The following is a 115,343-nucleotide window of genomic DNA, read 5'->3' on the forward strand; positions in this document are numbered from 1 at the left end:
CGGTGGTGTCACGGTTCGTGGCAACCTGCGCGAGGTCTGGCGTGCCAATCTCCAGTTGCGCGGGGCCAACAAGGTATTGGTTCGGGTGGGTTCGTTCCCGGCTGTGCATCTGGCTCAGCTGGACAAGCGGGCACGAAAGTTTCCGTGGGGAGATTTTCTGAAACCCGACGTCCCGGTTCGGGTTGAGGCCACTAGCCGAAAATCCCGCATCTATCATGCCGGCGCCGCACGGCAACGGATTGAAGGCGCAATCTCTGACACGTTGGGGGCTCCGATCTCGTCCGAGGCGACGGTCCGTGTTCTGCTGCGAATCGAGAAAGACATCTGCACACTTTCCCTCGACAGTTCCGGAGAAGCGCTGCACAAGCGCGGGCACAAGGAAGCGGTCGCCAAGGCTCCCATGCGCGAAACGATGGCGGCGATGTTTCTGCGCAATTGCGGCTTTGACGGATCGGAGCCGGTGCTGGACCCGATGTGCGGCTCGGGCACTTTCGTGATCGAAGCCGCGCAGATCGCGATGGGCCTGCCGCCCGGCCGCGCCAGAGCCTTTGCTTTTCAGGACTTTGCCGGATTCGATCCCAAGGCTTGGGCAGAACTCCGCGCCGACTGGGTCGCGACGCAGACAGATACCGTGTTCCATGGCTCGGACCGGAATGACGGGGCGATCGCGGCCGCGCAGGCGAATGCCAGCCGCGCCAGGGTGGACGGCGCTACACAATTCCAAAAACGCGCAGTCGCTGACCTGAAACCGCCCATGGGCGGGCCGGGCCTGGTAATCGTCAACCCACCGTATGGGGCACGCATCGGCGACGAAAAACGCCTGCGGTCGCTGTATGGCAGCTTTGGCAAAGTGATGTTGTCCAGGTTTTCAGGCTGGCGTGTCGGCGTCGTCACCAGCAACCAGTCCCTGGCGCGCGCCACCCGCCTGCCGTTGCTCCCGCCGGGTCCGATCGTCGATCATGGCGGCACGAAGATCCGCCTCTATCAAACCGAGGCCCTGCCCTGACCCGTCAATTCCTGCGGGTCCAAGCGGCAGAGTCAGTTCGGACAAAAAGCACACAGAATCCCTCTTGCGCATCAAATCCACTGGGTATAGATCACGCGCCACGGTCGGAGTGTAGCTCAGCCTGGTAGAGCACTGTCTTCGGGAGGCAGGGGTCGGAGGTTCGAATCCTCTCACTCCGACCAATAAAATCAATCAGTTAAATACGAATGAACTGCGCCGCCGCCGCAGCATACCCGGATTTTGTCCGGATTATTCTGTTTTCAGGGTCTGGTTTCCGAAGAAAAGTGAAAGAAAAACCGCTGAGGGGGCGGCCACCCACCTCAACGGTAATGCAAATTTATCTGCACGAACGGAATACCAAATTCGCAGCCGGTCCGCAATCGCGGGAGGCGCATATGTCTAGGCTCAATCGCTTTGAATGGCTCAAGGCCGTTCTGCAATGCGCTGACCTCAACTCGTCAACTAAGGTAGTTGCCTCAGCGCTTTCGGTACAGTTCGCCAACGACAGGACCGGCCAACTCAATCCCTCACTAAAAACGCTTGATGAGTTCCTGGTCGGAATGTCGCTAGCAACCATCAAACGCTGCCTCAAACAGCTTGTCGAGTTCGGTTGGCTGTTTCGAACTGAAGGGCGTGGCGCAGGCAATCACACAGAATACGACCTTCGCTCCCCAACAAAAATCATCCCGTTTCGCCGGAGGAAAAAGGATGCACCGATGAGCCTTTCAGAAGGGCGAAAGGGTTCGCCCGTGAGAGACAAAGGGCGCATGGGTGATCTTTCCTATATAAAGAAAGAACAATCCATAGAACAAAACCTCGCGCTTGAGCCGGATCTGCCGAATGGTGGGCCATCCGACTCGGCGCGCGTGGGCAGTGCGCAACCCGAATTCGTCTCGCGCCAATCTTTCGGCTGCCGCCAATGGGAGCAGTTCACCGAACGAATGTTTGGTGCTTGGATCGACCGGGTACTTCCTGAAGCCATCGAAAACAACGAGCGCGGCTACTGGCTCCCCGGCAGGTTCCCTCCAACGAACAAGAACGAGTGGCCCGTGTTGCGCAGCTGGCTCATCACCGAAGGCTGGACCCTGTTTGCACCATCGAAGCAGGAACTGTGCCATGCGGTCTGAGCAAAGAGCAAGGCGACCCATGTCATACGCTGGCGCTGCTGACACGGGACCTTGCGAGGGGTGGCAAGCCTCCCCTTCGAACCCCACCGGCGGAGGCACGCCGCCCGCCAAAGCGCCGCTCACCGAGACCTTCGTCTTTCGATGTAGCGTTGCTGAGAAGGCTGAGCTTCGCGCCAAAGCCGAAGCTGCCGGAGTATCTGCCGCGACCCTCTTGCGCGAAGCCTTGGGTCTGACGGAAGCACGTCGTCGCAAGCCTGCGCCTCGCGTCGACCCCGCTCTGGTCCTGGCACTAGGGCGCATTGGCGGTAACCTCAACCAGGTTGCGCGGGTTGTGAATCGGGCGCTTTTGATTGGTCGGGTTGACATGGATACGCTGGCCGTCGCCCGACAACTGGTTGTGATTGAACGCCAGCTTACCAAGATCCTTGATGAGGCACGACAATGCTGATCAAGTTCTTTCCCAATGGCAAAGGCGCGGGTGCTGGTCCAGTTGGCTATCTCGTCACGCGTGAGGTCTTGGCCTATGACTCCAATCGCGATCTAATCCGCGATGCTGATGGCCAGCCCATGACGGTCATACGCGATCCTTTGCCTGAAGTGCTGCGCGGCGATTCCACCCGCACCGAGGCCCTGATCGACGCCAGTCGCAATCAGTGGACCTACCGCGCGGGCGTCATCAGCTTTGCCAGCGAGGACGCACCCACCGAAGCCCAGCAGGTCGAAGTCATGAACGCCTTCGAGGCACTGGCATTCGCTGGTATGGACAGTGAGCAATTCGACTTGCTCTGGGTCCGGCACAGCCACGAAGACCGAGTTGAGCTGCATTTCTGTACACCGCGTTTGGAGCTGACAACCGGTAAAAGCCTCAACATCGCGCCACCTGGCTATCGGACAGCCTATGACAGTCTGCGCGACTTAATGAACAAGACGCACGACTGGGCCGATCCGATGGATCTGGAACGCACACAGGAGGTTCAAGCCACCGTTGAGGCCCCAACTAGGGCACAGGGCCGCGAAGAACTCCACGAATGGATCTTAGACCAGATCAGCATCGGCACCATCACCGACCGCGCAAGCATGGTCGATGCCCTGACCGACGCAGGTTTCGATATCCCCCGCGTAAGCAAAAATTACATCACGGCCAAAGACCCCGACACAGGCGAACGCTGGCGATTGAAAGGAGAGATTTTCCATGACGACTGGCAAGCCGACCCGGCTGAGCGAGAAATTGAACGCGGACTTGGACAAGATCCGAAAAGAGCACGCCGCCTTGATGGATTCTCAATTGCAGAGCTTCAGGAGCGATATTCAAGCATGTGTAACACTCGCGCGGAATACAATCGAAGCCGATACCCGCACGTTTTTGGATTGGAGCGGGACGACCTGGCAGAGTCACATCGACAAGATCAAATTCCTGATTCAGATCTCACCTTGGGCGGTGATAACGGCCTGTATGGTGTTGATCGCAGCAACCTTAGGACTGACTTTTCTGTGGAGCTGGAAACTCTCAACGATAGCCGCCTCGACGCAGCTAGAGAGGTTGGGCATCCAGGCGGTACTTCACGAGGGAGCGACTTATTTGATCCTGCCGCCAGAAACATCAAGCATGCGCACCTGTTCGGTGGCGAGCCGATTGGTTTCTTGCATCAGAGTGGAGCCAAACTAGATGGACCAATCCCTGACAGCCTTGGAGCGAGATTTGCTCGCGTGCGTCGAGCAGTTGGTGACGGCTTGCGAGACCTCCGCCTCGGAATTGCGCAATTTGGAAGAACGCTCGACGACCGGGATCGAGGCCAGGCTAAATGGCTTAACGCAGTGCATCGAGCTGCTGATGAAATCACATCTCAAGTCCGTAGCTACATTGGCCGACTTGCTGACCGAAGAACAGAACTACACCACGCTGGAAGAGAACTTGCAGACGAGTTTGAAGCTAGCGAGAGCCGCCGAAACTCTGCTGCAAGAGAGCTGAATCATGGGCTGCTTGAACGAGACCAAGACTACGGCTTCCATCTTTGATCTGAAGGAATGACGATGCCCACTCATCACGAACGCTTCACCATGAGCTTCCGCCAATCCTGCGCCTGCGGGATTGACTACAGAGAATTTGAAAGAGTCGACTCGCTACCGAAAGGCATTCCACTAGTTGCAATTGCAGGGGTTTGGGGCGATTGCTACAACTTACGGTGTCTGTTTATGGACACTGACGGAAATCAGTATTTGCGGAATGTGTTCAGGACCAAAAACGGCTACTTGATACCAGAACTTGGGGTCGATGCGAAAATGATCAAAATAGGCCAAGTTGTTCTAGCCTAGCGCTCAACTGCGTATTCTCAGTGAATTGACGCCTGAATCCCAATAAAACTGCCGCCCAATCCCGTTAAGAACGTGCATCCAGACCGATGACCCTCGATCGCCGTGCCACAGGCTACTTGGCAGGAAGGCCACCAAGCAGACCTTCGCTGCGGTGGCGGCACTGATCATCACCAATGGCAGCAACGGTGCAAAAGTAGACTTTGCATATGCGCAGAAAGCAGACTTTGCAAAGTCCGGTTGACCACATTGTCCACCAAAGGCGACAGTTCTGCTTCGCGACTGGGCTATACATAGCCCTCAAAGCGTATTGTTTGCGGGACTTCAGTTGCACCGTTTTCCTGAGCGAGTAGGGCGCGTGCTGACGAAAAGGTAGCAAGCGCAAAAAGAACAAGAAGGGCCTTTATCATCGTAGCGCCTCGGATCCGGGTTTTGAACTTGGGCCGGGGTTCACAAATGATCGCCCCGGCCAGCGTCAGGACAAACGAGGTAGTTCTTGCCCTGAAACATCGTACTTTCGTCTAGTTGAGAAGATCACCGACGATGCCGACGGCATCGACAACGGTAGACAGATCATTCGTAACTTCGAGGACTTCGCCATCGACCTGAATGTAGCGGTTTCCTTTGCCGGGCTCCCCCAGCTTCCATTTGGAAAGGTCCCCAATTTCTTCGAACTCCAGATCAGATGGGAGCTTGGCACCGCGCGTGTAGCGCTTGATCTGGCCAGGCGGCACAGCCTTTGGGCCTTTGCCGGGTTTGTCTTCGATCTGAATGCTGACATCACCGTTCTTGCCCCCCTTGTTCGGCTTTTTACCCTTGTTGTCTTTGGCATGGGCATCGCCGCCTCCAAGGATGAAAAACACAACTGCTAAGGCTGCGAGAATTCCGTAGGCGATCTTCATAGATTGTTCCTTTGCTTCCCAACTTCATTCGACCGGCGTTGAAAATTCCGGCACGCGCTTGATCTCTCTTAGTTGCCCTTTGGCACACCCCTTAGTGACTGCCTTCACCCCGCATTAGAAAACTATCCGGGTTCTTAGACCGAACAGGGTAATCCGGTCCTGATCGGGATTTAGAAGCGGGTCGGAAATGAATTGTACCGATGGCGTGATCTGCAATCCGGGTGAGATTGAAAAACGGTAGAAAGCTTCAAGCGTGAACTGATCGCCATCTATGCCTCTTGCTTCGGCCCAGTTTAGGCCCAGACCGGCCAAATCGGTGTTGCGACCATAGTAACCGAGACCGGCAGAAATCGACCGTTCATAAAGCGCTGCGGTCCCCTTCGAGGCCCCAGCCCGAAAGAACGGCATCCACTTATTGTCAACAAACCATGCGGCAGAAAACGCAGCGCCGTAATCTTCTGGACGGCTACCATCGTCAGCCGCATCCGCATGCCAGAGAGTCACATGGACATTGTCAAAATAGATGCGATCAAAGCCGGACGTGTACCCAAGCTCGAGTGATTTGAAGAGATTGCCATCGCTAAACACATCAAAATTTGGATCGGACGGGTCGGCGTTTGCGTCTGAGATGCTCGTAATAGCGTAGAAGTTTTCGCTCAGCTTTATCCCGCCAGCAATTCCAAGGCCTTGATTGGGCGCGTTGATTGTCGGATTGGTGTTGAAAGACAGGTTCTGAAAACCACTGTAGGGGCTCACCAACCCGTAGATATCCACAAAGTCCGTTACATCGATCTGCCCGACTTGCAGCGTCCACGAGCCGTCCTCGGCCCTTTGGGTCCAGAACAGGTTGGTCAGCAGCAAACCATTATCGTTGAAGGCTGTCCCCGTGATAGAAAGCGCTCCGCCATCCAGACCGAGAAATTGCGGGGCAACATCCGTGTAACTGTGCCGGTCTTCGATCTTGAATGTCAGAGAACCCTGTTCAGTTGCCTGCCAACTGCCGTAGAACCGCGCAATTCCGCTGGCTGCTTCGCCGGTTCCCAGATCAGCATCCGTGGTTTGGCCCAATGCCAGGTAGTCAATGTTGAACCGAAAACCACCCTCAGCCAGTCGGTCTTTCCACTGAAACCAACCCGGTGCGATGTTGCGTGGAAAATCGGAACGATATTGCGGATCGGTGAGCCCGTCTCCGGGCGCAAGATCAGCTTCGACTGAAGATGGCCCGGATAGTCCCTGAGCCGACGCTGCGCCAGCAAAAGCAATGCTCAATGCGGCAACCAGAAGTCTTATCATTTTGACGCCTGTGCCCCACCGGTCTTGCGATTTCCCGCCGCGCGGATGCGATCAGCAGCACGCTGCTGCCATTCCAACCTGTCTGCCTCGGTTTCCAGAGTTTCGACACGTTCCGTCTCTAGCTGGAAAGTCGCATTCATAGGCATGAGGCCGTCAACAACCATCATATTCTGAACAGAAGGATCGATGGTCAGCGTGCCTGTCAGCCGAACGGGTTCGTGGAAATAGCTAGGCGCCCAGTCCCCGTTCAACCGCACACGGATCATCTGGTTAGGCGGAGGTGGAGGCATGTGGCTGCACATCCCTCTTTCTGGCACCAAATACGCCACAGGCCGGCCGTCCGGATCGCTCGGAGCAGGAATGGCAAAGCCCGCGAGTGTGATTGTTCGGCCGTCGAATTGCGCGTTTCCGCTCGTTCCAGCCTTTCTTCGCCGCTCAGTCACGACCTCTCGCTGATCGAGTAGCCAGTCGACATCAATCCCATCAGCCGCCAAGGCATCCTCAGTCTCGGTCAGAAGCTCTTGCCATTTCTGCCTCTCTTCTTCGCTGCCACTATCCTGCTGTAACCTGCCGCGCAGCCGTACGACGTAAAGGACATCGTCGAATTGTTCGGCGCTAAGTTCGCGATAGGGGTCTTCAAAGACCTGCGCAGACGGATCTGGCAGGTCTGCCCAGTCCAACGCGGTTCCAGGCGTCGCCGCAGCATCATAACCGCACAAAACCAACCCTGCGAATACTGCGGAGCAAAACCAATTTCGCATGAATGCTCTCCGGCTGCTTTATCTGGTCAATCCAGTGTGTTTTTGTAGATCACACCGTCCTTCATGATCAGGCGGATTGTTTCCGGGCTGTCCGGCCTCGGGTCCGCACCAAACCACTGATCACCTGTTCCAACGACCGAGAAGTCTTCGAGGGGGTTGCCGTCTATCAGTAGGATGTCGGCATAGGCGCCTTCTTCGATCACACCCAGTTTGCCTTCTGGATAGGGGTTCATGAAATCACCGCTAAGTGCCGCGATCTCGCCGCCTACCGAAGTCAAGGTTACCATCGACGCATAGGGGCCGAAGAAATGGTTGTTCAGATGCTTCTCGTAGGCGATCTGAATGTTGCACGCCTCGACTGAGCCCACGCAATCGGTTTGGAACCCGCGCGGCGCCGGGCATTCCTTCATGCTGGGAATATAGGCTTCGAAGGTCGCCGAGGCCGATTTGGCTTTCCTCAAACTGTTAGGGTTGTTTTTCACGGACGGAACGTCAAGAAGGCCCGGATCAAATGCCGTGATGTTCGTCGTGATGTACGCTCCTTTTTCTTTCATCAAAGCAGAAATTTCGCAGTCAAAGTGAAATCCGTGTTCAATGGTTCTAACCCCTGCATTCAGGGCATTGATGATCGCTTCTTTGCGGTAGGAATGTGCCATGACATAGGTGCCGTACTCGTTGGCAACCTGAACAGCAGCCTCGATCTCTTCCTTCGAACCGGCGAGCAACTGCCATGGATCGAATGCCGAAATCACCCCACCTGATTGCATGAACTTCAGTTGCGTGGCACCCATGCGCAAGTTGTTACGGCCATACATGTAAATTTCGTCAACACCGTTGACCTGTTGGGCCATATTCAGAGTGCCAAAGTTGGTCACCCCGCCCGGCGGAGATGTGAAAGATGCGAAGTCGGCATGGCCGCCGCGCGTCCCGAGAAATGCGCCGGAAGGATAAAAGCGGGGGCCGACGATCTGGCCTGCGTCTATGGCACGCCGCAGCCCGCCACCAGCGCCCCCGGCATCGCGAACGGTCGTGAAGCCCTGCATCAGGTACATTTCGGCCATCCGTGTCCCGTGGATGGCGAAATCCTCCCAGGTCGAGTTGGTTTCCATCTCGGCAATCGATGGCCCCATGAGCATCAGGTGCGCGTGATTCTCGATAAAGCCCGGTGTCAGAGTGCGTCCGCCACCGTCGATAACCTTCGCACTCGGCGCATCAATGGCATCGGTTGAGACGGACTTGATCAGATTGCCCTCGACCAGAACACTGGCATTCTCAATGCGTTGCTCATTCACACCGTCGAAGACATGCACGTTGGTAAACAGCGTTTGGGGTTCTTCTTGATCCTGAGCCTGCGCGGTCGTCGAAAAAGAAAGAACTGCCGCGACAATTGCCGTCGAGCAAAGAGACATTCGTAAGCCGGACATAAGTACTCCCTTCATATTCATGTTTTGCCAACTATAGTCTGGAATTCATTGGCTCGGTTGCCCCTTTTGAATTAGGATGTGCGAATGTGACTGCAAAAATGGCCACTTCTTAAAGCTAATCCAGACAAGGGTTATGAGCTTGCCTTTCAACTCCACCTCCCGAGAGCATAGCGAGGGCTTTATTCGCCTCTCTTTAGCTGCTCCGTTTCTGCAATATCTCACCGAACGTAAGATCAATCCGCAACCAGCATTGGATCAGGTCGGCTTGAAAGCCGAACTGTTGACTAACCCATCCGTGTTCGTTCACTCAGAGTTGGTTTACGGCTTGGTAAATGCTTTCTCAGAAGTGTCAGGAGATCGATACCTTGGACTGAATGTAGGGGAGACGTTTGACCTGCAAGAGTGGCCTCCATTCGCTCAAGCCCTGCAAACTACAAAAACGCTGTTCGAGTTTTTTACCCGCTTTGTTGGGCTTGTACCGCAGGAGTCCAATTCTGTGCGGCACAGCCTTATCATTGAAGCGGACAAAGCGACTTATCGTATCGATAGGCAACAGGAACCAACAGTCCCGCCCATTCAGGTAACCGGTTTTGGTGCTGCAATCTATGTACGCCTGTTGCAGACCGTCGTCGGCGATTCCTGGGACTCTTCGCGTGTGCGATGGGAAAGCAGATACATCAATGGTTTGCCTGTCAACTACAAAGGGATCGAGGTTGGCCTTGGAACCGATCCCGGAATGCAAATTAGTTTTCCTGTGGAATGGTTGTTTTTGCACCATGTCTCTGACGGCTCTGCCAAGCCGATGGTCTCACCGCGACAAGATGAAGAAGTAACTGTGGTGGCTGCTTTGCGCTCTGTCTTGCGCGGCAAACTGGATGAAACCGATTTGGGGCCGGAGATGGTGGCCGAGTTGCTGGGAATACAGCCGGAACGGTTCCTGAAAGCGCTTCAACAACAAGGCACAACGTTACCGCGCGAAATCAAACGGCTGCGTATCGATGTCGCCAAGGAGCACCTCAAAGATGACCAGATGACAATTGCGGAGATTGGTCTGATGCTCGGCTATTCTGACAAGTCCCATTTCACTCGCTTTTTCCGAAGTCAGACCGGAATGACACCGACCAAGTTCCGAAGCAAGTAAATGTGGTCGAGCCAAATGAACGCTTCGAAGATTAGGTCCTCGTGGGATCAGTTCGGAGAAGTTGTAGTGCGACGTTGAACAGGTTAGTCGACGACACGAATGGTTGGTTGCCACCGCCGATACAACCTCTGCAACTGGCCGTTTCGTTGTGTATTTCGGAGTTAGCAAAGCTTGGTTGCGAAGGTCCGGTTTGGGCTGCCACCAGCCAATCATGCTTGCCGCAGAGAAAGGCCGCATCGAGCCCAATCTACCGATGCTGCAGCTAGTTCGAATGGGCGTGATGAGCACAGAACGGACGTCCCCGGGTTTGATCACTCCTCCCGCCGACTCCTGAGAAGAGGCAATAATACACACGCATAAGCCACCTATGAATTTACATCTAAGAAGCTTTCGTTGGAACGGAGGTCACTAAATTCGAGCCTGGCTTCAACTCTCCACCTGTAAACAATTGTACATGATCCAAAATTCTTTTCAGTTTTTTGCTATTAGGCCTGTCGGTACAAATCATCACTACAAACAAGGCGAATTTTGGCTTGGATCGTTTCTCTGCCCCTGTTTCGCCGATGACAAGGAGGAAAGAAATGTTCAAGATTTCAGCGGGTCTCGGGTGCGTATTTGCTGCGGCAATCACCGCTTCGGCGGCCCAGGCAAACGAATGCGGCGAAGTATCACTGATGCAGGCCGATTGGGGGTCAGCGCAAATTGTGACCGCGGTCTCGAAGTTTCTGATGGAGCAAGGCTATGGTTGCGAAGTGACCACGGTTCCGCTCTCGAGCAACCCTGCGCTGGCATCCGTATCCGAGACCGGAGAGCCCGATATTCTGACTGAAATCTGGACAAACGGCGCGCCGGCTTACCAAGGGCTGGTTGATTCAGGTGCGATCATTCCTGTGACCGAAGTTTTGTCAGATGGCGGTGTCGAAGGGTTCTTTGTTCCGAACTACCTTATGGAAGAGCATCCGGAACTGGCAACAATTGAAGGCATCGCAGCCAACCCCGAACTCGTCGGAAATCGCTTTCACAACTGCCCCGAGGGATGGACCTGTCTAAATGTCAGCACCAACCTGATGAAGGCAGGCGGGCTGATTGATGCAGGCATTGAAAACTTCGTGCATGGATCAGGCGAAACCCTTGCGGCTTCGATCGCTGCCGCCTACGAAAACAAAGAGCCATGGTTCGGCTTTTATTGGGCACCAACATCGGTACTGGGCAAATACCCGATGACCCTGGTCGATATGGGCCCCCATGACCCTGAAAAGCACGCCTGCAACATCACAGCGGAATGCGCGACGCCAGAAATGAGCGCCTTCCCCCGCAGTGAAGTCGTTACAGTTCTGTCGAAAGAATTCATGGCCGAAAACACAGCAGTGTCTGACCTGATGACAAATCTATCCTTCACCAACGCACAGATGGGCGAAACGCTGGCATGGGTTGAAGACAACAATGCCTCCTACGATGAAGGCGCGGTGCATTTCCTAACAACCTACAAGGATGTCTGGGGGGCGTGGCTTAACGATGCTGCGCGCGAAAAACTTTCCGCCTTGCTGCAGTAAACTGCATGGACAGGGGCATCCTCAGCGATGCCCCTAACGCACTGAAGTAGATCGGAAAGTGGGATAAATGGCCTTCTATGACAAGTTATTCAGCGCATTGGGTTTGAGCGAATGGTGTGGCACGTCCGATGACAAAGCGCCTCTTTCGCTGGCGGATCTTGCGGCGCAAGCAGTAGGAGAAGAGGCCTCTGAGCCGCTCATTCCAATTCCCTCGTTTGATAATCTGCACGAAAGCTGCAACCGCATATGGCAGTCGCGCGATGTAACCAACGGGATCGAAGAAGGGTTTCTGGCAGCCAAACCGGTCCTGAAAACCGTTCTGGACCCGATCACGCAGCCATTGAGCTGGATATTGGATGGCGCACTTTGGCTGTTTGAAGCGACGCCATGGTTCATCATGGTACCGCTTCTGGTGGCGATTTCCTGGTACGCGTCACGTTCGCGCCCTGTGACGATCTTCGTGGCCGCCTCGATTATGATGCTGGCCCTCGTAGACCACTACGATGTGGCGATGCAAACCCTGTCGATCGTCTTTGTGTGTACGACGATTTCGGTGCTGTTCGGTGTGCCCATTGGAATTGCCATGTCGAAATCCGACCGATTGCAAAAAGGCGTCGTTCCGTTGCTCGACCTGCTGCAGACCCTGCCGACATTCGTGTACCTGATCCCTCTGATTTTCTTGTTCTCGGTCACGGAATCCAAACTGTACGGGATTGCGATCATCCTTTACGCGATTGTGCCGGTGATCCGTTTGACCGACCTTGGCATCCGGCTTGTCGACAGGGATGTGATCGAGGCGGCCAATGCCTTTGGCATGAAGGACCGCCAGAAACTGATGCGGGTTCAACTCCCTTTAGCGCTGCCCAATATCATGGCAGGAATCAACCAGACCATCATGATGAGCCTTGCCATGGTCGTGATCGCCTCTCTTGTTTCGGCCCCTGGCCTTGGCGTGAACGTGTTGCGCGGTATCCGAAACCTTGAACTGGGTGTGGGCATCGTCGCGGGCATCGGCATTGTTCTGCTGGCCGTGATCCTTGACCGCGTGTCCAAGGCAGCTCTCACACGGGTCGATAAGACCCAAGTCAAACATTAAGGAGCCGGTTCAATGACACAACCAATGGTCCGCCTGTCCGGGCTCTATAAAATCTTTGGCGCCCGCGACAAGGACGTGTTGCAGCATGCCAAAGGAGGCATGGGCAAGGAAGAATTGCTGGCGCAGCACGGGCACGTGTTGGGGCTCAACAACATCAACGTCGATATGCAGGCGGGGGAAATCACAGTGGTCATGGGCCTGTCCGGCTCTGGGAAATCTACTCTGATCCGCCACCTGAACCGGTTGATCGAACCCACTGCGGGCGAGATCATCGTGCAGGGTGAGGACGTGATGCAATTGTCCGAGGACGGGTTGCGCCATGCTCGACAGGAAAAGATGTCGATGGTGTTCCAGAAGTTCGCGCTTTTGCCGCACAAAACCGTGCTGAAGAACGCAGGCATGCCGCTCTCGGTGCGCGGCGAGGACGAGGCGACTTGCGACCGTGAAGCCGCCAAGTGGCTGGATCGCGTGGGTCTGAGCGGGTTCGAGAACCATTATCCAGCGCAATTGTCCGGTGGGATGCAACAGCGTGTGGGCATTGCCCGGGCGCTGACCGCGAACACACCGATCATGCTGATGGACGAGGCTTTCTCGGCTCTTGACCCACTGATCCGAACCGACATGCAGGACCTGCTGCTCGAGCTGCAAAAAGAGCTGCACAAGACCATCATCTTCATCACTCACGATCTAGATGAGGCGTTGAAGCTGGCCGATCACCTTGTGATCCTTAAAGACGGCTTTGTCGTGCAGCAGGGCGAGCCGCAGCATATTCTGTTGAACCCCAACGATCCTTACATCGAAGACTTCGTGAGCGACATCAACCGAGCACGGGTTCTGCGGGTCCGCTCGATCATGACCCCGCTGGACGGTGGCCAAGTGCCAGAAGATGCCCATGGCGAAGTGGACGTGAACGACACGCTCGAAAGCATGATCGCGCGGTCCGGCGGGGATACGTCACACGCCTATGTTGTCAAGGATGGGGAGAAGACAGTCGGCTCACTGGATATGACTGAACTGGTTCGCGCACTCGTCCCTCGCGTCGCATCCGAAGCAGGCGCACGTCAGTCCTGACGCGCGCTGACGACAAAGCTGGAATTCATCAGATCAGGCCCGAAATAGCCGCATGGTTGGGTCGGCTTCGATCTGTTCGAACAGCCAGTCAACAAACGTATCGAGCTTTGGGTTGGGTGCACGTTCTTTTTGCGTCGCCAGATACCAGCTGCCTGGCTCGGGCACCGAAATATCAAACGGTTTGACCAGGCGCCCCCTTTCAAGGTCACGCGTGCAAAACGGTGCTCTTGCGACGCTGATACCGTGATTTTTTAGAACAGCTTCACGGACCAGCGGGTAATTGTCGAAAACAGAGCCAAATTTCATCGTTTCGCGATCTAAGCCCGCCGCATCCAACCAGCAGTCCCAGTCATCCGGCTCATTCCATGTGTTTGGGACACTCAGCAACAGGAAATTTCTTAGCTCTTCCAGCGGCATTCCACCGCTTGCGGTTTTCAAGGCCTCCGGAGCACATACCGGGTAGATATCCGTTTCGAACAAGGGGCTATAGTCAAACCGTTTGTCAAATGGTGGCGCGTTGAACACGCCCACATCGAACCGGTGCATGTCATAATCACCGTCTTCAAAGGTAGAGACGATGCGCACGCGTGTGTCCGGATTATCCTGAAGAAAGTCTGCCAATCTGGGCTGTAACCACATTGTATTGAAACTTGCGTAGGACTGAACGAGCAACACGTCCGGTTCCTCAGGTGTCTGGATGCGCCGAGTGGCTTTGATGATTCCCTGAATGTGTTCGCGTATTGGCGGGTAATATTGCTCGCCAGCCGGTGTTAGCTCGACCGAACGGCTTGTGCGTTCCAGTAATTTAACGCCGATTGTTGTTTCTAATGCTTTGACCTGGTGGCTGACTGCCGCATGCGTCACACAAATCTCGTCAGCGGCCTTTCGGAAACTCTTGTGACGCGCCACCGCCTCAAAAGCGCGCAGTGAAACCAGCGTGGGCATGTGAGTGGTCATTGCTGCATCTCCTCGATGAAATCAATTCTGCTTACCCTCAAGCAGAGTTATCCGACGACGGGCGCGAATATAGCAGGGTATTGATACTCTTTTTCATAACCTGTCAGGGGGTAGCACGCAATTCGCGGTGCGATGTGATCGGTTAGAATTTCTTGATGAAAGGAAATTTCTTTCAATTCTTCAACTGGGTGAGAAATGCCAGATTAGCAGATAGAGAATTTATGGGATTCCACCTTCATGCCACCACTTTCACCTTCGCCAAATGCATATGGCTATCCGTTGCTGATTAAACACTTGCTGGCCGGATCCCAGCTCGCGTCAGCCAGCCAAGAGATCGTCAGCGGCACCGAAATGCGACTGAGCTACGCGGACTTGGGCAAACGCGTGCGCCAACTTGCCAATTCTCTAAAGGCGAGCGAGATACATGAGGGTATGCGCGTCGGTGTCATGGATTGGGATACCCACCGCTATCTTGAGTGTTTTTTCGCGATCCCGATGATGGGTGCATCCCTTTTCACGATCAACGTGCGACTATCTCCTGCTCAGGTTCTTTACACGATCAACCATGGGCAACCGGATCTGATCATCGTGCACCGCGATTTCATGCCGCTCATTGAGGGTATCAAATCGGGCTTTGATCGGGACATCACCATCGTGCCGATTGGAGACGGAGAAGGATATGAAGAGTGGATAGGCAAAGCCCCAGGCAGCTTTGACTTCCCGGACTTCGATGAAAACCAAACGGCAACCTTGTTTTATACAACCGGGACCACCGGCAATCCCAAAGGGGTGAGCTATTCACATCGGCAGTTGGTCCTTCACACATTGGGCTTGATCGCAGGTTTCGGCGCATGGCCCGGGAATGCCGGATTTCATCGCGGCGACGTCTACATGCCGCTGACGCCCTTGTTTCACGTCCACGGCTGGGGATTTCCATATGCCGCAACGATGCTGGGGCTGCGTCAGGTCTATCCCGGTCGATATGACCCTGACACAATCTTGCGATTGATTGCAGACGAAAACGTCACCTTTTCACACTGCGTGCCCACGGTTCTGTCAATGGTGCTCGACCATCCGGGCTGCCCACAAATTGACCTGGACAGATGGAAAGTGATCATTGGCGGGGCCGCTTTGCCGCGAGGCCTGCAGGACCGCGCCGCGGCGGCGGGCATATCCTTGCATGCGGCCTATGGGATGTCCGAAACCTGTCCGTTTCTGACGGTGGCCGATTTGTCCAGCAATGACCCCGAGATGCAGGCGCAAACCGGCTTTCCCGGCCCTCTTGTCGACCTTCGTGTTGTGACACCGGATATGCAGGACGTCCCACATGACGGCGAAACAACCGGCGAAGTTGTTGCTCGGGCTCCCTGGTTGACACAAAGCTATCTGGATAATGCGCATGCCTCGGATGAGCTTTGGGACGGTGGGTATCTGCATACCGGGGATGTTGGGTATATCCGCGAGAATGGATCGTTGCAGATTACTGACCGCCTCAAGGATGTGATTAAGACCGGCGGCGAATGGATATCCTCACTGGCACTGGAAAACATAGCATCGTCTTGCAGCGGCGTTGAGGACGTCGCAGCAATCGGGCTACCGCACGCGAAATGGGGCGAAAGGCCAGTGTTGGTCGCTCAAGCCGCAAAGGATGCCGACCCGGATCTTGTGCGCTTGAGAGTCATGGAAGAAATCCAGTCGCGGGTTGACGCAGGCGAGATCTCAAAATGGGCAGTTCCAGACGAATTAATCTTTGTCGACCGCCTACCTAAAACCAGCGTCGGCAAACTCGACAAGAAACTCGTGCGGCAAGATATTTCAACGCGCTCGGACTTAAAATCATGACAGACAAACAACGCCGTATTCAGGCGCTTATTCAATCCATTGTCACCTATCTGCAGGCTCACAGAGCTGCCACGCGCGGCGTTGATCTGACGTTGGACAAGCTGGCAGCCATGGACCTGTCCGATGAGAAGCTCATTGACTTACCTCCCCAAGGAACCCGGCATGATGAGGTTCTGAAGAACGCTGTCGCCGGGATTGCAGCCCCGGAATTGCAGGAAATCGCAGGCTGTCTGAAAGCGGCCAAGGATGATCTGATCTGGCGCGAAGACAACGCCCAATTCTATCCCCCCGGTGCCGATTTGGGAGAGGGATACACAAGGTGCAACCTGCATACTCTGCTGATCGGGCCGGATGCATGTGGATATCACCATCTCGATTTCAACCTTGGCATTTTCATGCTGGGACCAAGGACGCTGTATCGCGACCACAACCACGACGCGCCAGAACTGTACCTGAACCTTTCCGAGAAATCTGGTTGGCGGTTTGGCACCCGTGACTGGCAGGATTATCCGGCTGGATCACTTATCTGGAACGCGGCGGGCGATCCCCACGCCACCCGGGTCTATGACCAGCCATTCATCTCCGTCTTTGTCTGGCTCGAGAACGTGAATTCACCCTGCAATGTAATCCACTTCGACGATTGGGCAGAGATCGAACAAGATCTTGCCAAACAGTCCAATTGAGGTTTCCAAACATGATTTCCATTAAACATACCGAGGGTGTCGCTTTCATTGAGCTGAATGCCCCGCCAGTGAACGCTCTTGGTCTCAAGATGCGACTGGCGCTTTCCTCGGCCATCCACGAGTTGGACGCCGATGAACAGGTCAAAGCTATCGTTCTATGCTCGGCTCTGCCGCTCTTTTGCGGCGGCGCTGACATCGTCGAGTTCCGTACCGGGGCAGTTTGGGACAAGCCGGACTTGCCAGACCTGTGTGAAACGATTGAAACCAGCAAGAAACCCATTATCGCCGCGATAGCAGGTCCCGCGATGGGTGGTGCGCTGGAGATCGCGCTTGCCTGTGATTACCGTGTCGCCACGCCGGATGCCGTGATGGGCCTACCTGAGATCAAACTGGGGCTGCTGCCTGGTGCCGGAGGCACCCAGCGACTACCCCGGATTGCCGGGCTGGAAGCGGCAACGCAAATGATCCTCTCGGGTGATCCCGTGAAAGGCGAATATGCCCTGTCTTGTGGGCTGGTCGACGCACTATTTGAGAACGACCAGGATTTTCGCGCGCATGTTTTGGGTTTCGCCACAAGTGTCAGCCATGAGGGCGATCCGAAACGCAGTTGCGCGGATATGACCGTCACACACCCTGATCCGAAGGGATATCTGACGGGTTTCCGAGACCAGATAGCGCACACGTCCAAAAACCTTGTCGCCCCTGAACGATGTTTGGTGTCCATCGAGACCGCGTGCGAAATGCCGCTGGCCGAGGGGTTGGCACAAGAGAAGGCGGGTTTCGCTGAACTGCTCGACACACCTCAATCGCGCGCGGGGCGGCATCTGTTCTTTGCAGAGCGTGAATGCACCAAGGTTCCCGGCGTTACCGGTGCTGACCAACCACGTAGCATTTCATCGGTCGCCGTGATTGGTGCCGGAACAATGGGGCGCGGCATTGCCATCGCCTTTCTTCAGGCGGGGTATCGGGTCACGTTTCTGGAAACCACGCAAAGTGCGCTTGAACAGGGGCTGGAAATGGTCCGGGAGCATTTCCAGCGCGCGGCCCAAAAAGGGCGGCTCAGTGCCGATCGGGCAGAGTCCATCGTATCCAACGCCACCGGGACGCTCAGCTACGGCGACCTTGCAGAGGCCGACCTGATCATTGAAGCGGCGTTTGAAAGCATGAATGTCAAACACCAAATTTTCGCGAGCCTAGACCAGCACGCCAAACCTGGCGCGATACTGGCCTCAAACACATCGACATTGGATCTTGATGAAATCGCCGCGGTCACGTCCCGCCCGGAGGATGTGATTGGCCTCCATTTCTTCAGCCCGGCAAATGTCATGCGCTTGCTGGAGGTGGTGCGCGGCGTCAAGACCGCTCCAGAGGTCATCGCAACGGCAATTACAGTCGCAAAGAAGATCCGGAAGCTCCCAGTCACGGTTGGCGTGTGCTACGGCTTTGTTGGAAACCGGATGCTGGAGCCATACTTTCGCGAAGGATCTCGTCTGCTTCTTGAGGGGGCGACGCCGAAACAAGTGGATGACGTCCTTGAGAACTTCGGCATGGCCATGGGCATTCACGCGATGGCGGATCTGGCTGGGGTCGATGTGGGCGCCCGCGTGCGTCAGGAGCGGCGAAGTGAAATCGCACATGACCCCACATACCAGGCCGTGCAGGACATGTTGTTTGAACTGGGCCGACTGGGTCAGAAAACCGGGCGTGGAAGCTATGTCTACGAGGGACGGACACGGGTCGAAGACCCTGAGATGGTTCAAATCAGTTCCGAGCTGTCGGACCTGCATGGCGTGAAACGCAGGGACATCGACGATCAGGAAATCCTTGAGCGATGTCTCTATCCCCTGATCAACGAGGGCTTTTTGATCCTTGAAGAGGGCATTGCAACGCGCCCGGGTGATTGCGACCTGATCTGGGTCAATGGCTATGGCTTTCCAAACTGGCGCGGCGGCCCGATGCACTATGCCGACGAGATTGGATTAAGCCAGATTCTGGAACGCATGACCCACTATCGGCAGTCGCTTGGCGCCTATGGCGAGATGTGGTTCACGCCTGCGCCTTTGTTGGAAGAACTCGCAACCTCGGGCGTGACACTTACCGCGTATTTTGATGCCAAAAAGGAAAAATCATGAGAGAAGCCGTTGTCGTCTCAACCGCCCGAACCCCGATTGGGGTTGCCTTCAAGGGTGCGCTGAACAACATTAAATCCCCTACCATGATGGGGCACGCTATTCAGCACGCTGTTGAACGTGCAGGCGTGGACCCCGGTTCGATCGAAGATGTCGTCATCGGATCGGTCCTTACGGCGGGGACAGCAGGCATGAATGTCGCTCGTTTGTCGGCGCTGGCGGCGGGCCTTCCCAATACGGTGGCAGGACAGACGATCGACAGGCAATGTTCCTCCGGGTTGATGGCCATTGCGACGGCTGCAAAGCAGGTCATTGTGGATGGTCAGAATGTCGCCGTGGCAGGCGGGCAGGAAAATATTTCCACCCTGCAGAATGCCTATCTGAAATGGGCGGGCGATGAGAAAGATCCAAACGTTATCGCCCAATCTGAACATGCCTATATGCCGATGCTGATGACGGCGGAAAATGTGGCGCAGGCATATGGGATCAGTCGTGACGCCCAGGATGAATATGCTGCACTTTCCCAAGGTCGGACGGCCCGGGCTCAGGCTGCTGGCGCCTTTGATGACGAGATTGTCCCGATCACTGCGATAAAGCGGGTCAAGAATCGCGAAACCGGAGAGGAAACCCTGGAAGAAGTGACCTTGTCAAAAGACGAAGGCAACAGGCCGGGTACGACGGCCGAAACACTTGGCCAGCTGAACCCGGTTGTCGAAGGAGGCGTGATCACTGCCGGAAACGCAAGCCAGCTTTCTGACGGTGCCTCGGCTTGTGTGCTCATGGAAGGCAAAATGGCTGAGCAGCGGGGCCTCACACCGCTAGGTATCTATCGCGGCATGGCTGTTGCAGGAAACGCACCGGAAGAGATGGGGGTCGGCCCAATCTATGCCATTCCAAAGCTGCTTAAGAATGCAGGTCTTCGCATCGAAGACATCGGCCTTTGGGAGCTTAACGAAGCCTTTGCCTGCCAGGTTCTCTATTGCCGCGACCACCTTGGGATCGATCCCGAAATCTACAACGTGAACGGCGGTGCGATATCGATTGGCCACCCCTACGGCATGACAGGTGCGAGACAAGTCGGGCACGCTCTGCTTGAGGGGAGGCGTCGTGGCGTAAAATACGTGGTGACCTCCATGTGTGTTGGCGGAGGCATGGGGGCCACAGCGTTGTTCGAAGTCGCCTGACCCCACTGAAATGAGTTCAAGCAGAGCGTTATCTGGTTGAGACATTGACATTCTGTCATCTGCGAAGGCCGCCATCTGCAAGCCTGCGTTTCATATCGACCGGAATTGGTGATACCTCCTGAGGCGTTATGACCAATGTCACGCCAACGATCCTTTCCACGGTTTCCAGCCAGTTTGTCGATGACTGGCTGGCGGCGCTGCGTGCCCTGTGCCCAGAGGCGCAGATGGCGTCGCTGCTTAGCCGGTCCGGTCTGAACGCGGATACGCGCTCGCCGAATGGTCGCGTCACGCTGGATCAGATCGTTTGCCTCTATCAACTTGCCGCAGTTGAGACCGGTGATGAGATGATGGGGCTTTGGAGCAGACCCGTCCGGCCGAGGGCCCTACAACATCTTCTGACCACTGTCAGGGAAGCCACGTCTCTTGCATCGGCGCTCTACCGGTTTTCAACGTTCTGGAACTTGCTGCTGGATGATTATCAGTTTGATCTGGAGGACGCCGACAACGCGTTGGTGCTTACCCTGAAACCACAAGGTGACGTGCCGCTTCAGCGGTTTGGACATATGCTGATCCTCAAACTTGCCCACGGGCTTTTGTCTTGGTTGGCCGGGCACGAGGTTCCGGTCAGGGGCGTCGATTTCGCATTTGACCGCCCGGACTTTGATCAGGATTACGCGATCATCTTTCCCGCACCGCTACGGTTTGGCCAACCCGCCACCGCCATCGCGTTTGACCCGAATGCACTGGGTCCAGTGCAGACTCGAAGTACAGCTGATCTTGACCGGTTTTTGCAAAACGCGCCGCGAGACTGGATTTTTACCTCTTCCCGCGAACACACCCAATCGCTGCGGGTGCGCACGTATCTGGGCCAAACGGGATGGGACGCGGCAACCCTGACCCAGACAGCATCCGCAATGCACATGACCCCGCGCACCCTGATCCGCAGGTTGCAGTCGGATGGGACGTCGTTTCAGGCGATCAAGGATGCCCTGCGGCGCGACATCGCGATCCGCGATCTACAAGCGGGACGCAAAAGCGTTGAGGCCATCGCACATGATGTCGGCTTTTCCTCGGCTGCCAATTTCCACAGGGCCTTTCAACGCTGGACCGGCAGTACACCCAGCGCATATCGCAAATCACATACATAAGCGGCCATTTGTCACTTTTGGACAATTATCTGTCAGCACACGAGATAGAGCTTAACGGGCTGGCTCGCTAAATCTTGCCGCATAGAAGCATTTTCAGCTGAAGTTTCGCCTTCATAGCTCATCAGTCTGGCCATCCACGATTGCCGGGTTGTGGCGTCATCTGAGAACAATCGCCATTGAAAGGATCCACCAATGTCAGACAAACTCGCCACCATACTCCAGGCCGCACGCGACCACGCCGAGCAGGTCATCCTGCCCAATGTGGACGCTTGGAACGCCACGAAGATATGGCCCCGTGATGCGTCGGACAAGGCCGGGGCCGCTGGCCTGACCGGGCTCTACGCCCCCGAAGAGTTTGGCGGCCAGGGCTTGCCACTTTCAGAGGGCATTCAGGTCTACGAACAGCTGGGGCTCGGAGATGGCGCTTATGCTTTTGCCCTGTCGATGCATAACATCTGCACCTTCGCGGGCTGCGGTTATGGCACAGATACCTTCAAGGAAAAATGGGCACGGGATCTGACCTCGGGCCGCAAACTGGCGAACTTTGCACTGACCGAACCGCAATCCGGATCGGATGCCACAAACATGTATTCGCGAGCCGTGATCAATGACGACGGCACATGGACGATCAGCGGTGCGAAGGCATGGGTCAGCCTGGCGACCGAGGCTGATATCTATTTCACGGTGGTCAAGACCAGCAATGAGCCCGGCCACAAGGATATGGCGATGATTGCCATCCCGGCCGACACTCCGGGCCTCAGCTTTGGTCCGCTCTACGACACCCCGTCCTACAACTTCCTGCCTCTGGCCGAGATGTACATGGACAAAGTCGTGGTGAGCGAAGACAATATCATCCTACCCATTGGCCAGGGCCTGCAAGGCTCACTCATGGCGATCGATATTGCCCGCGTTTCGATTGCATCAGGATGCTGTGGATTGATGCAAGCTGCATTGGATACGGCGCTGTCCTATTCCAAGAACCGCAAGATGTTTGGTGGCAAGAACCTCGATCTGGACGGGATCCAGTGGATGCTGGGCGAGGTTGCAACCGATCTTGAAGCCTCCAAGCTGCTTTATCGAAAGGCGGCAGAATCCCTTGGCACGCCCGAAGGCCCTCTGATGGCCGCTCATGCCAAACGGTTTGTGCCAGATGCCGCAGTGAAGGCTGCGAACACCTGTACGCAAGTGTTGGGCGGCATGGGTCTGCTGCAGCCTTATGGTCTGGATCGTTTGTCCCGCCTCGCGCAAATGCTGCGGATTGTGGACGGGACAACCGAAATCAGCCGTGTAGTTATCGGGCGGGCCCTGCAAAAACGAGCGGCGACCTTGCCTGATCTGCCAGTACCGAAAGGATTTGGTGAGACCGGCTGAACATTCCAACCCGCCGGAGAAACGGAACCGACCTGAAAATCTCCTCAGAGATCGGTAAAACTGAAAGACCAGCCGCGCATATGCGGCCGGTTACTCGATATTTCAGACCTTGGTGCAAACGCAGCGAATTCACACTTTGTCCGCATCCTGTGAATTCGCAGACGTCGAGATTTTGCATTTGCAGCGAATGGCAGGTTCGACGGGCCGCGCCGCAGCAGGTCGACCAGTCGGTGAATGTCCGGAATGGGCCGTTCCTATCGGCTGACTTGGAGGGAGGCAGGCCTAATCGTCACGGTGCCAAACCGAGCTTTGGTAAGCTGTTAGACTTTCTCGTATTGAAGCTCTGTCCCCAGGAAGCCGTTGTTGCCGCATGCATCCAGGATATGGCGCCGTACCGCCGCAACCTGGGGAGCAGCCAAACGTTCAGGACGGCAAAGCAAAGTCAGTGCCACTGGATCGGCAGACCAGTCAGGGATCAGGCGCACGAGATTGCCAGCTTGAATATGCACCTCTGTCAGCAAGGACGGGAGCAGTGCTGCTCCTTGCCCGGCAAGGACAGCTGCAAATGCAAGCTCCATCGAATTGACGCGCAGGCCGATCGTCGGCTCGATGATCTCCTGTTGCCCTTCCTTATTTCGAAACGCCCATTTGCCGGATTCTTGGGTGCGCAATACACAGGGCAACCTGGCCAAATCAGCAGGCCGAGAGAGACGGGGCATCCATTCTGCAAAGGCCGGGCTGGCAAGAGGCGCGCGCTGCGCGGACGGCAGGGCAGCCGAAATAAACCGCCTTTTATCTGCAGGGCCGGTTCTGAAGGACAGATCTATGTCCTCTGCCGCAAAATCCGATTTTGAATCATCGGCATGCAATTCAAGTTCGATAGCCGGGTAGCGGGACCGAAGGCCTGCCAGAAGCGGGACAAGCACGGTGCAAAGAAGACTGTTGGGTCCTGAGACTGACACCCGTCCTGCAATCTTCCCGCTTCGGACGAAGCCAAGCTGCGCCTCGGCCTCAAGCGCTACATCCACCGGGCCTGCGCAAATCTCGAAAATTCTGCGCCCAGCCGCGGTCGGGGCCACCGCCCGCCCAGACCGGTCCAGCAGGACCAGCCCCAATTCGGCTTCAAACAACGCCAGCTTTTGGCTGATCGCCGACTTCGTGGTGTTCAGCTCCGCAGCTGCCGCGCTCATCGACCCGGCGCGCACAGTGGCCACCAGGGCCTTGGCGCAGGAATAGAATCTATCGTTCATAAATCCGAACAGTAGTTAACAAACAGATCATTTTCCAGAACGAAAGAGATCCCTAAATTCTATCTCAGCGAACAGGCCAGGAGATGAGAAATGCAGACGGAGATGGTCTATCACCCCGCCGCGACCCGTGAGTTCAAGGACTTCGGCTTCATGCAGGCGCATCTGTCGTTCAAGCCGCACCTTGCAGAAGGGCGCCGGCGGTTCGGCCCGCTGATCACAATTGACGACGGCACGCTTGCACCGGACGCCCAAGGCTTTGGCCTGCATCCGCACCGGGATGTCGAAGTCGTCACCTTCATGGTGAGCGGAGAGGTTTCGCATATCGATCCGGTGGTGCCCGTTCACAACGGTACTGTGAAGTCGAAAGGTCTTCAGGTGATCACCGCCGGTACAGGCATCCTGCACAACGAGGTGAACAACTCGCGGACGAAGCCAATGCGTGCGCTGCAAATCTGGTTCGAGCCGCGGGCCAGAGGCCTGGCGCCGACTTATTCCAGCAAGGAGCTGGAAACCTCGGACCACAGCAACCGGTTCCAGCTGGTGCTGTCGCCAGACGGCGCCGAGGACTCACTTGTCGTGCAGCAGGAGGTGCGCCTTAGCTACGGCAACTTCGACCGCCGCAGCGTGCTGAACTTCAGCCCGTCCAGCCCTGACCGCAGCCTCTACATCTTTATGATCGAAGGCGAGGCAACTGCTGCCGGCCGCGCCCTCAGGAAAGGGGATGGGCTGGGACTGCTCCGTGCCGGGGACGTGGCGGTTGAGGCTGCAGCCGGCGCTGAGCTCCTGATCTTCGAACTGCCCGCATCCGAAATCTCTTAACCAGGAAAGGACATCAACATGACCTCCAAAAAAGTGACCCCCGAAAACGCAGCCATTGTTCTGATCGACCATCAGGTTGGCACCATGAACTGGGCAAAGTCCGTTGACCGCGATCTGATCGAAGCCAACACACGGGCCCTGGCGCGGACGGCGGCGGCGCTTGGCATGCCGCTGGTGCTGACTTCCAGCATGGAAGACAACATGCAGGGGCCGCTGATGCCCGCGCTGGAAGAGATTGCCCCGGATGCCTTCGCCGCGCGGATCAAGCGCCCTGGCGTGGTGAACTGCTGGGATGACAGCGCCTTTGCCGCTGCCTGCCGCAACACCGGGCGCAGGCATTTCATCATGGCAGGCATAACCACTGACGTGTGTCTTGCCCCGCCTGCGATCAGTGCCGCCGAAGAGGGCTTTGCCGTGACCGCAGTGGTTGATGCTTCCGGGTCTCCCACTGCGCTGACGGATGAGATGGCGTTCCGCAAAATGGAGCGAGGCGGTGTCGAGCTCACCACAACCAGCGCGCTGCTTGCGGAACTTTCGGTCAATTGGGCCAGCGAGGCCGGACAGAAAATCATGCAGATCCTCGGCGAGGAAATCCTGAGCCGCGGATAGGCTCTCTGCCTCATTGAAAGTAATGCGAGAGCGGCCGCCTCATTCATGGGGCGGCCATTGAACTTCGCAGGTGTTGCCAACTTCGAGAAAAAGCTCCCGATCAGGCAAAAAAAGGAGCTTGAAAACGGCTGCTATGGGCCGGCTGCGCAGGGGGTGCCAGGCGGGTCGAAGGGTTGCTCGCAGTGACACCGAATGGCCCATTCGAGCCCATTGAAGCTCATTAATGCCTGACTGCAGCAATAAAATTTCTGGCCAAATCAGAAAACGCCAGCAGCACAAAGACGATAAGCTTCAATGATCTCGGATGACAGAAGATCAGCATCCTCTTCCCTCATATCGTATCCGATTACAGAGGCTCGAATGATCTTCCGACCCGCCCATTCGCCGTGGGTAGGGTATACCTTTCCATTGTCTTGAACGCGCTGAAGGACCCGCATGGTCAGATCGTTGCCATCCGGCCCCTCGCCGCAGCAGATTGCGACCTGATTGCTGTGGATCTGGTTCAGAACTGTCAGGCCGGGCTCGTTCGAAACCGTTCGGGCAATTCGCTCCGCCAGGCGGCAATGGCGTGCTACCAGTTCGCAAACTCCCGTCCGGCCAAGGTGCCGAAGTATCGCATAGCTCGGGACACCTCTTGCACGCCGGGAGAGTTCCGGCGTTGAATCACTTGGTTCCCAATGCTCTGTTGTTTCCGGGAGATAGGCGCCGCGGGCAGACATTGACGCAACGAGCGGCGCCCGGTCGCGCACGATAACCATGCCAGCATCGAATGGAGCATTAAGCCACTTGTGCAGGTCTATCGCCCAACTGTCCGCTTCAGCAACCCCCTCCAACCGGTTTGCCAGTTCGGGTACAGCAGCGAGCCAGAGCCCGAAAGCACCATCCACATGAACCCAGCCGTTCCGCTCGCGCACCATTGGGATGAGCTCGGCAAACGGGTCGAAGGCGCCGGTGTTTATTTGACCTGCCTGCAGGATGACAAGCGGCGGGCTGCTGCAGCTGTCCAGGGCAGCCCGGAACGCATCCGGCTTTATCCTCCCTTCGCCGTCCGCCGTGACGATGTTTGTCCGGCCCGCGCCAAAGCCAGCATAACGCAGGGCAGCGAATGGGGCGGAATGCGCATCCTGCCCGATCAAAACGGGAATCTCGGGTGCCGAAAACAGCCCGTCAGCTTCAACATTCCACCCCTGGGCAGCCAGCAGCGCATTGCGTGCGGCCATGACGCCAACCATGTTTGCCACTGTGCCGCCGGTCACAAGACCGGCTCCGCTTTCGGGCGGCAGTGACAGCAACTCTATTACCCAGTTGCAAACAGCGCGCTCCATTCCGGTTATTGCAGGCGTTTCAAAAGATGAGCCCGCGTTCTGCCCCCAGGCTGATACCAGAATGTCGGCGGCTACACCGACGGGATGCGACGCGCCGAGGACATAGCCGAAGAAGGTCGGCCCCGCCATTTTGTGCAGACCGCCTTCAGAAAGTTGCACGATGTCCCCGATTACCTCACTTTCCGGCACCCCCGTTTCAGGAAGAGGGCCCAAAAAGCGGCTGGCAGCTTCACCAAGTCCCAAGACAGGCCGGGCCGGCCCATTTGGCAGTTCCTCGCGGTAGGTTTTGGCTGCCTTGAAGGCCGCCTCTAAAGCTTGCGCCTGCCCTTCACTCAAACCTCGCCGCACTCGTCCCATCTCAAATACCCGCTACCAGAATACTATCCGTGGGAAGGTAGCATGGATTGCACCGGAATGCCTTTGTTTACATGTGGCCAAAGAGCGTTTCGCACCGGCCGAGGCATTGGTTGGATAGAAATGCTGCATCTGGTTGCTAATGGCCGCTTTGGCGACCGCTGCATGCGGCGGCGGGTTGTGACGAATGTCGGCTAGGCGTGTCTGGATTGCCGCTTGGCTTTGCAATGGAACTTGAGCGCGAAGTATTGATCGCGCCTTGAACTCGATAGGTCCACTTTGTCCGCGATCCGAGAGTTCGAACCAGGTCAAATTTTGCGGCTGCAGCGAATGGCGGCAATGCGGGCTGCCGATGCGGCATCCGAGCGGTGCCCTGGATGTCGGCTCTGGGCCGTTGGAACCCATTTTAACGAATGCCGCACACTGACTGACGACGATATTGCGCCGAAAAAGGTCATTGGTTCAAGACTTTCAGTCTACTATTCGGTGCTTGGCTTGGTTTGCTCGGATGAGGCGGATGATGATCGCTTCCGATGGCTTCGGGCGTCGAGCGCACCTCCGCTCGCCGGGCCGAGCAGGGGCTGAATGAGCATCCGGTCGAGCCAAAGGTCGCGGCGTGTGCGAAACTGCTCGATACCGATCTCCATACCCTTGTGCCCCTTCGTAGGTTGCGCGACGTAAGTTCCCAACAGCCGGTCCCACCACGGTAAATTGAAGCCGAAATTCGAGTTGGTCTCACGCGGATCGACGGAATGGTGCACGCGGTGCATATCCGGGGTCACGACGATCCATCTGAGCATACGATCCACCGGGCGCGGAAGATCAACGTTGGCGTGATTGAAAAGCGCCGTCGCGTTGAGGATGACCTCGAACAGCAGCACGGCGACAGCAGGCGGCCCTACGGCTGCAACGACCGCAAGCTTGATCCCCATCGAGATGAGGATTTCCACCGGGTGAAACCGCAAGCCCGTGGTGGCGTCGAAATCGAGATCGGCGTGATGCATCCGGTGCAGCAGCCAGAGCCCCGGTACCGCGTGGAACATCACGTGCTGAAGGTAAATCGCAAGGTCGAGAAGAAGCATCGAGACCACGATGGCGACCCAAACTGGCGCATCCACGTTGTTGAAAAGCCCCCATCCGCGCTCTTCGGCCATCACCGCAAGGCCAACCGCGAGGATCGGAAAGGTCAGCCGCAGGATGGCCGTGTCAAGCACCACGAGCGCCAGATTATTTGTCCATCGCAGAACGCGCGGAATATCCCGTCTGCGCCGGGGTGCTGCAACTTCCCACAGCGCCATCGCAGCCAGAACGCCCAGAAAAGCGACGAGGCGGATGGCTGGCTCTGCTGCGAGCATTGAGTCGGACATGGAAACTGACTTTCTCGACTACTGGTCGCCGCTGAGATGTTACAATTTCTCGGCGACTATTGCACCATGCAGGTTGCGATACTCAGTCGGGGATTGTTGGTGTTTCTCGCGAAACGCGCGATTGAACGGCCCGACGGACGCGAAACCGACGTCGTAGGCGATTGACAGAACCGGTGTGTCTGCTTGTGCGGGATCGGACAAGATCACACAGGCTGCTTCGATCCGGTGCACATTGACGAACTGCGCGAAGTTGCGATACCCGAGCCCGCGGTTGATGGCACGCCTGACCCGGTGTTCCGGGGCATCCACCGCCGCCGCGAGCGCCGAAACCGTCAGACCTTCCTTCCGCCAGATACCTTGCGCCATCGCCGCATGAACCCTTTGCAGAACCGCAGTATCGGCGTTCGAAAGGGGCGCGGCGGTGCCCGGGTTGGGTTCTTGGCGAGGGGGCCAAAGATCGGGGGCGATCCGGGTCGCCCAACACAAGAACAGGCCCGTAAGCACCAGAAATCCCGACGCATGGAGCGGATACATCACTTGTGGCAGATCCGCATCGAGCTTAAACAATTCGACCACCGAGATACCGAGGCCAGCAAGGGCCATGAACGCAACGAACCACCTTCGAAACCGGCGGCGGGTCTCGACCAGATCGCCGACGCCGGTAGAAAGCGCGATGTAGAGCAATCCCGCATAGAGCAAGACGACAAGGATGCCTCGAAGGACAGACAAAGCCGGCAGAACCGGCGCAAGCCAGGCCGCGCCAGCGACAATGATGGCCACCACGCCATGCCAGGGGCGATAAACCGGGCGGTCCAAGAATATCTCCGCTCCGGCCCAGATCGTTAGAACCGGCACCACTCCGGCGATCATGACAAGTACGTTTCGCACCCAGGTTTCGGAGATTCCAAGGTTCGGCGACGACACAAGCAAGTAAGCGCCAAGTCCAAGACAGAGTGCGGGCACCGACAAGCCTCTGGGCCAGGCAGTGCGATTGGCCAGAAAGATCAGCGCGCAAATCACCAGCGACGTCACCGCGCCGCCCCTCAACAAAAGGTCCAATGTTACTGCCAGGTCCTGCATGGGACGAGCGAAACCCAGACCGGTGAGGCGGTCAACCGGCTTCGACGCGCCGATTCCGAAGAAATCTCGCCGATTTCGGAAATAACCAACCGGTTTCCAAAGATGGCAAGCGCAAACCTCCGATGGGCCCGAAACTCTCGGTCAGCATTTCAGACTGGAGACCATCATGGAAGATCAATGCATTTACAGCTACCTCGCTGGGATATTCTCGGGCGTGCTCGCCACGGACTTCCTGCGATATGCGATTGGCGCTGGCGGCGTCTATCTGATCGTGAACATGACGCTGGCCGCGCGCCTTCGGTCGCGCAAAATCCGGGCCGACTCACCGCCGGGTGCGCAAATCGTTCGTGAAATCCTCGCGAGCCTGCGGACGGTACTGGTCTTTGCCCTCAACGGCACGCTGATCGTTCTGGGGGCCGAGGCGGGAGTCGTGCCTATCTATACTGAGATCCAGACCATTGGGTGGCCCTATCTGGTGTTCAGCACGGCGGTCCTGATTGTGGCTCATGATGCATGGTTCTACTGGTCACACCGGCTGTTGCATTATCCGCCGCTCTACCGGCGGTTTCATCGGCTGCACCACCGCTCGCATAACCCGACGCCTTTCACCTCTTACAGCTTTGACCTGGGTGAAGCGGCCGCGAACGCGATATATCTGCCGTTGATCCTGCTTGTTCTGCCGGCCCATCCTGTGGCCATCCTGATCTTTGTTACGCATATGATGCTGCGGAACGCGATCGGACATTCGGGGTACGAGCTTTTCCCGGCCAACCGGAACGGCCGACCGCTGTTCGACTGGATGACAACCGTCACCCATCACGATCTGCATCATGGCCATGCTGGCTACAATCTCGGCCTCTACTTCACGTGGTGGGACCGGCTGATGGGGACAGAACATCCGGACTATCACGATGCTTTTCGAAAGGTCGCCTGTCCCATCCCATCGCCGCGCATCCGTGCGCCGCAGCGCATTTCCGAAACCTCCGAGTGACATCGCCAAAGGAGTGACAGAGATGACAAACCCAGAATTCATCGCCCGTCAGAGCCGCCGACCAACAGGACTGCTGGGCGTACTCGTTGCGCGCGTCATGGCGCGAGAAACACGCCCAGAAAACGAACGCGCCTTGCAGCTGCTCAACCTCGCAGACGGCGACCGCCTGATCGACATCGGCTGCGGCCACGGCGAAACCCTGTTCTCGGCTAATGCAATGGTGCGCCTTTCGGACAGCGCAGGTGTGGATTTCTCCGGGGTGATGCTGAGGCGTGCCCGCGCCAGAAACCGCGACGCTGTCTGGGACACCCGCATGACGTTTCACTGCGCGGACACGTCAGAACTGCCTTTTTCGGACAATCGCTTCGACAAAGCGCTATCGGTGCACACGATCTATTTCTGGTCGGACCCGTCGGCCCACATCGCCGAGGCGTTTCGCGTCCTTCGGCCCGGCGGTACCTTCGTACTTTGCTATCGGTCAACGGCCGACAAGCGGGCTGTGAACGGCTTCCCCGACACCGTCTACCGTTTCCCGAATATTCAGCAAGTTGAAGAGGCGTTTTGCCGGGTCGGGTATCGTCCGCCCGATACGCTTACCGAGACCATCGCCGGGCGTCTGACGCATTGGAGCGTGGCGGTGAAGCCCGAAAGGATGGACAGCAATGCAGGCTGAAGCTCTTTGGTCAATGAAAGAAAAGACCATTCTATCCCGCGCCTTTGGAGCAGCAGCAGTGGTATCTTTTGCGCGTGCAGCGAATTACCGGAATGCGGACTGCAAACGCAGAAACGTGGACCCAGGTTCAAGGTCGGCTCAGGGCCGTTTATGAGGGATGCTAAGGCGGCATCCGGTGGGATGCTGCGTTTGCCCCAACGGCGGCAGAGAGCCCAAGGCTGACGACGAAAAGACAGCCAATCGCTATTGGGTTTCTATTGCGTTTTCTAAGCAGCGGCTACTCAATTGCCGTCCGAAATGTATCCGTCAGCCGTTTGTTCAAACCGTGATGAGCTTCGGCTGAAGAACCGTAGTGCAACTCTGCCAAGGCAGCGATGTCATTGAAAATGACTACGGAGCCGCCTTCTTCATTCGCGTAAACCAATAGTTTTTGGCAAAAGGCATCCAAACCAATTGCCGGAAAGTCCGCCATAGCCACACCACCGGGCGCTGGTCCGCCGAACAGTAAAAGTACCGCCTCCGGCAGGTCCACCCCCAGTTGGGACGCTTCGGTCGCAAAATCGATTTTCCCAAACCACACAGTATCGTCCTGCTCCATCACTGCTTTACTGAGACGTTCCACTGCCTTTGGTACGCTGAGCTGAGATCGCAGTTCGATAACCCCATAGTCGGCAAACAATCCGTTAGTCGGCCCTGGTGCTGCATCCAAGTCGTTCAGGACTTCGAGCAGCTTGCTCTCAAATGTATTTAACGCTTGGGTGTCATTCAGACCATGCCGCACTTTGAGAAACTGAGAGTCTGTATAGGCGATCTGCGGGCGATCATCCTGATCGAATGAGAGAACGCGAAAAGGAAGGTCCAGACCTGCACGTATGTTCTCCTCCAGTATAGGTGTGTTTACCTCTGGATCAGAGAAAACGAGTACACGAGATGCTGGCATTTCGACGCCTTCGGCCTTGGCCAGGCGCGCGTGATCTATCGATGCAATTGGAGCAGCTCCCGCTTCGGAAACGGCAGTCTCAAGCTCTAAGAAGTTTTCGTCCACAGTGGTCTGGACAGATGAAGATTGTGCAAAAGCGGATGCCGAAACTGATAAAGTTGCGATCATCGAGAAAACAAAGCCAGACCTCACCATTTTACCACTTCCTGTTTCCTCGTACTTTTTTCAGAGAAACCGCCGCCAGAGTTGCAAAAGCTATCTCGGCTGCAAGATAAAAGAGAAGTACCCCGTTCGGAACTCCATCGATAAGGATGCTTAGTATGCGCCCAACGGCCAGTCCTGACATAAACAAAAATAGAACCCACAGCGCGGGGCGTTGTAACTCTGGTTTCGAAGCAGCCGCCAACCAAAACAGCGCGTTTGCCATGTAAAGACCCATAATCGCTCGGAACACGTGGGTTTGGTTCGTGCCTTCCACCGGAAATCCCAGCAAAACTGGGATCGAACTACCCGGCATCAGGCCATATGATAACGCAATTGGCACGAGGCCGACGGCAGCAAGCAGAAGGACTAATCTGGCACTCATGGAGGACTCCTTCTCGTAGAGGTGTCGCTTTGTTGCGAAATTCCTAATCGGCTTTTTGGGGCATCCGAAGATCCGAACCGGATGCCCACGCTGCGGTGAGAAGGGCGTATTGCAAGCCTCGCTTTTTCTACTGAGAGATGCCGCCTTCGGTTGATGTCTGTTCTTCAACATGGTCTTGATTGGCTACCGGCTTCCCCCGCGGAGGGAACTCCTCGAAGGTAGCGAGATGCGCCTGCACTAGCCGGGCGGCTGGACCGAATGCCCACATTTTCTCGCCCATCCAGCGGACGTACATCCCGCTTTCCTCCGCAGCTTTCTCGTAAGGATCGCGGCGAAGGTTGAAAAGCAGCGGGGCGACCAACTCTTCCTTCGGGCCTGACCAGCCGTGGTTTTGAACGACAAAGTGCGCTTTCCAATCGTTGTAGCGTACGGCTTGGAGATCCGTACCCTGATAATAAATCAGCTCGCGGCGATTGCTCTCTGCATCCTCACCGGTAAGGTAAGATAGTTGATTGTAGCCATCGAGGTGTACTTTGTACCCTTCATAACCCTCTAAGAGTTTTTCTCTTAGGTCTGTGGGGCCTCCCGCCGCGGCTACAAGTGTTGGCATCCAATCCATGCCGCTGAAGATACCGTTCAAAACCTGTCCTTCAGGGATTTTGCCAGGCCAGCGAATAATCGCAGGAACCCTAAAGCCACCTTCCCAGGTAGTACCCTTTTCCCCATGAAACGGTGTCGTACCTCCATCGGGCCACGTCAGTGTTTCCGGGCCATTGTCGGCGGTGAACATCACTATGGTATTATCGGCAACTCCCAGATCCTCAAGGTGGCTGAGAACGTTACCAACGTTGTTGTCCAACTCCTTCATGACAACATCCTGAAGTCCACGCCCATTGCCCAGCATAGCTTCGTATTCTGGGCTAAGATGGGTCCAAACATGTGCACGGGCTGGAGCCATCCAGACAAAAAACGGAGTGTCCGACTCTACTGCACGAGAAATGAAGTCCTTCGTGTAAGATGTCACTTCGTCATCCAAAGTCTTTTGGCGCTCCGGAGGCGCAGGCCCGTCATCTATGATGCGCTGCTTCCCGACTTTTCCAAAACGCGGGTCGACTGTTTCGTCTTCTTCTTCTGTTGCAAAAGAATGAATGATGTTGCGAGGCGCAAATTGCGCGTTGAATTCTGGGTCGTCTGGCCAATCCGGATCAGACGTATATTCCATAGCATTCAGGTGATAGAGCCAACCCCAATACTCGTCGAAACCTTTTGTAGTCGGTAGGAACTCGTTGAGATCGCCCAAGTGGTTTTTACCGAACTGGCCCGTCGTGTACCCCAACTTTTTCAAGAACATTGGAAGCGTCGGATCATCTGGATTTAACCCTATTGGATCCCCCGGCAGCCCTACCGTGTGCATACCAGTCCGAATAGGCAACTGTCCGGTCATGAAGGCTGATCGACCGGCGGTACAACTTGGCTCGGCATAATAATCTGTGAGACGAGCACCCTCAGACGACAGGCGATCCAAGTTCGGCGTCTCAATGCTTTTGACACCTCCGTGGTAAACGCCGACGCTCGCCCAACCTACGTCATCTGCCATGATGACAAGAATGTTGGGCGGGGTATCTTCGTCGGCCCAAGCTCCAGTGAAAGCAAAGCAAACCGCGCCCGCTACTGAGACAAGCTTGTTCATTTAGACCTCCCGACACGCTATTTCTTACCAACGATAGGAAAAACATCGGCTTGGAGGAACAGTCTATTTTGTTAACTTTTTAGGCTCAGCACTTTATTTTAAGTCATTTCTTCGGCCGCAAAGTCCGCTTACCGGACGTATGCAGGCGCAGAGTTCAAATGGCTTAGCAATGGCAGGTCAGGGCTCAACGAGCCTGTCGAGGCGCTGAATATTAGCCTGAAAAAATCTCTTATTTTCAATGATCCTAACAGGGCAAACACGCGCTGCAACCAAATGTTGAAGTACAAGTTCCAGGGAATGCAAATCCTAAGCCCGAGCGAAAGGCCGCAGCAGTCTGCAAATAAATCGATAGAACTAAAACTCATGCTTCCATCATACTTTTGAGGGAACCAGTCTATCCAGAAGCATCCGGACTTGAGTTCAAGATTAGATTTCTGTGTTCCAGATAGACTTGGAGAGAGGAGTTTTGCAGAAATTCAGTAGCATCATTGGTTGGGCGCGCAAGTCTTGCTTCTATAAACGCAAGAATACACACAACAACAAGCCCGGCTAGTATCCAAAGGTACGCGAAAAGCCCTAGCAGATCTGGGCTGGTAACTTGAACGGCTATCGGAGGGGTGAGAAGAAGAATTGTAAGCATCAAACCTTTTTTCAACTTCTTCTGCTTCTGCAAATAATCCGTAGATATTTCCTCAACCTCATGCTCCAGCCTACGCACCCATGACAAGTACTCGTCTTCTAGTTGGCCACGTAAATAATGGCCGCAACGACAAAACTCTCTAGAAAGATACTCAATCCCTCCGCAGGCCTCACATTCCGTGGCATTCGGGCAACCTCTAGTCGGCCTAACTCCGTTGGAGCTTCCAGGTTGGTACGGTGCATCAAGTTGGGTCTCTTCTAGGATGCTATCTACCTTGCCCAACACGCCCACTTTGCGCGGCCTCAATTGCTCGGCTTTTCGCAAAACTTCGTTCTCTAACATCAAGCGACTAACCTTAAGATGGTGTCAATTCTGGCTATATCGGGCACTTGGTTAAGGCCCTCAATCGTTTCGGGGCTCAGAGCTTCTTTGAAAAGAAAATCTATAGCGTCCCATTTCTTTTCGGGTGCTACAACAAGGCCGCGATTAATTATTCTGTGCTCAACTGCGATTCCAAGTTTACGATAGGCATGCGCCATTTCCGAATGTCGGCGGCTTTTGCCTTCAGCAGTGTCCCCTTCGAGCATCCAGAGCGGATCGACATCGAATTCTTCATAAACCTTCAGAAGTAGGGTGGCGGTTAGGTCGCGTTGGCCACGTTCATAGTACTGATATGCACTTCGACTGATGCTAAGTCGTTGCGCCATTTCTTCTTGTGACAGACGCGCCTCGGTTCGGACAGCCGCAAGGCGCACCCCTAGGTCAGGAACAGTCATGATGTACCTTTTTGTGGTTGCATTGACCACGATTATGGTTATCTCTATTCAATGTAACCGCTCATAGAGGCATTTAGTTCGTTTTAGGTAGCATTATCGTAGTTTTGTTTCGATCTGAACGCAAAACGAAAATTTTGCCTCGATATGTGTGCAGTCATTGAGGAGTTGAAATTGCAAAAAATTCTCGAGACACCAAGGGAATTAGCTGAACGAGTGGGCATCCCCGTTTCAAACGTTCGCTATCTAATCCGCGAAGACATGCTGGATCATATTTATACAGCCCCAGGCCGACGAAACCCCAAGATTCCCAATGGTGCGTGGGAACGATACCTCGATCAATTTACGGTGAAAGCATGCCCCGCAAACCGACCCCGCCCCGCCTTGCACGCGACCGAAAACGCCTCGCCGATGGCAATTGGTACATCTACTGGACCGAAGGGGGACGCAGCCGTGAGCACTCGACTGGCACTGGGGATCGCGACCAGGCTGAACTCTACTTCGCAGAATGGAAGCTAAGGCGCTTCAGGCCGGATCGCGCGGTCGAGCCACACGAATTCTATGTGACTGACGCAGTTTCGCACTATCTGGCGAAGCGATTTGACGACGTTACTGACCCGGAGCGTTTGGCCAATGCAGCAAAGCCAATCATCAGGTTTTTTGATGGCTATGCCGTGGGCGATATCAACGATGTGCTCATTAAAGAATACTGCCAGAAACGCCGGAAGAGCCGTCGAGACAAGGGGCTGAAGGACGGCACCTTGCGAAGGGAGCTCAGTTTGCTCTCCACTGCTATCCGGCGTGCCGAGGAAGATCAGCTAATCACGCGCAAAATAACGGTCCGACTACCTCCGAAACCCGAGGGTCGTATCCGATTCCTGACATGTGATGAAGCGCTAAGGCTAATCCGGGTATCGCGGAGCTTCGATACGCCTCTGGAGGATGGCGTGCCGACCGAGTCAAAGACTGAGCACCTGACTCTGTTTCTTAGGATCGGATTGCTGACCGGCCAGCGAAAGGAGGCGATCCTATCCTTGCGCTGGTCTGATATCGATTTTCATAGCAACATCATCTACTGGAACCCCGTTGGACGGCGCCGCACGAAAAAGGAACGCCCGAGTTCTAGGCTGCCTGCGCGTCTGAAGAAGCACCTGCTATGCCGACGAAGGCGGTTTCCGGTAGACGAATTCGTAGTCACCCATCGCGGCAAGTCACTGCAGAACGTCAAACGCGCATTTAGGACTGCCGTTGTGGCGGCAGGCTTGGAGACCGAGGGGGACCGAAAAGTCGTTCCACACACTCTGCGGCACACCTGTGCGACCTGGCTAATGCAAAAGGGGGCGCCCAAGTGGGACGCCTGCGGCTTCCTGGGTATGACCCACGAAACGCTTGAGAAGAACTATGGGCATCATCACCCTGATCACCAGAGAGGAGCGGCGGATGCAATCTGATATCCAGATCGTTTCCGGATATAGATCGGTACAAACGTGAACAAAGGAACAGTGAAATGATAGTACATTACAATAATTACAATGGGTTAAAGTCAGGCCCGTTCCTTCGGGAGGCAGGGGTCGGAGGTTCGAATCCTCTCACTCCGACCAATAAAACAAGGCGCCCTGTGGCGCCTTTTTTGGTTGGTCGTATCTCCAAACATGTCCGGGGCAGCAACGTGCTGAATTATTCGGCATCCGCGCACGATCTGCCATCTAGATAGGCGCTTTCCAGGGAATTGAACGCAGCGCTCCGAGGGTGGCATTGCCTCGCTCTGCCTGCTTGGTCAGTTCGATGTTATGAACCAAACGTTGACCGTTGTTGTTGTCGAACAGAACCCGGACCGCGCCGATGCGATCCTCGAGGCCCTGAAAGCGGCGGGGAGCGTCGAGGCGCAGGTGATCGATGGCGTGTCTGAATTGCCGAGCAAGATTGCTGTCCACAATCCCGATGTCGTTCTGATCGACATCGACAATCCATCTCGGGACATGCTTGAAGAACTGACAACCGCCTCCGGCCCGATGGAGCGGCCGGTTGCCATGTTCGTATCCGGGGCTGCAGGCGGCCTGTCCAAAGCTGCGGTCGAAGCAGGTGTCTCGGCCTATGTCGTCGACGGTCTGCATCCCGAAAGGGTCAAGCCCATCATCGACACCGCCATCGCCCGTTTCCAAGTACTGCGCCAGATGCGGACCGAGTTGGCGGAAACCCGACGCGCATTGGAAGAGCGCAAGGTGATCGACCGCGCGAAAGGGCTGTTGATGAAAGCAAAGGGCATTCAGGAAGATGAAGCATATGCCCTGCTGCGCAAGACCGCCATGAATCAGAATCGTCGGGTGGCCGATGTTGCCGAGGCTTTGGTGACCGCTTCGGGGCTGCTGTCATGAGGGCGGTCTCGCTCCGAGCGGCCTATATGCCGTTGGTCGATGCGGCCCCACTGATCGTGGCGCACGAGATGGGATATGATCAGGCCGAGGGCATCTCTCTGGACCTGCGCCCCGCCCCGTCCTGGTCCTCGTTGCGGGACATGCTGGCCTTCGGACATGTTGATGCGGCACATCTACTGTCCCCTGTCCCGGTGGCCATGGCGCTGGGGCTTGGGGGGATCGTCACGCCCCTTTCGGCCGTATCGGTCCTGTCGGTCAATGGAAACGTGATCGGCGTTGGCCGCCAACTGGAGGCGCGGCTGCGCGAAAATGGCTATGCCTTCGATTTCAGCGACGCCACTGCGGCCGGAGCGGCATTGGCAAAAGCGGCCGGTGGAACGCTGACCTTCGGGGTTCCGTTTCCGTTTTCCATGCATGTGGAACTGCTGCGATATTGGGTCAGCGGCACGGAACTCGCCTCGACCCAGGTTGAGATCCGCACCGTTCCCCCACCGCTGATGGCCCAGGCCCTGGCCGCCGGTGAGATCGATGCTTTTTGCGTGGGTGAGCCCTGGGGGTCGTTTTCCGTCGATGACCGGGTGGGTGCGCTCCTGCTCCCGGGAAACGCGATTTGGTCCTGCGCCCCTGAAAAGGTGCTGGCCGTGCGAACGGAATGGGCGCAGACGGAACCACATCTGACGGGCGCATTGCTGCGGGCGATCTGGCGGGCAGGCCGGTGGCTTTCAAATCCCGAAAGCCTGACCACGGCGTCGGAGATGCTGGCGCAGAGGCTCTATCTGGATGTTCCCGCGGACCTGGTCGACCGGGCATTGACCGGACAATTTGCGATTTCAGCGCGCGGAGACCAGCGTCAGGTCGACCGGTTTGTCACTTTTCATGAAGGCGCAACGGGTTTTCCGTGGCGCAGTCAGGCCAAATGGATCGCGCACCACATGGCGCGAAGATATGGACTGGATCCGTCAGATGCCGAGCGTACGGCAGCCGATGTGTTCCAAAGTGACCTGTATCGGCGCGAGCTGCAGGGAATCGGTGTTGTCATGCCCGCCGAATCTGAAAAACCCGAGGGTGCCGGCAACGATCCGACGCTAGTGTCCGGCCCGGGCGGCAAGCTGATGTTGCCGCAAAACGTCTTTTTCGACAGTCGGATTTTTGAGCCTTCCCAGTAAGTGCGCCTAATTTTTTTGCACTGCAGCGTCAAATTATGCTGCATTGCAGAATTTTCACCTGATGGCCGTCAATTTCGGATGACTCATCTGCTCACCGGTGCCTTTATCAGGACAACGGCAGGCAACGTCGCCCACCGTAGGAATTCGCCCGATGTCTTGGGCAAAACTTCTGAGCAAAGCCGCTCGACCAACCGCCTTCTCCTTCCGGCGGTGTGTGTCGGCGGCTTTTTTTTGGCCCGAACGTTGCTCGGGTCGCCACCCAGCCCGGTTTGGGCCGGACCGAAAGGAACAAAGATGAAAAAACTCATTCTGAGTCTTGTTGCGACGACAGCCCTTGTTGCGCCGGCCACCGCAGAAATGCTGGAGCTGGAAAAGGACGAACTGACCTTCGGCTTCATCAAGCTGACCGACATGGCGCCGCTGGCCGTTGCCTATGAGCAGGGGTATTTCCTGGACGAGGGCCTGTTCGTGACGCTCGAGGCGCAGGCCAACTGGAAGGTTCTGCTGGACGGCGTGATCGGCGGCCAGCTGGACGGTGCGCATATGCTGGCCGGTCAACCGCTGGCGGCGACCATTGGTTATGGAACCGAGGCGCATATCATCACGCCCTTCTCGATGGACCTGAACGGCAACGGCATCACGGTATCCAACGAGGTCTGGGCGGAGATGAAACCCAACATCCCGGTGATGGACGACGGCCGCCCGCAGCATCCGATCAGCGCCGAGGCACTGGCTCCGGTGGTCGAGAAGTACAAGGCCGAGGGCAAGCCTTTCAACATGGGCATGGTGTTCCCGGTTTCGACCCACAATTACGAACTGCGCTACTGGCTGGCCGCCGGGGGGCTGAACCCGGGCTATTACAGCCCTGAAAACGTGACCGGTCAGATCGGCGCGGACGTGTTCCTGTCGGTCACCCCGCCACCGCAGATGCCCGCGACGCTCGAGGCCGGCACGATCCATGGCTATTGCGTGGGCGAGCCTTGGAACCAGCAGGCGGTGTTCAAGGGCATCGGCGTTCCGGTCATCACCGACTACGAGCTGTGGAAGAACAACCCTGAAAAGGTGTTCGGCATCACCGCCGAATTCGCCGAGGAATACCCGAACACCACCTTGGCCGTGACCAAGGCGCTGATCCGTGCGGCGATGTGGCTGGACGAGAACGACAATGCCAACCGTCCCGAGGCGGTCGAGATCCTCAGCCGCCCGGAATATGTAGGGGCCGATTACGAGGTGATCGCCAACTCGATGACCGGCACGTTCGAATACGAAAAGGGCGACAAGCGCGAGGTGCCCGATTTCAACGTGTTCTTCCGCTACAACGCGACCTATCCGTTCTATTCCGACGCGGTCTGGTACCTGACCCAGATGCGCCGCTGGGGGCAGATCCCCGAAGCCAAGGCAGACAGCTGGTATGACGAGGTCGCCAAGTCGGTCTACAAGCCCGAGATCTATCTGCAGGCCGCGCGCCTTCTGGTCGAAGAAGGCCTGGCGGACGAGGCCGATTTCCCCTGGGACAGCGACGGCTACAAGGCGCCCACCCCAGCCGAGGACATCATCGACGGCATTCCCTTCGATGGCCACGCGCCGAACGCCTATCTCGAAAGCCTGCCGATCGGCCTGAAGGGCGACCAGAAGGTCGTCGGGACCGAAATCCAAGGCTGACCCCGAACCGCCCTGCCCGGCTGCGGTCGGGCAGGGCCCCTGAAACGCCCCGCCATCGCAAGGACGCATCAGATGACAACGGTCGATCCGGAATTCAACGCAGACGCCGCACGGGACGCGCGCCGCGCCCGTCTTTTCACCCGCATCAACGCCGCCGACAAATGGTTCCAGGTGCTGGGCCTCAGCTGGGCCACCCCGGTTCTGAAGGCCGCCGCCGGCGACAATCCCCGCGCCCAGATGGCCGAGATCTGGCGGCTGCTGATCGTGCCGATCCTGTCGATCTGCGCCTTCCTGCTGCTGTGGGCGACGCTGGCCCCCAAGGTACAGACATCGCTTGGGGCGGTGCCCGGCCCGGCGCAGGTCTGGGAGGAAATGGTCAACCTGAATCAGGACGCTCAGGCCAAGGCCGCCAAACGCGCCAAGTTCGAGGCGATGGTCGAAAAGCGGAACCAGAAGCTGATCGAGGCCGGACGCGCGGACGAGGTCAAGCAGGTCGCCTATACCGGCGCGCCGTCTTACTACCAGCAGATCTGGACCTCGATCAAAACCGTGTTCTTCGGGTTCCTGATCGCCACGGTCGTGGCGGTGCCGCTGGGCATCGCGGCGGGGCTGTCGCCCACCGCAAACGCGGCGCTGAACCCGCTGATCCAGGTGTTCAAACCGGTCTCGCCGCTGGCCTGGCTGCCGATCGTGACGATGATCGTCTCGGCCGTCTATGTCACCAATGACGGCTGGTTCGCGAAATCCTTCCTGATCTCGGCCATCACGGTGACGCTGTGTTCGCTGTGGCCCACGCTGATCAACACCTCGTTGGGCGTGGCCTCGATCGACAAGGATCTGGTGAACGTGTCCAAGGTTCTGAAGATGAACACCTGGACCAAGATCACCAAGCTGGTGCTGCCCTCGGCGCTGCCGCTGATCTTCACCGGCCTGCGCCTGTCGCTGGGCGTGGGTTGGATGGTCCTGATCGCGGCCGAGATGTTGGCGCAGAACCCGGGCCTGGGCAAATTCGTCTGGGACGAGTTCCAGAACGGCTCGTCCAGCTCGCTGGCCCGGATCATGGTGGCAGTCTTCACCATCGGCATCATCGGCTTCCTGCTGGACCGGGTGATGTACGCGCTGCAGTCCCTGTTTACCTTTACAAACAACCGGTGAGCGTGATGAGCATCCTCAGCTTCGAAAATGTCTCAAAATCTTTCGGCGAAGGCACCGGGCGCACCGATGTTCTGAACGGCATCGACCTGCAGGTGCAGGAGGGCGAGTTCCTGGTGATCCTGGGCTTTTCCGGCACCGGCAAGACCACGCTGATCAACCTGATGGCCGGGCTGGACATGCCCAGCCGCGGGCAGGTCACCTTCAAGGGCGCGCCTATCAAGGGGCCGGGGCCGGAACGCGGCGTGATCTTTCAGAACTACTCGCTGATGCCGTGGCTGACGGTCAGCGGCAATGTCGGACTGGCGGTCGATACGGTCTTTCCGGGCCTGCCCAAGGCCGAGAAGGCCGCGAAGGTGGCCCATTTCGTCAAGATGGTCGGCCTAAGTCACGCGGCGTCGCGCCGGCCGGCCGAATTGTCGGGCGGGATGCGCCAGCGGGTCAACGTAGCCAGGGCGCTGGCCATGAACCCCGAGGTCTTGTTGCTGGACGAGCCGCTGTCGGCACTGGACGCTCTGACCCGCGCCAACCTGGCCGACGAGATCGAGCGCATCTGGGAAGCCGACCGCAAGACCTGCGTGCTGATCACCAATGACGTGGACGAGGCGATCATTCTGGCCGACCGGATCATCGCCCTGAACCCCGACGGCACGCTGGGGCAGGAGTTCCGCGTCTCGATCCCGCGCCCGCGCGACCGGGCGGCGATGAACACCGATGAAACCTTCAAGCGCCTGCGCGCCGAGGTCACCAAATACCTGATGGATGTGGGGATCGAGGCCAAGGTCGAAGGCACCCGCATCCTGCCCGAGGTCACGCCGATCCACGGCGTGCCCACCGCCGTGACCGAGGCGCAGAAGGGCATGATCGACAGCCGGTTCCTGGATTTCTCGCAACTGCACAAGGTCTATCCCACGCCCAAGGGGCCGCTGACCGTGGTCGAGGACTTCGATCTGAAGATCGACAAGGGCGAGTTCATCTCGCTGATCGGCCATTCGGGCTGCGGCAAATCCACGGTGCTGACCATGGCGGCGGGGCTGAACGAGATTTCCAAGGGCGCGATCAAGCTGGATGGCCGCCACGTCGAAGGCGCCGACCCTGAACGCGCGGTGGTGTTCCAGTCACCCAACCTGTTCCCGTGGCTGTCCGCGAAAGAGAACGTGGCGATCGGGGTCGACAAGGTCTATCCGAACGCCAGCCAGGCCGAACGGCAGGACGTGGTGGAATACTACCTGGAACGCGTCGGCCTGGCCGATGCGATGGACAAGCAGGCCAGCGACCTGTCGAACGGCATGAGACAGCGCGTCGGCATCGCCCGCGCCTTTGCCCTGTCGCCCAAGCTGCTGCTGCTGGATGAACCTTTCGGGATGCTCGACAGCCTGACCCGCTGGGAGCTGCAGGAGGTTCTGATGGAGGTCTGGTCGCGCACCAAGGTCACCGCGATCTGCGTCACCCATGACGTGGACGAGGCGATCCTGCTGGCCGACCGGGTGGTGATGATGACCAACGGCCCGCAGGCTACGATCGGCAAGATCACCCGCGTGGACCTGCCGCGCCCGCGCACCCGCAAGGCGTTGCTCGAACATCCCGACTATTACGCCTACCGGCAGGAAGTTCTGGATTTTCTCGAAGAATACGAACACGGCGCCAAGCCGAAATCGCCCGCCCCCAAGGCCATTGCAGCGGAGTGACCCCATGAAACAGAAACTTGTCGTGATCGGTGCCGGGATGGCGTCGGGCCGCGTGCTTGAACATCTGACCGAGACCGCGCCAGATGTGTTCGACATCACGCTTTTCAACGCCGAACCGCGCGGAAACTACAACCGCATCATGCTCAGCCCGGTTCTGTCGGGCGAGAAGACCTATGAGGACATCGTCACCCATGACGGCGACTGGTACGCGCAACGGGGCATCGCCTGCCGCTTTGGCGAGCATGTGGTGAAGATCGACCGCGAGATGAAGGTGGTCGAGGGCGAAAACGGTCATGTGCCCTATGACAAGCTGCTGATCGCCACCGGCTCGGCCCCGTTCATCATTCCGGTTCCGGGCAAGGACCTGCCCGGCGTCATCTCCTATCGCGATCTGGACGACACCAACGCGATGATCGACGCGGCCGCCAAGGGTGGCAACGCGGTGGTGATCGGCGGCGGGCTTCTGGGGCTCGAGGCCGCGGCGGGGCTGGCCGAGCGCGGCATGACCGTTACCGTGGTGCACCTGATGGGCCACCTGATGGAGCGGCAGCTGGACGAAGCCGCCGGATACCTGCTGCGCAAGGATCTGGAACGCCGCGGGATCACCGTGCGGACCCAGGCCTCGACCAAGACCATTCTGGGCGAGGGTCGCGCCGAGGCGGTGCTGCTGGAAAGCGGCGAGACGCTGCCCGCCGACCTGGTGGTGATGGCCGTCGGCATCCGCCCCGAAACTCGGCTGGCCACCGATGCCGGGCTGGACGTTGCCCGCGGGATCGAGGTGAACGCGCAGATGCAAAGCTCGGACCCGGATGTGATGGCCGTGGGCGAATGCGTCGAATTCGACGGCCACCTGTTCGGCCTGGTGGCGCCGCTTTTCGATCAGGCCAAGGTCGTGGCCAATACCCTGCTGGGCCAGCCGGATGCTTTCGTGGTCAAGGAACTGGCCACCAAGCTGAAGGTCACCGGCTGCGACCTGTTCAGCGCCGGAGACTTCGCCGAGGGCGAGGGACGCGATGACATCGTGTTCCGCGACCCGGCGCGCGGGGTCTACAAGCGGCTGGTGATCGAAGACGACCGCCTGATCGGCGCGGTCATGTATGGCGACACCGCCGATGGCAGCTGGTTCTTCGGCCTGATCAAGGACGGCACCGACATCGACGAGATGCGCGACACGCTGATCTTCGGCCCGGCCTATCAGGGAGGCGACACCGCGGACCCTCTCTCAGCCGTTGCAGCATTGCCGCCTGAGGCGGAGATCTGCGGCTGCAACGGCGTATGCAAGGGCACCATCGTCGAGGCGATCGCCGCCGGGGCCACCGATCTGGCCGCCGTGCGCGCCAGCACCAAGGCCAGCGCATCCTGCGGAACGTGCACGGGTCTGGTCGAACAGGTCCTGCAGGTCACGCTTGGCGATGAGTTCCAGATGCCGGCGGCGCAACCGATCTGCGGGTGCACCGATCTGACCCACGAGGACGTGCGCCGCCTGATCAAGGCGCAAGAGTTGAAAAGCCAGGCCGCCGTCTGGCAGGAGCTGGGCTGGAAAACGCCCAATGGCTGCCATGTCTGCCGGCCGGCGATCAACTATTACCTGCTGGCCGACTGGCCGCTGGAGTATCAGGACGACCCGCAAAGCCGGTTCGTCAACGAACGCAAACACGCCAACATCCAGAAGGACGGCACCTTCAGCGTCGTGCCCCGCATGTGGGGCGGCATCACCAACCCGGCCGAGCTGCGCGCCATCGCCGACGCGGCCGAGAAATACGACGTGCCCACCGTCAAGGTCACAGGCGGTCAGCGCATCGACCTGCTGGGCGTCAAGGGCGAGGACCTGCCCGCCATCTGGGCCGATTTGAACAAGGCCGGCCTGGTCTCGGGGCACGCTTATTCCAAGGGTCTGCGCACGGTCAAAACCTGTGTCGGCACCGATCACTGCCGCTTCGGAACCCAGGACAGCACCGGCCTTGGCATCAAGCTGGAACAGATCCTGTGGGGATCGTGGACACCGCACAAGCTCAAGCTGGCGGTCTCGGGTTGCCCCCGCAACTGTGCCGAGGCGACCTGCAAGGATATCGGCGTAGTCTGCGTGGACTCGGGCTATCAGATCGGTATCGGCGGGGCGGCCGGGATGGACGTCAAGGAAACCGAGCTGCTCTGCCAGGTCCCGACCGAGGACGAGGCGATCGAGGTTGTGATGGCCGTCACCCAGGCCTATCGCGAGGGCGGCAAGTATCTGGACCGGTTGTACAAATGGCTGGCCAAGGTCGGCATGGACTGGGTCAGGGCCAATGTGGTCGACGACCTCGAAAACCGGCGGGCATTGGTCGCGCGGTTCGAACTGTCGCAGAGCATCTATCGCAAGGACCCCTGGGCCGAGCATGTCCGCGACAAGGCGCCGAGCTATGCCCCGATTGCAGATTTCACCCTGGAGGCCGCGGAATGAGCTGGATCGACATCGGACATATCGACGACGTGCCGCTGCGTGGCGCGCGTCTGGTGAAAACCCGTCTTGGCTGCATCGCCATCTTCCGCACGGCCGAGGCCGAACTGTTCGCGGCCAGCAATGCTTGCCCCCACAAGGGCGGCCCGCTGTCCGAAGGCATCGTGCATGGCCAGTCGGTGACCTGTCCGTTGCACAACTGGGTGTTCGACCTGAATACGGGCGAGGCTCAAGGCGCGGATGAAGGCCGGATCACCACCTATCCGGTTCGGCTGGAAGGCGGGCGCATCCTGCTGGACGCCCGCGCCGTCACCGAGCGGAGCGCCGCGTGATGGACGGCTCGAACCTGCCTGAGGTGCGATCCACCTGCGCCTATTGCGGCGTGGGCTGCGGCGTGCTGCTGCGCCCGGACGGGGCCGGCGGTCTGACCGTGCGGGGCGACCCGGACCACCCGGCGAATTTCGGACGGTTGTGTTCCAAAGGCACCGCGCTGGGTGAAACGGTCGGGCTGGGCCACCGCCTGCTGACCCCGCGCGCCTTTGGCAGGAACGTGGGCTGGGACAACGCGCTGCAGCTGGTGGCCGACCGGTTCCGCGAAACGATCGCGGCGCATGGTCCCGACAGCGTGGCCTTCTATGTCTCGGGGCAGTTGCTGACCGAGGATTACTACGTGGCCAACAAGCTGATGAAGGGCTTCATCGGATCGGCCAATATCGACACCAATTCGCGGCTGTGCATGGCCTCGACCGTGGCCGGGCACAAGCGGGCCTTTGGCACCGACACCGTGCCCGGCACCTACGAGGATCTGGATCAGGCCGATCTGGTGGTGCTGGTCGGGTCGAACCTGGCGTGGTGCCACCCGGTTCTGTACCAGCGCGTCCTGGCGGCACGGCAGGCGCGCGGCACCCGGATCGTGGTGATCGACCCGCGCCGCACCGCCAGCTGCGATCAGGCCGATCTGCATCTGGCGCTGAATCCGGGCAGCGACGTGGCGCTGTTCAACGGGCTGCTGACCGAGATTCATCGGCGCGGGGCCGTGGACCCGGACTTCGTGAGGCTAACCTCGGGTCTGGAAGCCGCACTGGAAACGGCCGGAAACGACCAGATCTCGGAAACCGGCCTGCCTGCCGAAAAACTCGCCGCATTTTTCGATCTATGGATCAATACCCCGCGCGTCGTGACGGTCTTCAGCCAGGGAGTGAACCAATCCTCCAGCGGGACCGACAAAGTCAACGCCATTCTGAACAGCCATCTGGCCACCGGTCGGATCGGACGGCCGGGAATGGGCCCGTTCTCGGTCACCGGCCAACCCAACGCGATGGGTGGGCGCGAAGTGGGTGGTCTGGCCAACACGCTGGCTTGCCATCTGGACATCGAAAACGCCGATCATCGCGCCGCGGTTCAGGCGTATTGGCAGGCGCCTGCAATACCGCAGTCTCCGGGGCTGAAGGCCGTGGACATGTTCCGTGCGGTCGAAGATGGGCAGATCAAGGCCCTTTGGATCATCCACACCAACCCGGCGGCAACCATGCCCGAAGCTGACAGGGTCAGCCGCGCAATCGCCGCCTGCTCGTTCACGGTCGTCAGTGATCTGACGTTGAATACCGATACGGCGCGTCTGGCCGACGTTGTGTTGCCGGCCGCTGGGTGGGCCGAAAAGAACGGAACTGTCACGAATTCCGACCGAACCATCAGCCGGCAACGCGCCGTTTTGCAGTCACCGGGCCAAGCGCGCCCGGATTGGGACATCCTGGCCGAAGTTGGCCGCCGCATGGGATGGAAAACCGCGTTCGACTACGCTTCACCGGCCGAGATATTCCGGGAATACGCCGCAATGTCCCAAATCGCCGCGCAGTTCGGGAAAGACTTCGACATTTCGGGCTTCTCCGAAATTGACGAGGCGGGCTATGCCGAATTGGAACCCACCCGCTGGCCATTGGGTCGCAAAGGTGCAGGTGGGAGATTTTTTGGTGGCGGACACTTCTTTCACTCCGACAGGAAGGCCCGGATCGTTCCCGTTGCTCATCGGCGTCCGGCAGCCCTGCCCGGACCGAAATATCCCTTTGTGATGAACACCGGACGCACACGGGATCAATGGCACACCATGACCCGGACCGGTCTTTCAGCCCGCCTGTCCGCCCATCTGGCCGAGCCGTTTGTGGACATTCATCCCCAGGACGCCGCCCGCGAGGGGATATCCAGCGCAGATCTTGTCGAGGTCACCAGTCCCACTGGGCGTGGTATTTTTCGCGCGCGCATCACCCAAGATGTTCGCATCGGTCACGTCTTTGCCCCCATCCATTGGACTGCGGAAACGGCCCCTTCGGGCCGGGTGGACATGCTGGTTCCCGGCACTACTGATCCGATTTCCGGACAACCCGAAAGCAAGGCAACACCCGTTTCGATCTCGCTCATGCAGGCGCCGTGGTACGCCTTTGCTGTCTCCAGGAACCCTCTGACCCCCTCGGTCGCCTACCGGGCGACGGTCCGAACGGACAACGGTTACAGGACAGAGTTGGCTGATCATGCCCGGATAAAGAACTGGGAACAAACCGCCCGCGAATGGTTTGCGCTGACCGATGCGGACGCGGTCACGGCAGGTGACCCCGCCCGCGGTTCATTTCGCATTGCGTTGTCGCAGAACGGATGCCTGCAAGCGGCACTGTTCGTGTCGCCGCGCCCGCTGCCCCTGATGCGGGACTATCTTGCGTCGATGCCGGACATACCACCCGCACAGTTTCTGACCGGCCGCGCACCCGCAGATGCCAAGGACACCGGACCGATCATCTGCGCCTGTTTTGGCGTCGGGTTGAAGACGATCGTTGACGCGATCTCGTGCGGGAAAGCGATCAGTGTCGACGCTATCGGCGCGGCGTTGAGCGCCGGAACAAATTGCGGGTCTTGCCGGCCTGAATTGGGTGCCCTGATCGACCGGTATTCCCCGGATGCCGCGGACAACCTAAGCCTACAATTGCAGGGAGGCGTCGCCTAACCCTGTCGCATTTCTGTTGACAGGTGATCCCGCGATGGGCAGCATTTTTCCATCGGATCGACAACCAGAGTGATCAAGCCGTGATTGACTGCACCAAAGATACCCAAGGCCGCCGGGCAACCGGTTGCAACCTCGTCGTCTGACGAGGGACGGGTTTTTTCGCAGTCTTCGGATGCTGAACCAGCAGCCCGAAACGATCTGAAACTTCTGCCCATGGCTTCATTTTATGCACAATCACGCTGGGCTTCGGCTGGCCGTCGATATTGGCGGCACATTTACCGATACCGTTCTGATGGACGGGCAATCCAATATCCTCGCAACGACGAAAACTCCGACGACACCGGACAACCCAACCGTCGGCGCCTTGATTGGTGCAAAGCGCGTTCTGGATGACGCCAATGCCGGTTTCCCGCAGGTTTCCGGGTTCATTCACGGCACCACTCTGGCCACCAATGCCCTGATCGAGCGGCGCGGTGCCTCGGTTGCGACAATAACCACCGACGGGTTTCGGGACATACTCGAGATTGGGTATGAACGTCGTTACAGCCAGTATGACATCAATCTGGTCAAGCCCGACCTGCTGGTCCCACGCGCTCGTGCCTTCACGATCGGCGGGCGAATGGATGCACGTGGTGACGAACTGACACCGCTGGATGTCGCGGGAATGGACGATCTGGTGCGCCGGATTGAGGATAGCGACGCCCAGGCCGTGGCGGTGTGCCTGATGCATTCCTATGCCAACCCAAAGCACGAGCTGGCTCTGCGGGACCAGTTGCTCAGGGCTCTCCCCGACCTGGCCATCTCGCTCTCGCACGAAGTCAGCCCCGAGGCGCGCGAATTTGACCGCCTGTGCACTACGATCGCCAACGCCTATATCCAGCCCCAGATGGCCGGGTATCTGGCCGATTTCCAATCCCGCTTCGCCGCAGAGGGGCTGAGCTGTCCCATTCTCATGATGACGGCCGGTGGTGGTATGACAACCCTGGAAACGGCCGCCCGCCTGCCGATCCGGTTGGTCGAATCCGGCCCGGCCGGCGGGGCCATCCTTGCAGCACGGATCGCGGCTGAAACCGGTGCGCGCGCCGTAACCAGCTTTGACATGGGGGGGACGACGGCCAAGCTGTGTCTGATTGATGCTTTCCGCCCGCAGACCGCGCGCAGGTTCGAAATCGCAAGGGCCGCGCGCTTCATCAAAGGCTCAGGCATGCCGGTGCGCATCCCCGTGATCGAGATGATCGAAATCGGCGCAGGCGGCGGCTCGATTGCCAGAGTCGACCGGCTGGGTCGCCTGCAGGTTGGCCCCGAAAGTGCCGGCGCACAGCCAGGCCCTGCCGCCTTCGGCAATGGCGGCAGGGCCGCGACCGTAACAGACGCCGATGTGGTGCAGGGCCTGATCGAACCCGGCCGGTTTGCCGAAGGCCGACTGACGATTGACACGGCAGCCGCCGAACAGGCCATCACCTTGGAAATCGGGAGCGCGCTGGATTTGGCGCCGGACCTGGCCGCACGTGGTCTCAGCGAAATCGTCGACGAAAGCATGGCCGCCGCAGGTCGGATGCACGCGGTCGAGTCCGGAAAAGAGTTGGCAACCCGAGTGATGATCGCCTTTGGCGGCAATGGGCCATTGCACGCAACGCGAGTGGCCCGGCGGTGTCAGGTCGACCAAATCGTGATCCCGAAGGACCCGAGCGTAGGGTCAGCGGTCGGATTTCTGTATGCGCCGGTCGCCTTCGAAATCGTCCGGTCGCGCTATGCCACGCTGGACCAGCCGGATCTCGACGGCCTCAACGCCTTTTTTGACGAAATGACAGCCGAGGCGCTGGCCGTGGTCCGTGCCGGTGCACCTGAAGCCGAGTTGTCGATCCGAAAACAGGCTTTCATGCGGTACCACGGCCAAGGTCATGAGATCGAGATCGCGCTTCCGGATCGGGCACTTGGGACTGCAGACATCGAAACCCTGCGCCGGGATTTCGAATCCGAGTACAGCCGGTTGTTCCGCCGCGCGGTACCGGGAATGTCGATCGAGATTCTCAACTGGTCCGTCGAGGTGTCGTCACCCGCCCCTGCCCTCAGCCGGGTTCCTGACGCAGCCCACCAGCGCACGGTGCGCCCGTGCGGCCATCGACGCATTCTGTGTGATGTCAGCGGGCATTGGTGCGACGCCGGTATCTACGATCGATCCGGGCTTGAACCCGGCGATAGCTTGCGCGGACCGGCGCTGATTACCGAGCCTCAAACCACCACATTCGTCAGCGCGGATTTTCAGGCCAGCGTCGATGGCGGCGGCAATCTCTGGCTCAACCGGATACTGGAGGACGCCGAATGAACACGACGAATACCCGTCTGCAGGTCATGTGGAACCGGCTGCTAGCGGTGGTCGAAGAACAGGGCCAGGCGCTGATCCGCGCCGCCTTTTCTCCGATCGTTCGTGAATGCGGCGACATATCCGCCGGCATTTTTGATGTACGCGGCCGTATGTTGGCCCAGGCCGTTACCGGAACGCCGGGCCACATCAACACGATGGCCGAAGCGGTTGAGACCCTGTGCGGGCGATACTCCAGCTCCGAAATGAAGCCGGGCGATATTTTTCTGACCAATGATCCTTGGATCGCATCCGGCCATTTGAACGATTTCCTGCTGATGATGCCGGTTTTTCATCGTGGCAATGTGGTTGGGTTTACGGCCTGCACCTCGCATCTGGTCGACCTTGGCGGTTTGGGCATGGGTCCCGAAGGCTCGGATATCTTTGATGAGGGGCTTCGAATCCCGCCGTGCAAACTGGTCGACCAAGGTCAGTTGAACGCGCTGCTGATGGATATCGTCAAAGCCAACTCGCGCGAGCCCATCGCCAACGAGGGCGACATCTACGCATTGATCGCATGCTGCGAAACGGGCGCAGCGCGTCTGGCCGACATGATGGTCGAGTTTGGCATCGATACTCTGGACAGTCTGGCCGATTACATCATCGAAACCTCGCGCCGCGGCACGATCGAGGCCATTTCGGCGCTGCCGAAGGGCACGTGGCACAATGTGCTGACCGTCGATGGATACGAGTGCGAGATCGATTTGCACGCAGCCCTGACCATCAAGGATGACCGGGTTCTGGTCGACTTTTCGGGCACATCGGGCCTGTCGCGCAAAGGCATCAACGTGCCGCTCAACTATGCAACGGCCTATACGGTATTTGCCCTGCGCTGCATCATCGGCCCAGACATCCCCAACAACGCAGGCTCTTTGGCGCCATTCCACGTGACGGGACCGGCGGATTGCATCCTGAATGCGCAGCCACCCGCTCCGGTGGCCATGCGCCATACGTTGGGACAGATGACCCCGGATCTGGTCTATGGCTGCCTGTCGCAGGCTCTGCCGGACGCCGTGCCAGCCGAAGGCGCATCGTGCATGTACGACCTGCCTCTGCGCCACGCACCCGAGGCGGTTTCCCGCGGTGGCACGCAGTTTGCTCTGGAATTGGTGTTCAGCGGCGGAACCGGCGCAAGGCCAAGCCTGGATGGCCTGTCGGCGACGGCCTTCCCCTCGGGTGTCTGGGGCAGCCAGATCGAGACAACCGAGGCTGTCGCGCCTGTCCTGATCACACGTCGCGAATTGCGCCAGGACAGCGGTGGCCCCGGTCGCCTCCGCGGCGGATTGGGGCAGAACATCGAAATACGCTCCTCCACCGGCGAGGATTTCATGCTGTTCCTTTCGGTCGAACGCATCGCAAACCCAGCCAAGGGACGGCACGGCGGACTGGCGGGCGCGCCCGGTCGCATCCGTCTCGGCCCCGACGGCCCGGACTTGCCGGGCAAGGGCGAGGTGCGAATTGGCGGCGGCGAAACGCTGATCTTCCAAACTCCGGGCGGCGGCGGATTTGGGCCACCCGATGAAAGGTCACCCTTGGCTGTTCGACAGGATGTGCGGGACGAGCTTGTGAGCGCCCGGGCCGCGCAGCATGTCTATGGGGTAAAGCCATGATCCGTCCCGTTTCCCATGTCGCTGCCATGTCACCTTATGCGTTGGCTCAGCTGGATCCGCCGGCAGGAGAGCGCCTTGTTTCGCTGTCGCAGAACGAAAGCCTGCGCCCGCCAAGTCCCTTGGTCGGACAGGCCGTCGCAGAGGCGGCCGCGAACGGGCACCTCTACCCGGACCCGGACTGGACGGCGTTACGTGCGCGACTGGCGGAGCTTCATGGCCTGCCCGAGCAAGGTCTGTTGTGCGGGAACGGGTCGATGGAGCTGATTGAGGGTCTGGCGCTGGCCTTTGCCGGACCAGACGCCGCCGTTCTTGCCCCTGCGAACGCATACCCGTTTTTTCGTACCGTGGCTCAGTTGGCTCGCGCCCGTTTCGACACCGCCGCCGAGGTGGACGGATGCGTATCCGTCGATGCGCTTCTGGCAGCCATGCAGCAGGATACTAGGGTGGTATTTGTGGCCAATCCCGGCAACCCGACAGGGACACGTATCTCCCGCCGCGATCTGGTGCGGCTTCGGGAAGGGTTGCGGGACAACACACTGCTTGTGATCGACGAGGCCTATGGCGAGTTCGCCGATGATCTGAACGAGCCGATGTTCGACCTTGTCGCGCGGGGGGACACGGTCGTTCTTCGAACTCTGTCCAAGGCCTATGGGCTGGCCGGGTTTCGCGTCGGTTGGGGCCTGTTCCCACCGCAGATCGCCGTCCAGATACGCAAGGTGATGAACCCAAACAATGTTTCGGTGTGCGGACAGGCGGCTGCCTTGGCCGCACTGAACGATCAGGACTACATGCGCGAGACATGTGCCATCACGGCCGAGCTGCGCGACCGGTTCGCCGATCGCCTTCGGTCCGCCGAGTTCGACGTTCCCAAAAGCCATACCAACTTTCTTCTGATCCGCTTTGCAGACCAATCCACCGCGACCAGAGCCGACAAAGCCCTGCGGGAAAAAGGCATATTCCTGAGACCGCAATCCTGCGCGGGACTGGCCAATTGCCTACGTGCCACCATCGGTCAGACTGCAGACCTCGAACTCATGGCCGCGGTTCTGGAGCGTTGGGCCGAGGAGTTTCAGCCATGACACAGCCAGATTTCCACCCATCCAGGGGCCGGTCCCGTTTCGGCATTCTCGTGCCATTCACGAACACCAATCTCGAACCCGACATGACGATGCTACGGCCCGAGGGCGTTTCACTGCACTTTGCCCGGATAGGTGGCTATGATCAGGAAGAAATCCCCGATGCTGCCCAAATGCACGGTCTTGGCGCCGCCGATCTGGCTGAGCCGCTCAGGCTTTTGCATGGTGTCCGGCCGGATGTCGTTCTTTATGGGTGTACCTCGGCAACGCTGACCCATGGCCCGGCCTTCGATCGCGAACTTGCCGACCGTATCAAGACCAGCAGCGGGGCGCAGACCGTTACGGCCGCGGGCGCCTTGGTGCATGCGCTGCGTACGCTGGGGGCGACACGTATCGGCTTTGCCTCTCCCTATGTCGCGGACATCAATGACTTGGCAATCCGGTTCCTGGCCGAGACTGGCATTTCAACCGTGTCGCGGTCCGAAGTGACAGGCCAGCTGGACAATTACGGCCAAGGCGCCCTGACCCCGCAGGCGGTGTCTGACCTGGGTTTGGCTGCAGACTGCCCCGAGGCCGAGGTGTTGGTTTTGTCCTGTACGGACATGCGCAGCGTGGAAATCATCGACCGGCTTGAAAAAACTGTTGGCAAGCCCGTTCTAACTTCGAATCAGGCGATGGCATTCCAGGCAATGCAGATGGCCGGGATCACCACGCCGCCGTCCGGATTTGGCCGACTGATGCTGAACCTGCATCGCTGAAGTCTTAGCGCCAGCATAAGCAGTCGTTTCAGCCGAGGCTTTTTGGGGTGTTCAAATCTTAAACGCCCTCAATGCCTTGGATTGCTCGTGCTGGAAATACCCGTTGCGGTCACACAGGTCGTTCAAATCGGATTGCAGTTCCTTGGCCTCTTTCGTTCTGCCTTCCTGCGCCAGAACCTGCACTTCGGCCAACAGCAGCCAGGCGACGAAGGCCTCCATCTCCATGTCCCGCGCCAGTTCGAGACCTCGGTTCAGGACCAGTCGGGCATCCGGAAGTTCACCCAACACCGACTGCACCCGAGCCAGGGGAGCCGCTGCGAAACAGCACAGAACATCGATTCCAGCATCGTCCGACACGCGCAAGGCGCGGCGCAACGCAATGGCGGCGTCAGCCGGTTCGTTTCGCTGCCAGCACCAGATCCCCCGCGCGATCAGCGCAAAACTCAGGTCATAGGCCTTGCCGGTTTCTTCGGCGATCGACAGCACCTCACGGATACCGGCATCCGCTTCGTCAAACCGATGCATCATGCTGTTGGCGTTGGCACGGGTCGCGAGCCCAAGCACCGAAATCGACCCGGTGGTGCCTGCTTCGGCCACACGGAACACCGTCTGGAAAAGATCCGCATGCTGATCAATCGCTGCCCGTGCGGCCGCGAAGTTGCCGTGAAACCACGCAGCCTGGGCCAGTGCAAAGGCCGCGTTTGCCTGCAGGCGCGGATCTTCGGCGTTGGTTGCGGTTCGCAGCGCGCGCTCAGACACCTCCATTGCTTGCCGCACATCCGCCAAGATCGTCAGCATGATCGCCTGGTCGACCTGAAACGCAACGCGCGCGGATGTGTCCCCCAACGCGTCGGACAAGGCTTCCGCCTCGCGTGAGATGGTCAGGATGCGGTTGAAGTTGCCGCTGGCGACCAGCGAAACGCGCAGACCGCGTCGGGCGCGTAGCCCGAGGTCAACAGCCACCTGAGTGCCGGTCCGCTTTTGAACTTGGTCGATGCACCGCAGGGCGTTTTCGAAATATGAGACGGCGGCCTCGAATGAAAACAGCTTGATCGACATCTCGCCGCACCGTGTATAAGCCTCGGCAGCCTCCAGCCATAACTCGCCTTTGTCCGCGTGACGGGCGATGGACTGTGCCACGTCCAGATCGTCGGATGTGCCGCGGCTCAGCAGAGTTTCATAGATCGCACGGTGCAGCCTTGCGCGGCGCTGGCGTGGAATACTGCGATACCCAACCTTCTGCACCAACGCATGACTGAACCGCAGCTGCTGGCCGTCCTGAGATTCCGGCAGCTCAAGAAAACCGCGCTCAACCAAGGTCGAGATCCGGGTTTTGGCGTCGAAGCCCAGCCGTTGAAGCGTGTCGGCCAGAACTCCCCACGTCCACTGCAACCCGCCGACGGCAACCAGCTGCAGAGCTTTGCGGTCCTCGCTTTGCAGGGCATCAATCCGGGAGGCGATCAACGGTTGAACCCGGGCGGGGATCTCGATGTCGCCCAGGCTGTCCATCGCTCCGTCCTTGAACCCGGCTTGCGACATGCGGTCCCGCATGTGGTGAGCGAATTCTTCAACGAAAAGCGGTGTGCGGCCGCTCATGGCTTCGATGTATGAGCCCAGCTGACCATCGATGTCGCTCTGACCCAGCAAGCGCGTGATCAGGTCCTTGCAGGCCGCCTCGCCCAGCGGGGCGACCGGAACGACCTTGAGCAAGCCCACCGGGTCATTCGTGAACAGGTTCGCGTTGCGCGATGTCAGGAGGATCAGAACATTCGTTCCCCGCACCTGCCCCAGCAGGTTGTCGATGACGTCCAGAGTCCCCTGGTCGGCCCAATGCAAATCCTCGAACAACAGAAGCAGGGGCTTGTCCTGCTTCATCGACAGAACCAGCCGCGACAGCATCTGGTTCAATTGCCTCCGTCGGCGAGACGGATCTACAGCCGAAAGCGCCGGTTCCGTTTGGAAACGGCTGAACAGCGAATACAGGGCCGATCGGGTATGCGCATCCAGGAACTTGGTTCCGCCCAGAACCTCGGACAGCTTCTGGTCCAGTTCGGCATCGGATTTGGTGTCCGACAGTCCCAACCGGGCATTGATCACGCGGGTGATCGGCAGATACGCAGCTTCCTGATCCAACGAAAAGCAGTTGAACTCCAGAACCTGGTGCGCGCCCAGGGGCCAGTTCTCGACCAGCTCATGCAGCAGCCTGGATTTGCCGACGCCAGCCGCCCCCAGCAACAGAACCGAATTGCCCTTGCCGTCACGCGCCTGGTTCCACGCCGCAACAAGCTCGGCCAGTTCCCTTTCGCGCCCGACAAATGGCGACCGTTCGCGACGCGCCCGCGCCATCCAGCGCGACACCTGTTCTTTGCGGCCGGTGATTTCGAACAGCTTGATCGGACCCGCACCCCCGTCCAGCTCGAGATCGCCCACATGTGTATGGTCGAACAGATCACCGGCATTCTCCAAAACCTGACCGGAAACCGTGACCACGTTCTTTCTGGCGGCGGCCTCGATCTTGCTGGCGATGTTCATGACCGGTCCTAGAAAGGCCTGCTCTTCCCCGAGGGTGTGTTGCAACTGGCCCACCAGCAATTCGCCGGAATGAACGCCAACCCGCACATCCAACTGCCGATCGTCCAGCTTGCCGATGCGGTCGATGATCCGCTGGGCACTGGCTATTGCCTTGACCGCGTGATCCTCGTCCGCGTTCGGTGATCCAAAAACCGCGAGCGCGCCATCGCCGGTGAACAATGTCGTTGCGCCAAACTTTTCGCAGATCGACATGATCAGTTCGATGGCAGGACCCAGATGGCTGACGGCGTCTTCGGGATCCAAACTGCCGATCATCATGGTCGAACGAACAATGTCGGCGAACAGAACCGTGCACATTCTGCGCTCGGTCGGTTCGATCTGGACCTGTTTCCTCATGTTCAAGCGCCCCCCGACTGCCCGAGTTCAGTATGTCGCTGATCCGGGCCTTTTTCCAGACACCACGCAAGGGCGGCGCGGACCATCCACGGCATTGATATTGAGTAAAAAAACTATTAACAATTGGCCTTGTATTGCGAAAGGAACAATTATGAGTGACCACCATACTCGGGGTTTGACCCTGGAAGATGTTCAGCAGATCATTGGCCGCGGCATCCTTGACGAGGCCTTTCGAAAAGAATTCATCGACAACCCCGAAGGCGTAGTAAACCGCTTGGGAATCTCGCTCGATCAGGATGGCGAGGCGCGCAAGCTGTTGGCCGCGATTGGGAACGTCTTTTCCGGTGAATCCGACCTGAAGTCGGCGATGCAAGACATCAAGAATGCCTACGAAGATACGTCCGACGGTGTGATCCGGCCCCGCTGCGCGTAACTTCGCATGAGCGAAAGCGCGGTCGTCTCCAGTCAGGACCAAGGCGCAGCTCTGCATAAGCTGTGTCTGGTGTCCATGCCGTTTTCTTCGCTGCAACATCCCGGGCTTGGGATGTCTCTTCTTGCGCAGCTGGCGCGGGACAACGGCTTTGCGACGACCGAGAAGTACTTCAGCTTCGACTATGCCGAGGCGATCGGCCTCGATGAGTATTTCATGCTGTCTGATGGCCGCTGCTATCAGGCGCTGCTGGGTGAATGGATATTCAGCGATCTGATCTACCCGCGCAGCGATCTGGACGCGATGGACTACCTGACCACGGTGCTTGGTGACTATGTATCCGGAGTCGAGTGGCTGGCGTTCATGCAAAACGCCATTGCCGCCCGAAAGCAGGCCGGAGCGTTTGTCGAACGTTGCGCCGATGCGGTGGTGGAACAGAACCCGACCGTGATCGGGATTACGTCGTCGTTCCAACAGGTCATGGCCTCGATCGCACTGGCCCGGGCTGTGCGGAAACGGTCAGCCGACGTGATCATAGTGATGGGCGGCGCTAATTGCGAGGGGCCGCTCGGGCGCGCGCTTATACAGGCACATCCTGAACTGGACGCGGTTTGCATTGGCGAAGGCGACCATGCCTTTCCCGAGTTTCTGAAAGCCCTGGGGCCAAGCAGACCCTTGCCCGTGGTCGAGGGGTTTCTGAACCGGAGCCAATTGGATAACCCGCTGGAGGAGTCTCGACCGCGCCTGACCACGGATCTGGACAAGCTGCCCATACCGGACTTCAACGCCTTCTTTGATCAATTTCAAAGCACTACGGGGCTGTCAGAGCGCCTTGTGCCATCTGCTACGATCGAAACATCGCGTGGCTGCTGGTGGGGAGCGAAACACCATTGCACTTTCTGCGGGCTGAACGGCCAATCGATGACCTACCGGAGCAAGTCAGCCGAGCGGGCTTATGCCGAATTCTGCACGCTTGCCGATCTCTATGGCCCGGATCTTGTCGTGGTCGACAACATTCTGGATCACCGCTACCTCAAGACCTTGATCCCGAAACTTGCGCAGGACACCAGACCATTCCTGATGCACTACGAAGTCAAATCAAACCTCTCGCCGACCGTGATCGCCCGTCTGGCCGACGCCGGCGTTCGAAAGATCCAGCCGGGGATCGAGACCTTCGATACTCCGACCCTTGCGCATATGAGGAAAGGGGTCAGCGGAATTCAGAACATCCAGACGCTGAAGCTGTGTGCCGAGGCCGGAGTTTTTGTCGAGTGGTGTTTCCTCTACGGGTTTCCCCGAGAAAGCCCCGAGGCCTTCGAACGGATGGCAAAGCTCATTCCGCTGCTGCATCACCTGCAACCACCCGGCTCGATTGGACCCGTGCGAGCGGATCGGTTCAGCCCGTATTTTGAACACCCCGAAGCATTTGGGGTCGAAGTCGAACCAGCGAAGCCGTATTCATTCATATTCGACCTGCCGCCCGAAGAAGTCTGGAATTTCGCCTACCATTTCGACATCGTCGACAACGGTCCAAGCCCGCCAGCACAACGCGCGGCGTCGACGTTGGATGCGCTTGCCGCATGGCAAAACGAGGCCGGTACGTCAGCCCTCTACGTCGAGGGCGACACGGTGATCGACCGGCGTGCGTCAGGCCAACGCGTTGTTCACCAATTGGACGAGGCGGCTCGGGCCATCCTTGACCTGAGCCCAGTGATCATGGGCAGGGCGCTTCTTGGCGATCAGGTGTCCGATTTGTACGGGGTGGACGCGTTTGAAGCCGCGATGGACCGCCTTGAGAAGCTTGGGCTGATCTATGTCGAGGACAAATCCGTACTGTCCCTCGCCCTCAGGTCCCCAGGATTCCAGCGGGCGCCGACCTGGTCCGAGATCCGCAATGCGCCTGAACGTGCTTTCGCCGCTCAATTTCCCGCAGAATTCGCAAGTTCACAGGTGTCGGGACCGCAACCGGCGGAATGAGACCGGACCCGGAGCGTATCAATTCCCCGGATCCGACTAACACTTAAAGAGCAGCCCTGAACAATCCGGTCAGGTTTTCCTCGGTCAACTCGATGGGGTTGCCACCGCACGAGGGGTCGATGATGGCACCCTTGACCAACTCCGGGATCGCTTCCTCGGTCACGCCCAGATCGGACAGCTTGCGCGGGATGCCCAGCGAGTCGTTGAACTCCTGCACGAAGGCCCGGAACCCGTCGAACCCGCCCGAAATGCCCAGATAGGCTGAAGCTGCTTCGAACCGGTCGGCGATCACAGGCGCGTTGAACTCCAGAACCGCAGGCATGCAGACCGCGTTGGTGGTGCCGTGATGGGTATTGAACACCGCGCCGATCGGGTGGCTCATGGCGTGGATCGCGCCCAGCCCCTTCTGGAAAGCCGTTGCACCCATGGCGGCCGCGCTCATCATCTGGGCGCGGGCCTCGATGTCGGTGCCATCGGCATAGGCGCGTGGCAAGTACTCCTTGACCAGCCGCATTCCTTCCAGCGCGATGCCCTGGCTCATCGGGTGGTAATGGGGGCTGGAATAGGCCTCAACGCAATGCGCAAAGGCATCCAGCCCGGTCCCGGCGGTGATGAATTTCGGCATGCCCACGGTCAGCTCGGGGTCGCAGATCACGACGGTCGGCAGCACCTTGGGGTGGAAGATGATCTTCTTGGCATGGGTTTCCGAATTGGTGATGACGCTGGCGCGGCCCACTTCCGAGCCGGTGCCGGCCGTCGTCGGCACCGCGATGATCGGCGCGATCGCCTCGGCGTCCGCACGGGTCCACCAATCGCCAATGTCCTCGAAATCCCAGACCGGCCGCGTCTGACCGGCCATGAAGGCAACCATCTTACCCAGATCCAGCCCCGAACCACCGCCAAACGCGATCACACCGTCATGTTCACCCGCCTTGTAGGCGGCCACACCGGCCTCGAGGTTCTTTTCATTCGGGTTCGGATCGACCTCGCTGAACAGGCCCCGGCTCAGCCCGGCGGCCTCAAGAATGTCTAGCGTCGCGGCGGTGATCGGCAGATCGGCAAGGCCGCGGTCGGTCACCAGCAGCGGGCGCTTGATCCCAGCCGCCGCGCAGGCCTCGGGCAGTTCCTTGATGCGGCCCGCGCCGAATTTTATCGTGGTCGGATAGGACCAGTTTCCAACAAGACTCATGTCAGCTTTCCTTGTGTCTAAGGCCTGCCCCGGCGAGGGGGTCGGTCCGGGGCAGGCAAATCGTCCTCAGCCCGTCACCTTTTTCAGGTGGTAAGATTTGGGACGTGTCAGGTTGTGATATCCGATGATCGACAGGCCGCCGCCACGACCGGTATTCTTGCAGCCGGTCCAGCACAGACCCGGGTCCAGATAGTCGGCCCGGTTCATGAACACGGTTCCGGTTTCGATCCGGTCTCCGATGCGTTCGGCCCGCGCCACATCGCGCGTCCACAGCGAGGCGGTCAGGCCAAATTCGCTGTCGTTCATCAAGGCAATGGCCTCGTCATCCGAAGACACCTTCATGATCCCCACGACCGGGCCGAAGCTTTCGTCGCGCATCACGCGCATGTCGTGCGTGACGTTGGTCAGGATCTGCGGCGTCAGATAGGCGCCGCCGTCATCTCCGGCAAAGGTCTCGATATGCGCCACTGCACCGGCGGCCACGGCCTCGGCGATCTGCGCGCGCACCTCGTCGGCAAAACGCACATTGGCCATCGGCCCCAGCGTCGTTTCGGGGTCCAGCGGGTTGCCCAGCTTGTAGCCCTTGACGATCTCGACCGCCTTGGCGACGAAATCGTCATACAGGCTTTCATGCACATAGATCCGCTCAATCCCGCAACAGCACTGGCCCGAGTTGAACATAGCCCCGTCGATCAGCGTCTCGACCGCCGCATCCAGATCGGCGTCATCCATGACATAGCCCGGGTCCTTGCCCCCCAACTCGGTGCTGACGGGGGTAAAGGTACCGGCCGCCGCCCGCTCCATCGCCTGCCCTCCGGCGACCGAGCCGGTGAAATTCACGAAATCGAACGCCTTGCCGGCAATCAGATCGTTGGTCACGTCATGGCTCAGGAACAGGTTCTGGAACACGTCCTCGGGCACGCCAGCCGAGTGGAAGGCCCGCGCCATCCGCTCGCCCACCAACAAGGTCTGCGTGGCATGTTTCAGCACAACCGTATTGCCCGCGATCAAGGCCGGCGCCACAGTGTTGATCGCCGTCATGTACGGATAGTTCCAGGGCGCCACGACGAACACCACGCCATGCGGCACGCGCTTGATGTATCGCTTGAACGTCTCGTCCTCGCCCACGGCAATATCAGCCAGCGCATCGCGCGCGATGCCCGCCATATAGGTCGCGCGTTCGCTGAAACCGCCGAACTCGCCGCCATAACGCACCGGCCGCCCCATCATCCGGGCCAGTTCCGGCACGATCTCGTCATTCATCGCACCCACGGCGGCAACGCCGGCCATCACCAGATCGATCCGCTCCTGCAGGGGCCGCGCTGCCCAATCCGCCTGCGCCGCCCGCGCCTGGCCCGCTGCGGCAAATGCCGCGTCACGATCCAGCGTGTTCCGCTCGGCAAACACCGATCCGTCGATCGGCGAGATACATTTCAACACCTGACCCATTGGTCACTCCATCCTCAAGCAAAGCAGACCCGCTGCTTCATCTGGCCAAAAATATTCCGGGGAGCGTGAGGGGCTGGCCCCTCACATCCACCCTCTACGCCCGCTCGAACCCGCGGGCAATCTCCCAATCGGTCACCACGCGCTCGAATTCCTCGATCTCGACCTCGGCGGCGCGGACATAGTGATCCACCACGTCATTGCCCATGGCCGCCCTCAGCATGGACGACCCATGCAACGCATCCCGCGCCGCGCGCAGGTTGCCCGGAATCATGCCCGTATCCCCCTGATAGACATCGCCCTTGGTCGGCGGCTGCAGCTCGAGCCCCTCCTCGATGCCCGCGATCCCTGCGGCCAGCATGCCCGCGATGGCCAGATAGGGGTTCATGTCCGAACCCGGAATCCGGCACTCCACCCGCACCGCCTTGGTTCCATCGCCACACAGCCGGAACCCCGCGGTGCGGTTGTCCACCGACCAGATGATCCGCGTCGGCGCAAAGGTGCCCTTCATGAACCGCTTGTAGCTGTTGATGTAGGGTGCCATGAAACAGGTATAGTCGGGCGCGTATTTCAACAGGCCCGCCATGTAGTTTTTCATCAGGTCCGACATGCCCAGCGGATCGGCCGGGTCATAGAAGGCCGGTTGCCCGTCCGTCCACAGCGACTGATGCACATGTGACGAACTCCCGACCCGGTCATGATGCCATTTCGGCAGGAAGGTCGCTGCATGGCCGTACTGCCACGCGATCTCCTTGACCGCGTTCTTGGCGATCGAATGATACTCGGCCGTTTGCATGGCCGGGGCATATTTGATGTTCAGTTCTTCCTGCCCGGCCTCGGCCTCGCCCTTGGAGTTTTCGACCGGAATGCCCGCATTCCAAAGGTGATTGCGGATCGGCCGCATCACATGCTCTTCTTTGGTGGTCTGAAGGATGTGGTAATCCTCGTTGTAGCCCGAGATCGGTTCCAGATCGCGGAAACCCTCCTTGCGGATCTGGTCAAAGCTCTTCTCAAAGAGGAAAAACTCCAGCTCGGTGGCGCACATCGCGTCATAGCCCATGGCCTTCAGCCGGTTGACCTGCTTCTTTAAAATAGACCGAGGCGCGTGTGGAACCTCTTCATGCGTGTGGTGATCCAGCACGTCGCACATCACCATCACCGTGCCCTCCAGCCACGGCACCGGGCGCAGAGTGCTGAGGTCGGGCTTCATGACATAGTCGCCATAGCCGCGCTCCCAGCTGGTCGAGGCATAGCCGTCCGGCGTCGCCATCTCGAGATCGGTGGCCAGCAGGTAGTTGCAGCAATGGGTTTCTTCCCAGGCCCCGGCCACGAAATGACCCGCGTGGAATCGTTTGCCCATCAAGCGGCCCTGCATGTCCACCATGCAGACCAGAACAGTATCGACCGAGCCTTCGGCAACTTGGGTCTTGAGCGTGTCGAAGTTGAGCATGAGCCACCTATTTCTGCGCCGGCGCCACCTGCCGGACTGACGTTTTCGACGGCCTGCCCCCGGTATGAGGGCAGGCCGGTTTCACCTTAGCCGTACCGGTAGGGACGGCCAGCCTTTTGCATGTCGGCATTGTACTTCTTGATGATCTCGACAACCTTGGCCTTGGTCTCGGACTCGGCTGCAATCTCATCCCAGAAGGCCACTGCGGCGGCTTCGACCTGCGCCCATTCTTCATCGGGGATCGAGGTCAGCTTCATTTTGTCGCCATTGACGCGCAGCGATGCCTCGCCGCCCCAATACCACCATTGACGGTAGTAGTGCGACTGGTCGGTGCAGACGCGGAACAGGGTCTGCAGATCTTCGGGCAGTTCGTTCCAGCGGTCCATGTTGGCAAAGAACGACCCGGCCCAGGCGCCCGAAATGTTGTTGGTCAGGAAGTAGTTGGTCACGTCCGCCCAGCCGACGGTGTAGTCCTCGGTGATGCCCGACCACGCGATGCCGTCCAGCTCGCCGGTCTGCACGGCGACCTCGATGTCCTCCCACGGCAAGGTCACCGGGACCACGCCGAACTGCGACAGGAACCGGCCCGCCGTCGGGAAGGTGAAGACCCGCTTGCCCTGAAGGTCCGCCAAGCTATTGATCGGGTCTTTGGTGGCGAAATGGCACGGGTCCCACGCACCGGCCGAGATGTGCTTGACGCCCACCTTGGAATACTCTTCGTCCCAGATCTCGTTCAGGCCGTACTGGTTGAACAGGACCGGCACGTCCAGAGAATAGCGCGAGGCAAACGGGAAATAGCCGCCGAACACGGTCACCTCGGTGGGCGAGGCCATCGAGTCGTCATCCGACTGCACCGCGTCGATCGTGCCGCGCTGCATGGCGCGGAACAGCTCGCCGGTGGGCACCAGCTGGTCGGCATAGAACAGCTCGATCTGCATCCGGTCGCCGGCGATCTGGTTGAACATCTTGATGGCCGGGTCGATCACATGCTCAGCCAATGCCGGGCCGGCATAGGTCTGCATGCGCCAGCGGATCGTGGATTGCGCCAGCGCGGGCGTTGCCAGCGCGGCGGCCGGGGCTGCGGCGGCCCCTTTCAGGAATGTGCGTCTGTTCGTCATCTTCTCTCTCCGTTGTCGGTTTCGATGGGCGAGAGACCAACCTCTCGCAGGTGCCCCGGTATGTCCGGGGTCATTTGTTGTAGATGTAGTCGGGCAGCCACAGCGCGATCTGCGGGAAGGTCATGATGATGGCCAGCGCCAGCGTCATCACCATCACGAAGGGCAGGATCGAGCCGTAGATGTCGCGCAGCGAAATCTCGGGCGGGGCCATCGCCCGCATCAGGAACAGGTTATAGCCGAAGGGCGGCGTCATATAAGCGATCTGCGTGGTGATCGTGTACAGCACCCCGTACCAGATCAGGTCAAAGCCCAGTTCCCCCACCAGCGGCACATAGAGCGGCGCCACGATCACCAGCATCGCGGTGTCGTCCAGGAAGGTGCCCATCAGGATGAAGCTCAACTGCATCAGGATCAGGATCACCCAGGGGTTCAGACCCAGCCGTTCGGTGAACAGGGTCTCGATCGCGCGCACGGCGCCCAGCCCATCGAACACCGCACCAAAGGCCAGCGCGGCCAGGATGATCCACATGAACATGCAAGTGATGCCCAGGGTCGAACGCACCGAGACCTCGAACACCTGCCGCGTCATCCGCCCTTTCAGCACGGCGGCGGCAAAAGCCGTCAGCGCACCGATGGCCGAGCTTTCGACCAGCGAGGTCCAGCCATTGACGAAGGGCACCATCATCGCCGCGAAGATCGCCAGCGGCAGCAGTCCCGCGCGCAGCAGACGCAACTTTTCCGCCATCGGCACGTCGCGCTCTTCCTTCGACAGGGCCGGGCCGAGTTCCGGGTTTATCCGGCAGCGGATCACGATGTACAGGATGAACATCCCCGCCATCATCAGGCCCGGCAGGATGCCCGCCAACCACAGCTGCCCCACCGGCTGACGCGCGATCATCGCATAGAGAACCAGCACCACCGACGGCGGTACCAGGATGCCCAGCGATGACCCGGCCTGGATCACTCCGGTCACCATTTTCTTATCATAGCCGCGTTTGAGCAGCTCGGGCAGCGCGATGGTGGCCCCGATGGCCATCCCCGCGACGCTGAGCCCGTTCATCGCCGAGATCAGCACCATCAACCCGATCGTGCCGATGGCCAGCCCGCCATTCAGCCCGCCCATCCAGACATGGAACATCTTGTACAGGTCGTCGGCGATCTTGGACTCGGCCAAAACGTAACCCATGAAGATGAACATCGGCAGCGTCAGCAGCGGGTACCATTTCATCAGCTTCATCGCGGCCGAAAACCCGATGTCATAGCCGCCGCGGTCGCCCCACAGCAGCAGCGCCGCCACCACGGCCACGAAACCGATGGCACCGAACACGCGCTGACCGGTCAGCAGCATCAGCATCATGGTCGAGAACATCAGGATGGCGATCAACTCATACGACATCAGATCACCTCGCGCGGGATGTCATCGCCCTTGAGGCGTAGAATATCTTTGAACAGTTCGGAAATGGCCTGCAGCAGCATCAGGATCAGCCCCACGACCATGATCACTTTGATCGGCCACAGATAAGGGCGCCACGCGGTCGGGCTGCGCTCGCCATATTGCAGGGAATAACTGAGCGAGTCGAACCCGCCATAGATCATCACGACTAGGTAGACGATCAGGAACAGCACGGTGATCGCATCGGTCCAGGCCCGCCGCCGGTGCGACCATTCGCTGTACAGAAGGTCCATCCGCACGTTCGAGCCCATCTGGATCGAATACGGCCCGCCCAGGATGTAATAGGCCACCATCGCGAACTGCGCGACTTCGAGCGTCCAGAGCGACGGCAGGAAAAAGGTCTTCGAGATCGACGACCACAGCAGGATGCCCATCATCACGAAGATGCCGTACATGACGACACGCCCGGTCCAGCGGTTCATGCGGTCGATGACCGCAATATATCCCCGCATGAAGCTCATACCTGCACCCCTGTCCTCATGTGTTCTGCCCTGCGTCGGAAAAGGTTTCGACCGTGGCGGCCAAAATTGGCGTCAATAGCCCCACGATCCGATTGACCCCGGTCGGCGTGTCGATCAGATCATTGCGGATCTCGATCATCACGTTGGGCAAGCCCCGCGCGATACCGTGCTCACGCAGAGTGTGCGTGACACCATCCTCTGGCGAATACGGTTCGTTCAACGCCACTCTCAGCCCGCAATGCGCTGCATGGTTCAGCATGACCTGAGCCGCACGGTCATCAGAGTCATGCAATATCCCCAGTTCGAGCGCCCGGGTCTTGCCGTTGTAGATTGGTGTAAAACTGTGGATCGTAATCAGAACAGGCGGTTCTGGGCGGCGGTCCAGCGTTTGCGACAAGAGACCCCGGAACGGTTTATAAATGTCGCGAACTCGCTGGGCGCGCTGTTCCGCGGTCAGACCATGATTGCCTGGCACCGCGAACACCTCGCTGCGCGGCGGCATCGAGTCTTCCCGTTCGGGCGGACGATTGCAGTCATAGACCAGCCGACTGACCCGCGAGTGTACGAGAGGCGCATCCAGGGCGCCGGCCAGTTCAACTGCAACCTCTAGTGCCCCGATATCCCAGGCCGCGTGTGAACGGGCCGCCACGTCGTCCAACCCCAGCCCATCCAAAGCCGCAGGAATGAACCGGCTTGCGTGTTCGCACACCAGAACCGCGCGCGCCACGCCACGCGCGTTCAACACACGTGCGGCGGGCACTTCCAGAGGGGATAACAGAGATGACTCGGTCTTGGACTGCATGCGTAGCATTTGTTACAGTGGCCTTGAGCCTGTCAAGAAAATTTCTGTAGACAAAATTACAATCGCTCATATCCTGTAGCAAATTGAATAATATGAGGGCACCGATGGCCTCTGTCGCCAAAACGGTCAAACAACGCATTCAGGACGAACTTGAAGGCCTGACCCGCTCGGAACGGCAGCTGGGATCGGTCCTGTTGCAGGATTATCCGATGGGTGGGCTGCAATCGATCACCAAGCTGGCAGCGGCGGCACAAGTGTCCACCCCGACGGTCATTCGCATGGCGCGAAAACTGGGTTTCGATGGGTTTCCGGCGTTGCAGGAGGCGTTGCGCGAAGAAGTCGCGGCACAGATCCAAAAGCCGATCTCGAAACGCGACGCCTGGATCGTGGATGATGAAACCGAGCATCCGATCACGCGTTTTGCCCAAGCCGTCTGGACCAACATGCGACACACACTGGAGCGGCTGGACAAGTCGATGTTCGACGCGGTGGCGCAGTTGCTGGCCGATACCGAGCGCCATTTGTATGTCGTGGGCGGCCGCATCACCCGCTCGAACGCCGACTATCTGTTCAACCACATGCAGATCATCCGGCCCAACGTGACCATGCTGGGCAACTCGGCCAATGTATGGCCGCAATACCTGCTGGACATGGACGAAAGCTCGGTTCTGGTCATCTTCGACATCCGCCGCTACGAAGCGCATCTGGAGAAGCTGGCGCAAGTTGCGTCCGATCGCGGAGTGACCGTCGTGCTGTTCACCGACCAATGGGGGTCGCCCATCGGCAAATCGGCCAATTATACGTTTCACGCTCTGGTCGAAGCCCCATCAAGCTGGGATTCGACGATCGCCCTTCAACTCATTTCGGAAACCCTGATCGCCGAGGTTCAGGAAGCGCGCTGGGAAGAAAGCAAAGAGCGTATCGAGGAGTTGGAGCGCTATTTCTCGACCACACGGATTTTCCGCAGCCACGAGGCGTGAGCCTTGGCTGCCTTCAATCCCATTGTTCCATTGGACCGCGACCTGTAGGGTGTCGGCCAACGCGAGTCTGAAACCTGCTTCCAACCCTTGATGACTCTTTGTCTGGTGGGTTGGGTCCGACAGTGACGGACATCGCGGCGAAACGACCCGGGCAAGTGGTCGAAAAACCAAGAGGCCGAGCCAGTGGAACGCCGCAATTCAATGGATGCATTGCGCACCGACGAAGTCAGGGATGCACGGAACCGAGGGGTTACGTTTCTCGGGATTGCGTTCCTGTTCAGCATCTTCGTCAACCTGCTGATGCTGACGGGGCCGTTGTTCATGCTCCAGGTCTATGACCGCGTTTTGGGGTCTCGCGCCGTTGAAACGTTGACCGCACTATTTTTGCTGGTTGCGCTGCTGTACGCTCTGATGGCCATGCTGGATTTTGCGCGCGGTCGCATTGTCGCGCGATTTGGTGCCCGGTTTCAGTCGACTCTGGACTAACGTGTGTTCGATGCAACCTTGCGCGATGCACTGGTGCCGCAAATCCGTGCAGCTCCGGCAAGAGCGCTGCGCGATTTGGAAGCCATTCAAACGCTGTGCTCCTCGCCCGTTTTGCTAGCGGCCATGGATATCCCGTGGACACCCGTTTTCCTCGCGGCGATCTTTCTTTTTCATCCACTGCTCGGATGGTTGGCCGTAACAGGCGGAGCGGTGCTGATCGTGATCGCAATCCTGAACCAGATGATGACCCATCGCAAAGTGGCTCAGGCCCAGGCTGCGTCCGCGTTGGCGAATTCAATGTCCGAAAATGCACGCCAGGCAGCCGAGGTCATTCGCGCCCAAGGCATGCGAAAGGACATAACGCGGCGTTGGTTGACACAAAGATCGGCCACGCTGTCCCAGAGTATTGCCGCCAGCGACTGGACTGGCAGCTTCACCTCACTGACCAAATCGCTCAGGCTGTTTCTGCAATCGGCTATGCTCGCCTTGGGAGCCTGGCTTGTACTGCAAAACGAAATGACCGCCGGTGCGATGATCGCAGGCTCTATCCTTTTGGGCCGCGCACTCGCGCCGATTGAGCAGGTCGTTGGACAATGGGGCGCGATCGAGCGGGCCCGTAGCGCCTGGTCATCGCTTAGCCACTATTTGGCCCATGTCCCTGTCGAACCCTCCAGAACCCGCCTGCCCACACCGGAAGCCCGTTTGTCGGTCCGGAACCTGACGATCATACCCCCTGGATCCGAAACCCCCACTATCCAAAACGCCTCGTTCGTGTTGGAGCCCGGCCGTGCCCTTGGAGTGATCGGCAAAAGCGGTTCGGGAAAAACCACGCTCGCCAAAGCGCTGTTGGGCCTTTGGACACCTGCTGCCGGAGAGATCAGATTGGGCGGCGCAACTCTGGATCAATACGACCCTGATGAGTTGGGGCGCCACATCGGCTATCTTCCGCAGCATGTCACACTTTTCAACGGAACGGTGGCCGAGAATATCGCTCGCATGTCGCTGAACCCTGATGAACTGGCTGTTGTTGCGGCAGCGAAGTAGGCCAATGCACATGACCTGATCCTCTCACTTGAAAAAGGCTATGATACCGTCTTGGAAGGAGCCAACAGTCAGCTATCCGGAGGCCAGCAGCAAAGGATAGGGCTGGCCCGGGCATTGTACGGCGATCCTGTCCTGCTGGTACTGGATGAACCGAACTCGGCGTTGGACACCGAGGGTACCGATGCCCTGAATGCGGCAGTCCGGGAGTTCAAAGCGGCCGAGCGCGCCGTGATCATCATGACGCACCGACCGATGGCGATTTCAGAGTGCGACCACCTGGCCGTAGTCGAATTGGGTCGGATCGCCAATTTCGGCAGCCGTGACGAAGTGTTGAACGCCATGGTCCAAAATGCGGGTGCAATCCAGAAACAGTATCGCAAAGCGGGTGAAGCATGACCGAGGTTTCAAGCCCGCCGCCATGGCGGATCACTTTCCCCGCTCTTGTTGGATTCGCCGCGTTGGCCATTCTGGTCGGCGGGCTTGGGGTTTGGAGCGTCAGGACCCATCTGGCAGGTGCAATCGTGACCCAAGCCGTTGTCGAGGTGCAAAGCAATCGGCAAGTTGTGGAACATCCGGATGGCGGTGTCGTGGGCGATATTCTGGTTCGTGATGGCGACCGGGTCGAGCAGGGTGATTTGCTGCTCAGGTTCGATGACACGTTTCTCAAGTCGGAAAAAGTCATCGTGGAATCGCAGTTGTTCGAACTATTGGCGCGGAAGGTTCGGCTGGAGGCAGAAAGAGACGGGGCAGACGCGAACGCGCTTTCCGACAGGATGCAAAAGCTGGCCGCCGCGGAACTCATCGATCCTGAATTGATTGATGGACAGACCCGGCTGTATTCCGCTCGGTTGGAAACCCTGTCCAAGAAGATCGATCAACTGGGCAAACAAAGGGTTCAGATCGAAAGCGAAATCGACGGGACGAAAGCGCAGCTGGTGGCCCTGCGCAGGCAGCTTGAGCTGATTGGAAACGAGTTGGAGGATCAGCAGAACCTTCTGACACGCGGGTTGACCCAAGCCAGCCGAGTGTCAGCCCTTCAACGTGAAGAAGCCAGCTTGACCGGCGAAATTGGGCGCCTGGAAGCTGCAGTTGCTCGCTTGAATGGACAGATTGCCACCACGGAATTGCAGGTCGTCGAATTGGCCGCCGCTCGTCGGGAAGAGGCCATTGCCGAGTTGCGGCAGGTACAGTCCGAGGTCGTCGAATTGGCCCAACGTAGGTTATCCTTGAATGAAAGGTTGGCGCGTCTCGACATCCGGGCCCCGGTCTCAGGAACCGTTTTCGGCAGCCAGGTCTTTGCGGTGCAGTCGGTCGTCCAGCCAGCGGAACCTATGATGTATGTCGTCCCCCAAAACACGCCACTTGTGGTGGCCGCCCGCGTCGGAGCAATACACGTGGACCAGTTGCACGTCGGCCAACCTGTCGCCCTGCGCTTTCCGGCCTTCAATCAGCGTGAGACACCGGAAATCGAAGGTCGGGTCATCAATGTTTCGGCAGACACGCTCAAGGATGAACAAACCGGATTCACCTATTATCGCGCCGATGTTGTTCCCGTTGAGAGCGAGTTAGAGCGTCTGAACGGACAGGTACTCCTGCCCGGCATGCCAGTTGAGGCCCTGATTAAGACCGACGAGCGTACGCCGCTTTCATACCTGGTCAAACCGATGGCGGACTATTTCAACAGGTCGTTCCGCGAATAGCCAGCCTACACCGCTTCGAGATTCCCAAGCAGGATCGACGTCATGTCCACACTGAACACCCCATCCAGAGCCACAATCGCAGCGCCGGTTTGATAGTCGACATTCGTGGGCGTGATTGAGGAAAGATCGGCGTTCTGGTCCAGATAGACCCATTCCGGCTCGTGTGCGGTGGGCAACCCAACGGCAACCTGCAGGATGGCCAGGGCATCCAGTGCATTGACGGTGCCATCCCGGGTGATATCGGCCGCGATGAGGTTTTCGGGGGCTGCGGGTCCCCAGGTTGGTCCCAAACCGACCGCTATCCGCAAAACCTGCAGCGCATCGAGGGCCGTGATCTCTCCGCTAGCATGTGAATAGGACTTGATGATGTCCACATGACCCGGCAACGAACCTGATGGCAAATCAAGATCGAATTGGCCATGATCGTCGGCCTGTACCGATATCGGGCTGTTTCCAACTGGCTTGAACACGATCTCAGCATCGCTCAGCGCGGGGTTTGAACCGGAAGACTCTACCGTGACTGGACCCGTCACACCGGCCGAGGCCTCGGGCCCCGTGAGCACGCCAAAGTCAACGGGGATATGATCCGGCCCCTTAAAACCGGACCCGAAGATTTCGGCGCTGGTGAGTGTGCCAACGTCGGCCGAAAATAACTCGACGGTTTCATCCATGAACTCAATCCGAGCCCCTTGTGCCGTTGACGTCACGGTCAGCTGCCCGGGGTTGCGTAACATCGGGTAGTCGAACAGATCCAACCGATCGGTTCCGGCCTCGAAATCCGTGATCGTCGTCAATCCACTGCCGAATCGCATAACGAAGATGTCCGCGCCGGAACCGCCCTGCATGGTGGTTTCACTGCGACCGGCAATCAGAATGTCGTCACCGGCACCGCCCTGCAAATCAGTGTCCAGAACGCCGGCGCTCAGCATGTCGTCCTGAGCGGTTCCAGTTACGATTCCATTCCCCTCGATGACATTGCCCAAGGAGTCCAGAGACACTGTCAGCTGGGTTAGCCCTGCATCCTGCTGCGATGCCACAAAGATCTGAAGGTCGTCGCCAACATGGGCCACCTCGATGGTCTCAACATTCTGAAGACCGCTATCCAGCGTATCCGCAAAGCTGTCTAGGTAGATCAGCTTGCCATCAGGGGTCATCGTCAGCAGGGTCACTCCGTCATCTCCGCCACCGGCAACGACAAAGACACGTCCATCGACTTCGACGGCCTTCATGTCCTGAACTGCGCCAAAACGGGTACCCAACGTGTCCAACGCATGATCCTGTGGAACCAGTGTTCCGTCTGCGCGCAGCTCCATCACACTGATGGAGTTGCTGCTGGATCCGGCCACCAATATCCAGATGTGTCCATACGCATCAACGGTTTCCACCGCTGTCGGGGAACTGATCCCAAGCGTTTGGGTTGCCGTGTTGTCCACTTCGATCAGCGTCCCGCTTCCCTGATCGGCGCTGAACACCCGGATCGAATTGTCGGCGGCATTGGCGGTGACGACATACTGGTTGCTGCCCACCGCCGCGGCCTGCATCGCCCCGGCATTACCCGCGACCGAGCCCACATGACTGAGCGAACCATTCGAGTTCACCACGTAGGTGCCGATGAGCCCACTATCCTGATGGGCCACCGTCAGGTAGTCGACCGCCCCCACCGAGTACTGGACCAATGCGGTGACATCTCCGCCTCCGGGAATCGCTGCCGTTTCCTGCAGCGCCCCGATCGTGCCATCCGTATTCACCTCGTACCCGACAAGGCCCGTGGCGGTATCAACGTCCAGTGCCAACAGGTCGCTTGCGCCCAATGCGACCAGAGCGCCAAGGCTGCCGACCTGCAACGATATGGTGCCGCTGAAATACTGATCGTCGTGGAATTGCGGAGCGCCACCGTCCACAAGCTGCCAGACCACGATGCCGCCGCCAGCCCGGGTCGTGCTGTACAGATACGTAACACCGTTAAGCGTTTTTAAAGCCGTATCGCCGATACCTGAATCGAGCGCCGGACTCCCCGTTGCAACCACTCTTTCGAACTGAAGCATCAACTCAGATCACCCCCAATGCCATCGCTGGCAGTCCTTTCAAGGGTGACGCGGTGCCAAGGCAAAGACGAGAACGAAATTGTGGTGAAAACGAGGAATTCGGCTCCAGATTAACTCAATTTTTCAAGGTCCGACCGCATGAATAACTCGGCAGCAGGAAAGAAGAACAGAACTTGGCTTCTTCGGTCTTGCCGCGCGGGTATCCGCGGCCACCAATTGTGAGGACATGATGACGATGAAACCTGTTTCGCACGAAGTCTCCATCCAAAAGGACTCACCAGTTGCAGGGCATGAGAAGCATGTCCGCAGATGGGTCAAAGCGCGTCTGCGCCGGTGGGCCGGATCGGGCGTCGGCGGTGGTTTGGCCTCTGCCCTTCTGGCCTTGCCGGCGCTGGCCCAAGCCACTGAGGAGGAGTTGAGCACATTTCAGTTTGCCGATGTCCTGCCCGGTGTCCAGTCGGTCAAACTGCTGCCCAACGGTGACGTCCAACTGAAGCTTTTGGACGGTCGCACAGTCCTGGTTTCCGCGGAAAACGTGCACGTTCTGGACAACGGTTCGATCATGATTGCCGAAGACGTGGCCGTTGAAGTCGCGCAGCTTGCAGTGGCCGCTGAAGCCGCCGGGGCAGCGGCAGCTGGTGGTGGCGGCATGGGAGCCGCAGGCGCGGTGCTGGGTGGTTTGGGTCTGGCCGGTGCGGCCGCCGCTGGCGGCGGTGGCGGCGAAGATGCCGCGACGCCCGCGGAATCGTCACGCCCGCCCAGTCTGAACCTGTCACAGTTGCAGGGAAATTCGCTCAACAGCACCACCGCCAAGGCGACAGCACCTGATGGCACCGTTTCGGTCGAGGTAACCATCGGGTCGGTCACCAAAACCGTTTCAGCGGGGCCGGACGGCAGTTGGAGCGTTTCGCTGAGCCAAGTCGAGGCGGCAGGGTTGCCTCAGGGGGTCACATCCGTGACGATCCGACACCTGGATGGAGCCGGAGGTGAGATCGCTGTCGAAACAGCCACGTACAACATCGACACCATCGCTCCGAACATCGCGATCACAGGATTTTCCCACGGGGCGGTCATGAATGCGGCCGAGAGCGCGTCAGATCTGGAAATCAGTGGTACGACCGATGCGGAAAACGGTCAGATGGTGACTGTGGGGTTGAACGGTCAGATCTATACCGCAACCGTGTCCGGCGGCACTTGGAGCGTCACGGTTCCGGCCGCCGATCTGGCGTCTCTGCCCGATGGCGCGACCGTCACTGTGACCGCTGATGTGGTGGATCGGGCAGGCAATCCGGCGGCTCAAGCCACCAACAGCTTTGATACTGACTTTTCCGCCCCAGCCATAACAATAGACCCTGTCGCAGGCGGCCAGATTGATCTTGTAGACGTCGGATCGGACCTGACGATTACCGGCACGACGACCGGCGAAGATGGCCAACCGGTTGTGCTGACCTTCAATGGTCAGACTTACAGCGGCATCGCCTCAGGCGGTGCTTGGAGTGTGACCGTTCCCGCAGCCGACCTCGGCGTTCTGGTCAGTGGCAGCCCCATCAGCATCAGTGCCGCGATCAGCGATGCCGCCGGAAACCCGGCCACGCCTGCTGCGGTTTCGGTGCCCGTGGACCTGAGCGGACCGTCCATCTCGATTTCGCATCTATCCGTCGGTGCGGTGTTGAACGCAGCCGAAGTCGGGGCGGATCTGACGATCAGCGGCACGACCGGGAATGTCACCGATGGCCAGACAGTCACGGTAACTTTGGACGGTCAGACCTACACGGGCCCTGTGTCCGGAGGGACGTGGAGTGTGACCGTGCCGAGCGCGGATTTGATTGCCCTTGCCGACGGCGCAACTTTCGCCATCACCGCCGACGTGACGGATGCCGATGGCCTCGTGGCCCCGCAGGCGAGTGCAGGAGTTTCCAAAGACGCGACCGCGCCAACGATCAGCATCGACACGTTTTCGGACGGCGTGGTCATGAACGCGGTCGAACAGGGAACCGACCTCAGCATATCCGGAACGACGACCGCCGAAGACGGCCAGACCGTGACCATAGGAATGAACAGCCAAACCTACAGCGCCACCGTTTCAGGTGGAAACTGGAGTGTCAGCGTTCCCGCAGCCGATCTGGCCGGCCTCTCCGACGGAACCACCGTCACCGTGACCGCCGATGATTCGGACCGTGCGGGGAACCCGGCCACACAGGCCACTGGCAGCTTCGACACGGACTTTACGGCCCCCACTCTGTCAATCTCGACGGTATCGGCCGGGGGCACCATGAACCTGGCAGAGCAATCCGGCGGAATGACGGTCTCTGGTATTTCCAACGCGCCTGATGGCACGATCGTCTCGATCCAGGTTCACCGAGCGGACGGGACTGTGGATGTCTCAGGCACCGCTACAGTGACGAGTGGCGCGTGGACCTACACCGCTTCACCCCTCAACCTGAGCGGCCTGCAAGATGCCGAATCCTACACAGTTGCCGCGTCAGTCAGCGACGCAGCCGGAAATACACAGACGACTTCGACTGGGTTCAACACCGATTTCAGCGCCCCGACCATCGCACTGAACCCTCTGGGAACTGGATCGGTTCTAGACGTCACCGAGAAGGACAGCGACCTGACAGTATCGGGGACAACGACAGCCGAAGATGGGCAAACCATTACTGTCGGGCTGAACGGGCAGACCTATACTGCCACCGCTATGGGTGGGGTCTGGTCGACCACCATTACTACAGCTGATCTGAACGCGCTTTCCGACGGAACAACCTATTCTATCACCGCATCAGTTTCGGACATCGCTGGTAACCCCGCTACTCAGGCGGCAGCCTCGGTGACCACCGACTACCGACCCATCCTGACCTTGAATGAGGTCGGTACTAACGACGCGGTTTCGCTGAGTGACGCGCAATCCAGCGGCCTGACGGTCAGCGGTTCATCCATAGGTCTCGGCGCGGGACAAACCGTTGAGGTGATGTTGAACTCGGTCTCGGTCGGCACAGCCACGGTTGCGGCCAACGGCACGTGGAGCTTGAACGTACCTGCCACGGCGTTTTCGGGTACAACGGCGGGTGACTTTTTGAATTTTTCGGTTTCAGCGACGGTTTCCGGAGGACCGAACCCCCTACCCGCGACAGACCAGGCGACGGCTCACGTTCCAGCCGCCTATTTCATTTCCGAGGCAGGCCGGAGCGGGTCGACGATAACCTTGGAAATACATGCCGATGCGGACCGGGACATATCCAGTGGGTTGGCTTTCACGGCCAACTTGGGTTTTGACCCCGCGGTCGTGACCTATGACACGGGATCCGATGTCGAAAACACCGATTTTGATCTGTTTCTGGCAAACCCGAACGGGGCGGCGGAAATTAGTTTTGGCGGGGCCGCGACCAGCTTCAGCGACCTGACCCAGCCTGTCGTCACGTTCACAATGACGGTGCTGGACCCCACGAAGCCGATCGAGTTGACGATCAACACGCCCGACGGTGGCCCGACCCATTGGGTATTGGGAACAGACGGCGCAGACACATTGGCGGCCACGGGTATCGACGATGTCATCCGCGGTGGGGACGGCGACGATGTGATCGATCTGTCCGGCGCTGGCCGAGATCTTATCGTTTTCGAAGCGGACCCGACGGCCAACGGCACCGACATCGTAACGGGTTTCACCCTGGGGCCTGCAGCCGACATGGCCGACGCCATTATGTTCAGCGGGTTGGATGTCTCATCGCTTCGCGGTGATGGAACAGGTGTCGAAACACTGGCGCTCGGCGACATGATCGCGGCCGACACAGGTTTTGTTGGGCTGACAACCACACTCACCGATCTGACAACCGATACTCTGGAAGCCGCCGCCGAAACGCTTACCGGGGCTCAAGCCGGAGATGAGATCTATCTGCTGGCCAGCGATGGAACTGACAGTGTGCTGGTCAAGGTGGACTATTCCGCCCCAACCTCTGCCACGGTCAGCACGGTCGCGCAGTTTGACGGCCTAGGTGATCTGAGCGGTCTGAGCAGCGACAACATCCTGCATACCGATCCGACCGGCGCGTCAAGTTGATCCTGACAAGCATGAAAAGGTGGGGCCGCCCCGGCCCTTTCTTAACGGACCAGCGGAGACATCAATGGCACAGAACGGCCCAGTACCCGTCACTTTCGACAGACATTCCGATCGCTCGTGGCACAGATTTACATCCTACGATTTCGCGCGCTGCAGATTGGAGTGCGAGATCGTAAGTGCGGAAGTCTCAGAAGCCGCCGCCGCTTTTCCAATTGCGTTTCGATCCTCGGGGGGCGGGGTATCGCCGCATGCTATTCTGGCGACCGCAGCTTCTCCGGAAACACCATTTGTTTCGGACCAAGGACGCTGGCGGGCCACCTATGTTCCTTCCTTGCTGAGATGCCATCCGTTTTCGATCGAACTGGTCGGTGGCGAAGCAGGATCGCGCACCAGCTCAGGCAAGCTTGTTGTAGATGAAACCACCGGACTCGTGTCCTGTGACCAATCCGGCAGCCCGTTCTTCGCAAAGGACGGCTCGATCTCCTTTGAACTGGAAACCCTGAAAGGCTTCTTGAAGAGCTTTCTGGCCGATCGCAACGCAACCCGACGTGCCTGCGCGCTGATAAAGGAATTGGGCCTATTCGTCGAATTGACCCGTTTTAAGGATGCGGAGTTGCCCGACGGTTGGATGAGCGTGGACTTTCGACGCTTCAACCAACTTGGGCCGGCGCAGACAGCGGTTCTGCAATCTAGCGGAGCGATGCAGTTGATTTACGCTCATCAAGTCTCGCTCAACCATCTTCTGTGGATGCACCACTGCCAGACGCAACCTCCCAAGGTGATCAGCACTCCCGCAAACGGCAGGGACTCCGACCTTGTGGGGTTCTTGGATGCCATTGCCCGGGAACGAGACTTGTCGGATGCGGAGGCCAAATATGCCTACATCTGATCGACTCATCTTGCCTCTGCTGATCGGTTTGGTGGCCGTGCTCACTGCGGCTTGTGAGCCGGTTCCGGATCTTGCCCCGGTTGAGATGGCTTTTTCAGAGGGATCAACGGGTGCTGGCGCGACTAAGCCGTCGGACCATCTGACTCGCAGTTCATTTGGCCAGAGAATACGGCGCGCGGTAGAAACCAGCCCGAACCTGGCGCAGAGCGAGACCGGCGTTGACGCCGCCTTTGCCGATATGGACGCGGCAAAAGGAGCCTTTCTTCCGCAGGTGTCACTTGGCGTGAATGCCCGATCGGAACGGGTGGACTCGGATATTGCGGATGTATCACCGTATCTGCGGGTTTCACAGCTAGTATACGACGGGGGAGCTGCCGCCGGAGACTTGGCAGCGGCGCGGGCCCGTGTCCTCGAAAGCCGCGGCGATCAGCTTCAAACCGCAGCCGCGACGGCCCTTGCCGCAATTGAAACCTATGTGTTGGTCATCGACCGGCGGAAAATCGTTGAAATCGCTTGGGAAAACGTCCGCCGCCATGAGGAGATCGAGAAGCAGATCTCCGACCGCGCCGCGCAAGGGGCCGGTTCCGCTGCCGACGTTCTGACGGCGCGTTCTCGGGTCGCGGATGCCAGGACCAAGTTGGCGGATGCCCGGGCTCAGGCTGATCGTGCCAATGCGCGATTCCAAGAGGTGTTCGGTACCCCACCAGGCAAACTGGATCCCCCTGTCCCAGCGCCCAACCTGTCGAGAAGCGACGCCGTCATCGTGATGGACAGCCCGCAGGTTCGACGCGCAGACGCTGCGGTTCTGGCGGCACAGGCAGACCGCTCTGCCGCAACTGCGAGGCGTCAGCCGGACGTGCGGGTTTCGGCATTTGCCAACCAGGACGACAGCAGGGACGCTAATTTCGGCGTAGACCTCTCGGTCAACTACGAGCTGGACAGCACCGGTCAACGGCGGGCTGCAATTGCCGCCGCCGAAGCGCGGGTCAAACAAGCAGAATATGCCCGTGAGGTTCTTGTTCGGGAAATCCAGCGCGAGCTAGGTTTCATTCGATCCGACCAAAAGGCCGGCGCCCAGCGTCTGCGCGAGGCCCGCATCGCAGTTGCCGCAAATGCCGACAGCGTTGCCGCCACTCAAGAGCAATTCCAGATCGGGCGCAGCAGCCTAATCGAAATACTGGACGCGCAGCGCGATTTTGTGAACGCCCAAGAGCGACTGATCCTGGCGGAGCAGAATTTCTTCCTAACGAACTACGCCGCGCTCAGCCTTACGGGCGACATCATTGATCTGCTCGGCATCCAGCTCAGAACATGGGGCAACTGACCATGACCCAACGCAGCCAGCCTCCTACATCCCTGCCCCTCACCAACTTTGAGGCATGTCTGCTGCATGTGGCGGCAGAGCTTGGCCGGCCATTGACCAAAGCCAGCCTTTTGGCGACCCAATCCTCGGTCTCTGGCGGGTTGAAGGTGCAGGACGCGACCGCACTGGCCCATGACCATGGATTGCAGGCGGGCTTCGGGCCGCGCCGGCTGTCGGAGTTTGATCCCAGCCTCGCACCGGCGATACTGTTGCTCGAGGACCAGCGGGCCGTGGTCTACCATGGCCGTTCGAAGTCTGGCCGTCTGTTGATCCACGACCCAGAGCTTGGAGACAGCATTGGTGAGATGGATGAATGCCAGCTCGACACCGTCTATTCCGGCTATGCGATGTTGTTTCGTCGAGCATACTCCGAAGAAATCAAAAACAACCCAAGCCAACCAAGCCGTCACTGGTTCCGATCAGCGCTTGTGGCCAATCGTTGGTCGTACTTGCAGGTTGCTCTGGCCGCGGCTCTGACGAATATTCTGGGGCTTTCAACCTCGGTTTTCATCATGACCGTTTATGACCGGGTTCTGCCAAATGAAGCCGTGGAATCTCTGGTCGCATTGACCATCGGTGTCGGCATCGCGCTGTTTTTTGATTTTGTGCTGAAAATCCTGCGCGCCAGTTTCATCGACCGGGCAGGACAGAATGCGGACATGTTGATGGGTCGGCGTGTTTTCGATCAACTTCTGAATATCCAGATGAAGTCCCGAACCGGATCAACCGGCGCCATGGCGAACACGGTGCGTGAGTTCGAAACACTCCGCGAGTTCTTCACGTCGGCTACGCTGGTCATGGTGGTTGATTTGCCGTTCATCGGTCTGTTTTTGCTTACGATCTACATGGTCGGCGGACCGCTGGTTCTGATCCCAGCTCTCGCCGTACCAGTCGTGCTGATCGCCGGGCTCGCCATTCAGCCGCTTTTGTCCCGCTTGGCGGAAAGCAGTTTTTTGGATGGCCAGTCAAAGCAATCCGTGCTGATCGAAACTCTGGCCGGTCTGGAAACGATCAAGACGACCACTGCGGCCGGCACGATGCGGCGACGCTGGGAAGAGGCGATCGAACGACAATCCGGCAACAGTGTTCGGTCGCGTGCCATCACTCAATTCGCATTGAACCTGACCGGTTTCACTCAGCAGGCGGCCCAGGTCCTGATCGTATTTTATGGTGTTTTTCTGATAGCGGACGGCCTGACCAGCATGGGCGCCTTGGTCGCCTCAGTGATGCTGACCGGACGGGCTTTGGCACCTCTTGGTCAGCTGTCTCAAACACTGACTCGGTTCAACCAGGCGCGCAGTGCATACCGGAACCTAGACGCAATGATGCAAGCCGACAGTGAGCGGCCGTCGGGGCGCACCTGGATCAGCCGCTCCAACTTCAAAGGGCGTATCACGTTCAACAACGTGTATTTCGCCTACCCAGACCAGGATGAGGACACACTGAAAGGCGTGTCCTTCGACATCAAACCGGGGGAAAAAGTTGCGATTCTCGGGCGGATCGGATCAGGAAAAAGCACCATCGCAAGACTGCTTCTGGGATTGTACCAGCCCCGTATCGGTTCAGTTCTTTTGGATGGGATTGACATCCGCCAGATTGATCCGGGGGACCTTCGGCGCAACATTGGGTCGGTCCTGCAGGATATTTGGCTGTTTTCGGGCTCGGTCCGCGAAAACATTATGGCCGGTGCGGTCCGCCCGCGCGACGAAGATCTAATCCGGGCCGGGCGCATTTCGGGCGTCGAAGACTTTGTATCGCGGCATCCCAGCGGGTACGATCTGATGCTGGCCGAACGTGGCGAGGGGCTCTCGGGCGGGCAACGTCAGACCATCGCCCTAGCCCGGGCACTGATCGGGCAGCCGCCCGTCCTGTTGCTGGACGAACCCACCAGCGCGACGGATCTCAAGAACGAGGCAATCATCATTCAGCGGCTAAAGGCAGCGGCCGCGGATACGACTATGGTCATCGTTACCCATCGGGCCAGTCTGCTGGAACTGGTCGACCGGGTCATCGTGATCGAAAACGGCAAAGTGGGCGTTGACGCCGTCAAGTCAGTTCTCACCAAACGAGCCAAAGACGCGCGGAGGCACGTGAATGTCGCAGCATCCTGACCTTGAAAAATTGGCCCGCGAGATTAACGGCGGCTCGGGGTTTCACGGTTCGGTATTGCTGCTGGCCGTGTTGGGCTGCATGCTGACCGCCGGCGTATGGGCTTACGTCACCGAACTGGACGATGTGGTTCGCGCGGACGGTCGCGTTGTGCCTTCTGGCGACGTTCAGGTGATCGATGCAACCGAACCTGGGGTTCTTCAAGCTGTTCATGTTCAAGAGGGTCAGATCGTCGACAAGAACGCTTTGCTGCTGGAATTGGACGCGACACAAATCGGCAGCGAGCTGGACGCCGAGCGGCAAAGGGCATTGGGACTAAGGGCGCGTATTAAGAGATTGCAGGCCGAAATTGACGGATCCGATTTGCGGTTCGAGCCCGAGCTTGTGCAACAAGCACCGGACGTCGTTCGCTCGGAAACGGCTCTTTATCTCGGCCGAAGATCGGAGTTGGCCGACGAGATCGCCATTCTGGAACGCCAACGTGAGCAGAGGCAGCGCGAATTGGAAGAGGGGTTGGTGGACCGAGTCACTGCAGAAGAAACACTCAAGGTCCTGTCCGAAGAGCGCGCTTTGATGGAGCCTCTGGTCCGCCGCAAGATGGAACCTGCGACAACTCTGCTGGCCCTGCGACGCAGCGAGGCGGAATGGAAGGGGCGCAAGGTAAGGGCCGAGGCCGCGGCAAACCGTCTGGAAACCGGGCTGAGTGAAATCGATGACCGCATCACGGCTACCAAAAGCCGGTTTCGCAGCGCGGCACTGACCGATCTTGCCATTGCCACTGCGCAGCTTGCGGCGCTTGAGCCCGCCCTGCCTGCGTTGGAGAACCGCGCGGCGCGCGCGCAGGTTCGTGCGCCAGTCCGGGGCATCATAAACCGAATCCACCGCACGACTTTGGGCGGTTTGGCCCGCAGCGGCGAGGATCTGGTCGAAATCGTTCCGCTGGACGACAACCTGCTGGTCGAAGCCTACGTCCGTCCTGACGACATCGCATTCCTGCGCGCGGGTCAGCAGGTCAAGGTCAAGATCACCGCATATGATTTTGCCAGATACGGCGCGCTGGACGGCGAAATTGTTCGCATCGGTGCGGATACGATTACACGGTCAGAGCGGCAGGACGAGGAAGTCTTCGTCGTCGAAATCCGAACCAGCGGCACCTTGTTGGACGCCGATGGTTTGGCGGTAGAGATCATTCCGGGGATGATCGCACAAGTTGACATTCTGGCCGGCCGGAAGACCGTTCTCGACTATCTCATCCAGCCTGTTCTCAAGGTAAAGAACCAGGCTTTGCGGGATTGATTATGCAGCCGGTGTCTTGAATTGCTGATCGAACAGGCGGCGGAAGCTGCCATTCTGTTCCATCAACTCATCCAACTTGCCCTGTTCGATCACCTGACCATCCTGGACAACCATGATCTTGTCTGCCTCAAGCACGGTCGACAGACGGTGAGCGATGACGATCGTGGTCACGTTCTCCGTCAGCTTATCCAACGCCTGCTTCACCAGAGCCTCGGACTCGGCATCCAGCGCGCTGGTGGCTTCGTCGAGCAGCAGAATTTCAGCCTTCCGAAGAATGGCTCGGGCAATTGCCAGACGCTGTTTCTGCCCTCCCGACAGAAACGCACCGTTCTCTCCGACTTCGGTGTCGTATCCCTTGGGCAGCGACATGATGAAGTCATGCGCATGCGCGGCTTTGGCCGCATCGCGAATCTCGTCTTCGGTCGCATCGGGACGGGCATATCGCAGGTTTTCCATGACCGTCGCGGAGAACAAAAACGTATCCTGGCCAACATAAGAAATCTTGCGCCGCAGGGAGGCAAAGCTGACATCCTGCAAATTCTGTCCGTCGATCTCGACATAGCCTTGGTCAGGATCGTAGAACCGCATGATGAGGCCAAAGATCGTGGACTTGCCGCCACCCGACTGCCCCACCAGAGCGGTTGTCTTTCCAGCCTCGAAGGTCAGGTTCATTCCATTGATCACCGGCATACCACCGCTGTAGCCAAAGGTGACGTTCCGCAGGCGTACCTCGCCCGGACCGGACCGCAGCTCTTGGGGTTGCGGGCTTTCGCGCATTGGGTCTTCCTGATCCAGCAGTTCGAACATCATCTCGATCGGAACCAACGTGGATTCGATGGTCACCCGCATCCGGGACAGCCGCTTGGCCGGTTCATAGGCCATCAGAAGCGCCGTGATGAAGGACATCAGCTGACCCGCGGTCGGCGGTTCAGTTCCGGCAATTCCCATTGTGCTGACGACCAACACGCCGGCAACGGCAACTCCGGCAAGGAATTCCATCATCGGGCTGGCGATGGACTGCAGCTTGGCAATTTCGTTCGATCGCTTTTCGACGCTGCGCACGGCTGCGGTCATCCGCTCGGTCATTCGGTCTTCCAGTGCGAAAACCTTGATGATTTTAATCCCTGAGGATGTTTCTTGCAGAACGCGGATGATCTCGGAAACAGACCTCAACTCGGATTGCATGATCGCGCGGACGCTTTTCAAAAGATAGCGCACACTCATCAGCGCAACCGGCCCAACGATGAAAAACAACGCCGAAAGCACAGGCTGCTGATAGACCATCACAAAGATGAGACCCACGAGTGTCAGCGCATCCCGAACGAACGTGGTCACGATCACGTCGACCAGCGTTCGCGCTGCACCCGCGCCCCGGGTCACACGCATCAGAAGGTCCGAAGACTCGCTTTTGGAAAAGAAATCCACTCCACGCCGAAGCAGTTTTTTGTACAACTTCTCCTGTTGCTCGGCGATGATGCGGTTGCCGGCGCGCGCCAGAAACACGGACTGGACGTAAGAAGCCAGCGCCTTGACCAAGAACAGCACGATTACGGCTGACGCGATGATATGAACCTGAGACCGCATGTCAGGCGAAGTCATGGCATCGACGATGTTTTCCATCATCCAAGCCGTCCCTGCGGTGGTCGCGGCAACGATCATCATGGCAAACATGGCAACCGCATATTTCTTGCCTTGCGCCCGCAAGCTGTCGCCCACCAGCCGACCGATATGGCCGGATCGCCACTTGGCCCAGGTTTTCCTGATCATAAGGGTCTCCAATCAAGCTGACGCTTTCTTGCGCGTCAGCGCAGAGTTTGCAAGCTGCCATAACTATGCGCTTCAACACTGCACCGAAAAAGTGCAGCCGGCAGAAGTTAGGGTCACTTCAGCTGGATTTCCAGAGGCAGCCCAAGAAACAAGACCGCTTCACCAGTGGTCTGGTTCGGCGTCGTGCAGGTCGAATTCAACCCGCAGAATTGGTCAGTCCCATGCGACATCCCCCAGAAAGATATACCCCGCGCCGTATATCGTCTTGATAAGGCGCGGGTTTTTCGGGTCTTCACCAAGTTTCGTGCGCAGGCGCGAAATACGCACGTCCATCGCCCTGTCAAAGCTTTCACCGGCTGCGCCACCCAGTGTTTCCTGCATCTGCGCGCGGCTGATCAGGCGTTTGGGGCTTTCCAGGAACAACCGCAACACTTCGCCTTCGGCATGGCTGAACGGTGTTTCAGCGCCGGTATCGGACAGCAACACATAGCGATCGAAATAGGCAGTCCAGCCGTTGAACCGAGCCACATCCGAATGGTGTTGCTGTGCCTTGGGCGCACGCAGACGGGCGCGGATGCGGGCCACCACCTCAGCCGGGTCAAAGGGTTTGGTGATGTAGTCATCTGCCCCCAACTCCAGCCCCGTCACCCGGTCCTGTACCTGTGCCCGCCCCGAGATGATGATGACCGCCGCCCCCTGTTCCAGCGCCAGCCGATGCACCAGCGCCAACCCGTCTGTATCCGGCAGCGACAAGTCCACCAGGCAGACATCCGGCGTAACCCGTTTCAGTGACGCTTCGAATTCGCGGGCGCGGGCAAAACTCTGCGTTCTAAACCCGGCATCCTCCAGCGCTTCGGTCAGAATCCGGCGGATCTCGGGTTCGTCGTCCAGAATGGTCACCAGGGGTTGGGTCATCAGGCGGCCTCGGTTCGGATCAGCGCGGACAATTGCGCGCGGGTGAAGGGTTTGCGCAGGACCGGCGCCTTGGCAAGAGCCTGACGGTGCAGCGGGTCATCATAGGGTAGCGAGGTCATCAGGATCACCGGGATTGGCAGAGCAAGCCGTTCGACCAGATCAATGCCGGTGGCAGCGCCCTCCAGCCGGATGTCCGACAGGATCACCGAGATATCGTCCAGGCTGGTGGCCAGGACCAGCGCCTCATCCGCCGAGGTCGCCTCGATCACCGACAGGCCCAGATCGACCAGCATGTCGCGGAACTGGTGGCGCAAGTCGTCGCTGTCTTCGACCAGCAGCGCCAAGCCCGACTGGACAGGCGGAGCGGGCCGGTAGGGCAGCCGCAGCATCACGGATGCGCCCGAGGGCGTATTGCGCAGTTGCAGGTCTCCGCCTGCCAGCTTGACCGTGTCATAGACCATCGGCAGGCCCAGCCCCGACCCCTTGCTGCCCTTGGTGGTGAAAAACGGGTTGAGCGCCTTGTCCAGCGCATCCGGCGAAAACCCCGGACCGGTATCGGATACGGTGATTTCCACCCAGATCCGGCCGATCGCATGGGCACTGATGGTAATCTGCCCGCTGCTGCCGCAGGCGTCGCGGGCGTTCAGCACCAGGTTCAACAACGCGTCCTGCACCATGCCCGGGTCCAGCATCAGCGCCTCGTCCGGCAGATTGTTGACCACCGACAGCCCCACGCCACGCGGAAGCGAAGGCGAGGCCAGCACGCGCAGATCCTCGAGCAGGCCGCGCATGTCGGTGGCCTGCGGCTGCGGGGTGCGGTTGCCGGTCATGTCGGCAATGCGGTTCAGCAGCTGCCCGCCGCGTCGTGCGGTCTGCTGGGTTGCGGCCACAAGCTCGGCGGCGTCTTCGGGCAGGTCCATCTTTTCCAGTTTGGCCTGCATGCCCAGGATGATGGTCAGCAGGTTCGAGAAATCATGCGCCAGCCCGCTGGTCATCTGCGCGGCCATCGCCCGGCGTCGGGTCTGCTGCAGGGCCACGCGGGCCTGCGTTTCCTCGGTGATGTCCACCGACATGACGTAGACGCCGCCCGTGCCATCGGGCGTGAACGAGACACGGATGCGGCGCGAATCCTGATCCTCGGTGAATTCGAACACCGAGGCCTGACCGTCATAGGCCTGTTGCAGATGCGGCCGGACCCGCTCGTAGGCATGCGCGCCGAGCGCCTGCGAGATGTGCAGCCCGAGGATGTCCGACGGCCGCCCCGGCAGGACCGAACTGAGCCGCCGGTTGGAATAGTCGTACCGCCCCTCGGCATCCAGATGCGCGATATGGGCGGGCATCATCTCGGTGGTCATGCGGGTGCGCGCTTCTATCTCGGTCAGCTGGCGCTTGGCCTCTTCCAGCGCGCTGATCGTGGCGGCCAGTTGCCGGTTGGTGGCCGAAAGCTCTTCGGCATGGCTCAGCAACTGGTCCGACAGCTCCTCAGACCGGCTGCGCAGCAGTTCTTCGACCCGCTTGGTGCTGGTGATGTCGGTATAGACCGCGACCCAGCCACCGGTGGGCAGCGGCGCGCCCTCGATCGAGATCACCTGGCCGTTGGGACGCACGCGCTCCATGTAGTGCGGCTCGAACGCCAAGGCCTGTTCGACCCGGACGCTGACCAGATCCTCGACCGATTGATCGTGGCCATATTCGCCCCGGCTGGCCAGAAAATGGATCGTGTCGCTGAACAGCGCGCCGGGCTGCACCAGGGCTTCGGGCAGGTCGAACATTTCCTGAAAGCGCTTGTTGCTGACCACAAGGCGCAGCTTGTCGTCATAGATCGACAGGGCCTGACCGATCAGGTTAAGCCCTGCGGTGGTCATCTCCTTGATGCGCTGTTCGGATATGTCCAAGCCGATCCTCCCCTGGGCACAGGCCTATCACCAGTTTTCGGGCAGGTGTAGGGGGGCCGGATGCGACCGGTTGGCCCCTAGCCGTGTTTGCGGGCGATGATCCAGACGGGGTGATAGGTCAGGCGCACGCCTTCGGGGCCGGAAAACGCGGCGCGATAACGCGTACTGAAATCGGTCAGGTCGGCGCGGGTCCAGACCTGCGCCGCGCGGCCGTTCACCCCGGTCTCCCGCAGGTGGCGCAGCACGTCCAACGGCGTGTCGAACCAAAGCGGTTGCCGATCCTGCCAAAGGTCGAGGATTTCAACCTCGGGGCCGATCCCCGCGGCGAGATCATCAGGGGCGCGCAAGCCGGGGGCGCGGGCGGCCGACCCCAGCGCGGAAAGCTCGGTGTACTGGTCGGGGCCAAATCCCGAAATGGCCACCCAGCCTCCGGGTGCAACCTGATGCAGGGCGCGGCGAACCACGGCCGCCGGATCGTCCAGCCATTGGACCGTCGAGGCCGAGGCGATCAGGTCGGGCCGCGCGGGCCATGTCACATTGCGGATATCGCCGGGCAGGAAATCCGCGCCCCATCGCCGCGCGGTGTCCCGGGCCTCGACCATCAGGTCGTTGAGCGTGGACCGGCCGAACGAAAACTGCTGGTGCAGCGCCTCGGTCAGATGGCCGGTGCCGCAGCCGATTTCGAACAGGGTGCCAAACTGGCGGGGCGCCCCGAGATCGACCAGCCGCTGCGCCAATGCGCGGGCGATCCGGGCCTGCGGGCCAGCGGCGCAGTGATAGCTGTCGAAGCTGCGGCTGAAACTGCGCCGGATGCGGTCCGTGGGCATGGCGTTCATGCGAACCACTCCGCCCAGGTCTGCCCCGCCGCGAAAGGCTGGTGCGGGCCAGGAATGCGGCGCACGGTGTCCGATTGGCCCCAGGCCATTTCCTGCGCAGCCGTCGGCACCACGCGGTCCGAGGCGGAAATCCAGACCTGGTCGAACCCGGGATCGGGCGCAGGTCCGCGCGCTGCGATGGCCCGAAGTTCTTCGGCCGCGGCGGCAAAATCGATCTCGGGTGCGGCGCCATCCAGCCCGGCACGGCGGCAGAACCGGGCAAAGCTGGCCGCGCTCAGGCCATCGGCCGTGGCCGCCACCGTCTCGGGTGCGATGCCCCGGACTGCATCCGCCGGAAACAGCGTGCCGTTGACCGCAACCTTGCGGGCGCAGGTCAGCCCGTGACCCGCCAGCCAATGCGCAGCCGACGCGACGCCGAAGGAATAGGCCAGCAAGCGGACCGTGTCATAATCGCCGGTTTCGGGCAGGGCGTCATCGAGGTTGCGATAGTCGTCAACCAGCAGAACATCCGCCGCCCCGGTCAGGTGCGCAAACGGCGCAGGCCCCAGCGCCCACCCGCCGAACACCAGCGTCAACTGCGCTCCACCGTCACGGGTTAACCAGTGCCGCCTCATGCGTCGCCCCGCGCCAGTTCGACCATGGCCGCCGTCACCCGGCTCAGCTCGTCGCCCGAGATCACATAGGGCGGCATACAGTAGATGTTGCGCGCGAAGGGACGCAGCCAGACACCGGTTTCCGGCGCCCGCCGATGCGCGATGCGCGGATCGACCGTGTGCTCCATCTCGATCACGCCTATGGCGCCCAGCACCCGCACATCGGCGACGCCGGGCAGGCCGCGCGCCGGTGCCAGCTCGGCCTTCATCTGCGCCTCGATGGCCCGCACTCGAGCCTGCCAGCCGCCGTCTTCCAGCAGCCCCAGGCTGGCGATGCCGGCAGCGCAGGCCAGCGGATTGGCCATGTAGGTGGGCCCATGCATGAACACGCAAGCCTCGCTGTTGCCGATGCCATGGGCGACCTGTTCGGTGGTTACCGTTGCGGCGAACGAGATGTGCCCCCCCGTCAACGCCTTGCCCAGGCAGATGATGTCCGGCGTCACGCCCGCATGGGTGGTGGCAAACAGCTCTCCGGTACGGCCGAATCCGGTGGCGATTTCATCGAAGATCACCAGAACGTCATGGGCCTGACACAGAGCTTTGGCCCGGCGCAGCCACTCGGGGTGATAGAAATACATGCCGCCCGCGCCCTGCACGACCGGTTCAAGCACCAGCGCAGCCAGCCGGTGCGCTTTGTCCCGCAGCAACTGTTCCAGAGCGTCGAGCCCGTTCTGCGCCGGGTTTTCGGACCAATCGCAGCTCAGGCGAACGGACGGGCGCGGCAGAAAGTGCTGGATCGACAGCGCGCCGCGGAACAGCCCGTGCATGCCGTTGACGGGGTCGCAGACGCTCATCGCCTTCCAGGTGTCGCCGTGATAGCCACCGCGGATCGTGGCGAACTCGACCTTGTCGGTGCGGCCATGGGCCATCTGGAACTGCACCGCCATCTTCATCGCCACCTCGATCGAGACCGAGCCGCTGTCGCAATAGAAGATCCGGTCCAGCCCGTCGGGCAGCAGGGCCACCATCTTGCGGCCCAAATCAATGGCGGGCCGGTGGGTCAGACCGCCGAACATGACATGGGGCATCCGGTCCAGCTGCTGCTGCATGGCGGCGGTGATCGCAGGGTGACGGTGCCCATGGATGGCGCACCACCACGAGGACATGGCGTCGATCATCTTCACCCCATCCTCGCGGTACAGATACACGCCCTCGGCCCGGTCGATCAGATGCATCGGGCCCGGGTCGGCCACGTTCGTGTAGGGGTGCCACAGGTGGCGGGCGTCAAATTCCAGCGGGGTCACAGGGCACCTCGGATCGTGTCCATGTCGATCGCCTCGAAGGCGTGAAGCAGGGTGTCGGGTGTCAGAGTCTCGATCCGGCCGAGGCGTCCCAGGTGGGGCACCTGCGACATCTGGATGATGGTTTGTTCGACCGCGGGCTCGGGGTCGCCGATAAAGGCCACGCCGACCACCGGGCAACCGGCGCCGCGCAGCGCCATCAGCGACAGGGTCGTGTGGTTGATCGTGCCAAGGGCCGTCCGGGCCACCAGGATCACGGGCGCCTGCCAGCGGGCGAACAGGTCAAGGTAATAGGCCTGCCGGGTCAGCGGCACCATGACGCCCCCTGCCCCTTCGACCACCAGCGGGCCATCGGTCTGCGGCAGGGTCAGCCGGTCAAGGTCGATCTCGACCCCCTCGGCCTCGGCCGACAGGTGCGGCGAGGCGGGCAGGTTCAGCAGATAGGCCTCGGGCAGGACCGGTTGGCCGGACAGGCGCGCCACGATCTGGCTGTCGGTTTCGTCCTCAAGCCCCGATTGCACGGGCTTCCAGTACTGCGCGCCAAGGGCCGCGGTCAGCCCGGCGGAAAACACGGTCTTGCCGACGCCGGTGTCGGTTCCGGTCACGATCACTGTGGTCATGCGGTTCCTGCCTGTTGTTCGGCGATGGCCTCAAACACCGCCGTGATGTCCTGCGCGCCCACGTTGCCGGTGATCGAGACCCGCAGCCGCGAGCTGCCACGCGGCACGGTGGGCGGGCGGATCCCGCGCACGTCAAAGCCCGTATTTTGGAGGTTCGCCGCGCGATCCATCGTGGCCGCGTCCGCGCCCACGATGACGGGCATGATCTGGCTGTGAAATCCGATCAACCCGCACAGACGCGCGGCCTCGGCGTGGGCATGGGCCATCCGGTTGCGCGCGGCCAATGTCAGGCCCGGGTCCTGTCCGACGGCCCGCAACGCGCCCCGCACGATGGCGGCGTCCAATGGCGACGGGGCAGTCGCAAAGATGAACGGTCGTGCCCGGTTGATCAGGGTGTCGATCATTTCACGCGGTCCGCAGATCAGCCCGCCGCTGGCGCCCAGCCCCTTGCCGCAGGTGTGCAGGGTCAGCACCTCGGCGTCCAACCCATGGGCCAGCCCTTGCCCGTTCGGGCCGAAGACGCCCGTGGCGTGGGCCTCGTCCACCACCAGAACCGCCTGCTCGGCTCGGGCCAGCTTGGCCAAGGCGGTCAACGGGGCCAAATCGCCCTCCATCGAATAGACGCTTTCGACCGCGATCCAGACCTGGCCCGTGCCGCCTTGCGCACGCCAGTCGGCCAACACCGCGCGAGCCGCCGAAATGTCGTTATGCGCAAAGCCACGGGTCTCGGCCCGACCCAGGCGCATGCCTTCATGCGCGCTGGCATGGACCAACTCGTCATGCAGGATCAGATCCCCAGCGCCGGGCAGGGTCGAGAAAATGGCTTGATTGGCCTGAAACCCGCCGCCCATGTACAGCGCCGCCTCGGCGCCGAAAAAGGCGGCGGCTTCGGCTTCCAGCGCCTCGTGCTCGGGGTGGTTGCCACGCAGCAGGCGCGACCCGCCCGAGCCCAGCGGAACGCCCCGGTCCAGCGCGTCCTGCGCCGCGCGCTTCAGAACGTCGGACCCGGCCAGACCCAGATAGTCGTTGGATGCGAAATCCAGCCCCGTGCGGGGCGCAAGCCTGCGCAGCCGATGGCGCGTTTCCAGCACCTTCAGCGCATTGCCCAGCCTTGCGGTCGCTGTCATTCGGCCGCGTCCACGCGGGCCTGGGACTCCGCCTCCATCGGCTGGATGCCCAGCTTGGCGAACAGGATCGCGTCCTTGCTTTCCTCGGGGTTTTCGGCGGTCAGCAGCGTGTCGCCGGCAAAGATCGAGTTGGCACCGGCAAAGAAGCACATGGCCTGCATCTCGTCGCTCATGTCGCTGCGACCAGCGGACAGGCGGACATGGGATTTCGGCATCATGATCCGAGCCAGCGCGATGATGCGCACGAAATCGATCGGGTCGATCGGCTTGGCGTCAGCCAGCGGGGTGTCGGCCTGCGGCATCAGCATGTTGATCGGAACCGAGTCCGGCGCCTCGGGCAGGTTGGCCAGCGTCACCAGCATGTCGATCCGGTCCTCGCCGTTTTCGCCCATGCCCAGAATGCCACCCGAGCAGACCTTCATCCCCGCCTCGCGCACGCGGTTCAGCGTGTCGATCCGGTCGGCGAAGGTGCGGGTGGTGATGACCTCGGGGTAATAACGCTCGGACGTGTCGATGTTGTGGTTGTAATAATCCAGCCCGGCATCGCGCAGCTGCACCACCTGGGTGTCGTCCAGCATGCCCAGCGTCATACAGGTTTCCATGCCCATTTCCTTGACGCCCTGAATCATCGCCACCAGTGCATCCATGTCGCGCGCCTTCGGCTCTCGCCAGGCGGCGCCCATGCAGAACCGGGTCGAGCCGGACTCGCGCGCCTTGCGGGCCTCGGCCAGAACGCGCTCGACCTCGATCAGTTTCGAGGCGCTCAGCTTGGAGCCGTTGCGCGCGGATTGCGAGCAATAGGCGCAATCCTCGGCGCAGCCGCCGGTCTTGATCGACAGAAGCCGCGACATCTGCACCTTGTTGGGGTCAAAATTCTCGCGATGTACGGTCTGCGCCCGATACAGAAGATCCATCAGCGGCAGGTCATAGATGGCCTGAGCGGTTTCGCGGGTCCAGGTGTTCGATGTAGCCGACATTTTATAGATAATTTTTCCCGATGATTCAGATTTACCCGGGTTTATCAATAAAGCCGAAAAACGCAACATCTGCGATGTCACAGGCGCAGAAAATGACCGTGACCGCTAACGGCGATTCAACCGTGAAGTGGCTTGTTGTTCGCCGCCCGATAGGCCTGCACATAACCGCGCGCGACCGAACGGACGGCGCAGCCGATCTGGGTGTATGCCTCGTCCGGCAAGTTGGCGAAAGACACCCGGGCGGACCAGTTCGGCGCATCGAAACCGCTGCCGTTCAGCAGCACGATCCCATAGTCCTCGGCCAGCTTGAACGCGATGTCCAACGGGTGGACGTTCTTCTTGATCCAGTCCACAACCTCTTCGCCGACGTATTTGCGCAGCCAGAATTCGAAGTCGATGATGCCGTAGTAGGCATCGTAGTGATCGCCCGGCTGGACCTCGATCCCCAAGGCTTCGGTCAGCAGGTGGAACCGTCGATGCACCAGTTCGATACAGGCGGTCTGATAGGCTTTCTTTGTGTCGACCAACTCGCAGAGCGAGAACAACGTCATCATGACCTGCTGCGGCAGGGACAATCCGGCGGTGTGGTTCAGGGCCACATCCCGGCTGTCGGCCACGAGCCTGTCGACGAATTTGATTTCGCTGGGATGCAGGCTGAGCGTGCCGTAACGCTTGTCGAGCTTCTGCTTGATCTCGGCAGGATGCGCGGCGAGCTTTTCGTCGAAGATATTGTCCTGCGCGACGGCGATCACGCCGAGCCGCCAACCGGTGCAGCCGAAATATTTCGAATAGGAATAAACACCGATCGTGTTGCGGGGCATGTAGCCCATGACCGAGGTGAAATCATGTACGAAAGTGCCGTACACATCATCAGTCAGGACAATCAGGTCCGGCCTGTGGTTCTCGACCAAATCCGCGAGTTTGCGCAGAGAAGCATTGCTAAGGGCCACCGACGACGGGTTGCCCGGATTGACCAGAAAGAAGGCCTTGACCTTGGGGTCCTTCAGCTTTTCGACTGCAGCATCGGTCAGTTGGAACCCATCTTCCTCGTCCGTTTCCACGTGAACGGACTCGAGGCTGTAATCCTCAAGTTCGGGCATTTCGAGGTAGGGCGTGAAGATCGGCGTGCACAGGGCGATCGTGTCGCCCGGGTTCAACAGCCGGTTGGCCTTGAGCGATTTGAAGATATAGCACATGGCCGCCGTGCCGCCTTCCACCGCAAACAGGTCGAACTGCGCATCGGGACGGTGCCCGGCACACATGGCCCACATCAGGTATTCATGGGCGATGGCGGCGTTGTGCTTCAGAATACGGTCGGGAACAGGGTAGTTGTCGCCGATGATCGAGTCCGTCAGTTCGTGCACGAATTCGTCAGCGTCGAAACCGAAGGCCCGGATGGCGTGGTCGATCACATCCAAAAGCGTGTCGGCGCCCGGCATCTCGGAATTGGCCCTGCCCCACTCCAACAGACGGTCATGGCAACCTGCCATTGCCGGCATCCCCCCAAGGCCCGCCGGATGATTCATGACGCGGCGCGACTCGGTAACGGCAAACTGGCCAAGCGCAAAGAAAGCTTCACGCGGGCGGGTGGCGACCCAATTGGGATTGCCCCGGCCGGCATTCAAAAAGGCGCTGTTGGATTTGCGCGCCTCGACCGAGGCCAGCTTAATCAGCTCGTCCTTGATCTGAAAGGGGCTGAGGGCTTCGTAATCGTGCAGCTTCAATCTGTCCATGACTCAAGACCTTTCCAAAATCAACTGAGGATCAAAACGACGACCATCCCGAATATCGTCAGCAGTGTGTTTCCGATCGCGTAGGGCATGCCGTAGCCCAGGGCTGGAATCCGGCTTTGCGCGGCCTCCTGGATCATGCCGAGCGCAGCCGTCGTGGTCCGGGCGCCCGCGCAGGCGCCAAACAGGATGGCGGGATGAAACTTGAATATGTAATGCCCGACATAAACCGAGAAAATCATCGGCAAAGACGTGGCCACAATACCCCATAACAACAGCGCGATACCCGCCTGCTGCAAACCGGCCACGAAACCGGGCCCGGCCGATATCCCGATGACCGCGATGAAGACATTCAGGCCCAGCGTATTCATCAACCACAGCGACGGTGCGGGAATGCGACCGAAGGTCGGGTGAACGGTGCGCAGCCACCCCAGCAGCAGCCCGGCCAGCAACGCGCCACCAGTGGTAGAAAGGCTGATCGGAAAACCGCCCATTGTAATTGCAAGCGTGCCGATGACACCCCCGATGAAAATGCCCCAGCCCACAAAGGCCAGATCGGTCGTGTCAACGGGCCGGTCGGCGTACCCGATTTCGGCGATGGCCGCCTCGACATGGCGCTTGCTGCCCAGAATGGTCAGAATGTCACCGCGATGCAGAACCGTGCCCGGCAGCAGCGGCAGATCAATCATATTGCGCGTCAGCTTAGACACATACACGCCACGGGCCTGAGGCATCTTGCTGAGCTCATCCAATGTCTTGCCGTGCACGTCCTTGCTTGTGATCAGAACATCCAGTTTTTCCGATGGGATGCTCAGCAGTTCGGGCGCATCCGCTTCCTTGAGGCTGGGTTCGAGCGCTCCGACAAGATCACCGCGCCGGCCTGAGAACATCACGACATCACCCGCTTGCAGCACCGTGTCCGCGTCAACCTCGACGATCTTGCCACCTCGGCTGAGGCGTTCGGCATAGACGCGGACGGCGGGCAACAGGTCCTTGACCGGCTGGCCGAGCAATTCGCTGCCTTCGGGAATTTCAAAGGCGCGCGCCTCGATCGCGCGATAGGCCGAAACGATGCCGCCTCCGGTCTCGACATCCTCGCCGCCACTCAGCTTGGCCTCGTATTCCTTGCAGGCTGCCACCAGATCGACACCGATCAGACGCGGGCCGATCTTGGCCAGGATGATCGCCGACCCGATCGTGCCGTAGATATATGTCACCGCATAGGCGACCGGGATCTGGTTGGAATAGGTTTTGGCCTGCTCGGCCGACAAACCCAACTGGTTGATCTGGTCGGTCGCCACTCCGATCGCCGCCGAAATCGTTTGCGACCCGGCATACAGGCCCGCGGCGTAGCCAAGCTCGAGCCCGGCGATCTTGGCCGACACGACCGGCACGATCAGACAAAGGGCTAAAACACTTAGCGCAAAAAGCACCTCGCGCGCGCCGTCAACCTTGAGGCCGCGAATGAACTGTGGCCCAACGCCGTAACCAACTGCGAAGATGAACAGGATGAAGAAGGTGGACTTCACCGCTGAATCGATACTGATCTGTGCCTGCCCGATCACGACGGCCGCCAACAGGGTGCCCGTTACCGAACCCAGGCTGAACCCCATGACCTTGATTGGTCCGACCAAAAACCCGATGCCGATGGCGAGAAAGACAGCCAGTTCCGGATAGGTTTGCAGGATATTCACCAGCCAATCGACCATACTGCGCCTTTCGGGTTTGTTGCGTCGCTCAGCCCACCCTGAACGTAAGCTGTCCGGAGGCCCGGACGATTGCGATCAGCGCAGGAATTTCCAAGGTCACGATACCCCACGGAAACCGTTTGTCCATTGAATTATCTGAATTTGTTTGGCACCGGGGCCGCGCGGAACTGTGTCCGCCAGCGGCGGCACAGATTTTGAAAATCGTCGGCAACCGAATGGATCAATCGAACCTGCGCACTGATTTCGGCCCCTGCGATGTCACGGAATACAGGGACAGGGAATGATCCATGTTCCGCATACGGTGGCGCAGCATTTCACGACCAAGCCGCGCCAAATCAGCTGCATAGTCAGGGTTTGCGGCGACATTCTCGGCCTCGCCCCGACTGTGGTGGTCGAACAACAACGGCGGCAGGTCGGCTGCAAACTCGACCAAGGTAAAGCGCTCGTCACGCAGGATGCCCAGACACGAGTCGCTGTGACCCGTCCCAAGATCACGCTGAAACTGAGTAGGCGTCAGCGGATCGGCAAAGTCCAGCTCACTGAAGGAATACCGGCGCCAGTCCTGAGGCACGGCGCCTCGCAGCAGCGGCAGCAAGGATCGACCATCCATCGAGTTCGGGATCTCTTGCCCTACCCAGTCCAGGATCGTGGGTGCGACATCAATTGACTCGGTCGGCACTTCGACACGCTGGCCGGCCATCTGAGCGTTGCCAGGCATGCGAATGATCAGCGGCGTGTGGTAAGCCGCGTCATACACCGACATTTTGCCCCAGGAAAAATGATCGCCCAGCATCTCACCATGATCCGCGGTGATCACCACCAGCGTGTCATCGTACTGGCCGCTGTCCTTGAGAAACCGGATGACCCGGCCGATATGATGGTCAACCTCGGTTGCCAATCCAAGATAGACGGCCCGCAGGGTCTGCGTGTTCTCACCCGTCGGCTCCACCTCGGCAAAACCTTGCACGCAGTCTTTTGGTGTATTCGAGTCCAGAGCGGGTCCAAAGAACGGGTGCACGGCCTTTTCGTCCTCGGGGCAGGGCAGACGGTTTGGCAAAGGCAACGCGTCGGGATCGTACATCCGGTTGTAGGGCGCGGGGGCCACCAGTGGCGGATGCGGACGGATATACGTCAAATGCGCGAACCATCCCGAGCTCCGATAGGCGGTAATTCCGTCCAGAAAACTGTTGGTCAGAAATGCGGTGTCGCTGTCCTCGGCCGTGTAGAGGGCCGGGTCGTTCAATTTTGGGGCCGACCCATCCGGCGAAACCGGCTTGTAGAGATCCCAGTAGTCTTCAAACTCGTATCCCCGGCGCATCAAGTAGGACCGCCAAGGATAGGACTCCTCAAGGCGCATTTCGAGTACTTCGTGAAACCCGTGCATCGGGTTTTCGTAGGTCTTCACCGATGGATCATTCGGATGATGAACCCGAGGATCGGCCGAGGTGTCCGTATAGCCGAACAGCATCGGCAGATAGCCGGCTTTTCGCATCTCGGTCGCGATGTTCGGCGTGTCATGACGCAGCGGCGTGCCATTGCGGACCGAACGATGGTTCATCGCATATTGCCCGGTCAGGATCGAGGCGCGGGACGGTCCGCAGGGATTGGTTACGGAAAAATGCCGGTCGAACGAAACGGCCTCGTCCATGAAGGCGCGCAGATTGGGCAGGTTGACATGATCAGCCAGAGCACCGCGCAGACAATCGGCCCGCAATTGGTCGATGATGATGAAAAGAACGTTTCCTGCTTGGCTCATGCCGTGATTCCCATTGGAAAACTGGTGTTCGACGGTGCGGACTGTGTCGGGGTTCCCTCGGGCAGGCAACCGGTTTTGCGCCAATTCTCGCCCCTTGGGCGACCCGGGCCGTGCAAACCGGTAACCCCCGCACCCAAATCGCCGCCCGGTTGAACAAAGCCATTGCGGCCCGGAACGGTTTCCCGTCTGATACCGGCATGACGAAACCCTCGATCGCAGTCGAACAGGAAGGCAGCACAGCGCGCGTGATTGTGTCTGGCGAGATGCTGACACAGTCGTTGAGTGCCGTCGAAGACGCCTTTCGCGCCACCCGCCCGGATGCGGCGCATGTGACGGTCGATATGTCCGAAATCGATGCGCTGGACACCGGCGGCGCGTGGCTGATCGCGGACCTGAAAAACCGCTGCGCAGCCATGGGGGCGACCGTGGCTTTCGACGGGTTGAAACCGGCACATTCCGCGTTGCTGGAAACCGTCTCGGAGAACATTCCCAAGGACATTCCCGCCGAAGCCCCGCCAAAAGGCTTCATGCCTTGGCTTGAGAGCCTGGGCCAATCAACGGTGGGCGCCGGGCGCGACACCGTGTCGATCCTCGGCTTTCTGGGCCTGACCCTGCACCGGCTGGGCCGCACGATGATCATGCCGTGGCGCCTGCGCCGCGCCGCGGTCGTGTCGCAGATGGAGGAAACCGGGTTCAAGGCCCTGCCCATCGTGGCGTTGATGGGATTTCTGATCGGCGTGGTTCTGGCTTTTCAGGGGGCCACCCAGTTGAAACAGTTCGGCGCGGAAATTTTCGTGGTCGAGCTGATCTCGATCTCGGTACTGCGCGAGCTGGGTATCCTGCTGACCGCCATCATCGTGGCTGGTCGATCCGGCTCGGCCTTCACGGCCTCGATCGGCTCGATGAAAGTGCAGGAAGAAATCGACGCCATGCGCACATTGGGTCTGGACCCGATCGAGGTGCTCGTCATTCCACGGGTTCTTGCACTGCTGATCATGCTGCCGATACTGGGCTTCGTGGCCGATATCGCCGGCCTTTTTGGCGGCGCCCTGATGAGCTGGATCGATCTGGGCGTCAGCCCCGGAATGTTCATTACGCGCCTGAAGGAAAACACCAGCGTCTGGCACCTGGCGGTTGGGCTGATCAAGGCTCCGTTCTTTGCCATGGTCATCGGGGTAATCGCCTGTTGGCAGGCAATGCAGGTCAAGGGTTCCGCCCAAAGCGTCGGCCAACGCACCACCGCGTCAGTTGTTCAGTCGATTTTCATGGTCATTGCCATTGACGCGCTGTTTTCCATTTTCTTCTCCGAGATCGGTGTCTGACATGGATGGATCTGCTCAGACATCGACCGCCAAGCTGGACGCGCAGCGCGAAGCGGTGATCCGTGTGCGCAATCTGCGCAACCAGTTCGGTCCGCAGGTGGTGCATGACGACCTGAACCTGGATGTCTGGCGTGGCGAAGTGCTGGGCATTGTCGGGGGGTCCGGGACCGGCAAGTCCGTCCTTCTGCGCACCATCGTCGGGCTGAACAAACCGGCGGCAGGCAGTATCGAAGTTTTGGGTGTCGACGTGCTGAACGGCCCCGAGGCCGACCGACGCCGCATCGAGAAACGCTGGGGCGTGGCCTTTCAGGACGGGGCACTGTTTTCCTCGCTGACCGTGCTTCAGAACGTCATGGCCCCGTTGCGCGAACACACCGGTCTGAGCGAGAGCTTGATGCGGGCGCTCGGCAGCCTCAAGATCAGCCTTGTGGGGCTGCCACAGCTGAGTTGCGGCAAGTTCCCGTCAGAGCTGTCAGGCGGAATGCGCAAGCGGGCCGCGCTGGCCCGAGCATTGGCATTGGACCCCGAGATCGTGTTTCTGGACGAGCCCACCGCCGGGCTGGATCCCATCGGCGCCGCGGCCTACGACGAATTGATCGGAGAATTGCAACAGGCCTTGGGATTGACCGTTTTCATGGTAACACATGACCTGGACAGCTTGTACGCGATCTGCGACCGCGTTGCGGTTCTTGCAGAAAAGCGCGTGCTAGTGGAAGGTCCGATTGAAGACATGACCAAGGTCGACCACCCTTGGGTGCAGGAGTACTTCACAGGCCCCCGGGCCCGCGCGGCGCAACAGAAGGGGCAGGACAGGTAGAGGCGATGGAAACCCGGGCGAACTATATCCTGATCGGCGCGTTTACACTGGCGGGCATCCTGAGCGCGTTCGGCTTCTTCCTGTGGCTGGCCAAGTTCGAAGTCACGCGCCAATACGCTTACTATGACGTGCTGTTCGACAACGTGTCGGGCCTGTCAGCCGCCGGTGGCGTCAGCTATAACGGCCTGCCCGTGGGACAGGTCATTTCGCTGGACCTGGATGACGATGACCCGTCCAAAGTAAGGGTCCGGCTTGAGGTTGATGCTGACATTCCGGTGACCACGGACACGATCGCGCAGTTGCAGTCGCTGGGAGTGACCGGCGTCAGCTATGTCGAGTTGTCGGGCGGGTCGCCCGATGCCGAACGGCTGCCGCAGAACAGCGTCATCAAAAGCAAGCGCAGCGCCATCCAATCCCTGTTCGAAGGCGCACCCAAGGTCCTGGACGAGGCTGTGACCTTGCTGGAAAACCTGAATGCAGTGGTGGATGACAACAATCGCAAGGCCGTGTCGGACATTCTCGACAACCTGGCTTCGGCCTCGGGCCGCTTGGACAAGACTCTGAACGATTTTGAATCCCTGTCCAGCGATCTGGGCGGCGCGGCAAAAGACATCGGGGCCTTCACCAAACGCCTGGATCAGTTGGCCGATACTGCAGAAACCACGCTGACCACCGGAACTGATACGCTGAACAGCATCAAAACGGCCTCGGAATCGGCCAAAACCGCACTGGACAGCGCGAACCAGACGCTGGCGACAGCCAACAAGGTCATCGAAGACGACGTCCGCCCCTTCATCGAGCGCGGGTCGCAACTCGCGGACCGCCTGATCGGGTTGTCGGATGAAGCCGCGGTAACCATGGCAACCGTCAACAATACATTTGCCAACGCCAACCAAACGCTCGACTCGGTGACCGCGGCCATGGATTCGGCGAAAGGAACTCTGGCATCCGCAGAACGCGCGTTCGACTCGGCCAATCGCGTAATGGACGAAGACGTTGCACAGGTTGTTGACGACATCCGAAACGCCGCCACCAAAGTGGCCGAAACGGTAACGAACGTGACCGACAAGATCGACCAGATTTCAGCGGACGTTCTGAGCGCGTCGCAATCGGCATCGGACCTGTTGGGAACGATCGACGGCATCGTTCAACAAAACCGCCGGCAGGTTTCGGACTTCCTGCGGGTCGGACTGCCTCAATTCGTTCGTTTCGTGGAAGAATCCCAACGCCTTGTCATCAGCCTGGACCGTCTTGTCGACAAGGTCGAGCGCGACCCCGCGCGTTTCCTTCTGGGCACCCAAGCATCGGAGTTCCGTCAATGATCAGGCCCCTTCTTCTGACCCTTGCAATCACGACGCTGGGCGGATGTGCCGGTCTGGGCACGTTGAAACAGGCCTCGAAACCGAACGACCTGTATCTGCTGACCCCCAAGAGCACGTTCTCGCAGTCTTTGCCCCGGGTGCAGAAACAGATCGTCATCCAGGAACCCACTGCGACCGCTGCGGTGAACACCGACCAGATTGCCGTGCAGCCGACGCCCCTGCAGGTCCAGTATCTGCCGCGTGCCCGGTGGGTGGACCGAGCACCTTTGATCGTTCAGGCGTTGATGGTCGAAAGCTTTGAAAACAGCGGTCGCGTCGCCGCCGTGGGTCGTTCGACGGTCGGCCTGCGCGCCGACTACGTCATCGTTCCGGACCTGCGCGAGTTTCAAGGGATTGTCGTCGGAGAAACCGAAAACTCGAAAACCGTAAAAATCGAAGTGCGAATGAACATCAAGATCATCGACGAGTTCGAAGACAAGATCATCGCTTCAAGCTCGTTCCAGGAAGCCGTTGTCTCGACCAGCGACGAGACGCCGGATCTTGTTACCGCTTTTGACACCGCCTTGGGCAAAACCATGCGAGACGCAGTTGAGTGGAGCGTGCGGAAGATTCATTCGCACGCTGCCAACAATCCGCGCCCGTCGTTGAACTGACACGGATTGCCCACCCTTTATTTTGACAGGGATTGCGCCAGACGCATCAGGGTCACGGCTTCGGTCCGGTACCCGAAAGGATCGGCCCCACGGGCTGTGTTGCCCATCGCGATTGCATCATCATAGCTCCAGTCGGACAGGTAAGTGCCGCCGCGCAACAACTGGCCGAGACCTGCAATCGCGACGGAAAACCTCACGTCGTCCGTCTGGTGGCCCTGCCCGTCCATGATCGGTTGCTCGATCAACTGGCTGCGCGTGTCGCCGGGTGTTTTGTACCGCAGCTTGAAATAGCCGATTTCATCACTGCCCGAAGCGGGGGCGGTGTTTCCATACCGTAGCGGTGCATTGCGAATTGCGTTGGAGCCGACCGGCGTGACTTCGTAAATCGCGGTCACGCTGTGGCCAGCACCTATGTCGCCCGCATCAACAGTGTCATTCAAAAAGTCCTCGCGGCGCAAAGCGCGGGTTTCGTATCCGATCAGGCGGTATTCGGCGATTTGGGCAGGGTTGAATTCGACCTGAATCTTGACGTCGTTGGCAATCGGAAACAGCGCACCGGTCAGTTGGTCAACCAGCACTTTGCGGGCCTCACCCAGCGTGTCGATGTAAGCCGCCTGTCCGTTTCCGTTCTGGGCCAGGGCCTGCATCGTCGCGTCATCAAGGTTACCGCGCCCGAAACCCAGAACGCTCAGATATGTTCCGCTGTCGCGCTTGTCAGAGATAAACTCCTTGAGAGCTTCGGGATCGGACAGGCCAACGTTGAAATCCCCGTCCGTGGCCAGAATGACTCGCGTCACCTCGCCCTCGGCGGCCATGTCTGCAGCAACCTGATAGGCTTGCTGAAGCCCGGCTTGTCCCGCTGTGGATCCGCCCGCGTCCAAGTGTTCGAGCGCCCGCAGGATCTTGGCCTGATCGGCTGCAGATGTCGGCTCCAGAACCTGGCCCGCACTGCCGGCATAGGTCACGATCGACACCTGATCCTCGGGTCGCAACTCGGGCAACATCAGGCGCAGGGACTGTTTCAACAAGGGCAACTTGTTGGCGTCCTGCATCGAGCCCGAGGTGTCGATGAGAAAGACAAGATTGAGCGCCGGACGCTCCTCGATCACCGGAAGCGTTCCCTGAATGCCAATATGGACCAGTCGAGTACCGGTATTCCAGGGGCTGGGCATGACCGTGATGCTTGGCTGAAACGGCACCGCGCCGTCCGGCGCCGGATAGGAATAGGGAAAATAGTTTACCATTTCTTCAATCCGCACCGCGTCACGCGGGGGCAAGTGACCAGCCAGAAGCGAGGACCTGACGATGGCGTAAGATGCGGTATCGACATCAATCGAAAACGTCGAAACCGGTTCTTCCGCGGTGACCTTGAGTGAGTTGGTTTCGGCGTTTGCAAATTCTTCGGACGACTGCTCGGGTCGCGCTGGCGGACGAAAAGCGTCGCTCGAAACCGAAGGGGCCACTGTGCTGTCGACGAGGCGGCCTTGCGAAAGAAGGCTGCGTTTTGCCAGAGGTTCCCGGGCTTCATCCACAACCATCGGCGCTTCGACAACGGGTTCCTCGAGATCCATCTCGGCCGTTTCAGCGTCTGATTGTCCGGATGGTCGAACCGCCTGCGGCTGGCCGGTCACCCGGGTCTCGGTACCGAGCCTGGGGGACAGCACACCGTCCCGCGTCTGCGGCACGATCATGATCAGTGCCACGGCAGCGATGGCAGTTGTGGCGGCCAGCGTGCCGCGGGTCGAAATTGCATTCAACATGGCTTTGGTTCCTTCTGTCACGCGGGCCAACGGGCCTCGCTTGACATTGGGACGCGTACCGGGTCGGGATCCTTGGAGATCAGCAAAGTTTTTTCTGGCCAGCTCCAAATTGACGGCCCGCCGCTTTTCATCTGCTGCAGGCGTTGCGGCATCCATCAGTGTTTTCAGATCATCGAGCTCATCACTCATTGGGCAAGCTCCTCTTGTTTGATCGCGCGCAGGCGCTTTCGGGCTTCGGACAGGCGCCATGAGACCGTGCCCTCGGACACGCCCAGCACGTCGGCGGCCTGTGCATGGGTCATTTCATCATCTAGCGTCAGCGCCAGTGTCTGACGCAGATCTTCGGGCAAGCTCTGCATGGCCCGTTGCAGCCATGACAGGGCCTCGGCCGTCTCGACGGCTTCGGCGCGCCGCATCTTTTCCACATCGCCCCAGCCGATTGCTGCACGGTTTCGGCTGGCCGTTCGACGCCGCGCATCGTGTGCCGCGTTGCAGACGACCCGATACAGCCAGGTCGTGAACTTTGAACTCGCTCGAAAGCCGACAATTTTGGCGGGCAAGGCGGCACATATGTCCTGCGTCAGATCTTCGGCGACCTCGGCGCTGCCGGTCAGCCGAAAGGCCAGCCGGAACACGCGGTCATAGTGCCGCCCAAGCAGCGTCGCGAACGCTTCCGCGTCCCCGTTGGTGGCCGCATGGGCCAATTCTTCATCCGAGGTCAGTTTGCTCATTCTGACTATTCAGACGCAAGACAGGAACGGATCCTTGGAACATTCGAGAAAAAATCAGAAATGGCTCGCCGACGCCTTCTGCCAATCCGCTGCAAATTCCTGCGGCACTGAATCTTTCAACAAGGCACCTGGCTCGATAATGGTGTAAAGTTCCGCGTATGAGCACTCGCGCTCGTTGGCAATTCGGCGGTAGATATCGGATGGGCCGAGGTCAGATACGCGCTCTTTCCCCATTGCACCCAATATTTCGCGAAAGCTTTCCAGAGTGGCGTCATGAAAGCGGTGAACCCGCTTGCGTTTCTGCGGCACGTTGACCGCGCGCCCGCGAATGGGATCTTGTGTTGCGACGCCAGACGGGCAGCGGTTCGTATTGCAATGCAGGGCCTGAATGCAGCCCACGGCGAACATCATCGCCCGCGCCGCATTGCACATGTCAGCCCCCAGCGCGAATTTCTCGATCATGTCATAGCCGGTTGCCACTTTGCCTGAACAGATCACCCGGATCTTGTCCCGCAAACCTACTCCGCGCAGACAGTTGTTCACGAAGATCAGCCCTTCGTTCAACGGTACGCCCAGGCGGTTGGTAAATTCCACAGGCGCCGCGCCGGTCCCGCCCTCGGCCCCGTCAACGGTGATGAAATCGGGCAGAATGCCCGTTTCCAACATAGCCTTGCAGATCCCCATGAACTCGGACCGGTTGCCGATGCACAGCTTGAACCCGACGGGTTTGCCCCCGGACATTTCGCGCAGGTGCTGCACGAAATGCATCAGGCCCGTTGGCCCGTCAAAGGCCGAGTGAATGGGTGGCGAAATCACATCCTGATGCACTGGTACGCCACGAATAAGCGCGATCTCTTCATCGACCTTGGCCGCGGGTAGAACACCACCATGGGACGGTTTCGCGCCTTGGGACAGCTTGATCTCAATCGCCTTCACGACCTCCTTCTGGGCATTCTGGGCGAACTTGTCCTTGTCAAAGCCGCCCTCTGCCGTCCGACATCCGAAGTATCCGGTGCCAATCTGCCAGATGATATCGCCGCCTTCGGCAAGATGGTGCGGCGACAGCCCGCCCTCGCCCGTGTTGTGTGCGAAACCACCATCCTTGGCCCCGCCGTTAAGGGCGCGGATCGCGTTGGCGCTGAGTGCTCCGAAGCTCATCGCTGAAACGTTCAGCCGCGATGCGAGATAGGGCTTTTCACACTGAGGACCGCCCAGCATCACACGCTCTTCGCTTTCCGGAACATCCTTGGGTGCAAGCGAATGGTTGGCCCGGTGATACCCGACTTCGGTGATATCGTACTGGGTTCCAAAGGCCTGAGTGTCGACCTGGCCCTTTGCTCGTGAATACACCAGCGCGCGAATGATCCTGTTGAAGGGCCGCCCGCTTTCGTTGGTTTCCACAAAATACTGGCGGATTTCCGGGCTGACGAACTCCAGCATATACCGGAAATGGCCCAGAACCGGATAGTTGTTCAGTACGTTGTGTTTGGTGGTCAGCATGTCGTACAGCCCGACCAACGCGTAAGGGACCAGCAAAATCAGCAGCCAGAATGCCGGAGGCCAGTACAAACCCCAGACCACGGTCAAAGGCAGAACCACATAGGTCACGACATAATATATTCGACGTACGATCATCTTGCTCTCCCTTGGGCCAATCGGTCAGAGGTTGGCCTTGAGTTCCTTGACCCAGTTGTCCCACTGCGCATGTTCACCCTTGGCCAGCAGGATGCCTTCTTTCAGTTTCGACATGCCGAAACCCCAGGCCATCTTGGTATCGATATGCGGAGGCATGACCAACTCGCCGGGCGTGACCATGGCGTCGATGATGAATGGCTTTCGGCTCTCTTTGGCCCGCGCGACGGCCTCGGGGATGTCAGCCGCATGTTCCACACGGACCCCATCCCCACCGCAAACCCTCGCGTATTCCGCAAAGTCCGGGTTCACCAGATCGGTAGCAGCGGGGTTCAGCGGATAACCCGCCACCTCCATCTCCATCTTCACGAAGCCCAGCGTCTGGTTGTTAAAGACCAGCACCTTAATGGGCCACTCGTAGCGCACGGCAGTCACGAAATCCTGCATGGACATGCCGAATCCGCCATCCCCGCAGAACGCCCAAACCTCGCGCTGCGGATCCAGCGCGGCGGCTCCCAACGCCGACGGCAACCCGGACCCCAGTGACGAATGGTTGAACGACCCCACCATGCGCCGTCCGCCTTTCATCCGCGTCTGACGCGCCACCCAGACCGTGCATTCGCCGATATCCATTGCAAATATCGCGTCATCGGCAGCCTTGTCGGAGACCTGCCGCGCGAATAGCTGCGGGTGGAGTGGCTCGGTGTCGCGCTCGAGACTGGAGTCGCGGTCTTGCTGCGCCAGCCATTTCGTACACAGCTTGACTTGACGATCGGCAAACGCCCTGTCGTCCTTTGCGGCCAGCTTTGGCAAGAGCAAATCCAGCGTCGCGCCCACATCTCCCAGCAATCCCGATGCGATGGGCGCGCGGCGTCCCAGATGTTCGACGTTGCGATCGATCTGGATGATTTTCGCGTTTTCCGGCAGGAACCACTCGTATGGGAAGTCCGTCCCCAGCATCACCAGCACATCGCAGTCGCGCACTGCATGATACCCGCCGGGATTGCCGATCAACCCGGTCATCCCGACCACGTTGGGATCATCATAGTCAAAAATGTCCTTGCCCTTGAGGGAATGCGTGATCGGCGCGTTCAGCCGTTGGGACAGAGCCAGAACCTTGTCTTTGGCTTCTCTGCATCCCACGCCGGCGAAAAGAGCGACTTTCCTGCCCGCGTTGATGATCTCAGCCGCACGGTCGATTTCGGATTCGGGCGGGATCAGCGTTGATGGCGTTTTCAGGATCGGGTGCAGTTGGTGCAAGCTGGGCACCTGCTGTTCGGATATGTCGATGGGCAGTTCGATCCGCACGACCTCGCGGTTGATCAAGGCGCGTTGCACGGCGATCTGAGCCAGTCGCGGCATCTGGTCCGGCGAATTGATCACGGCCTGGTAGCCGCAGACATCCTCGAACACTTTCTCAAGATTGACTTCCTGGTGGTATCCGGTCCCGCGCTCCCGATGAGCGACCTGACCTGTGATCGCCACGACCCCTGCACCCTCACGCCGGGCGTTGTACAGTCCATTGATCAGGTGAAGCGCGCCGGGACCGACGGTTCCGGCACAAATCCCGATCCCGCCGGTCAGATGCGCCTGGGCATAGGCTGCATAGGCTGCGTTTTCCTCGTGCCTGACCCCGATCCATTCGAACCGGCTATCCCCGCGCATGGCTTCAAGCAGGGGGTTGAGCGCATCGCCCGTCACGCCGAAGATCTGGCACCCTCCGGCATCCGCGAGAATATCCAGCAATACCTTGCATACGGAATTCGACGTCATGACCTGCCCTCTGGTTCCGACCCCATCGGGCCTGTCCGGATAGATCGTGGGCAGGTTGCCCTTTGATTGCAAGCCTTTGTACGGCCACCCCTAGCATCGGGCGGATTTGCGGTGGCTTGGTTGCGGCGGTTGAACCCGGGCGGTACAGCCGCTATCCAAATCCAAACCCCACAGGCGGAGAAGCGTCCTTGGCCAAAACTCAGGCGGCAGTTTCGGGAAAGCCCATGATGTACGCCGCCGTCTTTGTCGGCGGGGCGGCTGGGTCGATCCTACGCGAACTGTTTGCGCTGGAAATCCCGGGGATGCCGTTGCTGACATCGACCTTCGGCATCAATGTCGTGGCCTGTTTCATTCTGGGATGGCTCTACGCCATACGGGGCCGGGTGCATGCCCATGTTCTGCACCTCGGGGCCGTTGGTTTCTGCGGCGGATTGTCGACGTTTTCGTCCTTTGCCGCCGAACTGGAACGGATCGCTGAAACCGACGGCTGGTCGGTCATCTTCCCGTTGGCGGCCGAAGTTATCTGTGGTTTGGGCGCGGCCATTCTGGGCGAGGCAATCGGACGCCGCCGCCACTCAGGAGGGCGGGCCGAATGACCGATCTGTATCTGCATGCGGTGTTTGGGCTGGGCGGCGGACTGGGAGCAGTCCTTCGCCACTGGGTCGCGCGGGCCATCACCCACGACCTGCCGGTCTCGACGCTGGTCGTAAACGTATTGGGCAGCCTGTTGTTGGGGCTTTGGATCGGGTACCTGGGCGGGCCCGTGGAGATGGCCGAAGAAGAAAAGCGCCTGGTTTTCGGCTTTTGCGGAGGGTTCACGACATTCTCCAGCTTTGCCTACCAGTCTCTTGAACTGCAGCGTGAGCGGACGATTGTCCTTGCGGGTGGAAACATCCTGCTCAGCCTCGGACTGTGCTGGCTGGCCCTGTGGCTGGGACTGTGGGTGATGGGCTAGCCGGTCGCTACATGCCCGGCATGTGCATCCGCATTGCAAGATTGCCCAGGATCCAGACCGTTCCAAGGATGATAATCAGCAGAACCAGCGTCGAGAACAGGACCAAATCCAGATCTTCGCGGCTGCTGCGGCGACGGTCGATATGCAGGAAATAGACCAGCTGAACAATCAGCTGCGCCAGACCCAACAGCCCAATTGCCAGATAGACACCCTTGGTCTCGATGCCGAACCAGTAGGCGATCGCAAACACGGTGAGTGTCAGCAACAGCGAGCCGCCATAGCCGATCACATACCGGCGCCGCTCGCGTCTGTGCATCTCGGACCGTTTATCCATAGGTCAGCCCTCCGAAATACACGATGGTGATGATGCCGATCCAGATCAGATCAAGGAAGTGCCAGAACAGTGCCAGCCGCACCACGCGCGAAATCACGAGGTCGGTCATCCCCATGACCCGCAGTTGAATGCCCAGAACGACCAGCCACACACAGCCCGCCGCCACATGCAGCCCGTGCAGAGGCACCAGCCCATAGAAAGCGGACAGGAAACCGCTGCGCTGCGGGATGCCGCCCTTTTCCGCCATCGACATGAAATCGCGGATCTCGAGGACTAGAAAACTCAGCCCAAGCAGCAGCGTGACCCCGAACCACAGGACGATCCGACCGCGCGGCAGGTTGTATTTCAGCGCCAGCATGGCAAGTCCAACAGTCAGGCTGCTGGTCAACAAGATCAGCGTCTGGGCAAAGATGCTGTAGAGATCGAACAACTCGCGCGGACCCGGACCACCGGCCTGCGCGTCGATCATGGTGATGTAAACGCCGAACATCAGCCCGAAATAGACCAGGTCGCTCATCAGAAAGACCCAGAAACCGAAGGTCACCACTTCGGTCGCCTTGTGGGCGCTGGCATGACGCCGCCCAAGGTTCAGACCGGGGTAACTGTGGGTTGGTGCAGGCTTCATGTCGCTGCCTCCAGATCCGGTCGGGCAAGCCCGGTGTTTTCTGGGGCGCCTTCGTGATCCCGGTTCACAGGGGTCGCGTTGCGGACCAGGTCCAGCCAGGCCTCGTGCTGCCTGCGCACGTCTTCAGCAGAAATCACTTCTTCGGTATCGGTCTGAAAGGTCCACAGGATGAATGACAGGATCATCATCACTGTCATCAGCGCCGCCAGCCACCAGATCCACCAGACCAGCGCAAACATCCACACACCGCTGAGCACGCAGAGCACGAAACCGAGGCCGGTGTTGCGCGGCATGGTGATGTCCTCGTACTGATCGGGGTGCGGGTATGCCTCGCCACGCTCTTTCGCGGCGGCAAAATCGTCGCGGTCCGTGACATGCGGGATGATCGCGAAATTGTAGGGCGGCGGCGGGGCCGGAATCGACCATTCCAGCGTGCGGGCGTCCCAGGGGTCGCCAACCGGAACGCGGCTTTGTTCGCGGTTCCGGATGCTGACCCACAGCTGCACGACGACCGAAAGCAAAGCCGCCAGAATGACCAGCGCGCCGATGACGGCCGTGATCATGTAGGGGTGAAAGCTCGGGTCCTCCCAGCTGTAGGAGCGGCGCGGCATCCCCATCAGCCCCACGAAATACAGCGGCAGGAAGGTCAGCATGAAGCCCACCGTCCACAGCACGACCGATGTCCGCCCCCAGGCCTCATCCAGGCGGAAGCCGAACGCCTTGGGAAACCAGTAGTTGTAGCCCGCCAGCAGGCCGAACAGGACACCCGGAAGCAACACGTTGTGGAAATGCGCGACCAGGAACAGCGTATTGTGCACCTGATAATCGACGGTCGGATTGGCGAGGATCACCCCGCTGAGCCCCCCGATCACGAACAGCATCAGAAAGGCCAGCCCGTACAGCATCGGCACCGAGAACCGGATACGGCCGCGATACAGGGTGGCCATCCAGTCATAGACCTTAACGCCGGTTGGAATGGCGATCAGCATCGTGGCGATGCCGAAGACCGCGTTGATCAGGGCGCTTTGGCCCATGGTGAAGAAATGGTGCAGCCAGACGGTAAACGACAGCACCGCAATCGACATGGTCGCGATCACCAGCGAGTTGTAGCCATAGAGCCGCTTGGCCGAGAAGGTCGCGAAGACTTCGGAATAGATGCCATAGGCCGGCAGAACCAGCAGGTAGACCTCGGGGTGGCCGAACAGCCAGAACAGGTTGGCATAGTTCATCATGTTGCCGCCCAGGTCATTGGTGAAGAAATGGAAATCAAGATACCGGTCAGCGGCCAGCAACAGCGCCGCCACCCCCAAAGGCGGCATGGCGAACACGATCAGGATCGAACTGCAGATGATCGTCCAGCAATACATCGGCAACCGCATGAATTTCATCCCCGGCGCGCGCAACTTGTAGATCGTGACGGCAAAGTTGATTCCCGTCAGGGTGGTGCCGATGCCCGACACCACGATCGCCCAGATCCAGTAATCCGGCCCCACACCCGGATTGAAGGCCGCGCCGGTATAGGGCGGATAGGCCGTCCAGCCGCCGGTGGAAAACTCGCCCACCACCAGTGAGACCATTAACATCATCCCAGCCGAAACCGTCAGGCCGAGGCTGATCTGGTTCATCACCGGAAAGGCCACGTCGCGTGCGCCGATCATCAGCGGGACGAGGAAATTCGCCAGTCCGAACACGAAGGGCACCGCGACGAAGAAGATCATAATCGTGCCGTGGGTGCTGAACAACTCGGCAAAGTGTTCGGCCTCGAGGAACCCCTCGCCCGGCCCGGCCGCCTGTTGGGCGCGCATAACGACGCCTTCCAGAACGCCGCGCGCCAGCATGACGATGGCGAAGACGATATACATGATGCCGATCTTCTTGTGATCCGCGCTGGTCAGCCAGTCGCGCCACAGCGGCCCCCACAGGCGAAACCAGGTGAGCAGTCCCAGAACCGCGGCCACCCCCACGATCACCACGCCCGCCGCGGCATTGGCCACGATTTCATTCGTATTGGGATCCTGGATCAGCCCGGCGATGGGGAAAGCATCCCAGTTCAGACGGCCGAAGAAACCGGACTCGGCAGATGTCATTGCTTGTCCTCCTGGCCGAATTGGGCGGTTCCCGGTTGCTGATCCTGTGGCAGAGGTTGCCCGTTGTGATACCGGCCCAGAATGCTGTGGAACAGATCGCCATCATCCAGACGGAAATACAGCGCATTATCGGGCATCTGCGCGGTGCCAAGCGCGGCCTGAACCTCGTCCCGGTCCGTCCGCATGGCCAGTGTCCGATAGGTTGCCGGGTCCAGAACGATACCGTTCTGCCGAACACGGTCGACCCATGAGTCGAAATCCGGCGGCGGCATCGCGACCGTCTGGAACTTCTGCTTGGTGAAGCCGCGCCCATTGTACTGGGTGTTTTCGCCCTGCATTTGTCCGGGGGCATCAGCCACGAGATGCAATTGGGTCGTCATGCCGGGCATGGCATAGATCTGCCCCGCCAGCGCGGGAACCATGAATGACTGCATCACCGTGTCCGTCGTCAATGTTAGCGCGACTTGTTGTTTTGTTGGCACCCCGAACTCACCCACCGTCGCGATGCCCAGGTCGGGGTAGATGAACAGCCATTTCCAATCCAGCCCCACCACCTGCACGCGCAAGGCCGGTTCATCGCCGAACGGGGCCGCGTAAGGGTCCAACCGATGGGTTGCTTTCCAAAGATAAAAGGACAGCAGCGCCACGATCACCACCGGCACACCCCACATCGCGGTTTCCAGCAGGGGCGAGAAATCCCATTTTGGCCGATAGGCAGCAGGGCTTTGCGCGCGGCGGCGATAGCGTAGAGCGATCAAGGGAACCAGAACCAAAACCGGAATGACCGCAATCAGGATCAACGCGGTCGCGCGCACCAGGTGTGTTTTTTGGACCGCCGCAATAGGGCCTTGAGGATCCATGAAACTGTCGCTGGCCAGAGCCGATTGCGCCGCGCCCAACCACAATACGACCACGATCAGCGCTGTCAGTACCGCAGGTATCGTCCTGTTTCCGCTCACGCCGGATCGCCCTCATCAAACCTCAGGTTGGTGCAACTATCGGCAGAGTCAGCAGATTTCACAAGGTTTTTCCCGGGCGGCCGTAACCCACGTCACCGTCGAGTTGACTTGCCCAGTGGGTCGGGTCAGTCATTGGGTCATGCGTTTACTGCTTATTCTGATTGGACTGATCGCGTTTTCCGGCGCAGCGATCGCGCAGGACCGAGCCGCGGTCGAGCGGCAGTTTCAGGACTGGTTGCAGCAACAGGTCTGGCCGTTGGCTCGGGCGCAGGGTGTATCGCGCCGCACGTTTTACAGCGCAACCGACGGGGTTCGCCTGAATTGGGAACTGCCCGATCTTGTTCCGCCGGGCTCTCCGGCGCGGACGCCCAAAAAGCAAAGGCAAGCCGAGTTCGGGTCCCCCGGCCGGTATTTCAACGCAAATTCGGTTCAGGGTGCCGCCGCCGGCGGTCGGCGTATGGCCAAGCGTCATGCGGAAACGCTGCGCCGGGTCGAGGAACAGACCGGCGTTCCCGCCCGGATCATCCTTGCGGTCTGGGGCCGCGAGAGCGGCT

General features: G+C 59.5%; 89 protein-coding genes, 1 tRNA gene and 1 pseudogene (2 of these 91 only partly in view). 49 read left to right on the forward strand and 42 right to left on the reverse strand.

Annotated elements, in window-relative coordinates; genetic code table 11:
• From GOW72_RS14425 to GOW72_RS14445, 5 genes are all read left to right on the forward strand, one after another.
• A protein-coding gene (locus GOW72_RS14425) for a THUMP domain-containing class I SAM-dependent RNA methyltransferase (protein ID WP_170367308.1) crosses the window boundary here: on the forward strand, positions 1–1,006 show its 3' portion. It extends 107 nt beyond the left edge of the window; only the last 1,006 of its 1,113 coding nucleotides appear in the window; its start codon lies beyond the left edge, outside the window; its stop codon occupies positions 1,004–1,006.
• 105 nt (positions 1,007–1,111) lie between these two features.
• Positions 1,112–1,188, forward strand: a tRNA-Pro gene (locus GOW72_RS14430).
• 24 nt (positions 1,189–1,212) lie between these two features.
• Entirely contained in the window at positions 1,213–2,133 is a 921-nt protein-coding gene (locus GOW72_RS14435) for a helix-turn-helix domain-containing protein (RefSeq protein WP_170367309.1), read from the forward strand.
• A 19-nt stretch (positions 2,134–2,152) separates the two neighbouring features.
• Positions 2,153–2,581, forward strand: coding sequence for a plasmid mobilization protein (locus GOW72_RS19135; RefSeq protein WP_082643591.1), 429 nt, complete (start codon positions 2,153–2,155; stop codon positions 2,579–2,581).
• Positions 2,575–4,149: a relaxase family protein gene (locus tag GOW72_RS14445; protein ID WP_170367310.1), complete on the forward strand. Its 1,575-nt coding sequence runs from the start codon at positions 2,575–2,577 to the stop codon at positions 4,147–4,149. The genes GOW72_RS19135 and GOW72_RS14445 overlap by 7 nt, the downstream gene beginning before the upstream one ends.
• An 815-nt stretch (positions 4,150–4,964) precedes the next feature.
• Here GOW72_RS14445 and GOW72_RS14450 read toward each other — a convergent pair.
• The 4 genes from GOW72_RS14450 to GOW72_RS14465 all read right to left on the reverse strand — a co-directional run bounded on the left by GOW72_RS14450 (position 4,965) and on the right by GOW72_RS14465 (position 8,808).
• Positions 4,965–5,345: a hypothetical protein gene (locus GOW72_RS14450; protein ID WP_170367311.1), complete on the reverse strand. Its 381-nt coding sequence runs from the start codon at positions 5,343–5,345 to the stop codon at positions 4,965–4,967.
• Between the two features lie 114 nt (positions 5,346–5,459).
• Positions 5,460–6,638: a carbohydrate porin gene (locus GOW72_RS14455; protein WP_170367312.1), complete on the reverse strand. Its 1,179-nt coding sequence runs from the start codon at positions 6,636–6,638 to the stop codon at positions 5,460–5,462.
• Complete coding sequence (locus tag GOW72_RS14460) at positions 6,635–7,399, reverse strand: DUF3299 domain-containing protein (RefSeq protein ID WP_170367313.1); 765 nt, start codon at positions 7,397–7,399, stop codon at positions 6,635–6,637. The genes GOW72_RS14455 and GOW72_RS14460 overlap by 4 nt, the downstream gene beginning before the upstream one ends.
• A gap of 26 nt (positions 7,400–7,425) precedes the next feature.
• Entirely contained in the window at positions 7,426–8,808 is a 1,383-nt protein-coding gene (locus GOW72_RS14465) for an amidohydrolase family protein (RefSeq protein WP_244952440.1), read from the reverse strand.
• A gap of 148 nt (positions 8,809–8,956) precedes the next feature.
• On the opposite strand from GOW72_RS14465, the gene GOW72_RS14470 reads away from it, so the two are divergent.
• From GOW72_RS14470 to GOW72_RS14485, 4 genes are all read left to right on the forward strand, one after another.
• Entirely contained in the window at positions 8,957–9,964 is a 1,008-nt protein-coding gene (locus GOW72_RS14470) for an AraC family transcriptional regulator (protein ID WP_170367315.1), read from the forward strand.
• A 581-nt stretch (positions 9,965–10,545) separates the two neighbouring features.
• On the forward strand, positions 10,546–11,517 hold the full coding sequence (locus GOW72_RS14475; protein ID WP_170367316.1) for an ABC transporter substrate-binding protein: 972 nt from the start codon (positions 10,546–10,548) through the stop codon (positions 11,515–11,517).
• 67 nt (positions 11,518–11,584) lie between these two features.
• Entirely contained in the window at positions 11,585–12,613 is a 1,029-nt protein-coding gene (locus GOW72_RS14480; protein WP_170367317.1) for an ABC transporter permease, read from the forward strand.
• A 12-nt stretch (positions 12,614–12,625) separates the two neighbouring features.
• Positions 12,626–13,684 (forward strand): quaternary amine ABC transporter ATP-binding protein, encoded by a 1,059-nt coding sequence (locus tag GOW72_RS14485; RefSeq protein ID WP_058274115.1) that lies wholly within the window; start codon positions 12,626–12,628, stop codon positions 13,682–13,684.
• 33 nt (positions 13,685–13,717) lie between these two features.
• Here GOW72_RS14485 and GOW72_RS14490 read toward each other — a convergent pair whose 3' ends face one another.
• Complete coding sequence (locus GOW72_RS14490) at positions 13,718–14,641, reverse strand: LysR substrate-binding domain-containing protein (RefSeq protein WP_170367318.1); 924 nt, start codon at positions 14,639–14,641, stop codon at positions 13,718–13,720.
• Between the two features lie 237 nt (positions 14,642–14,878).
• On the opposite strand from GOW72_RS14490, the gene GOW72_RS14495 reads away from it, so the two are divergent.
• The 6 genes from GOW72_RS14495 (at position 14,879) to GOW72_RS14520 (ending at position 22,998) form a co-directional block, all read left to right on the forward strand.
• Positions 14,879–16,483 carry a fatty acid--CoA ligase gene (locus GOW72_RS14495; protein WP_170367319.1) on the forward strand — a complete coding sequence of 535 codons (1,605 nt, stop codon included), beginning with the start codon at positions 14,879–14,881 and terminating at the stop codon, positions 16,481–16,483.
• A complete protein-coding gene (locus tag GOW72_RS14500) occupies positions 16,480–17,166 on the forward strand; it encodes a dimethylsulfonioproprionate lyase family protein (RefSeq protein ID WP_058277181.1) in 687 nt (228 codons plus the stop codon). The genes GOW72_RS14495 and GOW72_RS14500 overlap by 4 nt, the downstream gene beginning before the upstream one ends.
• Positions 17,167–17,177: 11 nt before the next feature.
• Positions 17,178–19,298, forward strand: coding sequence for a 3-hydroxyacyl-CoA dehydrogenase NAD-binding domain-containing protein (locus tag GOW72_RS14505; RefSeq protein WP_170367466.1), 2,121 nt, complete (start codon positions 17,178–17,180; stop codon positions 19,296–19,298).
• Positions 19,295–20,479, forward strand: a complete 1,185-nt coding sequence (locus tag GOW72_RS14510) for an acetyl-CoA C-acyltransferase (protein WP_170367320.1) — start codon at positions 19,295–19,297, stop codon at positions 20,477–20,479. Before GOW72_RS14505 ends, GOW72_RS14510 begins: the two co-directional genes overlap by 4 nt.
• Before the next feature lie 128 nt (positions 20,480–20,607).
• Complete coding sequence (locus tag GOW72_RS14515) at positions 20,608–21,627, forward strand: AraC family transcriptional regulator (protein ID WP_170367321.1); 1,020 nt, start codon at positions 20,608–20,610, stop codon at positions 21,625–21,627.
• A 192-nt stretch (positions 21,628–21,819) separates the two neighbouring features.
• Positions 21,820–22,998: an acyl-CoA dehydrogenase family protein gene (locus tag GOW72_RS14520; RefSeq protein ID WP_170367322.1), complete on the forward strand. Its 1,179-nt coding sequence runs from the start codon at positions 21,820–21,822 to the stop codon at positions 22,996–22,998.
• Between the two features lie 320 nt (positions 22,999–23,318).
• Here the strand turns inward: GOW72_RS14520 and GOW72_RS14525 are convergent, their stop codons facing one another.
• The gene (locus tag GOW72_RS14525; protein ID WP_170367323.1) at positions 23,319–24,248 is read right to left on the reverse strand and encodes a LysR family transcriptional regulator; all 930 of its coding nucleotides are present in this window, start codon (positions 24,246–24,248) and stop codon (positions 23,319–23,321) included.
• Positions 24,249–24,338: 90 nt separating this feature from the next.
• On the opposite strand from GOW72_RS14525, the gene GOW72_RS14530 reads away from it, so the two are divergent.
• Together GOW72_RS14530 and GOW72_RS14535 are read left to right on the forward strand one after the other, a co-directional pair.
• Positions 24,339–25,067, forward strand: a complete 729-nt coding sequence (locus GOW72_RS14530; protein WP_170367324.1) for a pirin family protein — start codon at positions 24,339–24,341, stop codon at positions 25,065–25,067.
• Positions 25,068–25,085: 18 nt separating this feature from the next.
• Positions 25,086–25,676 (forward strand): isochorismatase family protein, encoded by a 591-nt coding sequence (locus GOW72_RS14535; protein ID WP_170367325.1) that lies wholly within the window; start codon positions 25,086–25,088, stop codon positions 25,674–25,676.
• Between the two features lie 257 nt (positions 25,677–25,933).
• Here GOW72_RS14535 and GOW72_RS14540 read toward each other — a convergent pair whose 3' ends face one another.
• The 3 genes from GOW72_RS14540 to GOW72_RS14550 all read right to left on the reverse strand — a co-directional run bounded on the left by GOW72_RS14540 (position 25,934) and on the right by GOW72_RS14550 (position 29,802).
• A complete protein-coding gene (locus GOW72_RS14540) occupies positions 25,934–27,337 on the reverse strand; it encodes a pyridoxal phosphate-dependent decarboxylase family protein (RefSeq protein WP_170367326.1) in 1,404 nt (467 codons plus the stop codon).
• 497 nt (positions 27,338–27,834) lie between these two features.
• A complete protein-coding gene (locus GOW72_RS14545; protein WP_170367327.1) occupies positions 27,835–28,722 on the reverse strand; it encodes a sterol desaturase family protein in 888 nt (295 codons plus the stop codon).
• A 39-nt stretch (positions 28,723–28,761) separates the two neighbouring features.
• Complete coding sequence (locus GOW72_RS14550; RefSeq protein WP_170367328.1) at positions 28,762–29,802, reverse strand: helix-turn-helix domain-containing protein; 1,041 nt, start codon at positions 29,800–29,802, stop codon at positions 28,762–28,764.
• A gap of 166 nt (positions 29,803–29,968) precedes the next feature.
• Here GOW72_RS14550 and GOW72_RS14555 point away from each other — a divergent pair, with 166 nt between their 5' ends.
• On the forward strand, positions 29,969–30,793 hold the full coding sequence (locus GOW72_RS14555; RefSeq protein WP_170367329.1) for a sterol desaturase family protein: 825 nt from the start codon (positions 29,969–29,971) through the stop codon (positions 30,791–30,793).
• A 22-nt stretch (positions 30,794–30,815) separates the two neighbouring features.
• Positions 30,816–31,466 carry a class I SAM-dependent methyltransferase gene (locus GOW72_RS14560; protein WP_170367330.1) on the forward strand — a complete coding sequence of 217 codons (651 nt, stop codon included), beginning with the start codon at positions 30,816–30,818 and terminating at the stop codon, positions 31,464–31,466.
• Positions 31,467–31,743: 277 nt separating this feature from the next.
• Here GOW72_RS14560 and GOW72_RS14565 read toward each other — a convergent pair whose 3' ends face one another.
• The 4 genes from GOW72_RS14565 to GOW72_RS14580 all read right to left on the reverse strand — a co-directional run bounded on the left by GOW72_RS14565 (position 31,744) and on the right by GOW72_RS14580 (position 36,098).
• Positions 31,744–32,511 carry a DUF302 domain-containing protein gene (locus GOW72_RS14565; RefSeq protein ID WP_342355388.1) on the reverse strand — a complete coding sequence of 256 codons (768 nt, stop codon included), beginning with the start codon at positions 32,509–32,511 and terminating at the stop codon, positions 31,744–31,746.
• A 91-nt stretch (positions 32,512–32,602) separates the two neighbouring features.
• Positions 32,603–32,992 (reverse strand): DUF4345 domain-containing protein, encoded by a 390-nt coding sequence (locus GOW72_RS14570; RefSeq protein WP_170367332.1) that lies wholly within the window; start codon positions 32,990–32,992, stop codon positions 32,603–32,605.
• Between the two features lie 127 nt (positions 32,993–33,119).
• Entirely contained in the window at positions 33,120–34,682 is a 1,563-nt protein-coding gene (locus tag GOW72_RS14575; protein WP_170367333.1) for an arylsulfatase, read from the reverse strand.
• Positions 34,683–35,663: 981 nt separating this feature from the next.
• Positions 35,664–36,098 carry a helix-turn-helix domain-containing protein gene (locus GOW72_RS14580; protein WP_131726293.1) on the reverse strand — a complete coding sequence of 145 codons (435 nt, stop codon included), beginning with the start codon at positions 36,096–36,098 and terminating at the stop codon, positions 35,664–35,666.
• Between the two features lie 353 nt (positions 36,099–36,451).
• Between GOW72_RS14580 and GOW72_RS14585 the strand changes: the two genes are divergently transcribed.
• The 13 genes from GOW72_RS14585 (at position 36,452) to GOW72_RS14645 (ending at position 55,373) form a co-directional block, all read left to right on the forward strand.
• Positions 36,452–37,546 carry a tyrosine-type recombinase/integrase gene (locus GOW72_RS14585; protein WP_058281578.1) on the forward strand — a complete coding sequence of 365 codons (1,095 nt, stop codon included), beginning with the start codon at positions 36,452–36,454 and terminating at the stop codon, positions 37,544–37,546.
• 339 nt (positions 37,547–37,885) lie between these two features.
• Positions 37,886–38,470, forward strand: a complete 585-nt coding sequence (locus tag GOW72_RS14590; RefSeq protein ID WP_170367334.1) for an ANTAR domain-containing response regulator — start codon at positions 37,886–37,888, stop codon at positions 38,468–38,470.
• Positions 38,467–39,636 (forward strand): ABC transporter substrate-binding protein, encoded by a 1,170-nt coding sequence (locus GOW72_RS14595; protein WP_170367335.1) that lies wholly within the window; start codon positions 38,467–38,469, stop codon positions 39,634–39,636. The genes GOW72_RS14590 and GOW72_RS14595 overlap by 4 nt, the downstream gene beginning before the upstream one ends.
• Before the next feature lie 294 nt (positions 39,637–39,930).
• Entirely contained in the window at positions 39,931–41,298 is a 1,368-nt protein-coding gene (locus GOW72_RS14600) for a CmpA/NrtA family ABC transporter substrate-binding protein (protein WP_170359409.1), read from the forward strand.
• A 72-nt stretch (positions 41,299–41,370) separates the two neighbouring features.
• Positions 41,371–42,453, forward strand: a complete 1,083-nt coding sequence (locus GOW72_RS14605; protein WP_068345377.1) for an ABC transporter permease — start codon at positions 41,371–41,373, stop codon at positions 42,451–42,453.
• 5 nt (positions 42,454–42,458) lie between these two features.
• Positions 42,459–44,138 carry an ABC transporter ATP-binding protein gene (locus GOW72_RS14610; RefSeq protein ID WP_170359407.1) on the forward strand — a complete coding sequence of 560 codons (1,680 nt, stop codon included), beginning with the start codon at positions 42,459–42,461 and terminating at the stop codon, positions 44,136–44,138.
• Positions 44,139–44,142: 4 nt separating this feature from the next.
• Complete coding sequence (gene nirB, locus GOW72_RS14615; RefSeq protein WP_170367336.1) at positions 44,143–46,578, forward strand: nitrite reductase large subunit NirB; 2,436 nt, start codon at positions 44,143–44,145, stop codon at positions 46,576–46,578.
• The gene (gene nirD / locus GOW72_RS14620) at positions 46,575–46,907 is read left to right on the forward strand and encodes a nitrite reductase small subunit NirD (protein WP_093963084.1); all 333 of its coding nucleotides are present in this window, start codon (positions 46,575–46,577) and stop codon (positions 46,905–46,907) included. Before nirB ends, nirD begins: the two co-directional genes overlap by 4 nt.
• Complete coding sequence (locus GOW72_RS14625) at positions 46,907–49,567, forward strand: nitrate reductase (protein WP_170367337.1); 2,661 nt, start codon at positions 46,907–46,909, stop codon at positions 49,565–49,567. The genes nirD and GOW72_RS14625 overlap by 1 nt, the downstream gene beginning before the upstream one ends.
• Before the next feature lie 226 nt (positions 49,568–49,793).
• The gene (locus GOW72_RS14630; RefSeq protein WP_170367338.1) at positions 49,794–51,893 is read left to right on the forward strand and encodes a hydantoinase/oxoprolinase family protein; all 2,100 of its coding nucleotides are present in this window, start codon (positions 49,794–49,796) and stop codon (positions 51,891–51,893) included.
• On the forward strand, positions 51,890–53,539 hold the full coding sequence (locus GOW72_RS14635; protein ID WP_170367339.1) for a hydantoinase B/oxoprolinase family protein: 1,650 nt from the start codon (positions 51,890–51,892) through the stop codon (positions 53,537–53,539). Before GOW72_RS14630 ends, GOW72_RS14635 begins: the two co-directional genes overlap by 4 nt.
• A complete protein-coding gene (locus tag GOW72_RS14640; RefSeq protein WP_170367340.1) occupies positions 53,536–54,618 on the forward strand; it encodes a pyridoxal phosphate-dependent aminotransferase in 1,083 nt (360 codons plus the stop codon). Before GOW72_RS14635 ends, GOW72_RS14640 begins: the two co-directional genes overlap by 4 nt.
• Positions 54,615–55,373, forward strand: coding sequence for a maleate cis-trans isomerase family protein (locus GOW72_RS14645; RefSeq protein ID WP_170367341.1), 759 nt, complete (start codon positions 54,615–54,617; stop codon positions 55,371–55,373). The genes GOW72_RS14640 and GOW72_RS14645 overlap by 4 nt, the downstream gene beginning before the upstream one ends.
• A 51-nt stretch (positions 55,374–55,424) precedes the next feature.
• Here the strand turns inward: GOW72_RS14645 and GOW72_RS14650 are convergent, their stop codons facing one another.
• Positions 55,425–58,301, reverse strand: coding sequence for an ATP-binding protein (locus tag GOW72_RS14650; protein WP_170367342.1), 2,877 nt, complete (start codon positions 58,299–58,301; stop codon positions 55,425–55,427).
• A gap of 151 nt (positions 58,302–58,452) precedes the next feature.
• Here GOW72_RS14650 and GOW72_RS14655 point away from each other — a divergent pair, with 151 nt between their 5' ends.
• Complete coding sequence (locus GOW72_RS14655; protein ID WP_170341400.1) at positions 58,453–58,734, forward strand: Os1348 family NHLP clan protein; 282 nt, start codon at positions 58,453–58,455, stop codon at positions 58,732–58,734.
• 75 nt (positions 58,735–58,809) lie between these two features.
• Positions 58,810–60,708, forward strand: coding sequence for a RiPP maturation radical SAM C-methyltransferase (locus GOW72_RS14660; RefSeq protein ID WP_280525663.1), 1,899 nt, complete (start codon positions 58,810–58,812; stop codon positions 60,706–60,708).
• 43 nt (positions 60,709–60,751) lie between these two features.
• Here GOW72_RS14660 and GOW72_RS14665 read toward each other — a convergent pair whose 3' ends face one another.
• The 7 genes from GOW72_RS14665 to GOW72_RS14695 all read right to left on the reverse strand — a co-directional run bounded on the left by GOW72_RS14665 (position 60,752) and on the right by GOW72_RS14695 (position 68,627).
• Positions 60,752–61,897: an iron-containing alcohol dehydrogenase gene (locus GOW72_RS14665; RefSeq protein WP_170367344.1), complete on the reverse strand. Its 1,146-nt coding sequence runs from the start codon at positions 61,895–61,897 to the stop codon at positions 60,752–60,754.
• Between the two features lie 66 nt (positions 61,898–61,963).
• Positions 61,964–63,346 carry an aldehyde dehydrogenase family protein gene (locus tag GOW72_RS14670; protein WP_170367345.1) on the reverse strand — a complete coding sequence of 461 codons (1,383 nt, stop codon included), beginning with the start codon at positions 63,344–63,346 and terminating at the stop codon, positions 61,964–61,966.
• 94 nt (positions 63,347–63,440) lie between these two features.
• Positions 63,441–64,793, reverse strand: coding sequence for a glutamine synthetase family protein (locus GOW72_RS14675; protein WP_170367346.1), 1,353 nt, complete (start codon positions 64,791–64,793; stop codon positions 63,441–63,443).
• An 86-nt stretch (positions 64,794–64,879) separates the two neighbouring features.
• Positions 64,880–65,911, reverse strand: a complete 1,032-nt coding sequence (locus GOW72_RS14680) for a TRAP transporter substrate-binding protein (RefSeq protein ID WP_093963096.1) — start codon at positions 65,909–65,911, stop codon at positions 64,880–64,882.
• Between the two features lie 70 nt (positions 65,912–65,981).
• A complete protein-coding gene (locus tag GOW72_RS14685; protein ID WP_170359383.1) occupies positions 65,982–67,307 on the reverse strand; it encodes a TRAP transporter large permease in 1,326 nt (441 codons plus the stop codon).
• Complete coding sequence (locus GOW72_RS14690; protein ID WP_170367347.1) at positions 67,307–67,825, reverse strand: TRAP transporter small permease subunit; 519 nt, start codon at positions 67,823–67,825, stop codon at positions 67,307–67,309. The genes GOW72_RS14685 and GOW72_RS14690 overlap by 1 nt, the downstream gene beginning before the upstream one ends.
• Before the next feature lie 16 nt (positions 67,826–67,841).
• Positions 67,842–68,627, reverse strand: coding sequence for an N-formylglutamate amidohydrolase (locus tag GOW72_RS14695; protein ID WP_170367348.1), 786 nt, complete (start codon positions 68,625–68,627; stop codon positions 67,842–67,844).
• Positions 68,628–68,731: 104 nt separating this feature from the next.
• On the opposite strand from GOW72_RS14695, the gene GOW72_RS14700 reads away from it, so the two are divergent.
• The 3 genes and pseudogenes from GOW72_RS14700 (at position 68,732) to GOW72_RS14710 (ending at position 72,837) form a co-directional block, all read left to right on the forward strand.
• On the forward strand, positions 68,732–69,607 hold the full coding sequence (locus tag GOW72_RS14700; RefSeq protein WP_093963099.1) for a MurR/RpiR family transcriptional regulator: 876 nt from the start codon (positions 68,732–68,734) through the stop codon (positions 69,605–69,607).
• A gap of 201 nt (positions 69,608–69,808) precedes the next feature.
• A pseudogene (locus GOW72_RS14705) lies at positions 69,809–71,533 on the forward strand (type I secretion system permease/ATPase).
• Positions 71,530–72,837: an HlyD family type I secretion periplasmic adaptor subunit gene (locus GOW72_RS14710; RefSeq protein ID WP_170367349.1), complete on the forward strand. Its 1,308-nt coding sequence runs from the start codon at positions 71,530–71,532 to the stop codon at positions 72,835–72,837. The pseudogene GOW72_RS14705 and the gene GOW72_RS14710 overlap by 4 nt, the downstream one beginning before the upstream one ends.
• A gap of 5 nt (positions 72,838–72,842) precedes the next feature.
• Here GOW72_RS14710 and GOW72_RS14715 read toward each other — a convergent pair whose 3' ends face one another.
• Entirely contained in the window at positions 72,843–74,882 is a 2,040-nt protein-coding gene (locus tag GOW72_RS14715) for a dockerin type I domain-containing protein (RefSeq protein ID WP_244952442.1), read from the reverse strand.
• A 229-nt stretch (positions 74,883–75,111) separates the two neighbouring features.
• Here GOW72_RS14715 and GOW72_RS19065 point away from each other — a divergent pair, with 229 nt between their 5' ends.
• The 5 genes from GOW72_RS19065 (at position 75,112) to GOW72_RS14740 (ending at position 84,593) form a co-directional block, all read left to right on the forward strand.
• On the forward strand, positions 75,112–78,936 hold the full coding sequence (locus tag GOW72_RS19065) for a beta strand repeat-containing protein (protein WP_280525660.1): 3,825 nt from the start codon (positions 75,112–75,114) through the stop codon (positions 78,934–78,936).
• 64 nt (positions 78,937–79,000) lie between these two features.
• Positions 79,001–79,825, forward strand: coding sequence for a SapC family protein (locus GOW72_RS14725; protein ID WP_170367352.1), 825 nt, complete (start codon positions 79,001–79,003; stop codon positions 79,823–79,825).
• A complete protein-coding gene (locus GOW72_RS14730) occupies positions 79,812–81,149 on the forward strand; it encodes a TolC family protein (RefSeq protein ID WP_170367353.1) in 1,338 nt (445 codons plus the stop codon). The genes GOW72_RS14725 and GOW72_RS14730 overlap by 14 nt, the downstream gene beginning before the upstream one ends.
• Positions 81,137–83,299 carry a type I secretion system permease/ATPase gene (locus GOW72_RS14735; RefSeq protein ID WP_244952443.1) on the forward strand — a complete coding sequence of 721 codons (2,163 nt, stop codon included), beginning with the start codon at positions 81,137–81,139 and terminating at the stop codon, positions 83,297–83,299. Before GOW72_RS14730 ends, GOW72_RS14735 begins: the two co-directional genes overlap by 13 nt.
• Positions 83,283–84,593, forward strand: coding sequence for an HlyD family type I secretion periplasmic adaptor subunit (locus GOW72_RS14740; RefSeq protein ID WP_170367354.1), 1,311 nt, complete (start codon positions 83,283–83,285; stop codon positions 84,591–84,593). The genes GOW72_RS14735 and GOW72_RS14740 overlap by 17 nt, the downstream gene beginning before the upstream one ends.
• Here GOW72_RS14740 and GOW72_RS14745 read toward each other — a convergent pair whose 3' ends face one another.
• The 12 genes from GOW72_RS14745 to GOW72_RS14800 form a co-directional block, all read right to left on the reverse strand.
• Positions 84,594–86,360, reverse strand: coding sequence for an ABC transporter ATP-binding protein (locus GOW72_RS14745; protein WP_170367355.1), 1,767 nt, complete (start codon positions 86,358–86,360; stop codon positions 84,594–84,596).
• Between the two features lie 213 nt (positions 86,361–86,573).
• Positions 86,574–87,275: a response regulator transcription factor gene (locus tag GOW72_RS14750; RefSeq protein WP_170359365.1), complete on the reverse strand. Its 702-nt coding sequence runs from the start codon at positions 87,273–87,275 to the stop codon at positions 86,574–86,576.
• Entirely contained in the window at positions 87,275–89,140 is a 1,866-nt protein-coding gene (locus GOW72_RS14755) for a PAS-domain containing protein (protein WP_425328550.1), read from the reverse strand. The genes GOW72_RS14750 and GOW72_RS14755 overlap by 1 nt, the downstream gene beginning before the upstream one ends.
• Before the next feature lie 107 nt (positions 89,141–89,247).
• Entirely contained in the window at positions 89,248–90,006 is a 759-nt protein-coding gene (locus tag GOW72_RS14760) for a methyltransferase domain-containing protein (RefSeq protein WP_170367357.1), read from the reverse strand.
• Positions 90,003–90,620 (reverse strand): pimeloyl-ACP methyl esterase BioG family protein, encoded by a 618-nt coding sequence (locus tag GOW72_RS14765; RefSeq protein ID WP_170367358.1) that lies wholly within the window; start codon positions 90,618–90,620, stop codon positions 90,003–90,005. Before GOW72_RS14765 ends, GOW72_RS14760 begins: the two co-directional genes overlap by 4 nt.
• On the reverse strand, positions 90,617–91,903 hold the full coding sequence (gene bioA / locus GOW72_RS14770) for an adenosylmethionine--8-amino-7-oxononanoate transaminase (protein WP_170367359.1): 1,287 nt from the start codon (positions 91,901–91,903) through the stop codon (positions 90,617–90,619). Before bioA ends, GOW72_RS14765 begins: the two co-directional genes overlap by 4 nt.
• Positions 91,900–92,520: a dethiobiotin synthase gene (gene bioD / locus GOW72_RS14775; RefSeq protein WP_170367360.1), complete on the reverse strand. Its 621-nt coding sequence runs from the start codon at positions 92,518–92,520 to the stop codon at positions 91,900–91,902. Before bioD ends, bioA begins: the two co-directional genes overlap by 4 nt.
• Positions 92,517–93,647 carry an 8-amino-7-oxononanoate synthase gene (locus GOW72_RS14780; RefSeq protein ID WP_170367361.1) on the reverse strand — a complete coding sequence of 377 codons (1,131 nt, stop codon included), beginning with the start codon at positions 93,645–93,647 and terminating at the stop codon, positions 92,517–92,519. The genes bioD and GOW72_RS14780 overlap by 4 nt, the downstream gene beginning before the upstream one ends.
• Positions 93,644–94,624, reverse strand: a complete 981-nt coding sequence (bioB, locus tag GOW72_RS14785; RefSeq protein ID WP_170367362.1) for a biotin synthase BioB — start codon at positions 94,622–94,624, stop codon at positions 93,644–93,646. Before bioB ends, GOW72_RS14780 begins: the two co-directional genes overlap by 4 nt.
• A gap of 116 nt (positions 94,625–94,740) precedes the next feature.
• Positions 94,741–96,357 (reverse strand): bifunctional aspartate transaminase/aspartate 4-decarboxylase, encoded by a 1,617-nt coding sequence (locus tag GOW72_RS14790; RefSeq protein WP_170367363.1) that lies wholly within the window; start codon positions 96,355–96,357, stop codon positions 94,741–94,743.
• Positions 96,358–96,377: 20 nt separating this feature from the next.
• Positions 96,378–98,063 (reverse strand): aspartate-alanine antiporter, encoded by a 1,686-nt coding sequence (aspT, locus tag GOW72_RS14795; protein ID WP_170367364.1) that lies wholly within the window; start codon positions 98,061–98,063, stop codon positions 96,378–96,380.
• A 220-nt stretch (positions 98,064–98,283) separates the two neighbouring features.
• Complete coding sequence (locus tag GOW72_RS14800; RefSeq protein WP_170367365.1) at positions 98,284–99,819, reverse strand: sulfatase-like hydrolase/transferase; 1,536 nt, start codon at positions 99,817–99,819, stop codon at positions 98,284–98,286.
• Positions 99,820–100,016: 197 nt separating this feature from the next.
• Between GOW72_RS14800 and GOW72_RS14805 the strand changes: the two genes are divergently transcribed.
• From GOW72_RS14805 to GOW72_RS14820, 4 genes are read left to right on the forward strand one after another with little or no spacing between them, the layout of a single operon-like run.
• Positions 100,017–101,141, forward strand: coding sequence for an ABC transporter permease (locus GOW72_RS14805; RefSeq protein ID WP_170367366.1), 1,125 nt, complete (start codon positions 100,017–100,019; stop codon positions 101,139–101,141).
• A gap of 1 nt (position 101,142) precedes the next feature.
• Positions 101,143–101,958 (forward strand): ABC transporter ATP-binding protein, encoded by an 816-nt coding sequence (locus GOW72_RS14810; RefSeq protein WP_170341340.1) that lies wholly within the window; start codon positions 101,143–101,145, stop codon positions 101,956–101,958.
• A gap of 5 nt (positions 101,959–101,963) precedes the next feature.
• Positions 101,964–103,280, forward strand: coding sequence for an MlaD family protein (locus GOW72_RS14815; RefSeq protein ID WP_170367367.1), 1,317 nt, complete (start codon positions 101,964–101,966; stop codon positions 103,278–103,280).
• Positions 103,277–103,933, forward strand: a complete 657-nt coding sequence (locus GOW72_RS14820; protein ID WP_170365932.1) for an ABC-type transport auxiliary lipoprotein family protein — start codon at positions 103,277–103,279, stop codon at positions 103,931–103,933. Before GOW72_RS14815 ends, GOW72_RS14820 begins: the two co-directional genes overlap by 4 nt.
• A 17-nt stretch (positions 103,934–103,950) precedes the next feature.
• Here the strand turns inward: GOW72_RS14820 and GOW72_RS14825 are convergent, their stop codons facing one another.
• From GOW72_RS14825 to GOW72_RS14840, 4 genes are read right to left on the reverse strand one after another with little or no spacing between them, the layout of a single operon-like run.
• On the reverse strand, positions 103,951–105,882 hold the full coding sequence (locus GOW72_RS14825; RefSeq protein WP_170367368.1) for a vWA domain-containing protein: 1,932 nt from the start codon (positions 105,880–105,882) through the stop codon (positions 103,951–103,953).
• A complete protein-coding gene (locus tag GOW72_RS14830) occupies positions 105,879–106,424 on the reverse strand; it encodes an RNA polymerase sigma factor (RefSeq protein ID WP_170365935.1) in 546 nt (181 codons plus the stop codon). Before GOW72_RS14830 ends, GOW72_RS14825 begins: the two co-directional genes overlap by 4 nt.
• Before the next feature lie 54 nt (positions 106,425–106,478).
• Entirely contained in the window at positions 106,479–108,059 is a 1,581-nt protein-coding gene (locus GOW72_RS14835; RefSeq protein WP_170367369.1) for an FMN-binding glutamate synthase family protein, read from the reverse strand.
• A 24-nt stretch (positions 108,060–108,083) separates the two neighbouring features.
• Complete coding sequence (locus GOW72_RS14840; protein ID WP_170367370.1) at positions 108,084–109,829, reverse strand: thiamine pyrophosphate-dependent enzyme; 1,746 nt, start codon at positions 109,827–109,829, stop codon at positions 108,084–108,086.
• Between the two features lie 224 nt (positions 109,830–110,053).
• Between GOW72_RS14840 and GOW72_RS14845 the strand changes: the two genes are divergently transcribed.
• Together GOW72_RS14845 and GOW72_RS14850 are read left to right on the forward strand one after the other, a co-directional pair.
• Complete coding sequence (locus tag GOW72_RS14845; protein ID WP_244952444.1) at positions 110,054–110,425, forward strand: fluoride efflux transporter FluC; 372 nt, start codon at positions 110,054–110,056, stop codon at positions 110,423–110,425.
• Positions 110,422–110,784 carry a fluoride efflux transporter FluC gene (locus GOW72_RS14850; protein WP_170341325.1) on the forward strand — a complete coding sequence of 121 codons (363 nt, stop codon included), beginning with the start codon at positions 110,422–110,424 and terminating at the stop codon, positions 110,782–110,784. The genes GOW72_RS14845 and GOW72_RS14850 overlap by 4 nt, the downstream gene beginning before the upstream one ends.
• A 7-nt stretch (positions 110,785–110,791) precedes the next feature.
• On the opposite strand, the gene GOW72_RS14855 is transcribed toward GOW72_RS14850, so the two are convergent.
• From GOW72_RS14855 to GOW72_RS14870, 4 genes are read right to left on the reverse strand one after another with little or no spacing between them, the layout of a single operon-like run.
• Positions 110,792–111,118 carry a cytochrome o ubiquinol oxidase subunit IV gene (locus GOW72_RS14855; protein WP_244952445.1) on the reverse strand — a complete coding sequence of 109 codons (327 nt, stop codon included), beginning with the start codon at positions 111,116–111,118 and terminating at the stop codon, positions 110,792–110,794.
• Positions 111,111–111,743 carry a cytochrome c oxidase subunit 3 gene (locus tag GOW72_RS14860; protein ID WP_170367371.1) on the reverse strand — a complete coding sequence of 211 codons (633 nt, stop codon included), beginning with the start codon at positions 111,741–111,743 and terminating at the stop codon, positions 111,111–111,113. Before GOW72_RS14860 ends, GOW72_RS14855 begins: the two co-directional genes overlap by 8 nt.
• Positions 111,740–113,830 (reverse strand): cbb3-type cytochrome c oxidase subunit I, encoded by a 2,091-nt coding sequence (locus tag GOW72_RS14865; RefSeq protein WP_170367372.1) that lies wholly within the window; start codon positions 113,828–113,830, stop codon positions 111,740–111,742. The genes GOW72_RS14860 and GOW72_RS14865 overlap by 4 nt, the downstream gene beginning before the upstream one ends.
• Positions 113,827–114,789, reverse strand: coding sequence for a cytochrome ubiquinol oxidase subunit II (locus GOW72_RS14870; RefSeq protein ID WP_342355389.1), 963 nt, complete (start codon positions 114,787–114,789; stop codon positions 113,827–113,829). The genes GOW72_RS14865 and GOW72_RS14870 overlap by 4 nt, the downstream gene beginning before the upstream one ends.
• 139 nt (positions 114,790–114,928) lie before the next feature.
• Between GOW72_RS14870 and GOW72_RS14875 the strand changes: the two genes are divergently transcribed.
• On the forward strand, positions 114,929–115,343 hold the 5' end (the start) of the coding sequence (locus tag GOW72_RS14875) for a lytic murein transglycosylase (protein WP_170367373.1). 821 nt of this gene lie beyond the right edge of the window; the window shows 415 of its 1,236 coding nt (coding positions 1–415); the start codon lies at positions 114,929–114,931; its stop codon lies beyond the right edge, outside the window.

The sequence above is a fragment of the Ruegeria arenilitoris genome (assembly GCF_013032855.1).
Taxonomy (GTDB): Bacteria; Pseudomonadota; Alphaproteobacteria; order Rhodobacterales; family Rhodobacteraceae; genus Ruegeria; species Ruegeria arenilitoris.

Bases quoted from the DNA above. Each gene is read 5' to 3' on its own strand.
- GOW72_RS14435 (WP_170367309.1), top strand. From the start codon at position 1,213: ATGAACTGCGCCGCCGCCGCAGCATACCCGGATTTTGTCCGGATTATT.
- GOW72_RS19135 (WP_082643591.1), top strand. From the start codon at position 2,153: ATGTCATACGCTGGCGCTGCTGACACGGGACCTTGCGAGGGGTGGCAA.
- GOW72_RS14445 (WP_170367310.1), top strand. From the start codon at position 2,575: ATGCTGATCAAGTTCTTTCCCAATGGCAAAGGCGCGGGTGCTGGTCCA.
- GOW72_RS14450 (WP_170367311.1), bottom strand. From the start codon at position 5,345: ATGAAGATCGCCTACGGAATTCTCGCAGCCTTAGCAGTTGTGTTTTTC.
- GOW72_RS14455 (WP_170367312.1), bottom strand. From the start codon at position 6,638: ATGATAAGACTTCTGGTTGCCGCATTGAGCATTGCTTTTGCTGGCGCA.
- GOW72_RS14460 (WP_170367313.1), bottom strand. From the start codon at position 7,399: ATGCGAAATTGGTTTTGCTCCGCAGTATTCGCAGGGTTGGTTTTGTGC.
- GOW72_RS14465 (WP_244952440.1), bottom strand. From the start codon at position 8,808: ATGTCTCTTTGCTCGACGGCAATTGTCGCGGCAGTTCTTTCTTTTTCG.
- GOW72_RS14470 (WP_170367315.1), top strand. From the start codon at position 8,957: ATGAGCTTGCCTTTCAACTCCACCTCCCGAGAGCATAGCGAGGGCTTT.
- GOW72_RS14475 (WP_170367316.1), top strand. From the start codon at position 10,546: ATGTTCAAGATTTCAGCGGGTCTCGGGTGCGTATTTGCTGCGGCAATC.
- GOW72_RS14480 (WP_170367317.1), top strand. From the start codon at position 11,585: ATGGCCTTCTATGACAAGTTATTCAGCGCATTGGGTTTGAGCGAATGG.
- GOW72_RS14485 (WP_058274115.1), top strand. From the start codon at position 12,626: ATGACACAACCAATGGTCCGCCTGTCCGGGCTCTATAAAATCTTTGGC.
- GOW72_RS14490 (WP_170367318.1), bottom strand. From the start codon at position 14,641: ATGACCACTCACATGCCCACGCTGGTTTCACTGCGCGCTTTTGAGGCG.
- GOW72_RS14495 (WP_170367319.1), top strand. From the start codon at position 14,879: ATGCCACCACTTTCACCTTCGCCAAATGCATATGGCTATCCGTTGCTG.
- GOW72_RS14500 (WP_058277181.1), top strand. From the start codon at position 16,480: ATGACAGACAAACAACGCCGTATTCAGGCGCTTATTCAATCCATTGTC.
- GOW72_RS14505 (WP_170367466.1), top strand. From the start codon at position 17,178: ATGATTTCCATTAAACATACCGAGGGTGTCGCTTTCATTGAGCTGAAT.
- GOW72_RS14510 (WP_170367320.1), top strand. From the start codon at position 19,295: ATGAGAGAAGCCGTTGTCGTCTCAACCGCCCGAACCCCGATTGGGGTT.
- GOW72_RS14515 (WP_170367321.1), top strand. From the start codon at position 20,608: ATGACCAATGTCACGCCAACGATCCTTTCCACGGTTTCCAGCCAGTTT.
- GOW72_RS14520 (WP_170367322.1), top strand. From the start codon at position 21,820: ATGTCAGACAAACTCGCCACCATACTCCAGGCCGCACGCGACCACGCC.
- GOW72_RS14525 (WP_170367323.1), bottom strand. From the start codon at position 24,248: ATGAACGATAGATTCTATTCCTGCGCCAAGGCCCTGGTGGCCACTGTG.
- GOW72_RS14530 (WP_170367324.1), top strand. From the start codon at position 24,339: ATGCAGACGGAGATGGTCTATCACCCCGCCGCGACCCGTGAGTTCAAG.
- GOW72_RS14535 (WP_170367325.1), top strand. From the start codon at position 25,086: ATGACCTCCAAAAAAGTGACCCCCGAAAACGCAGCCATTGTTCTGATC.
- GOW72_RS14545 (WP_170367327.1), bottom strand. From the start codon at position 28,722: ATGTCCGACTCAATGCTCGCAGCAGAGCCAGCCATCCGCCTCGTCGCT.
- GOW72_RS14550 (WP_170367328.1), bottom strand. From the start codon at position 29,802: ATGCAGGACCTGGCAGTAACATTGGACCTTTTGTTGAGGGGCGGCGCG.
- GOW72_RS14555 (WP_170367329.1), top strand. From the start codon at position 29,969: ATGGAAGATCAATGCATTTACAGCTACCTCGCTGGGATATTCTCGGGC.
- GOW72_RS14560 (WP_170367330.1), top strand. From the start codon at position 30,816: ATGACAAACCCAGAATTCATCGCCCGTCAGAGCCGCCGACCAACAGGA.
- GOW72_RS14570 (WP_170367332.1), bottom strand. From the start codon at position 32,992: ATGAGTGCCAGATTAGTCCTTCTGCTTGCTGCCGTCGGCCTCGTGCCA.
- GOW72_RS14575 (WP_170367333.1), bottom strand. From the start codon at position 34,682: ATGAACAAGCTTGTCTCAGTAGCGGGCGCGGTTTGCTTTGCTTTCACT.
- GOW72_RS14580 (WP_131726293.1), bottom strand. From the start codon at position 36,098: ATGACTGTTCCTGACCTAGGGGTGCGCCTTGCGGCTGTCCGAACCGAG.
- GOW72_RS14585 (WP_058281578.1), top strand. From the start codon at position 36,452: ATGCCCCGCAAACCGACCCCGCCCCGCCTTGCACGCGACCGAAAACGC.
- GOW72_RS14590 (WP_170367334.1), top strand. From the start codon at position 37,886: ATGAACCAAACGTTGACCGTTGTTGTTGTCGAACAGAACCCGGACCGC.
- GOW72_RS14595 (WP_170367335.1), top strand. From the start codon at position 38,467: ATGAGGGCGGTCTCGCTCCGAGCGGCCTATATGCCGTTGGTCGATGCG.
- GOW72_RS14600 (WP_170359409.1), top strand. From the start codon at position 39,931: ATGAAAAAACTCATTCTGAGTCTTGTTGCGACGACAGCCCTTGTTGCG.
- GOW72_RS14605 (WP_068345377.1), top strand. From the start codon at position 41,371: ATGACAACGGTCGATCCGGAATTCAACGCAGACGCCGCACGGGACGCG.
- GOW72_RS14610 (WP_170359407.1), top strand. From the start codon at position 42,459: ATGAGCATCCTCAGCTTCGAAAATGTCTCAAAATCTTTCGGCGAAGGC.
- nirB (WP_170367336.1), top strand. From the start codon at position 44,143: ATGAAACAGAAACTTGTCGTGATCGGTGCCGGGATGGCGTCGGGCCGC.
- nirD (WP_093963084.1), top strand. From the start codon at position 46,575: ATGAGCTGGATCGACATCGGACATATCGACGACGTGCCGCTGCGTGGC.
- GOW72_RS14625 (WP_170367337.1), top strand. From the start codon at position 46,907: ATGGACGGCTCGAACCTGCCTGAGGTGCGATCCACCTGCGCCTATTGC.
- GOW72_RS14630 (WP_170367338.1), top strand. From the start codon at position 49,794: ATGCACAATCACGCTGGGCTTCGGCTGGCCGTCGATATTGGCGGCACA.
- GOW72_RS14635 (WP_170367339.1), top strand. From the start codon at position 51,890: ATGAACACGACGAATACCCGTCTGCAGGTCATGTGGAACCGGCTGCTA.
- GOW72_RS14640 (WP_170367340.1), top strand. From the start codon at position 53,536: ATGATCCGTCCCGTTTCCCATGTCGCTGCCATGTCACCTTATGCGTTG.
- GOW72_RS14645 (WP_170367341.1), top strand. From the start codon at position 54,615: ATGACACAGCCAGATTTCCACCCATCCAGGGGCCGGTCCCGTTTCGGC.
- GOW72_RS14650 (WP_170367342.1), bottom strand. From the start codon at position 58,301: ATGAGGAAACAGGTCCAGATCGAACCGACCGAGCGCAGAATGTGCACG.
- GOW72_RS14655 (WP_170341400.1), top strand. From the start codon at position 58,453: ATGAGTGACCACCATACTCGGGGTTTGACCCTGGAAGATGTTCAGCAG.
- GOW72_RS14660 (WP_280525663.1), top strand. From the start codon at position 58,810: ATGCCGTTTTCTTCGCTGCAACATCCCGGGCTTGGGATGTCTCTTCTT.
- GOW72_RS14665 (WP_170367344.1), bottom strand. From the start codon at position 61,897: ATGAGTCTTGTTGGAAACTGGTCCTATCCGACCACGATAAAATTCGGC.
- GOW72_RS14670 (WP_170367345.1), bottom strand. From the start codon at position 63,346: ATGGGTCAGGTGTTGAAATGTATCTCGCCGATCGACGGATCGGTGTTT.
- GOW72_RS14675 (WP_170367346.1), bottom strand. From the start codon at position 64,793: ATGCTCAACTTCGACACGCTCAAGACCCAAGTTGCCGAAGGCTCGGTC.
- GOW72_RS14680 (WP_093963096.1), bottom strand. From the start codon at position 65,911: ATGACGAACAGACGCACATTCCTGAAAGGGGCCGCCGCAGCCCCGGCC.
- GOW72_RS14685 (WP_170359383.1), bottom strand. From the start codon at position 67,307: ATGTCGTATGAGTTGATCGCCATCCTGATGTTCTCGACCATGATGCTG.
- GOW72_RS14690 (WP_170367347.1), bottom strand. From the start codon at position 67,825: ATGAGCTTCATGCGGGGATATATTGCGGTCATCGACCGCATGAACCGC.
- GOW72_RS14695 (WP_170367348.1), bottom strand. From the start codon at position 68,627: ATGCAGTCCAAGACCGAGTCATCTCTGTTATCCCCTCTGGAAGTGCCC.
- GOW72_RS14700 (WP_093963099.1), top strand. From the start codon at position 68,732: ATGGCCTCTGTCGCCAAAACGGTCAAACAACGCATTCAGGACGAACTT.
- GOW72_RS14710 (WP_170367349.1), top strand. From the start codon at position 71,530: ATGACCGAGGTTTCAAGCCCGCCGCCATGGCGGATCACTTTCCCCGCT.
- GOW72_RS14715 (WP_244952442.1), bottom strand. From the start codon at position 74,882: ATGCTTCAGTTCGAAAGAGTGGTTGCAACGGGGAGTCCGGCGCTCGAT.
- GOW72_RS19065 (WP_280525660.1), top strand. From the start codon at position 75,112: ATGACGATGAAACCTGTTTCGCACGAAGTCTCCATCCAAAAGGACTCA.
- GOW72_RS14725 (WP_170367352.1), top strand. From the start codon at position 79,001: ATGGCACAGAACGGCCCAGTACCCGTCACTTTCGACAGACATTCCGAT.
- GOW72_RS14730 (WP_170367353.1), top strand. From the start codon at position 79,812: ATGCCTACATCTGATCGACTCATCTTGCCTCTGCTGATCGGTTTGGTG.
- GOW72_RS14735 (WP_244952443.1), top strand. From the start codon at position 81,137: ATGGGGCAACTGACCATGACCCAACGCAGCCAGCCTCCTACATCCCTG.
- GOW72_RS14740 (WP_170367354.1), top strand. From the start codon at position 83,283: ATGTCGCAGCATCCTGACCTTGAAAAATTGGCCCGCGAGATTAACGGC.
- GOW72_RS14745 (WP_170367355.1), bottom strand. From the start codon at position 86,360: ATGATCAGGAAAACCTGGGCCAAGTGGCGATCCGGCCATATCGGTCGG.
- GOW72_RS14750 (WP_170359365.1), bottom strand. From the start codon at position 87,275: ATGACCCAACCCCTGGTGACCATTCTGGACGACGAACCCGAGATCCGC.
- GOW72_RS14755 (WP_425328550.1), bottom strand. From the start codon at position 89,140: ATGACCACCGCAGGGCTTAACCTGATCGGTCAGGCCCTGTCGATCTAT.
- GOW72_RS14760 (WP_170367357.1), bottom strand. From the start codon at position 90,006: ATGAACGCCATGCCCACGGACCGCATCCGGCGCAGTTTCAGCCGCAGC.
- GOW72_RS14765 (WP_170367358.1), bottom strand. From the start codon at position 90,620: ATGAGGCGGCACTGGTTAACCCGTGACGGTGGAGCGCAGTTGACGCTG.
- bioD (WP_170367360.1), bottom strand. From the start codon at position 92,520: ATGACCACAGTGATCGTGACCGGAACCGACACCGGCGTCGGCAAGACC.
- GOW72_RS14780 (WP_170367361.1), bottom strand. From the start codon at position 93,647: ATGACAGCGACCGCAAGGCTGGGCAATGCGCTGAAGGTGCTGGAAACG.
- bioB (WP_170367362.1), bottom strand. From the start codon at position 94,624: ATGTCGGCTACATCGAACACCTGGACCCGCGAAACCGCTCAGGCCATC.
- GOW72_RS14790 (WP_170367363.1), bottom strand. From the start codon at position 96,357: ATGGACAGATTGAAGCTGCACGATTACGAAGCCCTCAGCCCCTTTCAG.
- aspT (WP_170367364.1), bottom strand. From the start codon at position 98,063: ATGGTCGATTGGCTGGTGAATATCCTGCAAACCTATCCGGAACTGGCT.
- GOW72_RS14800 (WP_170367365.1), bottom strand. From the start codon at position 99,819: ATGAGCCAAGCAGGAAACGTTCTTTTCATCATCATCGACCAATTGCGG.
- GOW72_RS14805 (WP_170367366.1), top strand. From the start codon at position 100,017: ATGACGAAACCCTCGATCGCAGTCGAACAGGAAGGCAGCACAGCGCGC.
- GOW72_RS14810 (WP_170341340.1), top strand. From the start codon at position 101,143: ATGGATGGATCTGCTCAGACATCGACCGCCAAGCTGGACGCGCAGCGC.
- GOW72_RS14815 (WP_170367367.1), top strand. From the start codon at position 101,964: ATGGAAACCCGGGCGAACTATATCCTGATCGGCGCGTTTACACTGGCG.
- GOW72_RS14820 (WP_170365932.1), top strand. From the start codon at position 103,277: ATGATCAGGCCCCTTCTTCTGACCCTTGCAATCACGACGCTGGGCGGA.
- GOW72_RS14825 (WP_170367368.1), bottom strand. From the start codon at position 105,882: ATGAGTGATGAGCTCGATGATCTGAAAACACTGATGGATGCCGCAACG.
- GOW72_RS14830 (WP_170365935.1), bottom strand. From the start codon at position 106,424: ATGAGCAAACTGACCTCGGATGAAGAATTGGCCCATGCGGCCACCAAC.
- GOW72_RS14835 (WP_170367369.1), bottom strand. From the start codon at position 108,059: ATGATCGTACGTCGAATATATTATGTCGTGACCTATGTGGTTCTGCCT.
- GOW72_RS14840 (WP_170367370.1), bottom strand. From the start codon at position 109,829: ATGACGTCGAATTCCGTATGCAAGGTATTGCTGGATATTCTCGCGGAT.
- GOW72_RS14845 (WP_244952444.1), top strand. From the start codon at position 110,054: ATGATGTACGCCGCCGTCTTTGTCGGCGGGGCGGCTGGGTCGATCCTA.
- GOW72_RS14850 (WP_170341325.1), top strand. From the start codon at position 110,422: ATGACCGATCTGTATCTGCATGCGGTGTTTGGGCTGGGCGGCGGACTG.
- GOW72_RS14855 (WP_244952445.1), bottom strand. From the start codon at position 111,118: ATGGATAAACGGTCCGAGATGCACAGACGCGAGCGGCGCCGGTATGTG.
- GOW72_RS14860 (WP_170367371.1), bottom strand. From the start codon at position 111,743: ATGAAGCCTGCACCAACCCACAGTTACCCCGGTCTGAACCTTGGGCGG.
- GOW72_RS14865 (WP_170367372.1), bottom strand. From the start codon at position 113,830: ATGACATCTGCCGAGTCCGGTTTCTTCGGCCGTCTGAACTGGGATGCT.